Origin of the sequence: Nocardia sp. NPDC127606 (assembly GCF_042671725.1) — a bacterium.
GTDB lineage: Bacteria > Actinomycetota > Actinomycetes > Mycobacteriales > Mycobacteriaceae > Nocardia.
The window spans coordinates 1,853,552-1,965,860 of record NZ_JBHXWQ010000001.1 but is presented as its reverse complement, the minus strand read 5'-3'; the positions used below and the strand labels follow the sequence as shown (position 1 = coordinate 1,965,860).

Genomic DNA, 112,309 nt, shown 5'->3' with positions numbered 1-112,309 from the left:
CGAGTGCGCCGCCCATCAGCGCGTACATCGCCCAGCCGGTGATGCCGTAGTGGAAGATCGTCCAGGCCACCGCGTTGCGGGCCGTTTCGTTGGTGCCGGGCTCGCCGAGCGGGGGATGCAGGTAGTTGTAGACGGGCTCGGCGACCGAGAAGAACATCAGGTCGATGCCGATACCCGCCGCGAACAGCATCGATGTCCAGGAGAACAGGCTGTATTCCGGCCGTGACTCCTCCGGCCCCAGCCGGTAGCGGCCGTACCGGCTGGCGCCGAGGAAAACGACGAGGCCGAGGATGGCCGTGGCGAGCACGAAGTACCACCAGCCGAACCAGGTGGTGGTGAAGGTCTTGACCTCGCCGACGATGGTCTCGGCGCTCGACGGCGAGGCCAGTGCCCAGATCCCGAAGGCGAGCACGGTGCCCGCCGCGATGAGGAACACCGGTTTGTTGACCGAACGACGATCGGCGACCGGATGTGCCGGGACCACCTCGTGCTCGGTCCCGGCAGGTGATCGTTGCGTGCCGTTGTCCCCGGGATTGCTGACACCGCCCATGCGAGGCAGGCTAGTTCGTGCCTACCCCGCGATCGGGGACCTTCAGTGGTTGCCGACCTCGTGTTCGAGCCTGCGCGCCACCAGATCGCGGGCCTGTTCGCGCAGCGCGGGTCGGTAGCCACTCGGATACACCGGGTCTCCCGGCGCGTAGTTCTTGAGCACTTCCTTGGCCAGAGTGATCTTGTGCACCTCGGTCGGGCCGTCGGCGATGGCCATCACCTCGGCGTAGGTGGTCATGTCGAGGAAGGGCAGGTCGGTGCTCACACCCATCGCGCCGTGCAGATGCAGTGCGCGGCGGGCGATGTCGTTCATGACGGTCGGCATGGCGATCTTGATGGCGGCGATGTCCTTGCGGACGGCGCGGTAGTCCTGCGCCTGGTCGATGCGCCACGCGGTGCGCAGGACCAGCAGGCGGAACTGCTCCATCTGGATCCAGCTGTCGGCGATGCGTTCCTGGGTCATCTGGAAGCCGCCGACGACACCTTTGCGGGCCGGGCGCGACACCGCGCGCTCGCACATCATGTCGAAGGCCTTGCGCACCAACGCGACCGTGCGCATCGCGTGGTGCACGCGTCCGCCGCCGAGCCGGGTCTGCGCGACGATGAACCCCGCGCCCTCCGCGCCGAGCAGATGATCGGCGGGCACCCGGACATCGGTGAATCGCAGATGCCCTTCGTGTTCGCTGAACCCGGGCACGGTGAAGTTGCGCACCAGCTCGAGCCCGGGCGCATCGGCGGGCACGATGAACATCGACAACCGCTGGTGCGGTTCGGCTTCGGGGTCGGTCACGACCATCACGATGTGGAAGGTGGCGAATTCGGCGGCGGAGTTGAACCACTTCTCGCCGTTGATGACCCACTCGTCACCGTCGCGCACCGCGGTGGTGCGGAACGCGGTCGGGTCCGAGCCGCCGGTGGGCTCGGTCATCGCGTAGCAGGAGCCGATCTCGCCGTCGAGCAACGGCTGCAGGTACTTCGCCTTCTGCTCCTCGGTGCCGAAGTGCGCCAGGATCTCGGCATTGCCGGAATCCGGTGCCTGACAACCGAAGACGAGCGGCGCCCACATCGAGGTCCCGAGCACTTCGTTGAGCAGCGCCAGTTTGAGCTGGCCGAAACCTGGACCGCCGAGCTCGGGTCCGAGATGGCAGGCCCACAGGCCCTGATCCTTGACCTGCTGTTGCAGCGGCCGCATCAGCGCCCGGATCTCGGGGTCGGTCCGGTCGTAGGGATTGGGGTAGAGCAGATCCAGGGGCTCGACCTCGGTGCGAACGAACTCCGCTACCCAGTCGAGCTTGCGCTGGTACTCCGGATCGGTCTCGAAATCCCAAGCCATGGTCAGCCTTTCGTGTTGTCGCCCGTGGCGCGTAGCCCGGACAGGACGGTGTCGGTGAGGATGTCGGCGATCTCGGCGGGGGAGTGGGTGCCGCGCTCGCGGTACCAGTAGCCGAGGGAATTGAGCATGCCGAGCATGCCGTTGGTGACGATGTGGTCGGCGGTGCGCAGTTGTCCGGCTGCGTGGCCCGCGTCGATCACGTCTTGCCAGTGGCACTGCAGCCGGTCGCGCAGTTGCTGGAGGACGACCGCGTGTTCGTGGGTGAGCGCGTCGGCGTCGCGCAGGTGCACGGCCACCGCGCGCCGATGCGTGACGATCAGCTCGACGTGACTGCGAATCAGCCGGCGCAGAGTCTCGACGGGGTCGGCGTCGGCCTCGATGATGCGTTCGGCATCGGCGAGCAGCAGCCGGGTGTAGTCGCGCAGGATCGCCCACAGCAGGTCTTCCTTGGATCCGATGTGGTAGTACAGCGCACCCCGCTGGACGTCGGCTTTCGCGCCGATCTCGGCCACGCCGGTGGCGTGGAATCCGCGTTCGGCGAACAGCTCGAGTGCGGCGTGGTGGATCCGCTCGCGGGTGTCAGCGCGCTCGGTGGCGCGGGGGCGGCCGCGACGGCGCACGGGCGATACCGGTTCGGTGGTCACGGCGCCTCCGTTCGGTCCGGCACGCGACTTAATGTTCCGATCAGTACATTAATTGCCCGCGCACCTACAATCAAGGGGTGACCCGCCGCGCCCATGCCTCCGACCTCGGTGGCTCGGCGTGGCGGAATGGACGGAGGCCGCAGGGCGTTCGAACCCACACGAGGTGTCACCTCTACCCACGGGTAACATGACATCGACTTTTCCCACCCGGTTTTCACCAAAGTGAGGCAGTAGATGACAGAGCGGATTCAGGTCGGCGGGCTCCAGGTGGCGAGCGTTCTTCACGATTTCATCGAGAACGAGGCGCTCCCCGGTACCGGCGTAGATTCCGCCGCGTTCTGGGCCGGTGCCGAGCAGATCATCAACGACCTCGCCCCGCGTAACCGCGCGCTGCTCGCCGAGCGTGACGAGTTCCAGGGCAAGCTCGACGCTTGGCACGGCGAGAACCCGGGCACCGGCTACGACAAGGCCGCCTACAAGCAGTTCCTGACCGAGATCGGTTACCTGCGGCCCGAGCCCGCGCCGTTCCAGATCGGTACCGGCAACGTCGACACCGAGATCGCCACTACCGCGGGCCCGCAGCTCGTGGTGCCGGTGATGAACGCGCGCTTCGCGATCAACGCCGCCAACGCGCGCTGGGGTTCGCTCTACGACGCTCTCTACGGCACCGACGCCATCCCCGAGGCCAACGGCGCGGAGAAGGGCAGCGGCTACAACCGCGTGCGCGGCGACAAGGTCATCGAGTGGGGCCGTAACTTCCTCGACGACGCCGTCACCCTGATCACCGGTTCGCACCTCGGTTCGGCGTACTACAAGATCGTCGACGGCGAGCTCGAGATCGGCCTGGAGGACGGCACCGACATCGGCCTGGCCGACCCGTCGCAGCTCGTCGGCTACCTGGGCGATCCCGAGGCCCCGACCTCGATCCTGCTCAAGCACAACGGGCTGCACATCGAGATCCAGGTCGACGCCACCTCGCCGATCGGCTCCACCGACACCGCCGGTGTCAAGGACATCGTCCTGGAGTCCGCGCTCACCACGATCATGGACTTCGAGGACTCGGTCGCCGCAGTCGACGCCGACGACAAGGTCGTCTGTTACCGCAACTGGCTCGGCCTGATGAAGGGCGACCTGGCCGAGGAAGTCTCCAAGGGCGGCAAGACCTTCACCCGCACCATGAACCCCGACCGCGTGTTCACCGCGCTCGACGGTTCCGAGCTGGTCCTGCACGGTCGTTCGCTGCTGTTCGTGCGCAACGTGGGCCACCTGATGACCTCCGACGCGATCATCGACGCCGAGGGCAACGAAGTGCCCGAGGGCATCATGGACGGCCTGATCACCTCGCTGATCGCCGTGCACTCGCTCAACGGTGACAACACTCGCCTCAACTCGCGCACCGGCTCGGTCTACATCGTGAAGCCGAAGATGCACGGCCCCGACGAGGCCGCGTTCACCAACGAGCTGTTCGGCCGGATCGAGGACGTCCTCGGCCTGACCCGCAACACCCTCAAGGTCGGCATCATGGACGAGGAGCGCCGCACCACGGTCAACCTCGCCGCGTCGATCGAGGCCGCCAAGGACCGCGTGGTGTTCATCAACACCGGCTTCCTCGACCGCACCGGCGACGAGATCCACACCTCCATGGTGGCCGGGCCGATGGTCCGCAAGGCCGAGATGAAGGCCCAGACCTGGATCACCTCCTACGAGGACTGGAACGTCGACACCGGCCTGGCCAAGGGCCTGCCCGGCAAGGCGCAGATCGGCAAGGGCATGTGGGCCATGCCCGACCTGATGGCAGGCATGCTCGAGCAGAAGATCGGCCACCCCAAGGCCGGCGCCAACACTGCCTGGGTGCCCTCGCCGACCGCTGCCACCCTGCACGCCACCCACTACCACCTGGTGGACGTGTTCAAGCAGCAGTCGCAGATCGCCAAGGGCGGCCCGCGCGCCACCGTCGACCAGATCCTCGAGATCCCGCTGGCCCAGTCCACCGACTGGACCGACGAGGAGAAGCGTCAGGAACTGGACAACAACTCCCAGGGCATCCTGGGCTACGTGGTCCGCTGGATCGATCACGGTGTCGGCTGCTCCAAGGTGCCCGACATCAACGACATCGGCCTGATGGAAGACCGTGCCACCCTGCGCATCTCGAGCCAGCTGGTCGCCAACTGGCTGCGCCACGGCATCGTCACCGAGGCCGACGTGATCGCCAGCCTCGAGCGGATGGCCCCGGTCGTCGACCGCCAGAACGCGAACGACAAGACCTACCGCCCGCTGGCCCCGAACTTCGATGACAACATCGCGTTCCAGGCCGCCAAGGAACTGGTCCTGGAAGGCACCACGCAGCCCAACGGCTACACCGAGCCGATCCTGCACCGGCGTCGTCGTGAGTTCAAGGCCGCGCAGAAGTAGTGGTGTCGAGTTCTTGAAAAGTAGCTCGTAGCAGCTCGTTTCGTGTGAGGCCCCGCGTCGGAGACATCCGAGGCGGGGCCTCTGCCGTCACCGGAGATCACCTCGGATACCGGCTCGTCAGGCTCGAAACGGTCACACACACGGAACGTGTCGACATCGTCCACAGAATTGGTCTACCAGCGGATTCAGGTCTCTCCTTCGGGACCTTGTGGTGATCCGCCTGGTCTTGTGGCAGTCCGGTGCTTCTGCAGGACCGCTTCACGGACTGCCTAATACTCGGGCGAGTGCATGTAGACGCTCGCCGTGAAGTCGCCCGCCCGTCGGCGTGTGGAGTGCGACGCGCGGGGAAGGTTTAGTGCCCAGCAATCAGACGGCTGACTGGATGATTGCCGTATCCGTGCTCTCGCTCAATCGCTATGCAGGGTTGTTTGCCGACTGGATCGGACATCCTTGGACGAGTGGTGTCTTCTTCGGCAACCGGAGTCATTGGGAGATGGCGGCGCGCTCGATCCTGACCGCAGGAGCGCCACGGCACCGGCGCCACGATGTACTCGGGCGAACCCAACAGGATCGTCATCGTGTCGCCGGAGCGGCGGCTTCGAGGTGTTGACGACAGCCGATCTCTCCGGGTAGCGGCACAGTCACGTTCCTCCGGTGACAGCGGTCGGGGGTTACCCACCTCGGCCTGGCAGCCCCGCCTCAATGTGCGGTGACACCGCAAACGGTCTGGTCACCGTCAGATTCGTCGGCGGTGTGACGATAGCCGGTTCGCCGGCAACACCCGCGTCGGTGACCTCTTCTCGCGATGTCGACCACCGAGCCACGGTTTGATTGCATCCTCGTCGTCTGCCAATGAAATGAGATGTCACGCTTGGAGCGGGGCCGGACACCGACGACTCCAGCCCGGATCCCCGGTCGATGGGGGACCACCGGGCGGGTCCGCACAAACTAGGGGAGTAACAACAGGTCGACGCTGCCTGCACGCGCGGCTAGATAGTAGGCGCCGAAGTCGATGTTCAGCGTGAACGCATTGGTGTCGTAACGGGGTGGGGAGACCACCGACGGGTGCTTGTAGGTGAATGTTTCGCCCTCGCCCCCTGATTCATGTCCATACCAGGGTCTGGTGAGGTGCTCACGACCGAACTGGTCGAACGAGTGACCAGTCGACCAGGGTTCGACATTGTTGTTGAGGTTCTGCACCACCTGGTGAACCACTACGTCGAGGTCGGACTCCGGGCCGTATACTGTCTCGGGGGACAGCCGCTCGAGCAGATGCGCGGGATCGGTCTGCCACCGGGCGAAAAGTCGATCCACATTCGAGTGCAACAAGAACACGAACGGGTCGCGAAACGAAATATGCGCGCCGCCCATGTTGACGTATTCGTGCCGGTCGTTGTGCACCGGTTCGAGCCGCAGGCGTAGCTCCCGGTAGTCGTCGGCCATGATGATCGCCCGATCCTCGCCTGCGGTGGTCGGCCTGGTTTGGGAACTTGCGACTATGCCTCCGACTGACCGAGTGACGATGCGCGGCGGGTCGAACGGATTCGGTACCAGCGGTGGCGGGACGTCACGTTCCACCGGGGCGTCAGGGTTGTCGGGGTCAGGAACTCCGGCTGCCGGGTTGTAATAGCCTGCCGACTTCCAGGGCTCGCCGATCTCTGCCACCGTCGTCCCGCCGTAACCCATGAAACCGTCATTCGGGTCGAATAGATTAAGTGTTCCGACCGATCCGCCACCGAAATTCGCACCGGAAATCCTCGTCGGATCCTGGGTCCAGTCCCAATAGTGCAGTGATAGCTGCGGATTGATCTGGCGAATCAACTCCTCCATCCGGTTGACCATCACCCGATGCCAGGGCAGGAATTCCGGGCCATCGTGGACATGCGTCGCCTGATGGATCTCGTCCTGCTTGAACCACCAGGTCACGCCGCCGGGAACGCTACGGGGGTTCCCGTCCGGGCCGAGCCGTTGGTCGTTGCGCCCACCTGGGTATGCACGATTGTTCAACTCGACGAACGCATCGCGTAGCATTCCGCGTTCCATCGGATCAACCGACGCAATATTGCGCCGGATGCCGTCTCCGAGTGTCATAACTGCACTCTTTTCAGGCTGAACGCTGGAGGTAGAGTCGCTCAATCGGGCTGTACTCGGCAGTCGATGCAAGCCTGGCGTGGACCGACAGTCTCAGCGGCAGTGCTGTTATCGCTATGGCGAGCATTTCTTTGCGTACCGTAGTGTCGGCTACAAACCATCGTGCGCCGGACCACCCGTTGCCCTCATCGTTGAGTTTGATATTGACCTGGCCGTCTTCTTGGGGTCCGGCTTGGTCGACCTTGCAAACGAACCATGGCATAATTCCTGCTCCTCGCTGACGCCGTGTCCGACAGGCCGCCGAGTGTCGTGGCGGCCCGGGGCGGTGTCCCGGATGCATCGACCTTGAACGGCGTGCTCCGATTCTCGACCGGCATTGTCGGTTCAGCACGAGTAGTCACCTACTCGTCTCTTGCGAGCGTGCCCCGATCGACACGATGATCGGGTGGCTCGACGCCGTCGAATCTCGCTTCGATCGAACCACCCCTCGTGCTATGCGCCAGAATTGATGGGTAAGCGATACTTGCCGATCCTCCGGTTTACTGTGGCTTCGGCGCTCGGGCAAAGATCGTCGCTGCGACCAGCCCCGAAGATGGTGGCGAGACGCAGCTCGCCCAATGGGCCGACCAGCCCTTGCTCGCCCGCCGAGATCGTCGCCACACGAATGGCTTTCGATATCCCCGTCGCCACCGACGATCTGGACCCGGACTACTACGAACGCGGTATCGCGTGCCCGTCCCGTGCCCGTGCCCGTGCTCGCGAGATCAGCGATGACCTCGACGAGCTCTACGCCCGGCTCGACACCATCGCCGATCCGCTGCTCGACCTCAGTCGCGAGTCCATGCGTACACAAGGACTCACCCCGACTAGTCCCAAGGCAAGGCAGGAGCGCGATCAAGCCTTTCCAGACAACGCGCCGGGACCAGCGCCGACCGATGCAGGTCGACACCGGCCCCGAGGTGCTAACCGAGTTCGGCCCGCAGATCGCGGGCCGCTGCCGTGCCCAGCAGCCGCCACACGTGATTGCGCTGCCAGCCACTGTCTACGACCACGACCACGACCACGACCACGACCACGACCACGACCACGACCACGACCACGACCCAGGCCGCGCCCGGCGCGTTCGTATGGTCTGGGCGCGCCGAATGGCGTACCAAGGGCCCGGCGCCGTGACCTGCGGCGTGTCGAGTATCCGGCTGATCGCCAGGTACCGTTGGGCGGTGAACCCAGCTGATGTGCGACTCCTGAAAGACGGCGATCTCGAGACCCGCGAGGACAATCTGCGGCTCCTGCTCGTGCGGGCTGAGGACGGCGACACATCCGCCAAGGAGACATTGCGCGCACTCGTGCGTGACTATCCCGACTACCACCGGTCGCTCTACAGCAGGGCATTGAACCGGGCGGAGGTCTTCGGTGACGACACCCTGCGCGAGCCGCTGCTCGCGTCGCTTGCCGACACCCGCTACAACTGCCAGGCATGGGCCGCGATGGGCTGCGCGGCTCTCGGCATCCGTGAGGCGGTCCCCGGCTTGGTCGCGATGCTGGACCACCCACAGGACATCGCCCGAGACCAGGCGGTGATCGCCCTCGGCGCCCTCGGCGACGAATCGGTCGTCCCGGTCCTCGCGCCCCTGCTGCAGGACTCGATCAGCGGAATGCGCGAACGCACCGCCGAAGCCCTCGGCATGATCGGCGGCGACGCGGCCTTGGCAGCGCTCTGGGACGAATTCGAGAACCGCCGCTATTACCGCATCGGCTACATCGCCAGCGCGTTGTCGGAGTTCGCCCCCGCCGTCATCCCGCGACTGATCGAAGCGGCCGCCGGCGACGATCCCGACAAGCGGTACTGGGCGGCCGTCGCCCTCGGTTCGACCGGCGACGACCGCGCCGTGCCGACGCTGGAACGACTGATGGCCGACGATCGCGGCTCCACCGTCTTCGACGGCATGGTGAGCGTCGCCGCGAAGAAGGGCTTGCGCACGCTACGCCGAATCCAAGCCGCGATCGCCGCCCGCGAATCCTGAGCGCCCAGCTCGAGCAGAGTTGTCGGTGCCGGGCGATAGTCTCGTTCGGTGTCAGTGAATATCGATGTCGCCCTGACTGTTCGGGGGCTCGCGAACGAACGCGAGTGGGTGGGAATGACCGACTTGCTCGTCGAAGCGTTCAAGGACGAGCGGCTGGAAGACGAGGTATTCGTCTGGATGGGGGAAACCGAAGACGGCCTGTTCGTCCGCGCGGAATCGGACTACCCGGTGATCTTCAGCGGATTCTTCCGCTGGAGTGGGGCTTTCGAAGATCGCCTCGCCCGCCGGGTCACAGCGCTCGTCCCGCAGGCCCGCGTGGCTTTCGACTGGGGGTATCCGGATGAAGAATGACGAACCCGGCCACGAATGGACCGACGTACTGCCGCAAACAGCGCCGACGATCCAAAGAAACCTCGACGTGACGGTCGGCGCGCGCACCCTGACCACGCTCACCCGCACCCAGCTGAGCTATTGGATCAGCAAACTGAAATACAGTCGCGGCGGCCCGTTCATGACGGTATGCCGCCCCGACCACCCGGAATTCATCCAGACCTACCGCCACAGCGACACCGACTACTACCTCGAGATCCGCTCACCCGATTCCCTCGACGAACTGGCATCGACGACGTTGCGTGACGGTGAATCGGCCGCTGAGCTGATCTGGGAGTGGTTGGAACGCAAGGGAACCCGCCTGGGCGCAGGTGGAGCCGACAACTCATAGGATGCTCGACGGAGTGTTTTCGGTCCTCGGAAGGACATCGTGGAAATCGCACGATTTGCCCGTGAGAACGGTGGCTGACGCTCGCGATGACGTGCCTGTGACCGATCGGCGCGAACCCGGCGACCACCGCGCCCTGGTCCGTGGAACTCGCGGAACTGGCGACTCGCGGTGCTGGTGGCCGCAACCGCGACAAGCTCTCGTACGGTGGTGACATGGGCGCACGGATGGTGGTTGTCGGGGCGGATGCGACGGGGATGGCGGCGGCGTCGCAGGCGCGAAGACTGCGCGATGCCGGTGAGCTCGAGATCGTGGTGTTCGAGATGGGGCAGCATTCGTCGTATTCGGCATGCGGGATTCCGTACTGGGTGGCGGGAGATGTTGCCGAAGCCGAGGAGCTGATCGCGCGCTCGGTGGCCGAACATCGCGCTCGCGACATCGATCTGCGGATGCGGACCGAGGTGATCGAGATCGATCCGGCGGGGCGACGGGTCCTTTCTCGCGATCTCGACACCGGCGCACAGGCATGGACGGGTTACGACCAGCTCGTGTTGGCCACGGGGGCGACACCGATCCGGCCGCCACTGCCCGGTATCGACGCCGAGGGGGTCTACGGGGTGCAGACCCTCGACGACGGGCAGGCGCTGATCGAAGGCCTGGAGTCGGCCGATGGGCGCAAAGCCGTCGTGGTGGGTGCGGGCTACATCGGAGTCGAGATGGCCGAGGCGTTGGTGCGCCGGAAGTTCGAGGTCACCATGGTCACCCGGGGCGCCGAACCCATGTCCACGCTGGATCCGGATATGGGTGCGCGCGTGCGAGAAGCCATGGAGGGGATGGGAATCCGGGTCGTTCGGGGTACCGAGGTAACCGGAATGCGGACGTCGGAGGATGGCAGGATCCGCGCCGTGACAACCGCCGACACCGAGTACCCGGCCGACGTGGTCGTGCTCGGGATCGGTGTGCAACCGGCCACCGAGCTGGCGCGTCGGGCCGGGCTTCCGCTGGGGGAGAGCGGTGGTCTGCTCACCGACCTCGCTCAGCGCGTGCGCGGATACGACGACATCTGGGCCGGCGGTGACTGTGTGGAGGTGCTGGACCTGGTGTCGGGCACGCTGCGTCACATTCCGCTCGGCACCCACGCGAACAAGCACGGGCAAGTGATCGGATCCGGTGTCGGCGGCGGATACGCCACCTTCCCCGGTGTGGTCGGCACCGCGATGAGCAAAGTATGTGACCTCGAGGTGGCACGAACCGGCCTCGGAGAGGACGATGCCCGGCGCGCGGGGCTGCAGTTCCACACCGTCACCATCGAATCCACCGGCCGCGCAGGGTATTTCCCCGGCGCGGAACCCATGACGGTGAAGATGCTCGCCGAACGTCGCACCGGCCGGCTGCTCGGCGTGCAGATCGTCGGCTACACCGGCGCCGCCAAGCGAATCGACATCGCGGCAGTCGCGCTCACCGCCAGAATGACAGTGGAGCAGGTGACCGCGCTCGACCTCGGCTACGCACCACCGTTCTCACCGGTGTGGGACCCCGTCCTTGTCGCGGCTCGCGCGGCTGTGCGTGCGGTGGCGACAGGCCACTGACGCGGGGGAGTCACCAGAAGCTGGGGATGAGGCCCCACGACTCGAATTCTGCCGCCAGCACCTCACGCAGGGCAGTACGGCTGGGGAAGCGGTCGGGGTCGGCGCCGGTGACCGCCAAGGTGACCGTGTGGCCGTCGGTGGAGAAGGAGAGATTCACACCTACCTCCACTCGGCGGAACATGGCGGTGTCGTTGGTGCAGACGACGGGTCGCATGAGGACGGCGGAGGCACGGTGCCCCGCGAAATCGGCTACGCCACTGGCGGTTTCACCCAGGTTGGTGCACAGGCACTCCGGGGCCTTGGCCGTGCGGGCGAAACGGCGCAGGACGAAACGGGGCAGGATCATCTGCAACGGTTGTAGGTGTTGCAACGCGGGCGTGGTGGCCGGGTCTCGGTAGGCGGTGGCGGCCCGCTTCACGGCCGAGCGAACGGCGGCGAGGTCGATGCGTTCGCCGGTGCGGTAGGTGACCGAGATCGGCAGGCCGGTGCTGGCGTTGGCGCGGGGGTCGTCGGGGGTGCGCATCGAATGGGGTATGTCGACGCGGATGTCGGCGGTGTCGCCGACGCGCCCGCTGCGACCGAGGATGCCGGCGCCCAGCGCGATCAGGAGCCCGTTCGTCGTGCCGGAATGCCGTGTGGCGGCGGCGTTCCACTCGGCGAGGTCGAGCTGAACCACCAGGTCGGCCGGTGACCACCGGGTCGGAAGGGGCAGCTCTGGGAGCGTGGGACGAGGGGTGCGGTCCGGCTCGGTGACGCCACGGGTGTCGATCGCCGCGCGAATGCCCTTCGCGACCGCCCGGAGCTGCCGGCCGGCATCGATCACGTTCGCGTTCAACGAGTTCTGCGGTGGTGTCCCCACCAACAGGCCCGAACCGGTTGCGAAGTCCGGACTCTCATCGAGCCGGGACAGTGCGTCGCCGACGGCGAACAGTACGGCGCCGCCGTCGGATGCCACATGCGAGGTGACCAGCGACACCAGCGTCCCACCCGCCGTGGTCGGCGCCGCGGACAGCCGCCACACCTGACCGGTCTCGGGATCGAAGTCGACCCGGCTCTGCGCGAAATACCAGTCGAGAACCTCGTCGTCGGTGACGGGCACCGAATCCCAGCCCAGTGGAAGCGATTCCGTGGCGGGAAGCCAGTAGGGACGGGCAAACGGCACCCGGGTCGGTTGCACGCGGCGGGCCAGGAAACCCCGGGCCAAGTGGGCGTGGAAGCGGGCGAGCAGTTCAGGGTCGAGGGGCTCGTCGAACCGCCACGCGAGCTGATTGACCAGGGCGTTGCCGTAGAGGCTGTGCAGTTTGAGGAACAGGTCGTCGTCGGCGGTGAGCCGGTTGACGCCGACCCCGGAGATGACGGGTGGGGTCGAAATGGTGAGTGTCATCAGAACTCCTCAGCGAGCACGCAGGGTGCGAACGGTCAGGGGTGCGAAGACGGCGGCGATCACGAGCGAGGCCACCACCGACCACAAGGCGTCGGTGCCGATGACACCGTTTTCGGCGAGCCCGCGCACCGCGGACACCAGGTAGGACACCGGGTTGTAGTCGGAGACGTAGCGGAGCCAGGTCGGCATGGCCGACTCGGGCACCAGGGCGTTGGAGGCGAAGCTCAGGAAGGTGAGCACCAGCATCGACATGCCTTGGACCGCGGCGGGTCTCGACACCGTGACGCCGATGAACGCGAACAACCAGCTGATCGCGGTGGTGGCCAGGACGACGAGCACCGCCCCGGCGACGAACCCGACCGGGTGATCGGGCCGATACCCCATCGCGAACCCCACGATCACCACCGTGGTCGCGGCGATGACATACCGGGTCGCCCCGGCCAGCAGGGCTCCGGCGACCGGTGCGGACCGGGCGATCGGCATGGCGACGAACCGATCGAAGACCCCGGACCGAATGTCTTCGGACAGTTGCACGCCGGTCGCGACCGACGACGTGAGCACGATCTGTACGAGCACCCCGGGAATCAGAATCGGCAGATACGCCTGCATGCTGCCCGCGATGGCGGTGCCGAAGATGCTGCCGAACAGCAGCGGCCCGACAATGGGCAGCAGCAGTGCGTCGTAGAGCAACTGCGGGCTGTGCCGGAAGGTGAGCAGACCGCGCCACGCCATCATCAGCGACTGGAACAGCGAGGCGCGCAGGCTGACGTGGGTGATCCGGGGGCGGCGGTCGATCCTCGGTGGTGCGGTGGGCTCGACGGTGATCTCGGCGATGGTGGCAGTCATGGTGGCCTCGGTCTTTCGGATCAGGCGGCGACGCGGTCGGTGCCGGTCAGCGCGAGGAAGACCTCGTTGAGATCGGGACGGTCGACAGCGAACCCGCGCAGCGCGATGCCCGCGGCGCGGCAGGCGGCGACGATGTCGGCGGCCGCGCCCGCGTCGGTGAGCGCGACGGTGAGCCTGCCCGCCGACGACCCTTCGGGTGCCTCGCCGGTGAGCTCGACGATGATGGCCTCGGCGTGGGCGGACTGGGTGGGGTCGGCCAGTTCCAGGCGCAACACCTGATCGCCGATGGAAGACTTCAGTTCGGCCGCGGTGCCCTCGGCGACGATCGTCCCTCGGTCGATGACGGCGATCCGGTCGGCCAGCGCGTCGGCCTCTTCGAGGTACTGCGTGGTGAGCAGAACGGTCGCGCCACGGGCGACGAGACGCCGGATCACGCCCCACATCTTGTCGCGGGTGTGTGGGTCCAGGCCGGTGGTGGGCTCGTCGAGGAAGATCAGCGGCGGATCGGTGATCAGTGTCGCCGCCAGATCGAGCCGTCGCCGCATCCCGCCGGAGAACTGGTTCACCGGCCGGTCGGTGACCTTCGACAGCTCGAACTCCTCGAGAAGCTCGACGCTGCGGCGTGCCGCATCACGGCGGGACAGCCCGAGCAGGCGCCCGAAGAGGCGCAAATTCTCACCGGCGGTGAGGGTTTCGTCGACCGAGGCGTACTGGCCGGTGAGCCCGATCATCGAGCGCACGGCGGTCGCGTCGCGTGCGATGTCGTAGCCGAAGATCTCGGCGGTGCCGCGATCGGGACGGACCAGCGTCGCGAGCATGCGCACGGTGGTGGTCTTGCCCGCGCCGTTGGGGCCGAGCAAAGCGAAAACGGTCCCTGCCGCGATGGTGAGGTCGACGCTGCCGACGGCGGTGAAATCTCCGTAGGACTTGCCCAGACCGGTGGTGCGGATGGCGATATCGGTACTCACTGTTGCCTCCCGGCGGAATGGAGCAGTTCAGCGGCGTCCGGCGAACCCAGCAGCGCCTCGACGGCATCGGCGGCTCGCTCGACACCGTCGGTGGGGAAACCGGCGGCCCAGGACGCCGCGCGCCCGACCACGTCCGGACGCGAGACCTGATCGAGTAGTGCGGCGAGGCGTTCGGCGGTGAGCTTCTTCGCGGGAATCGTGGCCGCGAGACCGAGTCGCTGCAACGCCTGGCCCCAGTAGGGCTGGTCGGCCTGGACCGAGCAGATCACTTGCGGCACACCCGCTCTCAGCGCGGCCGCCGTCGTCCCGGCGCCGCCGTGATGCACCGCCGCGACACAACGAGGCAGTACCCGAGCGTGATCGACCTGACCGACGATCGCGACGGCGTCGTCGAATCCCGGATCGATCGTCGCCCAGCCCGACGCGAGCAGCAGCCGACGGCCCCGCCGTGCGCACACCTCGCGCAATATCGCGACGAAGGCAGCCGGATCGCCGACATCCATGGAACCGAACCCGACATAGATCGGCGCGGTTCCCGCATCGATCCACGAATCGAGATCCTCGGCCTCGGCCGCGTCAGGTGCGTGGCTTGCGAAACCTGTTACACCGGTGAGAAATCCGTCCACATCGGTCAGGAATCCCGTGAACGGGCCCGGCATCTGCTGACGCACACCAGGGAACAGCCGCGGGTCATAGGCCTGGATTCGCGCAGTCGCCCCACCTTCGGCGGACGCTGTCGCCGCCCGAGCGGGCGGCCCGCTCGGCAGAACGGGAGCCAACGCGGCCGCACGTGCCCGGGCCAGGAGCGACCACCCCCATCGGTGCACGAACCCGGGAAGTCGGTCCGCCCGGCGCACCGGCGCGACCGGGACCGCAGTGTTCGGCTGGATCGGGAAGAAGTGCACCGCCGCGAACGGCAGTCCGTACGCCCGCGCCACCGACTCGGCCACTTCCTCGCCTGCCATCCCCGCGACCACCAGATCATGTCCGGGTGCCAGTGCGCGCAGGTCGTGAAGCTGCTCGGGCACTCCACGCCGTTGCAGATCGAACAGCGCCCGTAGCCGGGCGCGCGGATCGCGGCTGGCGAAGCGTCGATCGGTGCGCTGCGCCACCAACAGGTCGGCGGTATCGCAGCCGAACGGCACCGCCGGAACCCCGTGGTCATGGGCGAAGGAGACGAGGTTCGGTGCGAGCGCCAAGGTCACGTCGTGACCGCGCTCGCGCAGCGCACGAGCCAGCAGGATGCCGGGTTGGGCGTCTCCTCGGCTGCCGGTGAAGGCCAACAGTGGGCGCATCCGCTCATCCCGCCTGCACGGCGACACGCAGCGTGTCCGCTCGCAGTGCTCGCGCATCGGCAGGCATCGGTGTTTGCGCCACGGCCGGCGACAGTCCGTCGGCCGCCCCACCCGCGTGAACCGCCGCGCAAGGCTGTCCTGCGCGACCCTCGCCGTCCGCGTGCACCGCGGCGGTGATGGACGACAGCGCCTGACCGAAAGCGGTCAGGAACTCGTCCATCACCTCGGCGGGGAACCCCGCGGGGTACCGGGTCGACACGTACAGGCCGTCGGCCGCCCGCACCACCCACAGGAACACCTCGTCGGTCGAATACGACTCCGCGCGCAAGGTCCGTCCGCGCAGGTCGGCGACCAATTCATAGCCGGGCAGTACGCGGATGTCGAGGAAGGAGATACCGAAGCGCGGCGTCTCGGCGACATCGAGCAGGTCGAGGACCCGCGACCAGGAGGCGTCGTTGGCGGTGCGCGAGCGACGCAGGGCGGCCCGCGCCAGATCCATGGCTCCGGCGATGCCGACACCGGGGGTCAGCGCGATATCGACCGGGACCACATTGACGAACCAGCCCATCGACTCCATCCAGCGCAGGTCGGGGCGGGTCGCGATCGGCATCACGGTACGCATTCGGTCCGCGCCGAACCGTTGCTGGTTGGCCACCGCCAGCGCGGCGAACACCGCCACCGACATCCGGTGCCGCACCTGGTCGAGGACCGCTTCGACCTGCTCGAGTTCGGTGAGATCGAGCAGCCGTCGCGACACACTGGGCTGGGCCAGCTCCGCGCGAGCGGGTCGCTGGGCCTGCGGGGCGAAGCGCGGCATGGCACCGTCGGCGAGGAATTCGCGCCACGTCGCGACCGCGGGGGAATCCGGACCAAGTTCGGCCGCGCTCGCCCGCTCCAGGACGGCGAAGTCGGCCGCGCTACCGAAGGTGACCGACTCGCGTGACGCCTCGCCCGCCATGACCTCGCGGTAGAGCGTGCGTAGTTCGAGGATCAGAATGGCCTGCGCGTAGGCGTCCATCACGGAGTGATCGGCCGCGACGAGCACCGTGAAGTCACCGGTGTCGGCGTGCTCGACCGTGGCGGCGAGGCAGTGCGGCCACACCAGTGGCGACAGGCGCTCTTCCAGTGTGCCGCTGAGGAATTCGTTGATTCGGGTGCCGTCGGTGCATCCGGCTACGGGCTGTTCGGCGATGTCGACGGCGGTGGGCGCGGCGACGAGTCTGCGCGGCTCGTCCGCCGATGCGGGGGTCACGGTGGTGCGCAGGCCCTCGTGCCTGGCATGCCAGCGCCGCAGCGTCTCACGCCAGGTGGGACCGTCGAGCGGGGCGTCCATCTCGAAGACGGTGCCGATCCAGCGGCCGCGACCGGGCAGCGGATCGGTGGGATCGACGCTCGCGCAGTAGCCGGTGTGCACGCTGGTGAGCGGTCGATCGTCGGGCTGCCACGCGCCGGCGGCGAGCTCGGGCGTCCACATCGACAAAGCGCCTGAACGGATTTCGAATTCGGACAGGTGGGTGTATTCCATGACCGGTTCACCTCGTGACGAATGCATGCCGAAGCGGCGGAAGGATGGGGGAGGAGAACACCGCACTGTGTCACCTGATGCGTTGAACTTCGGCGGTGAAAACATTTCCGTGAAGCCTCGGCGAGTTAGATCGTATATGTGATTCCGCTGAGAGCAGCACCGTGATGGGTATCACGGTTTGGCTGAACAAAACTCTGCCGCCTGCTTCTTTTCGCGATTTCGCCACGTATTGACCTGTACTGCATCAGGGTTGGAAAAGTTCGTATTCGGGTACGTGATTGTCTCTCTATATTTTGTTCATTCCGGATGGGATGATGTTTGTAGGCACCATCACACTGCCGGTAGTCGTCCGTGCAGGTGTGTTTCCCTGGCGTTCACCTGGCGCGATTCATATCGGCATTTCGCTATATGGCGACCGATGCATCCGGTGGCGTCCTGCCGGATTTGTCCGGCAACGGCGGTCGGGCCTCGTCACCGGAAACCATCGTCAGCGCTGTCATCTGTCCGTTATCACAACGTTGCTCACTCGATGCCGGTTGCTATGGTGAACGCGCGAAGTGTTCGTTCGGATGTGAAGGAAGACAATGGGAAGCACTGCCCTCGACATCATGGCGTTGGTCCTCAACCGCGTCACCGAGTTCTGGAACTGGATGGCGACCGGATCGTCGGGATTCCCGCCGCTGTGATCGGCTGACATCACGTGGTGTCTGTGTGAAACCCCTGGAGGCCGTTGGCCTTCGGGGGTTTCGCCGTTCCTGCGGGTGCGGGTCGATCGTAGAGTTGGCTGATGACGACGGTGGGGACGGTTCAGGTGCCGCGGCGATGGTCGGTGGCGATGCGGGTCACCACCGGGGCCGCGATGGTGGCGATTGCGGTGATGCTTGTGGTCGATGCCACGCACATCGACGTTCTCGGCTGGGTTCTCGCGGTCGTGATGCTGCTGGCCTGCGGGCTGTCCTGGATGATTCTGGCGCCGATCGGGTGTGCTCGGTATCGGGAGTACCGAGCCGTCGTCGTCGCGCCGGTGGTGGTGATCGTCGGGCTGGGGCTGGTGTGGTCCGGGGTGCCGGAGAAAGTCGGGTGGTGGATATCGGCCGGCGCGATGACCGATGCCGCGCAGAGTTGCCGGGAATCCGAGGACGAGTGGTTCGGTGTCATCCGGACCGACCGGGTCAGGTCCAGTGACGGCGGGTGCCAGTTCACTATCGACGACATGGCGATTGTGGGCGGTCTGGCCTACTTCCCACCGGGAACTCCGCCGCCGGATCACGGCGGTGCGGGATATCAGCCCGTCTACACCCCCTATGAGGGGAATTGGCACCGATTCGCGGTGACGATGCACGACCACCCCTGACCTCCGTACCGAGTGTCCGATTCATGTCGGACCCCGGCGTTACCGTTGTCGCACAACCCGAGTCGAGGGAGGGTGGCGATGGCAGAGAAGGTGCGCGAACGTGCGCAGCGCCCGGAGGATCTGAGTCGGCTGGTGGTCGAGCGATTGAACGCCGGTGATGTGGACGGACTCGTCGAGCTGTACGAGTCCGACGCGGTGCTCGCACTGCCGGACGGGGTCGTCGCGACGGGCGTGGAGGAGATACGGGTGGCGTACGCGCGGCTGGTCGCCGATCGGCCCGTGTTCCAACCCGGGCACCAGGCACCCGCCTTGCTCGCGGGCGATCTGGCGCTGACGTCGTCGCGTCTGCCGGGAGGCACCGGCGCGACCGTCGAGGTGGCGCGCAGACAGCCCGACGGGAGCTGGCGCTGGATTCTCGATCAACCGAACGCGCCCTGGGTGGTCAGCGAACCGGTAGATCGGTCGACCGTGCCCGGGTGATCAGTTCGGGTTCAGGCCGGTCGCGAAGACCACGACCACCTTGTCGTCGGTCACCTCGCTGACCCGCACATCGGTGCCGTTGCTGGCCTGCGACTGGCCGACCGGAACCGTGACCTGCTGGCCGCCGACGCTCAGCGTGACCATGTCACCGTTCACGGCGACGAGCTCCACGTCGATGCCGAGAACCGAGGCTTTGGCGCTCACTCCACGGTCGAAGGTGACGGTGCACCCGCTCACGCTGCATTCGGAGGTGGTGCCGGGTCCGGTCATGGTGCACGCGGAAACGGCGAGGGGAAGCAGGAGGGCGAACGCGGAGAGCGTGATCAGCCGTCGAACAGGCATGGCAGTCAGTGTAGTGCGTCGAAGGCACAACGGAACGGTCTCACCAGGTTGTCCGCCGATCACACCGGGAATACCGTCGCTGTGAGGTAGCTGGCATCGCAGCATCGGTGCCGATCGTGTCGGGCGGACGACCGGCCAGCCGGGTGTTCACCCGCGGGTCGGCCGAGATCGGGAGGTGGCGCACGATGATCGCGAGCGAAATGACTGTCGCCAGTCGCTGGTGGTGGCGTCCGGGGTGGACACCGGGTCGTTCGTTCTACAACTGGCAGATCAGCCCGACTCAGCCGGTCGCCGACAAACTGGTCGAGATCTTCGCGCCCACGCTGTCACGCCTGCCCGCACTCGAACAGGTCGACGCCGCCCGGCTGCGGATCGGTGTGCAGGGCATCGGGTTCGCCGACGGGGTCAAAGGGGTGCACCTGGCGGCGCTGGTGGCGGGCGCCCGCGGCCTGCTCGCCGAGCTCGCGCCGTTCCAGCTCGCCTTCGGGCCGCCGGAGGTCACCGCCGAGACGATCCGGCTCCCGGTCACCGTGTCGGAGGAACTGTTGCGGGTGCGCGCGGATCTGACCGACGCGCTGACCGACGTGTGGATCCGCGAGCGGATCCCCGATTTCGGTGAGCCGCTGCGCCCCTACCTGGCGCTGGCCCACACGACCCACCCGTCCCCGGTGCACGAGATCCGCACCGCGCTCGCCGAGGACGGGTTCGCCGACTTCGCCCTCGACGACACGGTCTCGGCGGTGTCGATGGTCGAAATGCAGTGCGAGGACGGACGATACGACTGGTCCGACATCAGTACCGCCGAGCTGTTGCGTGAGCCGGACCCGGTCGTCGAACGGAGCCTGTTCGACGACCCGCTGTTCGGTCCGCTGCGGCAGCCGACGGTGGCCGCGTTCAGGAGTTGAGCCGCGGCGGCGGCGCGCCGTGCGGCAGCCGTGGCCCCACCGCGAGCTGAGCGCCGGCAGTGCGCCCGTGGCCCCACCCGAGCTTCTCCCGATATCGACCGATGTGCTCGGTGGGTACCGCCGCGTCCGGCGGCAGCGGGGTCACCTCGGGTGCGACGTAGAGCGCGTCGGTGGGGCAGTACGCCTCGCACATGAAGCAGGTCTGGCAATCGGATTGCCGTGCGATAACCGGGATCCCGCCGTCGACGCGGTCGAAGACATTGGTGGGGCAGGCGCTCACGCACTTGTCGCAGCCGATGCAGTCCTGGGCACGCAGTAGTTCGATCACGACGCCACCGCCAGACCCGAGTTGCGGGTGCCCGACGGATCGACCCACGGCCGATCGAGACCACCCGAGTGCAGGTGGTGATGCTGTGCCGCGTCGAGGTCGGGATGATCGGCGCGCTTGCTCATGCCGCGAGTCTCGGTGCGCGCCAGCGCGGATCGGTACATGAGACGTCCGACCGCGGTGATCGCCGCCGCCTGCCGGGCCCTGACCCGCTCGTCACCGGTTCCGCCGCCGAGACCGGCTGCCGCGGCGTCCCACAGTTCGTCGAGGCGAGCCAGCGCGGGGCGCAGCCGGTCACCGTGGCGCAGGTAGTTCTTCTCGAAGGGGATCAGCTCGTCCTGCGCGGCGGCGACGACTTCCGCCGCGGTCACCGACGGTGCGTGGTCGGGGCGCAGGCCGACTCCACCGATGCCGTGCACCGCACCGGTGGATCGGGCGGCTGTCACGGCGTGTTCGGCGGCGCCCGTGCCCGCCCAGCTTCCCGACGACATCGCCCACGCGGCGTTGTGGCTACCACCCCCGGTGAAGCCGCCGCAGATGCGTTCGCGGGTGGCCGCGTCTCCCGCGACGTAGAGGCCGGGAACCGTTGTCGCGCAGTCGTCGTCGACCACGTCGATGCCGCCGGTGCCGCGCACCGTGCCCTCGGCGAGCAGGTCGATCTCGAATCGGTCGGTGAACGGATCGATCCCGCGCCGGTCGAACTGCAGGAAGAAGTTCGGCTGACCGACCCGCATCTGTGCCTGCACGGTCGCGTCCGCGCGATCGAGCTGGGCGAACACCTTCTCCTGCAGGAGGGTTCGGGCGATCACCGAGCGGCCCTTCGTCGACCCGGCCTCCTCGAGCACCCTGCCGTCCTCGCCGAAGAAGGTGGCGTAGCCGTAGTAGGCGGTCTTGGTGATGGTGGAACCCTTGGGCACGATGGCATAGGCGTTGGAGAACTCCATGCCGGAGAATCGCGCGCCGGCCTCGGCTGCCATCAACGCGCCGTCGCCGGTGTCGACGTTGGTGCCGAGCGCACGCGAGAGGAACGCGCAACCACCGGTCGCGAGCACTACCGCTCCCGCGGTGATCCGGTAGTCCCGGTCGAGTTGACGCTGATAGCCCGCCGCGCCGCGCACCGCGCCTGCTTCGTCGACCAGCAGTTCCAGCGCGGGGGAGTGATCGTGAACCTGGACGCCGAGCCGGGTGAGCCACGCTCGCATCCGGCGCATGTACTCCGGGCCCTGGACACCCGTCCGCAACTGCGCACCGGTGGCCGGGTCGACCGGGAACGGGTAGCGGCCCTCGACGGCGAGCCGGTTCATGTTGACGTAGGTCTGATCGAGGACGCGATCCATCCAGTAGTGGTCGGCGAGGTAGCCGCCGAGGGCCTCCCTGCTCGCCTTCGCGTTCGCGCGGGCTTCGGCCTCGGGCGCGACATACCAGACGCCGGTGCCGGAAGGCGCGGTGGCGCCGCTGGTTCCGCAGTAGCCCTTGTCGACCAGGATCACCTCGGCGCCTGCCTCCCGGGCGTGGATCGCGGCCCAGGATGCCGCGGGACCGCCGCCGATGACGAGCACGTCGGTCCTGGTGTGCCACGGTTCGGTCATTGTGTGCTCCTGTGTGTGTCGCGCGGGGAGGTGGTGGCCGCCGAGGGCCGAGGGTGCGGTGCCCGACCCGAAGGTGCGGGCACCGCAACGGTTCTCAGGCGCCGGTGAACTTCGCGCCGGCGATCGGGGTGGACGACCGGCCGTCGACGCCGACCGGGATGTCGCCCTCGAGGGTGGTGCGGTAGAGGACGCGGGTGACGTCGAGGTGGTCGAGGTCGCTGGGGGCCAGATGCGCGGTGGCGCGGTTGTCCCAGAACGCGATGGAGCCCTTGCTCCAGCGGAATCGGACGGTGTAGGCGGGATGGGAGATCTCGTCGAACAGCAACTGCAACAGGGCATCGCTCTGCGGCGGGGTCAGCCCCAGGATCCTGGTGGTGAAGCCGGGGTTGACGAACAGCACCCGCTCACCGGTTACCGGGTGGACGCGCACGACGGGGTGTTCGGTCACCAGCGGCGCGGCGGCGATCTTGCGGGCGTACTCGCTGCCCGCCTCCCACGGCGGGATCCGGCCGCCGAAGCGGTGTTCGGCGCGCAGTCCGTCGAGGAAGGTACGCAGCGATTCCGGCAGCCCGGCGTAGGCCGCGGCCAGGTTGGTCCACTGGGTGTCGCCGCCGGTCTCCGGTGCGATCTCGGCACGCAGGATCGAGGCCGCGGGCGGGTTGATCAGCGGCGAGACGTCGGTGTGCCACTGGTTGGTGTAGCTGAACTTCTTGCGACCGAACTTCTTCTCGTAGAGGCGACTGTCGACGGCGAGGATCTCGGGGTGCTCGGTGGGCGCGTCGTCGTCGTAGGGGTGCGACGGGGTGACCGCGCCGAAGCGGCGGGAGAACGTGATCTGTTCGGTGTGCCCGATCTGCTGGTCGCGGAAGAACAGCACCTTGTGCCGGTGCAGCGCCGCGGTGAGCTCGTCGACCTGGGAGTCGGCGAGTTCCTCGCGCAGGTCGATGCCGGTCACCTCGGCGCCGATGTGGCCCGCGACGGGGGTGATCTCGAGAGCGGTGACGACGCTGGGGTTTTCGATGGTGGTCATGTCGGTGGTCCTTCGTGGGAAGTCTGTTGTCGGGGTGCGGGAGTTCTCATTCCCGACAGGAACTGCTCACCACCCGCATGAACTCGATATCGAGTCGCCGGGCGCGCATCAGGCGCTCGCCCGTGAATCCTGCTCGGCGAACTGGCTTTCCACCGGAGCGAGGCCGTAGTGGCCGCGCAGCGTCGTGGACTCGTAGTCGGTGCGGAACAGGCCGCGCTCCTGCAGGATCGGCACCACGCGGTCGACGAAGTCCGCCAGGCCGCCGGGCAGGTAGGGCGCCATGATGTTGAATCCGTCGGCGGCACCGGCGTCGAACCAGCTCTGCAGTTCATCGGCGACCTGCTCGGGCGTCCCGGCGAAGGTGCGGTGACCGCGGCCGCCGCCCAGCTTGCCGATGAGCTGACGCACCGTGAGGTCCTCGGTTTCGGCCAGCTCCTTGACCAGCGTGAACCGGCTCTTGCCGCCCTCGATCTCGCTCTCGGCGGGCAGCGGCGGCAACGGCGCGTCCAGCGCGTGTGCGGTGAGGTCGACGCCGAGCATCGAGGAGAGTTGGCGCAGTGCGTAATCGGGCGAGATCAGGTCGGTGAACTCCTGCTCGAGCGCCCTCGCCTCCTCGACGGTGTCGGCGATGAACGGCACCAGGCCCGGCAGCACCTTCAAGTCGTCGTGTGCGCGACCGTATTTCGCCAATCGCGACTTGAGATCGCGGTAGAACCGCACGCCCTCGTCGAGGGTGCGCTGGGCGGTGAACACGGCTTCGGCGCGATGGGCGGCGAACTCCTTGCCCGATTCCGAAGATCCGGCCTGCACCAACAGCGGACGGCCCTGCGGCCCACGTGGGGAGTTCAGTGGGCCGCGCACGCGGAAGCGTTCGCCGGCGTAGTCGAGGGTGTGCACCCGGCTCGGGTCGGCGAAGACGCCGGTCTCGGTGTCGAGCACGATCGCCTCGGCTTCCCAGCTGTCCCACAGCGCCAGCGCCACGTCGACGAACTCTTCGGCGCGTTCGTAGCGGCGGGCGTGCTCGGGAATCGCGTCGAGCCCGAAGTTGTAGGCCTCGTCGACGTTGCCGGAGGTGACGATGTTCCATCCGGCCCGGCCCGCGCTGATGTGGTCGAGCGAGGCGAACTTGCGTGCGAGGTTGAACGGTTCGTTGTAGCTGGTGGACGCGGTGGCGATCAGGCCGATCCGCTCGGTGACCGCGGCGATCGCCGAGAGCAGGGTGATCGGTTCGAACACGGTGAGGGTGTTGCGTTCGATCCGCGGGCCCACGGCGAGAGTGTCGGCGAAGAACACCGAGTCGAGCTTGCCGCGTTCGGCGATGCGTGCCAGCTCCTGGAAGTGGCGCACATCGAGTACGCGCTGTTCGTCGGTGCGGGGATGGCGCCACGCGGCCTCGTGGTGGCCGACGCCCATCAGGAAGGCGTTGAGGTGGAATGTCTTGCGAGCCATGGTGATCTCCTGATCAGGCGTTGGTCGGTGAGGTGCGCCAGCGTGAGAGCCGGCGTTCCAGGGCGACGAGGGCGAAGTTGAAACCGAGGCCGATCAGCGAGATCGCGACGATCCCCGCGTACATCTGCGGAATCTGGAAGTTCTGCTGGGCGGCGGTGATGAGATAACCCAATCCGGCTCTCGCCCCGATCATCTCGGCGGCGATGAGGACCAGGATGGAGCCCGCCGCGGCCATCCGGATGCCGGTGAAGATGGACGGGATCGCCGCGGGCAGGATCACCTTCTGGAACAACCGCAGTGGCGAGAAGCCCAGCGACACCGCCGATTTCACCAGCAGCGGGTCGACAGTGCGGACGCCGGTGATGGTGTTGAGCAGGATCGGGAAGAACGTGGCGTAGCCGATCAGTGCGATCTTGGACGTCTCGCCGATGCCGAGGATCAGCACGAACACCGGCAGCAGCGCGAGCGCGGCGGTGTTGCGGAACAGTTCGAGGACCGGATTGAGGAAATCCGACACCGGCTTGTACCAGGCGATGGCGATGCCGACCGGGACGGCGATCACCAGCGCGAAGGAGAAGCCGGTAACCGAGCGGGTGAGGCTCGCCGAGGTGTGTTCGGCCAGCTGGCCGTTGCCCGCCAACTCGAAGAAGGCCTGCACCACCGTGGAGAACGGCGGCAGGAATACCTCGTCGACCAGGCCGAACCGTGGCGCCAACTCCCACACGCCGAGCAGCAGCGCGAAGGCGAGCAGTGGTTTGGCTACGCGAAGCAGCGCGCTACCCGCCGAGCCGACCGCCCGGGTGAGCGCGGAACGGGCAGCGGGCGCCGCGACGGGGGTAACCGGCGCTGCGGCGGGTTCGGCGACGGCGACTTCGACGGGGCGGACGAGCAGAGGGACGGCGCTAGACATGGGCGGGACTCCTGTCGGTGGACGCGACCGCCGCGGCGGCTGTGCTGTCGTCGGCGGCGAGTTCGAGGCGCTGGGCCCGGCTCACCTCGCTTTGCAGTTCCGTCCAGATCCGATGGCGGTAGTCGCGGAACTGTTCGCTGGAGCGGACATCGATATCGCCGCCGCGGTCGATGTCGATGTCGATCACGGCCTTCACCCGGCCGGGACGCGAGGTGAGTACCGCGACGCGCTGGCCCAGGTACACCGCCTCGTCGATGCCGTGGGTGATGAACAGGATCGTCTTGCCGGTCGTGCGCCAGATCCGCAGCAGTTCGTCCTGCAGCGACTCTCTGGTCTGCGCGTCGAGTGCGGCAAACGGTTCGTCCATCAGCAGCACCTCGGGATCGAAGGCCAGGCTGCGGGCGATCGCCACGCGCTGCTTCATGCCGCCGGACAATTCGTGCGGGTACCGGTCACCGAAACCGGCCAGGCCGACCAGCTCCAGGTAGTGCTCGGCGATCGCCTTGCGTTCCTTGCGGGCGATGCCCTTGGCCTCGAGGCCGAACTGGATATTGGCGCGGGCGGTGCGCCACGGCAGCAGCGCGTACTGCTGGAACACCACACCGCGGTCCAGGCCGGGGCCGGTGATCGGGGCGCCGTCGAGCAGGATCTGGCCGGAGCTGGGCTTGCTCAGTCCGCCGAGCAGATCGAGCAGGGTGGATTTGCCGGAGCCGCTCGGCCCGACCAGGACGAGGAATTCACCCGCTCCCACCTCGATGGAGATGTCGTCGATCGCGGTGAACTTCTCGTCGGTGCCGCGCACGGCGAACTGTTTGCCCACCGATCGCAGCGCGAGTTTGGCTGGGGTGCCGGTCATTTCGCGGCCACCACCTCTCCGGTCGGGCCGCTCGTCGGCTGGTAGGTGCCGTTGGCGTAGGGGTTGTCCTTGTTGGTGAACAGGTCCTTGGCGACGATCTTGCCCTTGGGCAGTTCGCCGTTGCGCTCGAGCCAGTCGATCCAGATCTGGATCTCCTTGTCCGCGATCACCGCACCGGGCACCGGCAGGCCGGGGCTGCGCCAGTAGTCGAGCAGCTTGAGATTCTCGTTGCGGCCGCGCCTGTTGATGATCTCGGTGAACTTGGCGACGACCTGATCACGCGGGGTGAGCTGCAGCCAGCGGGTCGCACGCGCGGTGCCCTGCACGAAGTCCTTGACGGCCTCGGGGTTCTGCGCGATGTAGTCCTTGCGGAAAACGTAGGTGCCGTAGTCGAATTCGCCGAAGATGTCCTTGTCGGTGAACAGCGGGTGCAGGCCTCCGCGCTCGACGGCGGTCTCACGGAATACGCTGCCGAGCGCGCCGACGTCGATCTGACCGCTGCGCAGCGCCTCCTCGGTGTTGACCGGCGGCACCACGATCAGCTGGACCTGCTTGATCTCGGCCTCGCTCAGGCCCTGCTGGTGCAGCCATTCGCGGGTGACGAACTCGTGGTGCGCGCCGAGGGTGTTGACGCCGACCTTCTTGCCGATCAGGTCACGGGCGTTGGTGATGCCGGCGTTGTCGCGCACGAAATAGCCGGTGAACGACTTGGCATCGGAGCCATAGGAGCTCAAGACGGCCTGCACCGGTGCGCCGCCCGCGGCGAGCTTGACCACCGCGCCGTTGAACGCGCTGCCGAATTCGACCTGCTTGGTGGCGGCCGCCTGGATGTTGGCCGGGCCACTGGTGGTGTCGCCCTCCCACTGGAAACTGATCTTGGTGAAGTAACCCAGGTTGTCGGCGAGCTCGTACGGCGTGACCTGTCCGGTCTGTCCCTGGTAGCGCAGCACGGTCTTGCCGTCGGCGGTGGTCACCGCATCGGTGCCGCCGCACGCGGTGACGACCGCGAGGACGGCGGGAGCGACGAGCGCGGCGGCGAGCGCACGCAGCGGACGTCGTCGGAAGGTAGTGGACAACATGGTTCGCGAATTCTTTCTACGGCGTGGGAGGACCACGCGGCGGGCCACAAGGGGCGCACGCCGCGACGATCCGCACACGAAGGGCGGATCAACGGGGTATGAGAGAAAGTGGAGATCGGCGACGGAGGAATGCCGCCGCTGTTTCAGCTGCGACAGAATCCGGGGGACAGGCGCATCAAGTCCACCGTACGGCGGCGGACGAGCGCGGGGGATTCGATCATGGTGAGACTTTCGTGAGCGGGATCGGCGTAGGGGACGCCGCCTGAATTCAATAGTGCGTCAACAGATAACGACTCGGCAATACTGTTTCCACATCGTGAAAATCATGGTGCGTCGAATCCCTCACCTGCGGCGGCGGTATGGAAATAGGGACCGATACGCACCGCGATCTGGTGCATGGCGGGCAGTACGGCGCGAACCAGATCGCGATCCAGACGTACCGCGCGCGCCTGCACACCGATCGCACCCCACACCTGCCGATCCGGACCGAGGACCGGGACGGCGATCGCGCGGATCGGTTCGTCGCTGTCGATTTCCTCGATGGCGAACCCGCGACGGCGAATGGTGTCGAACAGTTCGCCGTTGCCGCGGTCGAGTCCCACCGAGGCGTGCGCGAGCAGCGCGTGACCCACGGCGCTGGTGCTCAACGGTCTGCGCTCCTGCGGAATCTGGTTGTGGCAGAAGTGGATCGGTGGTCTGGCCTGGAACACCGTGAGGGCTTCGTCGGCATCGGCGACACTGAGACTGACGGTGATCTTGATGCCGGCGGCCAGCGCGTACAGATGCGGCGCCGCGTCGTCGAGCCCGAGCCGCGACAGCGCGGGCCGTGCCAGGCACGCCAGTCCGTGCCCGATCCGGTAGCGGTCGGTTGCCGGGTCCTGCTCCAACAGCCTGCCGCGCACCAGTGCCTGCGCCAGCCGGAAGGTGGTGCTCACCGGGAGCCCGGCCCGCTGCGCCAATTCGCTCAGCGACAATTCGGGGTCGCCGCCCTGAAAGCAGTTCAATACGTACACGGCACGGTCGACGGCTTGTGCGCCGGAACGGGGTGGTTCGGTCGCGGTCATGGCGGCCTCCTGGTCGACGACGTGCCGAGAACTATCGCCACCGCGCTGTCCAGGCGCAATGATTCGGCGCACCGGTGCGAGTAATTCACCAGGCGACGATCGAATCCGGGTGAGAACAAACCTGTCGACGCGGCGCGGTTGCGAGGAATCTGGCATGTGCACGCGCGGCTGAGGGGTCGCGCCGAATTGTGCTCGGAGAAAGAGGCTTCGACCCCGACTATCTGCGACGGCGGTGTGAAGTGCTGCGGTCGCTCGGCGAAACAGGAAGTTCGGACGCATGACCATCGACATCGAGCACACCGTGCGCACCGCCACGGTGTTCGATTCCATCGACCAGGCCATCGGGCACACCCCGCTGGTCCGGTTGAACCGGATCACCGACGACATCGCCGCCACGGTGTATGTGAAGCTCGAATATCTCAATCCCGCGGGGAGCGTGAAGGATCGGGCGGCGCTGTTCATGCTCGACGCGGCCGAGGCCGCGGGGGAGTTGCGGCCCGGCGGGGTCGTGGTGGAGGCGACTTCCGGCAACACCGGCATCGGGTTGGCCGCCATCGCGGCGGCACGCGGCTATCGCACGGTGGTGGTCGTGCCGGACAAGTCGAGCCGCGACAAGATCGCGCTGCTGCGGGCCTACGGCGCCGAGGTGCATGTGACACCCGGCGGACGTCCGGTCGGGCACCCCGAGCACCTGCGCAGTGTCGCGCTGCGGCTCGCGGAGGAAATCCCGGGCGCCTGGTTCGCGGGCCAGTACGACAACCCGGCCAACCCCACGGCTCACCGTGAAACCACCGGTCCCGAGATCTGGGCGCAGACCGGCGGCGGCGTCACCCACTATGTCGCGGGGATCGGCACCGGCGGAACCGTGAGTGGCACAGGGGAATTCCTGAAGCAGGCCTCGGGCGGCCGGGTCCAGGTCGTCGGCGCCGATCCCGAGACATCGGTGTACGGCGGCGGTGACGGTCGTGCCTGGTATGTCGAGTCGGTGGGCCACTACCGGCATCCCGACACCGAGCTCGATGAATGGCCGCAGTCCTACCACACCGAGGTGATCGACCGGATCGAGCGGATCTCCGATGGGGAATCGCTACGAGTGCTGCACCGGTTGGCCAAGGAGGAAGGCCTGCTGCTCGGTGGTTCCTCCGGCACGTCGATCGCCGCGGCGCTGCGGGTGGCCCGCGCGCTCGGGCCCGAGGATGTGGTGGTGGTGATCGCGCCCGACTCGGGACGCGGATACCTGTCGAAGTACTTCGACGACGGTTGGCTCGGGCAGTACGGATTCCCGTTGCTCGCAGCCCATGGTGAGCTGACGGTCGGTTCGGCGCTCGGTGTGGTCGAGGGAGCCCGGTCGGTCGGGCCGGGTTCGTCGGTGCTCGCCGAGGCGCGGCTGCTCCCGTCGACAACGACCGTGGCGTCGGTCCGCCGAGAACTGGCTTCGCGACGGTCTGTTCCGGTCGTCCTCGCCAGGCAGACCGCGGGGCCGGTGGTGGTCGCCGAGGTACTGGGTACCGCAACGCAAGCGCGCCTCGTCGGCGCTCCGGACGAGGATCCGATCGGCGCGCACCTGGATCCGCCTGCGGCGTTCGCCGGCACCACCGAGCCGGTGGGAGCTGCGGTGACCCGGCTCGTCGACTACCACGGTGAGGTGCTGATCGTGCACGAGGGCCGCGTGGTCGGTGGGGTCGACGCTGCTGCGTTCGTTGCCGCCGTCGTGCGTGTGGAGGCGTCATGAGACGCACGACATGGACCCTGCCGGGGGCGCTCGGTGTGCCCGCGGTGGCCTCCGTCCCTGGCGGTCGCGCGCATCCGGCAGCCGACGCTTCCTCGGCGCAGGGATGGCGACGGTAGCGATGGGCGGCGAACACCCCCGCTGGGGTGGGCGCCGGTGGAGGGATCTGGTCGCCGCGTCGACACCGGATCGGCGGGTGATTCCGCCTTCGGGATCGCGCGACGAACCACGGGAGCGGGAATCGGAATGGGAGAACGCGTTCGCCGCTTCGGCGCTCGCCTGGACGGCCTTCCTCGGTGGTTAGTGACTCGCGAGCCGACCGCGGTGATCAGCGCCGACCCGGTCCATGGACGGCATGTCAGAGCGGTCGCGTCGATCGAGTGGCCCGCGAACGACAGCGCCTTGCCGCGCCGGTCGCGCGGACCGGCGGGGTCGACGATGGCAGGTCAGGCGTCGGATTCGTCGTCGGCCGGGCGCGCGGTGGTGGCGCCGGTGACGCGAATGACGCCTGCTTCGAGGTCCAAGTCGAGGTGGGGTTGGCCGTTGGAGTCGCCACTGCCTTCGTTTTGCAGCTTCTTGCCTGGGAAGAGTTCACCGATGATGCCCACGGCGTCCAGGATAGTCGCGGTAGCGACCTGGTCGGCGGGGCCGGGCGGTGGCTACCGCTGCTGGTCTGCCGGGCTCGGTGTGGGAAGTTCGGCTTCCAGCATGGCGACGATGCGATCGAGCAGGGCTTCGAGGCGGGACTCGATGCCCACGCCGTTGCGTGCCGACACGGTCAGGTCGGTGTGGCCGCCGAATTCGGTCAGCCCGAACAGCAGGGGCATGGCGATGCTGTGCTGGGGGAGAACGAACAGCCCGATGGGGCGGAAGCCGGGGACGGCGAGCTCGTCGGCGGTGAAGCGGCCCATATGGGAGACGGTGGCCGAGGCGAGGTTTCGGCCGAGGCGGGCGCCGAGCCAGTTCGTGGTGCGCAGCACGCCGCGGTTGATCGGGTCGGGGACCAGGGTGATGCGGGTGTTGGCCAGCTGATTCAGCTCGCGCCGTTCGTGCAGTCCGGCCTTGATCTGGTCCTTGATCGAGGTCCAGTCGCGGCCGGGTTCGATATCGAGGAACAGCGGTAGCGCGAGGTTGGCGGTGGAGCGCAGCGCCGGGTCGTGGCGACGGAGGTCCACGGGCATCATGATGCGCGAGGTGCCGGGAGTCTCGGCGGCCAGTAAGGCGCAGACGCGGGCCAACGCGCCGGGACCGGCGGCCTCGATCCGGCGATGACGGAGCAGATGGGGCGCGAGATCGCGGCGCTGCCTGCCTCGGCCGACGGCGGTGCGGTAGCGCGGAACCATCGGGGTCGGCTTGCCGGGAGCGCCGACTTTCGCGACGAGTTCCTGGTCGGCGATCGGATCGGGCTGGGGAACCGGGTCCTCACCGCGCAGTGCGCGCAGCACATTCGTGGCCCACGCCACCATGCCGATGCCGTCCATCACGCCGTGGAAGACACGGAAGATCAGCGTGGTCGGCGCGCCGCTGAGAAGCAGCACCTCGACCGTGGCATCAGGGGTCGGCCCGATCGCGCCGGTGAGGACCGGATCGGTCTCGAGCGCGGGGTAGCTCAGCCGGTGGTCGACCACGCGCACCGCCGGGGCGATGTCACTGTCGACCCACTCGTTGCCGTGCCGTCGCAGTCGCGCGCCGGGGGTGGCCGCCGCAGCGGTGGTTACCGCTGCGCGCAATGCATCCGGTTCGATGTTGCCCTCACCGGGAACCACCAGCTGCATGAGGAAGGGCGGGGCCAGCTCGCGCATCGGGAAGTACATCCGCTCGGTGGTCGTCACCGGGCGACGGAAAACCTTGCTGCCGTTCATGATTGCCTCCTGCGTGCGGAAGTGTCGGAGCGAGTGCGGCGGTGGCCGCGAACTATCGAAGGTTCTCGGCGAGCACCTCGATGCCGCCCTGCTCGTCGAGCCACACCAGGAATCCCGCCAGACCGGTATCGCGATCCACCACAGGCAGATAGCCGAGATCGCGGCGAGCCGCGCCGGTGTCATAGGTGGCGGTGCGTGTCATCAGGGCGACGGCGTAGCGCGACAGCGGAGGCGACCAGCGATTCGCCACCGCCGGTATCCGCCAGATCGTCTCGATGGTCGCGACGACGGCGGCGAGCACACGCGGGTTCGGTCGGCGCGTCGGGGCCTGGAACCCCAGTCGCGTGGCGACCTCGCCGAGAAACCCCCAGACATCGGTCTTCTCGGCATCGGCGATGAAGTACGCCTTGCCGCCCACCGCGTCCGAGCGCACCGCCAGCAGGCAGGCGTGCACGATGTTGTCCACGTGGCACAGCGATGCCTCGACGGTGCGACCGTAGGACAGGTCGGGCAGCGAGCCCGCGGCCGTGCGATCGAGCAACCGAACGATCGGCCCCGATCGGTCTCCGGCGCCCCAGATCGCTCGCGGGCGCAGCGCCACGGTCGTGAATTCCGGTGTGTCAGCGGCGAGTACGGCGCGTTCGGCCGCGGCCTTGGTTTCGGAGTAGTGATTGAGGTAGCGGCTCGGATACGGCAGCGACTCGTCGACGTCGACCTGGTCGCCACCGTCTCGCTCCATCAGGGCACTCGGACTCGAGATGAAGACGAACCGGCCCGCGCCGCCGCGCCGCGCCGCGCCGAGGAGTAGTTCGGTGGCCCGCACGTTCTCGGTCCAGAAACGGTCCCTGGTGCCGCGTTCGTCGACCCGCGCGGCGCTGTGGATCACCGCGTCCACTCCGCTGGTGGCCCGGCTCAGCGACGCCGCGTCGGTGAGATCGCCGTAGACGAGTGTGACGTGCTCCACGGCTGGGCCGAGATCGTCGAGAACGCTGGTGCGCCGCACCAGGATCGAGACATCGTGGGAGCCCTGCGCGACCAGCGCCCGCACGATGGCGCCGCCGAGGAATCCGGACGCGCCGGTGACCAGGATCTTCATCGTCGCGAGTCCAGTTTCTTGGTGGCCCAGCGGGCGAGTTGTTCGCGGCCGATCTTGGCGTTGTGCCGGATATCGACCGGGAAGCGCGGGTGTACGAGGAATTCGGCGATCGGGGCGAGAGTGTCGAATTCGGCGGCGCGCGTCCGCAATCGGGTGAGCGCGGCCACCGCGTCCGTGCCGGGTTCGAGCTCCACGCACAGCACCGGTCGCTGGGCGCCGGGGGCGCCGACACCGACCAGCGCCGTACGCGCGACTCCGGTGACCGCGTTGAAGACCTGTTCGGTCTGCACGGTGAACATCGGGCCCCGTGCGGTCGTGATCCGTTGACTCTTGCGCCCGCAGAACCAGATCCGGCCCTGCTCGTCGAGCCATCCCAGATCACCGGTGCGATGCCAGATCTGCTCGCCGTCGCTGATCTTGCCCGCGGTGTTGGCCTGCGCGGGCCAGTAGTAGCGCGTACTCACGTTCGGGCCTGCGACCACGATCTCGCCGACCTCGCGCGCGCCGAGTTCTTCGGTGTCGTCCCAGGTCGCGACCGGGTCGTCGGTGATGGCGAGCAGCCGGACACGCACTCGATCGGTGGGCCGGCCGATGCAGGTGCCCTCACCGCTCTTGGCGCGCTCGACCAGGCCGGCGAGCAATTCCCGCGATTCGATCGTCGACATGGGCAGCGCCTCGGTCGAGCCGTATCCGGCGTAGATCTCGACATCGGGGCGCAAGACCTCGCGTAACCCGGCGACGCACCAGTGCGGAACGGGTGCGCCACCGGAGAAGATACTGGCCAGCGACGGTAAGTCGACCGGATGCGCGCGCAAGCGTTGCAGCAGTGGGATCAGGACCGCGGGCGAGGCGAACATCGTGCGCACGCCGAAACGCCCGATCGCGTCGACCACGTGCGCCGGATCGGTCGAGCCGACCTTGCTCGGAATCAGCGGTGGCAACACACACCGCGACCCGAGCAGCAGGTCGAGGACACCGACCAACGGCAGTGTCACCAGGGAAGTGCCGGGTGGCGTGTGCCCGCGGGCGGCGTGCACCTGCTCCACCATCGCCGCGAGATTGCCGTGCGTCAGTTCGACGGCTTTGGCGGGACCGGTACTGCCCGTGGTGAATCCGATGATCAGCAACTCGTCCGGATCGGCGGGCACCCGCTCGGGCGGCGCACCGGTCGGGGTGCGAGTCCACGAATCCAGCGTCGGTCCACCCCAGAACCAGCGGCGCCCCACGGTGAGAGTGGTGCGCACGCGCCGGAAGCTGCGCGGGAACAGCACCCGCAGGGCATGCGCCTGCGGGATCCCGATGAACGCCTGCGCTTCGACCGCGCGCAGGCAGTGCACCATACGGCGCACTCCCATGCCCGGATCGATGACGACCGGAACGGCGCCGATCTTCAGCAGCGCGAACAGGATCGCGTACAGCTGCGGGCTCGGCAGCACGAGCACGATGGTGCGGGTCCCGCTGCCCACCCCGGAATCGGTGAGATGTTCGGCGATGGCGTCGGACCAGCGATCGAGGTCGCGATAGGTGATGTCGCGGTAGTCGGGCAGCCCGTCGGCGGTCGTGCCGTCGGGATAGATGACCGCCTCGCGGTCGGGCTCCTCGCGGGCGAGCGCCCGGAACCGGTCGATCGTCGCCCAGTAGGTCGCCGTCGTCACGAGGTGGTCTCCGCGGGGAGTCGGTACAGGGTCGCGGCGGCGGACGGGCCCGCGCCCGCGGCGACGAACAGCACGTGGGTGTAGCCGGTGAGGGTGCCCTCGGCGCTCGCGCGGGCGTAGGCCAACGGCAGTGCGGCGGTGTGCGGGTCGCCGTCGGACAGGTCGGGCACGCGTACCGCGTCCTGGTCGATGCCGAGCGCGTCGGCCAGGCGCCCGGGAAAGTGCGGGCTGGGAGTGGAGGCGATCAACGCGACGAAGGCGCCCTCGAAGTCGGCGAGCGCGGAGTGTGCGACGTCGGTGGCCACCGCGAGGATGCGGTCCTCGAAGTCGGGTTCGCGTTCGACCGTCATCAGTGTTCGTCCGACGGTGCCCATGGTGGCCGTGTCGACGTAGGCCTGTCCCGCGGCAGTGCCGGGTGCGGTCGCGGTGTACACCGGGCCGAAGCCCTCGGGGTCGTCGACCTGCTCGAGGAGCAGCGCGGCGCCCGAGGTGGCGTAGGGGAATTCGGCGTCGGCGCTCGAGCGGGTCATCGACGGGTGAGTGTCGCCCGCGACGATCAGGACGTGCTCGGTGCTGCCCGTCGCCAAGACCGAGCCCGCCACCTGGACGGCGTTGACGACGCCGACCGCGCCGTTCATCAGATCGAAGGAGAAGGTCCGCGGATCGGTCCTGGTGTAGTCGAGCCCGATGCCCGCCGCTTTCTGGATCAGCGCGGCCACCGCCGGTTCCACGGTGTTCGAGTCGCGGAAGACGCCGGTATTGATCAGCACGCCGACCTGGTCGGGGCGGACACCGGCCTGCTCCAGACATTGTGCGGCCGCGCGCCCGCTGTGCGTGACGACGCTGTGGGTGTCGGTCGACCTGCTCGTGCCCGTGGCTCGGATGCGAATGCCCATTGTTGACCTCAGACCTTCAGGGAGGAGATGGTGGCGGACAGGAAGCCGGCGACGACGCCGGACGCGGCGGGCACCATGAGCAGTTTCGATCCCGCCGCGATGTTGTCCTCGGCGAGCTGATCGTGCAGAACGATGAAATGTGAAGTGGTCGAAGTATTTCCGTACTTCTCGATCACATTGAGGTCCGGCGGCATCTCGGCGCCGAACTCGCGGGCGGCCACCGCGTTGATGTAGGGCACTGCGGCAGCGCCGAACTGGTGATGGATGATGTAGTCGAACTGCTCGCCGGCGAAGTCGCGACCCTGCTGTTCGAGGAAGGTGCCCTGGGCGTCGGGCCAGAGCAGGAACCGCGCTTCGTTGTGCATCTTGCGGTTGTCGGTGTAGAGCGCGACGCCCGACGACTTGTCGCTGGGCATCCCGAGGCACAGGTGCGAATGCTCTGCGGCGGTGAGCAATTCGATGTAGTGGATCTTGTCGGCGTCGTCGACCGCGCGGTCGAGCACGACCGCGCACCCGGAGTCGCCCACCGACAGCGAGGCGAACTGCAGATCGTATTTCTCGCTGATCTCGTTCACCGCGGTCTCGGCGATGGGGGTGATCGCCTCGCCGCTGACCACCATGCCGTTGCGCACCACGCCCGAGCGGATCATCCGGTCCAGAATGTATGTGCCGGTGAGCATTCCGGCACACGCATTGGAGACGTCGAAGGTGATGGCCTGCTCGGCGCCGAGGGTCTTGGCGATCGTCGACGCGAACGAGGGCTCCATGTACATGCGGGTGCCGTCGTTGCTGCGGGTGATCGAACACGAGATGATCACGTCCAGTTCGTCCGGCGCGTAGCTCGACCGCGACAGGCAGTCGCGCGCGGCGTTGACGGCGAGGGTGAACGAGTCCTCGACCGACTCCGGTCGGGTGTCGCGCACACGGCGTTCTTTCACGCCGGTGATGCGCTCCAGGTCGAACGACGGTGGCGTTTTCAACCGGGAGATCAATTCGGTGGTGGACAAGATGTTCGACGGAAGATATGCCCCGATGGATTCGAAACGCGATTGTGACACGTGAGCTCCCGGATGCGGTCGAAAGAATGGTTTACCGGACGAATCTCGAGCGCCGGTGAAATCGAACCCTACCGGTCGTCGGCCGGCATCGGGTGCAGTGATCCAGCGCACTGCTCGGCGCGAGACCGTTTGTGCGACATGGTGTTACGGAAACTTCGGCAATCCGATCGAACCTCTGAGATCGCCTGGACCGGGGCGTTTGTGTGGGTACGGGCAATGGTACGGCTATCGGATCGATCTGCCTCGCCGCGGTGATGTGTTCCTGCAGAACGGTGCTCGCACAGTGAGTCACTTCACGATTGTTTACACCGTCGAATAAATTGCGAGCCGGGCGAGCTTGTTTTCGGAGCACAAGTGGTTTCGCGAACTTTGTCGGCGAGAACTAGCCGCCCAGCCCGACGACGCGGGCCAGCCGCCGATGCGAATCCAGACGCGCCGCTCGATCGAAAGTGCTGGTGTGGACGAGGATTTCATCGGCGTCGGTGCGGCTCACCAGCTTCTCCAATGATTCGGCGACCTGATCCTCGGTGCCGTGGATCTGGTTGCCCAGCGCCTGCTCGAACAGGTGGCGTTGCCGGTCGGTCATCGTCACCGGATCGATCTGTTCGGGTGGGATCAGCGCGGGAAACTCCCCGTGTGTGCGCGAGTAGGCGCTCGACCAGGCCTCGGGGAGCAGGAGCCGGTGCGCCTGCTCGGTCGAGTCGGCGATCATCACCGTCGCGGAGACGACGACATACGGTCGGGGGACTCGAGCCGAGGGCTGGAACCGGGTGCGGTACCGCTCGATCGCGTCCACCATCGCCTGCATGCCCGCGATCGGGGCGATCACCAGGGGCAGCCCGAATCGTGCGGCGCGCTCGGCCCCGGAACCGGTGGCGAGCAGGAACGCCGGGACATCCACGCCCTCCGCGGAGCCGGCGTGCACGCCCTGCCTGCCCGCCGTGAAGTAGCCGAGGACCTCGGTGAGGCGCGCGTCGACATCGTCGGCGTCGTCGAGGCCGTGGCCGAGCGCGCGGCGGACGCCGTCGGTGAATCCGACCGAACGGCCGAGGCCCATGTCGATCCGTCCGGGGAACAGCGACCCGAGCACGCCGAACTGCTCGGCGACGACGAGGGGCTGATGATTGGGCAGCATCACCCCGCCCGTACCGACGCGGATGCGCGAGGTGGCCGCCGCGACCGCCGCCGCCAGCACGGTCGGCGCGGTTCCGGCGACACCGGGAACGCTGTGATGTTCGGCGACCCAGAAGCGGTGGTAGCCCCACTGCTCGGCGAGTACCGCGAACGCGACCGTCTCCCGGAGGGCGTCGGCGTGGTCCTGCCCGCGCCGCACGCGTGAGCGGTCCAGGATCGAGAAGCGAACCGATTCGAGTGCCATATCAGTAGTCAACGTCGAAGACGCGAGGTGATTCCGTGGCGATGACACGCGCGGGTGATCTCGGCAGGTTTGGACCGGTACCAACCCTGGACCAACCTTTCGCAACGATAGTGTGCCCCGAGCACGATCACCGGCGAGAAAACTGCGAGGAGCGCACTATGGTTCGACATCCCAACGGCCGCAAGGTAAATCATCGCCACCGCGCGGTCGAGGCCAGCGAGGATGCGCTGCGTGTGTTGCGGCTGCTGCTCGAGATGCACGGCCCGGTGGTGCTGTACCTCGCGCCCGACACCGACGGGTACACACCGGTCTGTGTGCCGCTGCGGGACTTCCTGCCCGGCACCGGCGATGTCCTCGCCGGGCAGACGGCGTGGCACACCCAACTGTGGATGGCCGACCGGTTCCACGTCGGGTTCGACGACCTCGATGTCAGCATCGAGGTGCGCAACCGTCCGCAGCCGGGCTCCGCCTCGCTCGAGGCGGCGTGCGGATTCCGGTTCGCGCTGCGGATCGACAAGGTCGAAGCGGCCGTCGACTTCGTCGAGGAAGCCTCCTAGTCCGTCACCAGAACCGCGGCGTCAGCCCCCAGTCCGCGAACTCGGCGGCCAGTAGCTCGCGCAGTGCCGCGCGGGTGGGGAAACGATCGGGGTCGCCGCCGGTGACCACGAGTGTCACGGTGTCGTCATCGCAGGAGAACGCGAGATTGACACCGACCTCCACCTGGCGGAACAACTCGACAGGACCGGGATTGACCACCGGGCGCATGATGACATCGCGGGCGCGGTGTGATCCGAGGACCGCGATGTTCTGCGCGGTGCGACCCATGTTGGTGCACAGGCATTCCGGCGCCTTGGCGGTGCGGGCGAACCTGTGCAGCACCACCTTCGGCAACAGCATCTGCACCGGTTGCAGGTGCTGGATGGGTGGGATGGTCGCCGGATCGCGATAGGCCAGGCCCGCCGCCTTGAGCGCGGCGCGCACCGCGGGCAGATCGGCGCGTTCGCCCGCCCGGTAGCCGACGCTGATCGGCAGCCCGGTGGTGGCGTTGGCGCGTGGGTCGTCGGTCTCGCGCATCGAATGCGGAATGTCGACGCGAACCTGCGCCCCGTCGGCGACGCGGCCACTGCGACCGAGCAGCCCGACCGCGACACCGATCAGCAGGCCGTTGGTGGTGCCGCCCTGCGCGGCGGCCACGGCGTCCCATTCGGCGAGATCGAGCTGGACGATCGCCTCGGCGGCCTGCCAGGTGTCGGCATGCGGCAGCCGGGGGGCGGCCGGGCGCGGATTGCGGGCCGGTTCGCTGACACCGCGTGACCGGCGTGCCGCCCGGACCCCACGGGCCACAGCGCCGAGTTGCCCCCGCGCATCGGCGAGGTCGGCGGCGAAGCGGCCCGTGCCCGCCACCGGACCGACGAGCCTGCCCGCGCTGGCGAATCGGTCGGGTGTCTGCCCGCGGTTGAGCCGGTCCAGAGAGTCGACGATCGCGTGCATCATGGCGCCGCCGTCGCACGCCACGTGCGAGGCGACCAACGTGACCACGGTGCCACCGGATTCGAGCGGCGCGCCCGCGAGCTGCCAGACGAGCCCGCGCTCGGGGTCGAACTCGACGTCGGCCTGCTCGAGGAACCAGTCGAGGACCCGGTCCTCGGGAATCGGCGTGTCCGACCAGCGCAGCGGCAGTGATTCGGTGGCGGGCTCCCAGTGCGCGCGGGCGATCGGGAAACGCGTGGTGCGGACCCGGCGCGCGATGAATCCGGTCGCCAGGTGCGCGTGCCAGTCGGCGAGCAGGTCCCGGCTCAGCGCGGTGTCGAAGCGGTAGGCCAGCTGGTTCACCAGGGCATTGGGGTAGAGGCTGTGCAGTTTGAAGAACAGGTCGTCGTCGGCGGTGATCCGGTTGAGCTCGGTGGACACCGCGGCAGCGGGGGCGATGACAGTCATCGAAAGGCTCCTAGCGGGAACGGAGGGTGCGCACGGTCAGCGGCGCGAAAACAGCGACCACGACCACCGAGGCGACCAGCGACCACCAGGCATCGGCGCCGACGGTGCCCTCCGCGGCGAGGGTGCGTACGGCGGAGACCAGGTAGGACACCGGATTCAGGTCCGAGACATGCCGCATCCAGGTCGGCATGGATTCCTCGGGGACCAGGGCATTGGAGGCGAAGCCGAGGAAGGTGAGCACCAGCATCGACATGCCCTGCACGGCGGCGGGGCGGGCGATGGTGGCGCCGATGAACGCGAACAACCAGCTGATGGCGGTGGTGGCGAACACGACCAGCACCGCGCCCGCCAGGAATCCGGCGGTGTGCGCGGGTTGGTAGCCCATGCAGAAGCCGACGATCACCACGGTGGTCGCGGCGATCAGGTAGCGCACGGCCCCGGCCAGCAATGCGCCGGCAACCGGGGCGGATCGGGCGATCGGCATGGCGACGAAACGGTCGAAGACACCCGAGTGGATGTCCTCGGACAATTGCACGCCGGTGGCGACCGAGGAGGTGAGCACGATCTGGACCAGCACGCCGGGGATCATGATCGGCAGATACGCCGCCATACTGCCGGCGATGGCGGTGCCGAAGATGCTGCCGAACAGCACCGGACCGACGATCGGCAGCAGAACGGCGTCGTAGAGCAGTTGCGGGCTGTGCCGGAAGGTGAGCAGTCCGCGCCACGCCATCATCAGCGAATGACGCAGGGCGGCAGCCGGACCGACGCGGGTCACGCGTGGCGCGCGCACCACCTGGAGCGGCTTGTCGACCGTGCGGGTCATGGTGGTCCTCGAACTTTCGCGAAGGGTGCTCATGCCGCGTCCACGGTGCGCGGGTGCCCGGTCAGCGACAGGAACACCTCGTTGAGATCGGGTCGGTCCACCGCGAAACCGCGCAGGGTGATGCCCTCGGCGCGGCAGGCGGCGACGATATCGGCGCCGCGCGTGACATCGTGCAGCGCGACGGTCAACGTCCCCGCCGACGACCCTTCCGGCACGTCGCCGGTGATCTCCTGGATCAGCGCCTCGGCCCGGCGCAGGTCGGCGGTGCCGGGGATGTCCAGGCGCAGCACCTGCTCACCGATGGAGGCCTTGAGTTCGGCGGGAGTGCCGTCGGCGACGAGCGTGCCGCGGTCGATGACCGCGATCCGGTCGGCGAGTGCGTCGGCCTCCTCCAGGTACTGGGTGGTGAGCAGCACGGTGGCGCCGCGGGCGACCAGTCCGCGCACGATGCCCCACATGCGGTCGCGGGTGTGCGGGTCGAGCCCGGTGGTCGGCTCGTCGAGGAAGATCAGCGGGGGCACCGTGATCAGCGTCGCGGCCAGGTCGAGTCGGCGTCGCATGCCGCCCGAGAACGCGCTGACGCTGCGGCGCGCGACGGCCGACAGCTCGAACTCCTCGAGAAGTTCCTCGGCGCGACCGGCCGCGGCGCGCCGCGTCAGGCCCAGCAGCCGTCCGAACAACCGCAAATTCTCACCGGCGGTGAGGGTTTCGTCGACGGAGGCGTATTGGCCGGTGAGCCCGATCATCGAGCGCACCGCGGTCGCCTCGCGCACTACGTCGTAGCCGAATATCTCGGCGCTGCCCCGGTCGGGTCGCAGCAACGTGGCGAGCATGCGCACGGTGGTGGTCTTGCCCGCGCCGTTGGGACCGAGCATCGCGAACACCGATCCGGCCGCGATACTGAGGTCGACGCTGCCGACAGCGGTGAAGTCGCCGTAGGACTTGCCGAGACCGCTGGTGCGGACGGCGATATCGGTGCTCATTGCGGCCTCCCGGCGTGGATGGAAACAGGACTCGGGAACGACAGGGGCACCAGGGATTCCACCTCGTCGGCGGCGCGTGCCACCCCGGTGCTCGCGAACCGGCTCGCGTACGCGGCCGCTCGCGAGACCACGTTCGGGTCAGCGACGCGGTCGAGCAGGGTGGCGAGCCGGGCCTCGGTGAGCTCGGCGGCGCGCACGGTACCGGCCATCTCGAGCCGTTCCAGTGCCCGGCCCCAGTACGGCTGATCGGCCTGGATTGCGCAGATCACTTGCGGGACACCGGCTCTGAGCGCGGCAGCGGTGGTGCCCGCGCCGCCGTGGTGCACCGCGGCGATACAGCGCGCGAACACCGAAGCATGATCGGCCTGCTCGACGACCGCCATCTCGGGCGACAGGACAGGTTCGATCCCCGCCCACCCCGCGGCCAGCAGCAGCCTGCGACCACGACGGGCGCAGACCGCGCGCAACATCGCCACCAGCGCGGCCGGATCGTCGACCGCCATCGAGCCGAAGCCGACATAGATCGGCGCCGGACCGGCGTCGAGCCACGCGGTCAGCCCGGGATCGGCTGCGGCGCTGAGAAATCCGTCGGCATCGACGGCGAAACCGGTCACCGGGTGTCGATCCGGCAGCTCGGCGGCCAACCCGGGAAACAGGTCGACGTCATAAGCCTGGATCGACACCCGATCGGGCAGGTGATGTTCGACGATCCCGAACTCCGACAGCGGCTGTTCCAGCGCGGCGTCGCGTGCCCAGCGCAGCGCCGACCAGATCCGCCGGTTGAGCGCCTTCGGAATCCGGGCGCCCCACGCGGTGGGGACCACCGGCACCGAGCGATTCGGATGGATCGGAAAGAAGTGCACCGCGGCCAGCGGCAACCCGACGCGCCGCGCGGCCTTCTCGGCGGCCTCCTCGCCCGCCATCCCGGTCACGAGCACGTCGTGACCGGGGGCGAGAACGAGCAGATCGCGTACCGCCTCGACGACTCCGCGCCGTTGCAGATCCAGCACCGCGCGCACCCGCGCCCGCGGATTCGGGCTGCGAAAGCGGTGATCGTCGTGCTGGGTGCGTAGCAGTTCGGCGCTGTCGCGGCCGAAACCGACGGCGGCGACGCCGTGCGCGGTGGCGAAGTCGACGAGATTGGGCGACAGTGCGAGCGTCACCGAGTGCCCGCGAGCCAGCAGCTCGCGAGCGAGGAGGATGCCGGGCTGGGCGTCGCCCCGGCTCCCGGTGAAGGCCAGCAGTGCACGCATTCTCAGCCCGCGCTCAGCGCTGCCGCGGCGTCGGTGACCGGTGCGGGCGCCGCCGCCACCATGGTCACCGCGTACATGGCCCTGGCGAACTCGGCGAGGAAACGTTCCATCACCTCGCCGGGCAGGCCCGCGGGGTGACGGGTGGAGACATAGAGGCCGTCGGGGCCGCGCACGACCCAGAAGTACACCTCGTCGGTGGAGTACGACACCGCCCGCAGGGTGCGTCCGCGCAGGTCGGCGACCAATTCGTAGTCCGGAAGCATCCGGATGTCGAGGAAGGACGCGCCGTAGGTCGGACCCTCCACGGCGCCGACCATCGCCAGGGAGCGGCCCCACGACGCGTCGTTGCAGAGGTGGGCGCGCTTGAGCGAGGCGCGGGTGGCCTCCAGCGCGACGGTCATGTCCGCGCCCGGGGGCAGCGTCACGTCGACCGGGACGACGTTGACGAACCAGCCCATCGACTCGAGCCAGGTGAGGTCGGGCCTGGTCGCGATCGGCATCACGGTGCGGAACCGGTTGTCGCCGAAGGTTTCCCGGGAGGCCATCGCCAGGGCGGCGAACACCGTCACCGACAGCCGGTGCTTGAGCCGATCGAGCGCCGCCTCGACTTCCTCGAGCTGTTCGATGCTGAGCAGGGTGCGCGAGACGCTGGGCTGGGCGTGTTCACCGTCGAGGACGGCGACCTGATCCGCGGCGAAGCGGGGCATGGGCGAGCCCGGCACACCGAGGAATTCGCGCCACACCGCGACGGCGGGGGAGTCGGGATCGAGTTCCTCGGCGGCGGCGCGCTCGATCACGGCGTAGTCGGCCGGGCTGCCGAAGGTGGCCGAGTCGCGGATCTCGCCCCCGGTGGTGACCGCGGTGTAGAGGGTGCGCAGCTCGAGGATCAGCACGGCCTGGGAGTAGGCGTCGAGCACCGAGTGGTCGGCGCCGACCAGGACGGTGAAGTCGTCGGTGTCGTGGGCCACCGTGGCCACCAGCAGATGCGGCCACACCAGCGCCGACAGGCGCAATTCCAGTGCGTCGCAGAGGTATTCGTTGATCTCGTCGCCATCGGCGAGATCGGCGACCGGGGCGCCGGTGACACGAACGGTGCCGGGGGCGGTGGTCACGCGGTGGTAGCCGCCGTCGCCGGTGGGGGCGACGGTGGTGCGGAAACCCTCGTGGCGGTCGTGCCACAGCCGCAGCGTCGTCGCCCAAGCCTCGGCGTCGAGTGGGGCGTCCATCTCGAAGATCGTGCCGATCCAGCGGCCGCGGCCGGGACGGGCGTCTTCGGGGTCGAGGAACCCGAGGTACTGCTCGTGGACGCTGGCGAGGGGACGCTCGTCGTCGCGCCAGGCATCGGCGGCGGTGAGTTCGGGGGTCCAGATCACCAGGTCGCCGGAGCGGATCCGGAATTCGGAGAGATGGGTGTATTCCATGGCGGGTCACCTCATGGGAGTGCAAGCCGAGAACGGCGCGACGGGGATTCGGTGATCGCGGGCGCGTCACCGGATGTTGCTCTGGATCCCGCACCGGATGTAGCTGGCGAACCCTGGGCTATTCCGAGTCTATAACTCTGAGAGTTTTCTGAAATATTACTTCTTCACAACTGGGCAGTGTGAAGAAGCTCACTTTCAAATTTGTTCCGAATCACAACCTAAACCAGGTGCCCCTGGAGTAATGGGGTTTTAGTTCAGATCACCGAGCTGAACTCGGTCAGGACGGTGCCGTGCCGGATGAGACCCGACAGACCTGGCAGTTCGACCGGTGGCGACCACGTGCGGAAGCCGTCGTAGCTGTCGCTGAAGTAGTACCGGCCCTCGGTGTAGGCGTCCAGGTAGATGCGGTGCCCGCCGTCGGGAAGCCGGACGATCGACTGTCCCTCCCGCGGCCCGCCCCAGCCCGCCCAGTCGCCGGTGCCAAGGAAGCTGTACGGCCCGAGCGGCCGGTCGGCGACGGCGAGTTCGATCAGTTTGGAGTCCTCGTTCTTCACGAACGCGAACAGACGTCCGTCCAGGCGGACCAATGTGGTGTCGATATGGCCGAGTGAGCCGGGCCCGGCGGGGCCGAGCCCGAGCATCGGCACCGGCGGCGCCCAGACGGTGAGCCCGGCATCGAGCGGGATGAGCAGATGCGGGGTGAAGCCGTGTCCCCAGGTCAGTGACACGATGATGCCGACCCGCCCGGCCGCGTCGGCGTACCACTCCGGCGCCCACGCGCCTTCGAGCCTGCCCGCCACCAGCATCGGCACAGTGGCGAGGAACGTCCAGGTGATCCGGTCGTGGCTGCGGGCCAAGCCGATCGCGGTGGCGTCACCGGCGATCGTGTACGTGAGGTAGTAGTGACCGTCGGTGTGCAGCAGCACGCTCGGATCGCGGACCAGGCCGGCCGGCGGTGTGTACGCGTGCTCGCTGACCGGGGTGAAATCGGTGCCGTCGGCGGACTCGTAGACCGCGAGGGTGGTATCGCTGTCGGCACGGAAGGCGGTCATCGTGTACCGGACCGGGGTGCGGTGGGGGTCGATGCCCACCCCCGGGCCGAGCGAGGATTGCGCGCGGGCTGTGCCCGCTGCCAGGAGGGGGAGTCCCGCCAGCAGTGCGAGTGCGGATCTGCGTCCCACCGTGATCGCCATGACCTGGGATTATCCGCGCGATCGCGACGGCTCGGCGGAGGCGCGCCGTCGGTCAGGAGGTGGCGGGCTCGGGCTCCGACGCTGCCGGGTCGACCGGTAGCCGCAGGTCCACGATCAGCCCGATCAGCCCGACCGACAGGCAGATGGCCGACACGGTGATCGCGATCGGGTGGCTGTCGCCTGCCAGGGAGCCGGCCAGCACCACCGTCGAGATCGTGCCGGGGGCCGAACCGGCCACTGTCGCAGCGAGATACGGGGCGAGGCGGACCGACGACAGGCCGCAGCAGTAGTTGAGGATCGAGAAGGGGACGACGGGGATCAGGCGCAGTGCGGCCACCGCGAGCCAGCCGCGGCGGGCCAGTCGATCATCGACCGCCCGCACCGCGGGATGCGTGAGGTGTTCGGCGACCCGGTCGCGGCCCAGCGTGCGTACCCCGAGCAGCGCCACGGTCGCGCTCACCGCCGTGGCGGCCATGGCGATGACCGAACCGGGGATCGGACCGAACAGAACGCCGCTGGTCACGGTGAGCACGGTGCGCGGAACGGGCGCGACGGCGACCACCGCATAGAAGAGGAAGAACAGCAACGGCAACAGCGGCCCGGCGTCGCCGGCCCAGTCCCGGATCTGCTGCGGGCCCGGTAACGGAACCAGCATCGCCACCACGAACAGCGCGGCGAGCCCGGCCAGGGCGATGAGCAGGCGCGGGGAGCGGATCAGTCGAGACACCCGGGTGAGCGTACCGGCCGGTAGGGGATGGCCCGGGTGGGTGGACACCCTGTCACAGATAGCATCATGAGGGAACCGGATACATCCTGGTTCGCTGTGGGCCCGTTTGTGGGATTTCACGGACCGGCAGCACACCGGGGTGCGGTCGTCGAATGGAAGAGAGAACAGCAGCTATGCCGATTGGTTCAGAGTCCGGGGCGGGGCTCGCACCGGATCCGGTGCCCGAGTACGCCGCGTGGCGCAAGGGCGTGGCGGGTGTGCTGGCGAAAGCGCGACGGGTCGAGGCTTCCGAGCTCCCCGCCGAACCGGAACATCTGCTCGACGAGACCACCTATGACGGGCTCACGATCGCCCCGCTCTACACCCGCCGCGACGAGCTGCCCGAGCAGCCGCTGCCCGGCGCCTTCCCCTATGTGCGCGGTGGCGACGCCACCCGCGACCCGCAGCGCGGCTGGTTCGTCGGCGCGTTCGCCGGTGAGGACGACGCCGAGGCCACCAACCGGGCGATCCTGACCGGTCTGGAGAACGGCGTGAGCGCGATCGCGCTCGGTGTGGGCGCCTACGGCGTCGCCGTCGACGACATCCCCCTCGCCCTGCGTGGCCTGCTGTTCGAGCTGGCCCCGCTGACGCTGGTGGCAGGTGCGGCGACCGGCACGGCCGCCGAGCGGGTGTTCGACGTCCTCGACGGGTACTCGATCGCCGATCGCACGCAGATCCGGGTCGGCCTCGGCGCCGCCCCGCTGACCAGCGCCTTCACCGGTGCCGAAGACCTCGACCAGGCCGCGACCGTGGCGCTGGCCGTGCGGGCGATCGCCCGGCCCGAGACGGTCCGCGCGATCACGGTGGACGGCATCGCCTTTCACAACGCCGGTGCCGCCGACGCACAGGAAGTGGGCGCCGCCGTCGCGGCCGGCCTTGCCTACCTGCGTCTGCTGACCGGCGCCGGGGTCGACATCGCCGACGCGTTCGGCCAGCTCGAGTTCCGCTTCGCGGCGACCGACGACCAGTTCGCCACCATCGTGAAATTCCGGGCGGCCCGGCGCCTGTGGGCCCGAGTGGCCCAGGTCTCCGGAGCGCCCGCCTTCGGCGCCGCCCCGCAGCACGCGATCACCTCGGCCGCGATGATGACCCAGCGCGATCCCTGGGTGAACCTGTTGCGCACCACGCTCGCCGCGTTCGGCGCCGGCGTCGGCGGTGCCGACTCGGTGACCGTACTGCCCTTCGACGCGGCCCTGCCCGCGGGCGAACTCGGCGTATCCACGACGTTCTCCCAGCGCCTGGCTCGCAACACCCAGCTGCTGCTGCTCGAGGAATCCCGTCTCGGGCACGTGCAGGACCCGGCCGCCGGTTCCTGGTACGTCGACAAGCTGACCGACGAACTCGCCGCCAAGGCATGGGAGTTCATGCAGGAACTCGAGTCGGCGGGCGGCTACCTCGCCGCGCTCGACGCCGGTGTGCTCGCGGCCCGGATCGCCGAGACCGCCGCCACGCGCGCCGCCGACGTCGCCCACCGCCGGACCGCGGTCACCGGTGTCAACGAGTTCCCCAACCTCGCCGAGACCCCGCTGTCGGAGCAGGCCCGTGAACCGGGTCCGAACGCGCGCTACGGCGCTGCTTTCGAAGCGCTGCGCAACCGCTCCGATGCCTACCTGGCCGCCAACGGCGCCCGCCCGAAGGCACTGATCGTGCCGCTCGGCCCGGTGGCCGAACACAACGCGCGCACCATCTTCACCGCGAACGTGCTGGCGTCCGGCGGGATCGAGTCGGTCAACCCCGGCCCCCTCACGATCGACGCCATCGCTGCCGCCGCCGCGGAATCCGGTGCGCGGTTCGCGGTGCTGTGTGGTGCCGACAAGCGCTACGGCGAACAGGCGGGGGCCGCCACCGATGCCCTGCGCGCCGCCGGAATCGAGACCGTGCTGCTGGCCGGAGCGGAGAAGTCGGTCGAGCAATACAGCGGGACGCAGCGTCCCGACGGGTACCTGGCCCTGCGCATCGACGCGGTCGCGGTCCTGTCGCAGCTGCTGGAGAAGGTGGGAGCCTGATGACCACGTCCGATATCGAGCACGTCATCGGCAGCTTCGCCGAGGTGCCGCTCACCGACCACGCGCCCGCGTCGGCCGATGTCGACGCCGAGCAGGTCCGCGCCTTCGTGGCCGACGCGGCGACGGCGAACCACACCACGTCCGAGCAGTTGGTCTGGTCGACCCCGGAGGGCATCGACGTTCCGCCGGTGTTCACCAAGGCCGATCGGGATGCTGTTGTCGCGCAGGGCTATCCGCTCGACACCGTGCCCGGCGTCGCGCCGTTCCTGCGTGGCCCGTACCCGACCATGTACGTGAATCAGCCGTGGACCATCCGCCAGTACGCGGGCTTCTCCACCGCCGCTGATTCCAACGCCTTCTACCGCCGCAACCTGCAGGCGGGCCAGAAGGGGCTCTCGGTCGCGTTCGACCTCGCCACCCACCGCGGCTACGACTCCGACCATCCCCGCGTCCAAGGTGACGTCGGTATGGCCGGTGTCGCGATCGACTCGATCCTGGACATGCGCCAGCTCTTCGATCAGATCCCCCTGGACCAGGTGTCGGTGTCGATGACCATGAACGGCGCGGTGCTGCCGATCCTGGCGCTCTACGTCGTCGCCGCCGAAGAGCAGGGCGTGACCCCCGAGCAGCTGGCCGGAACCATTCAGAACGACATTCTGAAAGAGTTCATGGTCCGCAACACCTACATCTACCCGCCCAAGCCCTCGATGCGGATCATCTCCGACATCTTCGCCTTCACCAGCGCGAAGATGCCGAAGTTCAACTCGATCTCCATCTCCGGTTACCACATCCAAGAGGCCGGTGCGACAGCCGATCTGGAGCTGGCCTACACCCTCGCCGACGGTGTGGAGTACATCCGCGCGGGTATCGCCGCGGGCATGGATGTCGACAAGTTCGCACCGCGCCTGTCGTTCTTCTGGGCCATCGGCATGAACTTCTTCATGGAGGTCGCCAAGCTGCGCGCGGGACGGCTGCTGTGGAGCGAGCTGGTCTCGAAGTTCGAACCCAAGAGCGCGAAATCGCTGTCGCTGCGGACACATTCGCAGACCTCGGGCTGGTCGCTGACCGCGCAGGACGCCTACAACAATGTGGCGCGCACCTGCATCGAGGCGATGGCCGCGACCCAGGGGCACACCCAGTCGCTGCACACCAACGCGCTCGACGAAGCCCTGGCGCTGCCGACGGACTTCTCCGCCCGCATCGCCCGCAACACCCAGCTGCTCATCCAGCAGGAGTCCAACACCACCCGCCCGATCGACCCGTGGGGCGGCTCGTACTACGTCGAGTGGCTCACCCACCAGCTCGCCGAGCGGGCGCGCGCCCACATCGCCGAGGTCGAGGCGCACGGCGGTATGGCACAGGCGATCTCGGAAGGCATTCCGAAGCTGCGCATCGAAGAGGCCGCCGCGCGGACCCAGGCGCGCATCGACACCGGCCAGCAGCCGGTGATCGGGGTCAACAAGTACCAGGTCGAAGAGGATCACGCGGTCGAGGTCCTCAAGGTCGAGAACTCGCGGGTGCGTGCCGAGCAGATCGAGAAGCTGGAACGGCTTCGCGCCGACCGTGATTCGGTCGCCGTGGAGCGGGCGCTGGCCGAATTGACCCGTGCGGCTTCGGCGACCGAAGGCGGCATGGAGAACAATCTGCTCGCGCTCGCCATCGACGCGGCCCGCGCCAAGGCCACCGTCGGTGAGATCTCCGACGCGCTGGAGAAGGTGTACGGCCGCCATCAGGCCGAAATCCGTACCCTGTCCGGTGTGTACCGTGACGAAGCAGGCAAGGCATCCAATATCGGCGCGGCCATCGCGCTGGTCGAGGAATTCGGCGAGGCCGAGGGGCGTCGTCCGCGCATCCTGGTCGCCAAGATGGGCCAGGACGGGCACGACCGTGGCCAGAAGGTGATCGCGACCGCGTTCGCCGACCTCGGCATGGATGTCGACGTGGGCCCGCTGTTCCAGACGCCCGAAGAGGTGGCGCGGCAGGCGGCCGACAACGACGTGCACATCGTCGGTGTGTCCTCGCTGGCCGCCGGTCACCTCACGCTGGTGCCCGCGCTGCGGCAGGCACTGGCCGATGTGGGTCGCCCCGACATCATGGTCATCGTCGGCGGCGTGATTCCGCCCGGCGACTTCGACGAGCTCTACGAGGCAGGCGCGGCAGCGATCTTCCCGCCCGGCACCGTCATCGCCGACGCGGCCATCGACCTGCTGAAGAAGCTGGGCGCGGCACTCGGGCACGAGATCGGTGGCGGCACAGCCGAATGAGCGACGCCGCACAGGTAGCCGGGGGTGCCGACGCGCACCCCCGGCTCGGGACCACCGCGGGCGTAGGCTCGCCACGCAACGAGGGACGCACCGCCGTGGGCGTTCGCCGCACGATCGATGTCGGCGCGCTCGCCGAGCAGGTCCGAGCCGGTGAGCGGTCGGCGCTGGCTCGCGCGATCACCCTGGTCGAATCCACCCGCTCCGATCACCGGGAACTGGCTCAGCAGTTGCTGCTGCGGGTGGCGGCGGAACCGGGCAGTGTCGTGTCGAACCGGGTCGGCATCACCGGTGTTCCCGGCGTCGGCAAGTCGACGTTCATCGACGCGCTCGGGATGTACTTGCTGGCCAAGGGGCATCGAGTCGCGGTCCTCGCGGTCGACCCGTCCTCGACCCGCACCGGCGGCTCGATCCTCGGTGACAAGACCCGCATGGCCCGGCTGTCTCTGGAAGCCGACGCGTTCATCCGGCCGTCCCCGACGGCGGGCACCCTCGGCGGCGTAGCCAAGGCGACCCGCGAAACGATCGTGTTGCTCGAGGCCGCCGGATACGACGTGATCCTCGTGGAGACCGTCGGCGTCGGCCAGTCCGAGGTGACCGTGGCCAATATGGTCGACGTGTTCTGCTTCCTCACCCTGGCTCGCACCGGAGATCAGTTGCAGGGCATTAAGAAGGGCGTGCTGGAACTGGCCGAACTCGTCGCGGTCAACAAGGCCGACGGCAAACACGAGATCGAGGCCAAAGGCGCGGCCCGCGAACTGGCAGGCGCGCTGCGCCTGATTCACCCGCACGACGCCCTGTGGAAGCCACCGGTGCTCACCATGAGCGGCCTGGAAGGCGTTGGCCTGGAGAAGTTCTGGGACACCGTCCTCGATCACCGCCGGGTGCTCACCGACGCGGGCGAATTCGCCGAGAAGCGCCGCCGCCAGCAGGTCGACTGGACCTGGACCATGGTCCACGACCAGATCCTGCGCCGCCTGGCCGACAATCCGAACGTGAAAGAGGTTCGCGCGCAGGTGGAATCGGCCGTCCGCGCTGGAACGCTCACCCCCGCCCTCGCCGCCGAACAGATCCTCACGGCCTTCGACCGGAGTTGAGGTACCTGCAACGGTGCCCATCGGTAGCTGGTTGTGGTGTCATCGAGTCACCCCTAGGGTGATCGCCCAGAATTTTGGCTTTCACGTGGGAGTTTGTGGATCATAGTCTGATTCCGACTGCTTTGCCAGCTGTTGTCTGAGCCGATTTTCAAGGATCCTCGGAAGTGGACGTCGAGAGCTGACGGCCGAGGAGGCAGTGATGACGATCTTCCGCACGAATCGGATGATGAGCAGCGACAGGACGCCCGAGCGGGCGATTCTCGGGGGCGACGGTCGTTGGCGGCTCACCTGGCTGCCGGAACTCGGCCTGACATCCGATCAGGCGATATCGGGACTGAGGCTGGACGAGATCCTCAGTGACCCAGCCCTGGTCTATGACCGGATGGCGCTGGCGGAGGCCACCACCTGCGCCGACCGCATCGGCATCATCCTCGAGCTCGCGATGGTGCGGCTCTGGAAGCGGATGAGCACCGCCATCGCACTCTGCGGGTTCGTGGCGACCCGATGGGGTCGACTCGTCTGACCGGGGTCGGACTTTCACAACCAGCGGACACGTCGGAAGGTGATGATCAGGGCGGTGCAGATGGCGAGCATGACGAACACCGTGGCGGGGTAGCCCCAGGTCTGGTGGAGTTCGGGCATGTGATCGAAGTTCATGCCGTAGATGCCGGCGATCATGGTGGGAACCGCGAGGATGGCGATGTAGGCGGAGATCTTGCGCATGTCGGTGTTCTGCTGGACGGCGATCTTGGCCACCGCGGCGCCAACGAGGGTGGTGAGGGTTTCGTCCAGGTCGTTGATGCGTTCGGCGACGCCGCTGTGGTGGTCGGCGACGTCGCGCAGGTAGCGGCGCACTTCCTTGGGCAGGGGAGTGCGCGGCGCGGTGAGGGTTTGCAGCGGGCCCGCGAGCGGGCGAACGGCGCGGCGTAACTCGACGATCTCGCGTTTGAGCTGGTAGATGGCCTCGATCGGGATCTTGCTCCGCGGGCTGAAGAGCTCTTCCTCCATCGACTCGACGTCGAACTCGGTCGCCTGGGTGACGTCGATGTAGGTGTCGACGACGTGGTCGGCGATCGCGTGCAGCACGACGCCGGGGCCGAGCGCGAGACGGTCGGGTTCGGCTTCGAGCCGGTGCCGGACGGCGGTGAGTTCGTTGTGTTCGCCGTGGCGGACCGCGACCACGAAATCGGCGCCGAGGAAGACCATGATCTCGCCGGTCTGCACGATCTCGCTGACGGTGTGCATATCGTGCTCGACGTAGGCGACGGTCCGCATCACGGTGACCATGGTGTCGTCGTAGCGTTCGAACTTCGGGCGCTGCCTGCCGGTGACGGCGTCCTCGACGGCGAGTTCGTGCAGCCCGAACGTCGCGGCGATCTCGCCCATCTGGTGCAGGTCCGGTTCGAACAGGCCGATCCAGACGAAACCCGTACCACGCCTACGGATTTCGGCCAGTGCGGTCTCGGGGGTGAATCGGCCGGGCAGGCGCTTGCCGTCGACATAGGCGGCGCAGTCGATGATGGCGCGCGCGGTCGGCACCGAGGGTTTGGGAACGACTTCCACTCGCCGTCGGCTGCGCGACAGGAACGGCGAATCCGCCACCCGGGCTCCGATGCCGCGCCGGGTCGCGGGGGGAGCGGGTGTGACGCGAGGGCCGTCGACCACCGTTCACCTCGCTCTCTTCGATCGTGCCGCAGCATCCCACGGCGGCCGACGCGGACGCAACCGAAGCGGGGGTTGCGCAGATCGACCCACGTCGCGCGATCGTCGAACGGCTGGCGCGTGGGCCCGCATCGGTGTCGGATCTCGCCGCACCGTTCGAGGTCGCGCTCCCGACGATCGTGCAGCACTTGAAAGCGCTCGAGGCCGGTCGCCTCGTCAGTTCGGCGAAGATCGGCCGCGTGCGCACCTACCAGTTGGTGCCGGACGCCTTCGGGCCGGCGATCGAATGGCTGCACGACCAACGTCCACCGGCACAACGGCAGGTGGACCGGCTCACGGCACTGCTCGTGGAATCGACCAGAAACCCAGAGGGAGAACAACAATGACCGATACGGTGACCCGCTCCATCAACCACGCCCAGTTCACCATCGAACGCGAGGTGCCCGTCGCGCCCGCCGTCGTCTTCCAGGCCTTCGCCGACCCCGCCGTCACGGCGAAGTGGTTCGGCGGCGAAGAAGGGTGGGAGCAGGGCGAGTCCTCGATCGCCAAGCTCACGCTCGTCGAATTCGGCGCCCACCTCGACGGTTTCGACACCGGTGCCCAGCGCGAGGAAGGCACCCTCGGCCTCGTCGATGCCCTGGTGGCCTATCTCGTCGGCCAGGCCTGAGCGACATCGCTCACCGCACCATGACCACGCGCGAATGCCTGCCCGTCGCGCCGTCGGGGAACGGGGTCGCCCTGGCGTCGGTCTGCACCGATCCGGTGGCGTCGACCGCGCGCACGCGAAGGGAGTGCGTGCCGGGCGAGGCATCCCACGTCCAGGTCCACTGGCGCCAGGTATCGAGGGAGTAGGCCGCGGCGAGTGTGGTCGGTTGCCACGGTCCGTCGTCGACCTGGACTTCCACGGCGTCGATCCCGCGGCCCTGGGCCCACGCCACGCCTGCCACGACCACCGGACCGGCGTCGAGGTGGGCGAACGCCGCCGGGACATCGATCCGGGATGCGGTTTTGATGGGTGCCCGCGTCGCCCAGCCGCGTTGGGTCCAGTACGCCTGGTCGCGGTCGAACCTGGTGAGTTCCAGATCGACGACCCACTTGGTGGCCGAGACATAGCCGTAGAGGCCGGGCACGATCATCCGCGCCGGGTAGCCGTGAGCGACGGAGAGCGGCTCGCCGTTCATCGCGACGGCGAGCAGGGCGTCGGGGTTGCCGAGCACGGCTGCCGATGGTGTGCTCGCGGTGAAACCGTCGACGCTGCGGGACAGGATCATGTCGGCGTCAGGGGAAGGTCCCGCCTCGGCCAGGAGATCGGCCAGGCGGTATCCGGTCCACAGGGCGGTTCCGGCGAGATCGCCACCGACCTCGTTCGAGACGCAGGTGAGCGTGATGAGCGATTCGACCGCACGCCGGGAGCTCAATTCGTCGAAGTCGAGACGGATCTCGCGCTCCACCATCCCGTGGATGCGCAACCGCCACTGCGCGCGAGTCAACGACGGAAGCTGAAGCGCGGTGTCGACGCGATAGAAATCCTGTGCGGGAGTGATGAATCGGGTGAGTCCGGGCACGACTCGGTCCATCTCGGGGGTGACCGGCGGCACCGGGGCGGCGACCTGAGGGAGCACGAAAGCCGCCCGGTCGGTGGCGATATCGCGCAGGCGGCTGCCGATGACCCGGCCCGCCGCGCCTGCCGCCACGGCGCCGGCCGCCACGGCCGTGAGGGCGAGCAGGAACCCGCGCCGCGTCGGCCCGGCCTGCCGGTCGACCTCGGCGGGCACGAGGAACAGCGCGCACAGCGCCGCCGTTCCCGCCAGTGACCCGACCACCGCCGGAACGACGAACAGCGGTGTGGCAGTGGGTCGGAGCAGCGCCAAGCCCCCGACGGCCATACCGAGAACGCCGAGCAGCCCGGCCGCCCATGCCGGGCTGCGGCGGGCCACCAGGCCGATCATCGCGGCAGCCACGGCCATGACCGCGGCCATCGTGATGGCCAGCGCCAGTTTGTCGTTGGTGCCGAACCAGCGGATCGCGCTGTCCTTCAACCATTTCGGCGTGTGGTCGACCACGGTGGCGCCGAGGACGAAGAAGGGCGAGGAGGCCGGATCGATGAACACGGCGACGAGATGCCCGACTCCGAGAACCAGCGCGGCGGCGGCCGCGGCCGCGAGTGCCGCCGCGAGCCGGCCCGGATGGCGATGCGTGAAGCGGAAACGGCGGACCATGCTGTCACTCCTGGGGTTTCGAGTGTCGGCACGGCCCGCCGCAGCAGGTCAGCCGACTGTCATGCTGACGATCGGTGAGGTGGTCGGCCCGGGTGAACCACCGGCGGGTTCGACCGTCACCGCGAGCGTGTCGGCGACGTCGACCGTGGTCACGACCGAGGCCGGACCGTCCATCACCGCCACCGATGTCGGTGTGCCCGCACGTATCAGCCACAGCTGGTAGGCGCGATCGGCAGGCAGCGCGGGCATGTCCTGGAACGACACCGCGGCCGCGCCCAGCGACTTCGACTCGTACACCGTCATCGCGCCGCCACCGGTGACGGCCACCGAGGACTCCCGGCTGTCGGGCTGGTCGAGCACCTGCTGCGCGGTGACCGCACCCGCACCGTCGTCCGCGCGTTCGAGCACCACCCCGATACCGACACCGGCACCGACCGCCACGATCGCCGCGGCGGCGACGGTCAACCATCGAAGGTGCCAGCGATTACCGGGCGCGCCGCGCCGCGCGAGCGGATGCGCCTGTGTGTCGTACCGGTCCAGCGCCCGCATCAGTGCGGATTCCAGGCGTGCCGGTGGCGGGACCGAGTCGAACACGGTCAGGTCCGCCATCGTCTCCTGGATGCGGTGGACCGCGGTCTGGAACTCGGCCACGCGGTCGGGTCCGGCGGCATCGAGCCACTCCTCGAGCGCCTGTAGCTGTGGTGGATCCAGCGCATCGATGGCATAGGGGTAGGCCTCGTCCAGCCACGACCAAGGGGTCCGCCGATCGGTCTCGCTCATCGGGTATTCCCTCCGGTCAAACAGTTCTCGAGCCTTTTCAGGCCATCTTTGATGCGGCTCTTCACCGTCGGCAACGGCACCGCCAACGTCTCGGAGACCTCGACGTAGGTGCGCCCGCCGTAGTAGGCCAGCGCCACCGCTTGGCGTTGGAGTTCGGTCATGGTCTGCAGACAGTCCAGCACCGACTGTTCGTCGAGTCGCTGGGTGACCTCCTCGGCCACCACGTCGTGGTCGCGGCCGAGGTGGGCGTGGCCGAACACGATGTCGCGGCGGGTGGCCGACTGCTCGGCCCGTACCCGGTCGACCGCACGCCGATGGGTCAGCATCATCAGCCAGCCGATCGGGCTGGCCTTGGTCGCGTCGTACTGTCCGGCCAGCGACCAGACCTGGAGGAACACCTCCTGAGCGATGTCCTCGGCGGCGCCGTGGTTGCGCACCACGCGTAGCGCGAGCCCGAAGACCCGTGGGCTGGTGGCGCGGTAGAACTCGGCGAACGCCGCCCGATCGCCTGCCGCGACGTCGTCGAGCAGGTCGATCAGCCGTTCTTGGACGGCATGGTCGCGGCGGTCGCCCGTCGGGCAGGCCGGAGCGGGCTCGGTGACCGATCGCAGGTTGATCGGTGCGGAGCCGCGCCGGGCCGTCATCGGATGGTCCCTGCTTGCATCAGCATGAGAGGGATTTCGGCCTGCCTTCGGGTTCGGATGGGCGCCGCCGAGATATTTCCGCGGCGACGCCCGAAAAAGCGCCGTCGCCGTCATCACGCCGCGGGCGGCATGAGCACGCTGTCGATCATGTACACGGTGGCGTTCGCGGTGCGCACGCCACCGCAGATCACGTTCGCGTCGCCGACCTTCAGCGTGTCGCCCGAGCCGCTGACCGTCACGTCGGCGCCCTGGACTGTTTTGTGCGTGCCCGCGATGCTCTGCGGCGAGATCTGGCCCGGCACCACGTGATAGGTGAGAATCGAGGTGAGCGTAGCCGAGTCGGTCTTCAGCGTGTCGATCGTGGCCGGATCGATCTTCGCGAACGCCGAGTCGACGGGCGCGAAGACGGTGAACTGGCCACCGTTGAGGGTGTCGACGAGATTGACTTCGGGATTGAGTTTGCCCGAGACCGCCGAGGTCAAGGTGGTGAGCATCGGGTTGTTGGACGCGGCGACGGCGACCGGCTCCTGGGCCATCCCGCTGACCGAGCCGGGACCGCTGGGCACCTGGGCGGCGTATGCCGCGCAGCCGGGCCCGACGAGGTCGGCGGCGGCGGACGCGCCGGTGGTCATCGGCGCCGACGTCATCGGCGCGGAGGAGGTCGCGGCTGTGGTGCTCGAGTCGTCGTCGGAACAGGCCGAGAGGCCGAGTGCCGAGCCGAGGAGCATCGCCGCCACGAGGGCTTTTGGCAGAGATCGCATGGTGTTTCCGTCACTTCCGTCGAGGCGGCGAGGTGCCGCGTAGATGTTGGATGCAACGGAGTTCGGCTGGCTCGGCGGTTCGGACTGCCGACGAGTGCCGTCGATATTTCCGACATGGCGCTAGCGCTCCGGTGTCGAATCGGCCGACCCTCGTCCGGCACCGTCCTCGGTCACCGATTCCGGGTGGAGCAGCAGCATGGCGGCGAGCAGTCGTTCCCACGTGGTGTCGGGAAGTTCGTGGCCGATGCCGGTCAGCGGGAGCAGATCGGCGCCGGGGATCTCGCGAGCCATGGCCTGTCCGTTGCCGTAGGGAAAGAACGGGTCGTCGGTGCCGTGCGCGACGAGAGTCGGCACGGCGATCTCGCCCAGGCGTTCCCGCCACCGGTCGCCGGCCTCGACATATGCCAGGTTGAGCATGCTGGAAGCCGAGTCGGTGGTGCGGTCGACCATGCGGGTCGCGTGCCGACGTGCCTGCTGTTCGTCGAATCCGTGGGTGCCCGCGCGAACCCGGGCCTGTTCCACGCCGTAGTCGATCACCGCCGCCCGGTCGGACCAGTCGGGGTGGGGTCTCTCGGTGAAGAACGTCATGATCCGGTCCGAGTGTTCGGGCAGGTCCGGGTCGGCCGGGCCGGGGGCGGTCGGACGGGTGTTGATCAGCGTCAGGGCCGAGACCCGATCGGGGTGGTCGAGGGTGGCGAGCTGACAGATCCATCCGGCCACCGAGAAACCCACCAGGTGGGCTCGCCGAAGTTCGAAGACATCCATCAGCCCGACGAGATCCGCGACCAGATCCCGCAGGCTGTAGCCGGGAGAGCCCGGCGCGTAGGCGGTCGACCGGCCGGTATCGCGCATGTCGTAGCGCAGCACGAACCGGCCCGCGTCGGCGAGCCGATCGCAGAACCGGTCCTCCCAGCACAACCTCGACGTGCTCGGCAGCAGCACCGGCGGCCGGCGCCGGTCCCCAAAGGCGCTCACACACAGGTCGACATCACCGACGGTGACCATGTGCTCGAACGATCCCTGACCATGAAGCGGCATGGCGACTCCTCTGCGGTTGCGTCTCTGGAACAGACGACCTCCACAGCCGGAATTCATCGGTCTAGCTGCCCACACAGTCGATGATCGGTGCGGGATAGTCCTCCGGATCGATGGCCGTGCGCCACGGTCGGTGAATGCTCGCGCCGGTCAGGTGCGCCAGTTCGGGAAGCCAGCGCCGCACATAGACGCCGTCGGGGTCGTAGCGCTCGGCCTGGCGCAGCGGATTGAGTACCCGATTGGGCCGGGTGTCGGTGCCGGTGCCCGCGACCCACTGCCAGTTGAGCTGATTGTTGGCGAGGTCGGCGTCGACGAGCCAGCGCAGGAAGTGCGCCGCGCCGACCCGCCAGTCCTGGCGCAGCGACTTGGCGAGAAAGCTGGCCGCGATCAATCGTGCTCGTCCCGGCATCCAGCCTTCGGCACGGAGTTGTCGCATGCCCGCGTCGACGATCGGGTAGCCGGTGCGCCCGTCTCGCCAGGCCGCGACGGCCTGTTCGTCGTCGGGGCCTGCGGCCACCCGCGTGCGGTAGTCCGACCAGGCGGCATCGGGGCGGGCGGCGAGTACCTGGTGGTGGAAATCGCGCCAGGCCAGCTGCCGGACGAAGGCGAGCCCGCCGTCGTCGGCCGTATCGACCCGGCGTACCACCTCGGTGGGGGACACGCACCCGAAGTGCAGGTACGGCGAGAGCCGGGAGGTGGCGTCGGCGGCGAGATCGTCGTTGTCGCGGGCATAGGCGGCGATCGGGCCGTCGAGCCAGTCGTGCAGCAGCGCACGCCCGGTGGATTCCCCGCCGACCCGCAACTGTGGCGACGGCCGCCCGGAACTGAGATCCGCCGGCTGCGGCAGCGTCTCACTCCGGATCGATGGCACCGACAGCGACCGGGGCGCAGGCAGCGGGGTGCGGCGGTGGGCCGCGCTCCAGCGCCGGAAATAGGGGGTGAAGACGGCGAAGTGATCGCGTCCGGTCGACGGGACGAGCTCGGCGGAAGTGGCTGTGACGGAACCGGAATGGCAGTGCACGACGGTGTCGGGGTTGCGGCGCAACGCCTGCTCGCGCTGCCTGCTGTAGCGGCTGACATCCTCGGCCAGGTGCACGCTCGTGGCGCCGGTCTCCTCGATCACCCCGTCGAGGACATCGGCCACCGCGCCGCGGCGCACGACGAGCGTGCCGCCGAGCGCGCGGAGTTCTTTGTCGAGTTCGGCGAGTGCGGCGGCGAGGAAGTGCGCGCGATTGGGCGGGCAGCGATCGGGCACCAGCACCTCGTCGACGACGAACAGCGGTACCACCCGGTCGGCCTCGCGAACGGCCGCGGTGAGCACCGGATTGTCGTGAACGCGCAGGTCACGGGTGAACAGGGCGATCGCGACGCTCATCGTGCGCAGAGGGGCAGCACACCCTCGCGGCCACCGGTCGTGGGCGAGGTGAGATAGACGCACGGGTCCTGGCCCGCGATTCTGATCGCCTCGTCGATCTGCTGCCAGGTGCTCTCGTCCAGAGCCGGGGTGCGGGAGAGGACGAAACCCGACAGCCTGCTCGGCGAGGTGACCAGGGCCCACGAGTAGTCGGGGCCGAGCGCGGTCACCAGGTAGTTGGTCGGTCCCTCGCGCCCGTCCTGGCCGATGACACCCGGAAAGCTCACGTGCAGCTGCGCGTTCGTGACCGGGTCGTTGACGGTCGCGGTGCCGCGGATCTCGTCGACGCCGCCGCTCCAGGTGTGGCAGCGATTGTGGACGGCGATGTCGCCGCGCGCGTCGAGTCTGTAATTCGCGGAGGTGTCGCGTGCGCAATTGAGGTTGAACACCTGCGGTACTGCCGCGAGCTGATGCCAATCGCCGAGATAGCGGTCGAGGTCGAGACTCGGCACCGGTGCGGGTGGCGCGGCGGCCGCGGTGCCCGAACCCGCCACGCAGAGGCCTACGGCGATCAGCAAGGCGGTGGTCCACGGGCCGAATCGGGTGCGCACAGGAAACTCCTCGCGTAGTCGGTGTTCTTCCATGCTAACAGTAAATGATGCACTATTGATGCATGATGCGGACGGTTCAGCGGGTTGTCGGCTCGACGGGCAGGACCTGGCGCCGACGCGCGGAGGCCGGGCCGTGACGCGCCTGCCGAGGCGTTCCGGGCAGAATGAGGCGATGCCCGCCGGTTCTGCTCCTGTCTCCGCCGCGGCCGGATTCACGGTTCGCGCGGTGGCCGACCGTCTCGGCATCCCGACCGCGACTCTGCGGAGCTGGAATCGCCGCTACGGGATCGGTCCCGCCCAGGACCGGCCGGGCCGCCATCGGCTCTACACAGATACCGATATCGCCGTGCTCGAGCACATGCTCGAGCTGATCGGCGGGGGCGCGAGTGCCGCCGGGGCCGCGGCGGCGGCCCGCGGGCCCGCGCCGGTCCTCGGTGACCGCGCCGGCCTGCTCGACGCGGCGTTCGCGCTGGACACCACTACCGTCTGTGCCCATCTGGACGCCCATGTGCGGGCTCATGGCGTCGTCGCGACCTGGGAGACCCTGTGTCGCCCCGCTTTCACCGATATCGTCGCGCGCCAGGGTGGCGGTGAGGGATGCATCGACGTCGAGCACCTGCTGTCGTGGTCGATCGCGGCGGTCATGCAGCAGGTGAAACCGGCGCGGAGCAGTGCGCCCGTGCTGCTCGCGTGTACGAGCGGCGAAACGCATTCGCTCCCGCTCGACGTGCTGCGTGCCGCCTTGGCCCAGGCGGGAATAGGTGCGCGCATGCTGGGCGCTGACGTGCCGACCGTCGCGTTGTCCGATGCGCTCGCCCGGCATTCGAACGAGGCTTCGGTGCTGCTGTGGTCGCAACGTGAGTCGACCGCGTTGACCTCGGCGGTGCTGGCCTGCGCGGGGGCCGGTGCCCGGGTGCTCGTCGGCGGGCCGGGCTGGGAGGCCGTGCTGCTGCCCGACGCGGTCGAGCGGATCGGCGGCCTGGCCGCCGCGGTCGACGCGCTGCGCTGAATGCGTTCGGGCACATCGTGTTTCCGGCGCGGTGTCGCCGAGCGGCCGCTTTCCTCGCTGCACACGCCGGCGATATCCACCCGACCACTATTGAACGATGCATAGGCGATGCGTGGTTGGAGCAGCCGACTCCAGAGCCGGCGAACCCGCCGACATGCATCGTTCGCTCGCGACGACCGGCGCCGGAACGTGTCAGCTCGCGGTCCGCCCCAGCAGATGCCGCAGCGTCTGCTCCAAATCCTCGCTCCGGAAGACGTGCCCGGCCTTCGCCAGCTGGGTCGGCGTCACCCGCTGACTGGCCTCGGCGAGTTCGCGCGCGCCCTGCTTGCCCAGTAGTACCGCCGGACCGAAGCTCGGGACCGGCAGCACAGCGGGGCGATGCAGCACTCGCGCCAGCACGCGGGTGTACTCGCTGTTGCGAACCGGCTGTGGCGCAACGGCATTGACCGGGCCCGACAGCGTGTCGTCCCAGAGGGCGCGGTGGTAGACATCGACGAGATCGTCGATACCGATCCACGACAACCATTGCCTGCCGTCCCCGATCCGCCCGCCGAGACCGGCGCTGAACAACGGCCGCAGCAACCGCAGGGTGCCCCCACGCGGCGACTGCACGATGCCGGTGCGCACCCGCACGACGCGGACTCCGCCCACCGCGGCGGGCTCGCACGCGTCCTCCCACTGTTCGACCACATCGGCCAGGAATCCGTCACCACGCTCGGACTTCTCGGTCAGCGCCTGCTCGCCACGGTCATAGCCGTAATAGCCGATGGCGGAAGCGCTGACGAAGGTGTCGACGCCCGAGGCCGCGGCCAGCTCGGCGAGCCGTCGGGTCGGCTCGATGCGGCTGTCGGCCACCGCACGCCGGTGCGCGGCGGTGAATCGGCCCGCGATGGACGCCCCGGCCAGGTGCACCACGGCATCGATGTCGGCGAGCAGGTCGGCGGCGGGTGCGGCGGGGTCCCACTGTCGTTCATCGGAATGATGTGCGGGATGGCGGACCAACCGCACCACGCGGTGCCCGCCGGTGCTGAGGAAGGCGCTCAGTGCGGAGCCGACCAGCCCCGACGCGCCGGTCATCGCGATCGTCGTCGGCGGTAGGCCCGACTCCGCCGCACGGCGGTGGCTCGCCAGATCGTCGGCGAGCTGGCGATAGCGGTACTCGAACATCGGCCGCAACACCGACTCCGGAATCGGCGTTCGCACCCGATCGATCACGCGGGTGTGCGTGTCGTCGACCTCGGCGAACTCGTGGACGTGCTGCCACGGCAACAGCCGCGAGACCGGCAACGAGGCGGGTCCGCCCGCCGCGACGGCGTCGGCGAACCGCTCGGGCGGCCGATACTGCTCGGGATCGTGCTGGGCGATCCAGCGCAGCCCACCGGGCAGGCCGAGCACCGCGCGCCCGGTGGCCAGCGAATCGGCTTCGGCGATCAGGGTGACCGGCTGCCACGGTGGCGCCAATCGCGTGAACGCACCGCGACGGGCGAACCAGGCGAAAACGTCGGCCCGGGGTGTTGCAACGATGTCAGAACACTCGATGCCCATGACTCGACTGTAGTCACGATCCGCCGTGACCCATCGCTCCCATGTCCATTTGCGCAGGTGCGGGTTGCTGCCCGGGCGCCAGCACCAGGAATTGGCCCATCATGCCCTGGTCTTCGTGGTGGAGCAGGTGGCAGTGGTACATGTACGGATAGGTGGGATCGGTGTGGTCGGCGAAATGCATGGCCAGGGTGTAGGTGATGCCCGGGGTGGTGTAAACGGTGTCCTTCCAGCCGGAAAGCGCTGGGGGCGGGGGTGCTCCGTCGACGGCGATGATCTGGAACTGGACGTCGTGGACGTGGAAGTTGTGGGGCCAGTTGTCCTTGTTGCGAACCGTCCATACTTCGGTGGTGTCGACGGGGACGGTCATGTCGATGCGGTTCATGTCCATGCGGCGGTTGTTGATCATGAACCACTGGAGGTCGAACGAACGGGTCCGTGGGGTGGTCGCGGCGGCGAGGGCGGGCATCGGGATCAGCGTCGTCGGCAACACGGCGGAAGGCCGCAGGGTTGCGGCGGCACGCAGTGTCAGGATGTCGAAGGTGTCGTCGAAACCGAACTCGCCCGCGCGTTCGATACCCGCGCGCCCGGTGATCGGCAGCGACCGTAACGTGACGTTCTCGCCCGGACCGAGGGTAACCACCAGCTCCACACGCTCGCCAGGGCTGAGCTGAATCCGGCTCAGCGCGACGGGTTCCGAGAGCAGACCACCGTCGGTGGCGATGAGCTGGAATGCTCTGCCGCCGCCGAAAGCGAGCTGGTAGAGGCGGCCCGACGAGCCGTTGAGGATCCGCAACCGGACCCGGGCGGTGGTGACGGACAGGTGGGCGTTCGCGATGCCGTTGGTGACGATCGTGTCGCCGAGCAGGCCGACATCGGTGGCGTCGGATTCGTCGAGGGCGCCGTCGGCGGTGAACCGGCGATCCTGGATCACCAGCGGAATATCGTCGACGCCATAGTCTTTCGGCAGATTCAGGACGTCCGACGCGTCGTCGTCGATCAGGAAGAAGCCGGAAAGGCCACGGTGGACATGCTTTTCGGTCGCGCCGTGCGGATGTGGGTGGTACCAGAGCGTCGCGGCCTGCTGCTGCACGGTCCACTGCGGCGCCCACACGGCACCCGGCGCGATCATCTGATGGGGGCCACCGTCGAACTTCGCGGGCAGGTGCATGCCGTGCCAGTGCACCGACGTGGGCTCGGGAAGGTCGTTGGTGATGGTGAAGGCGACCTTCTCGCCGCGTCGAGCCCGCACAGTGGGGCCGAGGACGGAACCGCTGTAGCCCCACGTCGGGGTCTGCTTGCCCCGGATCATCTCGGTCGCGCCCGCCTGCGCCCGCAGCGTGAATCGGCGGACGCCGTCCGCGCCGACGGCGGACGCGGCCAGTGGTGGGATCGGCAACGGTCGGGTCGAGTCGGTTGCCGAACCAGGTGCCGAGGGTCGGATCGAACACCCGGCCGCGTACGCCACCGGTGCCAGGGCGAGCCCGGTGAGAAATCCTCGTCGCGAGACCACGTGTGCTCCTTCTGTGCGGGAACCTCCAGCTTCGTTCGGCCGCGGCGGCGGGGACTCCGCCAAACGGCCCGACCCGGACCGCCGGATTCCACCCGCGCGGCCCTTGCGCACACGCGGGTCACCTGGTATTTCGAGCCGATCGAGCACCCTTGCGGATCCCACCCGGTCCCGCACAGGCGCGCCGACCGCCTACTCGCGCGGTCCGAACCACTCGGTCGCTTACCGTGGGGGCGTGATCGAGATCCGCGCCCACCGCGACTGGCGAGGGCTGCTGCGGTGGCTGCCGCTGGTGCTGATCCCGGTGTTGCTGCTGGCCAGCACCTACCCGGGCCAGTACCGCGTGCCGCCGCACTACTGGCTGCTGGCGATGACCGCGGCCGCGGTGTTCCTGGCCGGGGCCCGGTGGCCGCTCGCGGTGTCGCTCGCGCTGTCGGCGCTGGCCGTGCCGATGCTGCGCACCGACGCCTGGGGCGTGTCCGGGCTGGCGCCGTACCTCGGCGCGGTGGCCCTGGTCGATGTGGTGGCGCGCACGCACCGGTGGTCGATCGTCGTGGTGGCGACCGTGGGCTGGGCTGCGGCCGTGACGCTCGGGCGGGTCGGTCTCCACGACAACTCGATCGGTCGGGCGTCGACCCTCGTCGAGGCCGCGGCGTATGTGGGACTTCCGTTGCTGCTCGGGCTGTACCTGCGGGGGCAGCGTGACCTGGCGCGGAATCTGCGCCTGCGCGCCGAGGAGGCGCAAGCGCGTACCCGCCTCGACGAGCGCGCCGCGCTGGCGCGGGAACTCCATGATGTGGTCGCTCACCACATGGCTTCGATCGTCCTGCGGACTTCGGTGGCGGGACATGTTGTGCGCGAAGCCGATCCGCGCGTGGTCGCGGTGCTCGACGATGTGCGCGACACCGCGGCCGACGCACTCGCCGACATTCGCCGGTTGCTCGCCGCCCTGCGCGATCCGGCCCTGGGTACCGTCGCCCTGGTCGACTCCGACGCGGTCACGACCGAGGTCGAGGCCGCGCTCACTCGGGCTCGTGCTGCCGGGTTCACTGTCGTGACCGAGGTCGATGCCGACCTCGGCGGGCTCGACGCGATCAGCAGGCTCACGCTGTTGCGTTTGGTGCAGGAATCGCTGACCAACGTGATGAAGCACGCGGATCGGGATGTGCCGGTGCGGTTCGCAATTCTGCGGTGCGAAGGCGGGATCACGATCGAGGTTGTCAACGGCAGTCGCGACGGGGCGACGGCACCGCCGGGACACGGAATCGTCGGGATGCGCGAGCGCGCCGAACTCGCCGGGGGCACCCTCGCCGTCGGCGCGGACGGCGACGCGACGTGGACAGTGCGCGCTCGGCTGCCGGACACCGCGAGGGGAGTGGGTCTGTCGTGATCACGGTCTTGTTGGTCGACGATCAGCGCCTCGTGCGCGCGGGCCTGCGGATGCTCATCGAGGACACCACCGACCTCGCCGTCGTCGGGGAGGCGGCCGACGGTGTCGAGGCGGTGCGGCTGTACGCCGAGCTCGCCCCCGACCTGGTCGTGATGGACCTGCGGATGCCCGGCCTGGACGGTGTCGAGGCGACCCGGCAGATCCTGGCCGCATCACCACGCGCGAAAGTGCTGGTGCTGACCACTTTCGACGACGACGAACACCTGTTTCCCGCGCTGTCGGCCGGGGCCGCGGGCTATTTCGTCAAGGACACCGAGCCCGCCGTGCTGCTCGATGCGATCCGGCGCACGGTGGAGGGCGATCTGATGTTCTCGCCCGCGCTGCTGCGCCGCCTGGTGGACCGGGCGCTCGCGGCACCGCCGGCGCCGGCGCCGGCGCCCGATCTGACGCCACGGGAGCTCGACGTCCTTCGTCTCGTCGCCCAGGGATACGGCAACCAGGACATCGCTGACCGGCTCCACCTGGGCGTCAGCACCGTCAAGACCCACATCGCCAACCTGCTCGGCAAGACCGGCACCGACAACCGTGTTCGCCTCGCCGTCTACGCGGCCGAGGTCATCGGCCGCTGATATCTCGAGAGTGAGATAAGTCATCGTTAACTAAGTCAACATTAAGATATATTTCCTTCTGTCAGGCAGTCGGATTGTCGTGCAGGAGGATTGGTCATGCGGATCGCGGTGTTCGGAGCTGGTGGGGCCGTCGGGAGCCGGGTCGTCGCCGAGGCGGTGGCGCGCGGGCACGAGGTGACCGCGGTGTCGCGGCGCGAGATGCCGGTTCCCGACGGTGTGCGGGTGCGGATCGGTGACGCGAGCCGAGCCGACGACGTCGAAAAGATCAGCGCCGGGCACGATCTCGTGATCTCGGCGACCAGGCCCGCGGTGGGACGTGAGTCCGAGCTGCCGGCCGTCGCGGCGGCGATGCTCGACGGCGTCGCACGCGGCGGTGTCCGGCTGCTGGTCGTCGGTGGTGCGGCCACGCTGATGGTGCCCGGCGCCGGGGCGCCACTGAGCCGAACCCCGGAGTTCCCCACCGAACTCGCCGCGATCGCGCAGGCATGCGCCGATCAGCTTGCCGCGTGCCGAGCGGACGCGACGGCCGACTGGACCTATCTGAGCCCGCCCGCTGATCTGATTCCGGGGGAGCGAACCGGTGGCTACCGGGTCGGCGCCGACGAACTGCTGGTCGACGCGGACGGTATCTCGACGATCTCCATGGAGGACTTCGCGGTGGCATTGCTCGACGAGGCGGAGCGGCCCGCTCATCGGCGAGCCCGATTCACCGTCGCGGCACGATGATTCGCCGAATCGACGTTGTGTTCGGTGACAAATCGGTAAGAAACCGGTAACGATGGTGTGATCCAGCCCGATACTGTGACGAGCCGCACTGAGCGGTCGGTTTTCGCATGGAGGTCGGATCGGTGAGGTGCCGCAGCGCGGTTTCGGCGGTGCTCGTCGCAGTGGGCTCGATGGTGGGTGTCGGTGGGGCGCACGCGCAAGAGCCGCAACCGGTTGCCGCGGTGGTGAATCAGACCGTCACGGTCGACGGTTCGCGGGCCGAGGTGACCTCGATCGACGGTCGGCAGGTGACGGTTCGGATCCACTCGGCCGCCATGGGTCGCGAGGTCTCGGTCAAGGTACAGCGCCCCGCCGACTCGTCGGTACCGCGGCCGTCGCTGTATCTGGTGAACGGCGCGGGCGGCGGCGAGGACACCGCCACCTGGGAACAGAACACCGATGTCGTCGACTTCCTGGCGGGCAAGGACGTCAACGTCGTCATGCCGATCGGTGGCGCGTGGAGCTACTACACCGACTGGCGCGAGCCGGATCCGATGCTGGGCGTGAACAAGTGGCGGACCTTCTTCCTCGACGAACTGCCCGTGCTCGTCGACACCATGTTCACCACGACCGGCAAGAACGCGATCGCGGCGAACTCGATGACGGCCACCTCCGTGCTCCAGCTCGCGATCGCCAAGCCGGGACTGTTCCGCTCGGTCGCCGCCTACAGCGGCTGTGCCCAGATCAGCGATCCGGTGGGCAGGCAGTTCGTCAATGTCGTGGTCGGGACCGGCGGCGGCGACGCGTCGAACATGTACGGACCGCCCGGTGATCCGGCCTGGGCGGCCAACGATCCCGTCGTCAACGCCGAGGGGCTGCGCGGGACGAAGCTCTACGTGTCGAACGGCAACGGGCTGCCCGGCGAGTTCGACAAGCTCGGCGATTCGCACCTGGTCACCTGGGGTCCGGTCGGCTTGGCCAACCAGATCGTCGTCGGCGGCGTCATCGAGGCCACGACCCGCTGGTGCACCAAGAACCTGCAGAATCGCCTGGAGGAACTCGACATCCCCGCGACCTTCGACCTGTCGACCCAGGGCACCCACTCGTGGGGCTACTGGCAGAAGGCCTTCAAGAACTCCTGGCCGTTGCTGGCCGAGGGGATGGAGATCCCCGCCTGATCAGTCGAGCTCGAACAACTTTGCCGCGTTGTCGTGGCAGACCTTGCGCAGCCACTCCGGACCGAGGTCGAGGCGTTCCAGTGCGGCGACGGCTTCGGCGTAGGGATAGGGGATATTGGGAAAGTCGCTGCCGAACAGAATGCGATCGGCGAAGCGGCGCAGGCGATCTCGCTCAGCGGGCGGAAAGGGTGCACCGCCTTCGCTGAAGTCGGTCCACACCATGGTGGTGTCGAGGTAGAGCTGCGGGTACTGCTCGGCCAGATCGAGGAACTCGCTGTACTCCGGAGTTCCCATGTGCGCGATGATCAAGCGCAGGGTCGGGAAGCGCCGCAGGAGTTCGGCGATGGGCGCGGGTCCGGTGAATTCGCCGGGGGCGGGGCCTGATCCACAGTGGATGAGCACGGGTGTGCCGGTCTCGGCGAGAATCGCCCACACCGGGTCGAGCAGCGGATCCAAGGGCGAGAACGCGCCGACCTGGATGTGCACCTTGAACACTCGCGCACCACCCTCGATGGCCTCGCGGACGTAGCGTGGCGCATCCGGCTCGGGGTAGAAGGTGGCGGTGTGCAGACAATCGGGGGTGCGGGCGGCGAACTCGGCGGTCCAGTCGTTGAGCCAGGCACCCATCTCCGGCTTGTGCGGATACACCAGCGAGGTGAACGCCCGGATGCCGAAGTCGCGCAGGGTCTTCAGGCGCACCTGTTCGTCATCGCGATAGGTGATCGGCCACGGTCGGCCCGTCAGCGGCCCCGCGGTGTCGAAGTAGGCCCAGACCTTGCGCATCACCTGGTCGGGCATGAAGTGGGTGTGGACGTCGATGATCGCGGGCAGCTGGTAGCGCGCGCGGAAGTCGGCGAGGTAGGCGACAGTGTCTACAGTCATGACTGCTCCGGGTAGAGGCGGCGGGCCAGGGCGCCGACGCGGGTGACGAGGCGTTCGAAGAAAACGGCGGGGTCGGTGCCGATCACGATGTCGGCGTTGGGTTCTCGGCCCCACATGCCCGACCAGTCGGCGACCGTGGTGGCCCGGGTGATGGTGCCGGCCAGCTCCACGTCGACGGTGGCCGGGCGGGTGGTCACCGAGGTCGGGTCGAGCGCGACCGCGGCCGCGAACGGGTCGTGCATGTGTGCCAGATAGCCCAGGTCGTACTGGTGATGGAAGTCGAAATAGAACCGCACCGCGTCGGTGAGATAGCGAATGATCGGATTGCTCGCCGCCGAACGGAATTCGGGGGGATCACCCGCACCGACATGCTCGATCGGCGCGCTGTGTGCCGCCTGTGCGAGCAGGGCGAGGTGTTCGGGCAGCATCTCGATGGACTCGGTGATATCCAGTGCGCACACCAGCGGCCTGCGGTCCGATGGCGTCGCCGAGAAGGCGTCGAACACCTCCTTGGCCGCTTCGGGGTCGACGTGGATGTTCCACTCGTTGGTCGGCGTCGTATTGCCGGGGTGGTTGAACGCGCCGCCCATGATGACGAGACGGTTCAGCAGACGCGGCAATTCGGGTTCGATGCGCAGGGCCAGTGCGAGATTGGTCAGCGGACCGGTACACAGGCCGATCACCTCGCCCGGAGCGGCACGGACCAGGTCCACCCAGAGCTGGGCCGCCGATCGGGACGACAGCGCACGCGGCGACACGGGCAGTTCGGCGTAGCCGAGACCCTGCGGACCGTGGGTGTCCTCGGTGGTGCGCAAGGGGATGGCGAGCGGCTCGGCCGCACCGAGCGCCACCTCGATCTCGGGCGCCCGGCCCAGGTCGAGCATCGCCAGGGTGTTCGCCGCGACCTGTGGCCCGTCCACGTTGCCCGCGGTGGCCGCGATGCCGATGATCTCGGCCTCGTCGCAGGCCAGCAGATACAGGATGGCCAGGGAGTCGTCGATCCCGGTATCGACATCGAGGATGATCTTCTGCGGCACGTCATCGAGAGTAGCCGCGGACCTTTCGAGGTCCGCGGCCAGTCCGTGGGTGGGTCAGTAGGTCGGGAGGGTGAACTCCTCGGTGTGGCCGAAGAAGATCTTCTTGGTGAGCGGACGCATCGGGCGCGACATCATCAGCCGCACGTTCGTCTTGGCGAGCCGCGTCAACAGCGGGGACTTGGGGATCATCATCGCCATACCGCCACCGGGGATCTCCTTGGCCTTGTCGAGGAACGGCGAGATCTTGTCCTGGTAGCGCTGCTGCGCGCCGGCCAGATCGTCCGGGGTGGCCGCGATCTCGGCGGCCAGGATGTAGGCGCCCACGATGGCCATCGCGGTGCCCATGCCGGTCAGCGGTGAGCCGCAGTAGCCGGCGTCGCCGATCAGTGTCACGCGGCCGACGGACAACTCGGGAACGTCGACGCGGGCGACTTCGTCGAAGTAGAAGTCGGGTGTGGACTCCATCGCCGCGAGGACGGCGGGAGCGTGCCAGCCCGCGTCGCCGATCGTCTTCCTGATCAGAGCGCGCTGGGCGTCGACGTCGCGCCGCAGCGCCGGGTCCGTCTCGGTGCGCATGGTGATGATCGCCTTGGCGGTAGCCGGGTCCGCGTCGGGACGGATGCCGAGCATGGCGCCGGGCACCAGCCGCATGCTGAACCAGCCGGGCTCCACGTCGGCAGGCTTGGGCATGGTGAAGAAGGCGCCGTAGCCGCCGAGGTTGGTGCTGAACTCCTCCTCGGGTCCGAAGACCAGTCGCCGCGTCGCCGAGTGGATGCCGTCGGCGCCGATCACCAGGTCGAACCGCTCGGTGGTGCCGGAGGCGAACGTGACGTCCACGCCGGTGTCGTCCTGGACGACCTGGTCGATCCACTCGCCGTAGCGGTAGTCCAGCTGACCGTTGTCGGCGGTGGCCAGCGCGTCGAGGAGCACCTGGTTGAGATCGCCTCGGGTGATCTCGATTTCGGCGACGGCGCCCTGCCCGTCGAAGTCCTCCATCGCCATCCTGGCGTAGATCTTGCCCTCGCCGTCGATGTAGGACATGCCGCGCTCGTCGAGCTGGTACTCGGCGATGCCCTCCATCAGGCCCATCCGCTCCGCGGCTTCCTTGCTCGGGCCACGCAGGTCGACGGCCTGGCCGCCGGGGCGGGGGACCGCGGCGCGCTCGACGACGGTGGTGCGAATGCCGCTGCGCAGCAACTGGAGTGCGACCGCGTTGCCGGCGATGCCGCCGCCGGAGACGAGAACGTGGAGGGTGCTGGTGATGCTCATGATGGTGTTTCCCGTCTGATGTACGAATGTCTTAGACATATGTCTAACAGAGATTTGCACGTATGTCTAGAACAAATGTCTGAGACGATCGGGTAGGCTGCTGAGCATGGGAAACAGAGAAGATCTACTGGCGGGGGCGCGCAAAGTGATTCTCGAGCGCGGCGTCGCGAAGGCGACCGCGCGCGATATCGCCGCCGCGGCGGGGGTGAGCCTGGCCGCGATCGGCTACCACTTCGGCTCGAAGGATCGCCTCGTCACCGAGGCATTGAGCGAGGCGCTCGGCACCGGGATGGGCGACGCGATGGACGAGCTGATCGCCGCGGGCACCGGCAAGTCACCCCTGGAGGGGCTGGCGCTGCTGTGGAACGGCATGCCCGAGGTGTTCGCGGGCAATCACGAGGCGATGTTGGCCAGCCTGGAGAACATCGTGCGGATCGTGCGCTCCGACGACGCGCGAGCGCAGCTGGGCGACCAGCTGTCCGGGGCGTTCGCCGACCTCGGCGCCCATGTGCAGGCGGCCCACCCCGAGCTCGACGCGGCACAGGCCGCGGCGATCGGGCGGATGTATTTCGTGATCGCCCAGGGACTCGGGATGCTGTGGCTGCTCGACCCGGGGGAGGTCGCTGTCGATGGTGATCAGCTCGCTGTGGCGATCCGGGCGCTCGCGGGGAAGTGACCCGGGCTGGTCACGGTCGGTGGTAGTGATCGGGCGCTTCGACCCAGAACGGCTGCGCTGATCCGTAGGGTGGTGCGGGCCAGCGGTAGTCGTCGTAGTCGGCGAATGCCGGTGCGGCCGTGACCAGTTCGCTGTGGGTGACGGTCGACGCCGGATCCGGCGGTGTCGGCGTGGGATGGTCGGGGCAGCGGTCGTGCGCGGCCAGCAGCCAGGATGCGGTGCGGGCCAAGGAAACTCGGATGTTGCGGCCGAACCCGTCGTCGGCGCGAGCCAGCAGGGCGTCCATCACGGCGGCGGCCAGCAGGTAGCCGGACCCGTGGTCGAGTGCCTGGGCGGGCAGTGCGCCGGGCCGATCCGGTGTTCCCTCGAGCAACGAAATGCCGGACACCGCTTGGACGATGCTGTCGAAACCTCGTCGCTCGCCCCACGGTCCGCTGGTACCCCAGGCGGAGACCGACGCCTCGATCAAGCCGGGACGTCCGGCAGCGCGGACACCGGCCGCGGCGAGGGCGCCCGGACGGTAGCCGGTGACCAGTACATCGGCCTCGTCTAGGAGAACCTCGAAGGTCGCGAGGTCGGTGCGTAGGTCGAGCAATGTCGAGCGCTTGCCCTGGCAGGTGTCGGAGAACTGCCAGTCGATCTCGGGCAGGTGCGGTGGGTCTATGCGCAGCACGTCGGCGCCGAGCAGGGCCAGCGTTCGAGTGGCCACCGGGCCCGCGAGGACGCGAGTGAGATCGAGTACGCGAAGGCCGGTCAGCGGTCGCTCGACGGTCGCGACGCGCTCGCCGCCACCTGGCCACGGTGGGGTGGACGCGCGTGCGTCGCGTGCGTCGACGGCGACCAATGCTCCGAAAGCGGCCGCGCGGCCCATCGGGCTGTCCGCCCATTCGCCCTCGGTGCGGACTCGTGCCGCGATGGCGCCCACGGCCGCGGCGGCGTCTTCGATCTCGGTGCCCTTCATCGCGGAAAATCGGGCGGTGAGCTGGGCGGCGTCACCCGCTGCCGGGAGGTCGAGCGCGCGCAGCAGGCGTTCTCGGTGATGGGGGTAGTTCGCGTGGGTGCGCACCCATCCGTCGGCGGTGGGGAAGAAGCCCGACAGCTCGGCGAAGAACGCGGGCGCGCTGCCGCCTCGCCGGAACAGCCGTTCGCTGCTGAACGCCGCGGTCACCCGGTCGGCATCGAGGCGAACAGGGCGCGCGGGCAGGCCGTGTGCGACTCTGACCCGGTTGGCGGCGGCGCTCACCGCCGCGACCGAACCCGCCGCGAGCGCCCACACCGGTAGGGTGGCCGCCAACCGCGCACCGGGGTCCGGCACGTCGGCATCGCTCGACGGCGGGAGTCCCAGTCCCGTCTCGTAGGCGTGGACGAGCTGCTGCGCGGTGGTCACATCGACCAGCCTAGTTGCGGTGAAGATGGTGAGGAGCGTGATGTGGGCGTGAATACAGCTGCGACGGAGTGGGTTCGGATCCTGCGATCGGACGCGGCGGCCCGCGGGCGGGTGACGTGTTTTCCGCCAGGCGGGGGATCGGCGACCTTCTATCGGGAGTTGGCCCGACACGTCGGCGCCGGCGTCGAAGTGACGGCGGTGCAGTATCCGGGCAGGCAGGACCGGCTCGGCGATCCGACGATCACCGACCTGCATCTGCTCGCCGACCGGATCGCCGCGGACATCGCGCGTCAGCCGGGCCCGGCCCGTGCGCTGTTCGGGCACAGCATGGGCGCGACCGTGGCCTACGAGACCGCACTGCGACTCGCCGTCGCGGGACAGCCGCCCCGCGCCCTCATCGTCTCCGGCCGTCCCGCACCGGAATTCGTCGACACCGGACAGCTACATCGAGGATCGGACGCCGCGCTCATCGACGATCTGGAGCGGCTGGCGAACGACCCGGCACCGGTGCGACTGCTACGCACCGAACCGGGCCTCGCCGATCTCGTGCTGCCCGCCGTGCGCGCCGACTACCAGGCGGTCGAAACCTATCGGCGTCGGCCGGGACCACTGTTGAGCTGCCCGGTCGTCGCGCTCGTGAGTACCGAGGATCCGACGACCACCGTGGCGCAGGCCGAACAGTGGCATGCGGTCACCGACGGGCCGTTCAGTCTGCGCACGTTCGGTGGCGGGCACTTCTACCTCGACGAACAGCACGCTGCGGTGGCGCAGGAGATCACACGACACGTGAACTGAGCCGGCGCTGGTACAGGCGCGCGTAGCCGAGCCACGATACGAGCACCGCCAGCGCCGCGAGCGCGCGCACCAAGCCGAGCGCGCTGTCGGGGTAGATCACCCCGGTGAGGTAGTGGTCGATGAATCCGGCGGCGGGCAACTCGCCCACCCCGGCCTGCCTGCGCGCCCAGTTCTCGGCGTAGGTGAGCGGGCAGTCGAAGCCGATCAGGATGGTGCCGAAGCCCCATGCCACGGCCAGCACGTGCAGGCCGATCGTGCGTGGCCATCGCCACGCCAGGAATCCGCCGGCGACCACGTACGCGATGAACGCGACGTGGGTGACGGCGAGAACGTCGGCCAGCACCCGGAACGGCACCTACTCAGGATATGTACCGTGCTCCCCGGGCGGCATCATGATCATCATTCCGGTTCGGCATCGCTTGGATCACCAGGGTGAAGGCCGGTAATCCTTGAGGAAGCAGCCGTACAGGTCGACGCCGTCCTCGCCCTGCACGATCGGGTCGTAGACGCGGGCGGCGCCGTCGACGAGATCGAGCGGGGCGTGGAAGCCCTCCTCGGCGAGGCGGACCTTGGTGAAGTGCGGGCGTTCGTCGGTGATCCAGCCGGTGTCGACCGCGGTCATCAGGATCGAGTCGGCCTCGAACATCTCGAGCGCGCTGGTGCGGGTGAGCATGTTGAGCGCGGCCTTGGCCATGTTCGTGTGCGGGTGGCCCGGGCCCTTGTAGCCGCGGCCGAACTGGCCTTCCATCGCGGAGACGTTGACCACGTACTTGCGCCTGCCCGCCGCGGCGGCCAGGGCGGGCCGCAACCGCGACACCAGGATGAACGGCGCGACCGAGTTGCACAGCTGTACTTCGAGCAGTTCGGTGGCCTCCACCTCGCCGACGGTCTGCACCCAGCTGTTGGTGTGCGCGAGGTCGGGGACGAGACCACCGGCGTCGATGGCCACGCCCGCCGCGATCCGCTCCGGGGTGGCCGAGCCCGCGACCAGCGCGAGTTCGGCGACGTCGGTGGCCGACAGCGACGGCGTGAGCGAGGCGGTGAGCGCGGTCGGGTGGGCCTGCATGGTCTTGCCGAAAGTGACCATCTCCGGCAGGACGCCCGCGGGCAGCGGCGCGGTCTCGGCGTCGACCAGGGCGCTGTAGGCGCCGGCCGATCGGCGCACGGTCTGGGCCGCGTTGTTGATCAGGATGTCGAGGGGGCCCTGGGCGGCGACGTCGTCGGCCAGGGCGACGACCTGCGCGGGATCACGCAGGTCGATGCCGACGATGCGCAGCCGGTGCAGCCAGTCCGCGCTGTCCTCCATGGCGGCGAAGCGGCGGATCGCGTCGTTGGGGAATCGGGTGGTGATGGTGGTGTGCGCACCGTCGCGCAGCAGGCGCAACGCGATGTACATGCCGATCTTGGCGCGACCGCCGGTGAGCAGGGCGCGTTTGCCGGACAGGTCGGTGCGGGCGTCGCGCTTGGTGTGGCTCGCGGCCGCGCACTCGGGGCACAGCTGGTGGTAGAACGCGTCGACCTGGGTGTACTTCTGCTTGCAGATGTAGCAGGGACGCGCCTTGAGCAGGGTGCCCGCGCTGGCGCCCGAGGTGGACGAGCTGATCGGGATGCCCGCGGTCTCGTCGTCGATGCGCTGCGGGGACCCCGTCGCGGTCGCGGCGATGACGGCGCGGTCGTTCGAGGAGATCTGCTCCCTGGCCTCGATGCGACGGCGGTGCTTGAGCTTCTTGAACATGTGCCCGACGGCGCGCTGCACGGCGATGGAGTCGGGGTGTTCCTTCTCCAGCTGACCGGCGCGTTCCAGTACCCGCAGACAGGTCGCCAGCTCATCCGGATCGATCGTGTTCTCGGTCATCGGGGAGTGCGACATTCCTTCGTGCGGGAGCGGTGGACGACATCTATTGTCGCATTGGCCGCGCGAGCGACCCGCTGGGTATCGTGATGGGCCGTCGCCGCAACCGCGCGACGGCTATCGAACTCGACGGAGAACCGCGATTTCCCCGCTGGACACCGACACCGCAGACGCGCCGCGCAGGCGCAGGCTCGAACCCGACGAGCGACGAGCGCAGATCCTGGCGTGTGCCATCGACATGTTCGGTGAGCGGCCCTACGCGGCGGTGTCGACCGCGGAACTGGCCCAGCGCGCGGGGGTGGCCCGTGGCCTGATCAACCACTACTTCGGCAACAAGCGTGACCTGTATCTGGCGGTGGTGCGTCGCATGGTGACCCTGCCGCGTCAGGACAAGGTGTCCATTCCCGACGGCTCCCCGGGCGAGCGGGTCGACGCGATCGTGGGCTGGCTGCTCGACACCATCGCCGAGCACGGCACCACCTGGGTGAAGGTGACCAGTCACGAGGGCGTCGGCGACGACCCCGAGGTGCAGCAGATCCTCGACCAGGCCGACGATGCCGCCGCCGAACGCATGCTGGTGATGATCGGGCGCGCGGATCTGGCAGACAGTGCACCGTTGCGCGCACTGGTACTCGCCTACGCGGGCCTGGTGAAAGTCGCCGGGCGCGAATGGATCACCCGAGGCACACTCACCCGGGCGCAGGTGCATCAACTGCTGGCCGACACCTTGCTCACGATGATCACCGTGACGATTCCCAGCGTGCTGGTCACCGAGCCGGTACCGCCTGTGGAATCGGGCGAGCGCTAGGAATCGAGCGCGCGACCCGAGCGTCGCATCGCGAGCGCGGCGGCACTGTAGCGCTGGGGTCCGGCATGGCCGGGTGCGTGCCCGGTGCGACCGAGCATCTGCTCGATCTTCTTTTCCCGGTGATGCTCGAACATCAGCGCACCGACGCCGCCGCCGAGGAAGAGCAGCGTCATGATCCCGGCCAGCACGGCCCATCCGGTGTGCTCGGTGCCTGCCGCGACGAGGGTGCACGCGAGCCCGACCACCCCGATCGCGCACATGATGATGCCGGGGACGTTGTAGTCATCGGCCAGCAGATCACCGGCCTGGGCATGCCAGGCGCGGTCTGCCGACGGCGTGCTGTCGGACATGAGTCCTCCTCGCGAGCTCCGGGGTGCGCGCAACGGTGTACTTGATGACCAGCATGAACCTGTTCCGTCTGCCGGGGTAAGGGTGTTAGCCGGTTCGTTACCAGGGACCTCGCGCGGGTTGACACGTTATGTCACTGTGACCCTATTTCGCGTTTGAGCTGTGCTACCGGGCTTGGAGTCCTTATTCTCGTCGCGTAACCCGGCGCCGCACCTGTTTGTGCGCCCGGGGAGATCGGAGAGGGACCCGGGGTTGATGGCACGGTACGAGGAATGGGATGACGACCCCGAGCAGGAGTCCGACGATCGGCGTTGGGACGGCCAGCGCTGGCCGCAGGTGAGCGCGGACAATGCGGCGGGCGGTCGCCGCGGTGACCAACCGCGCGTGAATCCGTACTCGATGGTGGCGCTGGCCGCAGCGCTGGTACTGCTGTTCCCGATCGCGATCGTGTTCGGGCTGCTGTCGTTCGGGCATCCGCGTGGGCGGGGGATCGCGTTGCTGGCGTTGCTGCTCGGCATTTCCGAGGTGGCGGTCGCGGTAGCGATCGGGCTCGCCGTTTTCGGTGGGTTGGACGTGTCGATGCCCGTACTCGCCCAGTCGGCGGCGACGACTACACCGACGCCGGTGTCGGTGACCTCGCCCGCGGCACCGACGGTGACCGAGGCCGTCCCGGTGACGAGTCCCGCGGGCGCCGGCGAGAAGATCGGCGTGGTCGAGAAGGGCACGGAGTGCACTGCGGAGAAGGCCGGTCTACTCGGCGTCGCGGCAGACGGTGCGACATTGCTGTGCCTGCGCGGACCGAGTGGTCATACCTGGTCCGGGCCGTTCAAGGTGTCGGGTTCCTACTACACCGCGGGAGCGAAATGCGATCCCTCGGTGGACAAATCGGGCCGTACCTCCGACAACCACGCGCTCGTGTGCGAGGGCAAGGGCAGCGCCGCGGTCTGGTCGCCCTGGACCACCGAGTAGGTTCTCACTCCTTCTTGGCCCGGCTCGGTTGTACGCGCGGCGGCTCGTTGGGCATCTTCGGATACTGCGGTGGCCACGGTGCGTCCATCAGCCCCGCTGCCATATCGCGCTCCGACATTGCCAGCAGCGATTCGATCGACTGCGGTGCCCGGTTCGCCCAGGGATCACCCGATTCGGCGAGGCGGGCAGGCACGGTGGCGAGGGTGAGTTCGTCGGGGACGACGGTGTCGAGCTCGGCCCAGGTGATCGGTGTCGACACCTGGCCGCCGACCTTCGGCCGCACCGACCAGGCACCGAACACGGTCTTGTGCGGGGCGTTCTGATTGAAATCGATGAACACCCGCGAGCCGCGCTCCTCTTTCCACCACTGCGCGGTGATCTCCTCGGGATGCCTGCGTTCGAGCTCCCTGGCCAGTGCCACCGCGGCGGCGCGCACCTCGTAGCCGTCCCAGCGCGGTTCCAGCGCCGCGTAGATGTGCAGGCCCCGTGAGCCCGAGGTCTTGATGGCGGAGTCGATGCCGAGTTCGGCCAGCAGTTCGCGGGTGAGCACGGCGGCGCGACGCAGATCATCGAAACCGATACCGGGCGAGGGATCGAGGTCGATGCGCAATTCGTCGGCGATCCGCAGATCGGGAACGTGATTGGGCCACACGTGAAAACCGAGGCAGCCCTGATTCACCGCCCACAGGATGTGCGCGAGATCGTGGGCCACCAGCGCGTCGCTGGTGGTGCCGTTGGGGGTGGACACCTCCACGGTCTGCAACCAGTCCGGCGCCGACTTCGGCACCCGCTTCTGGAACCACGACTTGCCCGACGCGCCGTCGGGATAGCGTTCCAGCAGCAGCGGTCGGCCACCGATCACACCGAGCAGCGGTTCGGCGACGGCGCGGTAGTAGTTGACCAGATCGAGCTTGGTCTCGCCGCGTTTGGTGAAGTAGACCTTGTCGGGATTGCTGATGGTCAGCGCGCGGCCGTCGATGTCGAGTTCCATCGCGGCGCTCATCGGCCGACTCCGAAGATCGCGTCGAGCTCGGCGGGCGCCACTTCATCGAGCTGGGCGTAGGTGCACGAATCGGGAGTCCGGTCGGCGCGGAACCGCGCCAGCCGCCCACCGTGGCGGAACCGTCCCGACTGCACGTGCTCGTAGCGCACCTCGGCGACCAGCTCGGGCCGCAACGGCTCCCACGACAGATCCTTGCCGCCGCTCCAACGACTCTGCCCGCCGGGCATCTTGCCGTCGGCATCGGCCTGAGCGGCGGCGTCGGCCCAGTTGCGCCACGGATGATGGTCGAGCGCGTTCTCGCGCAACGGTGCCAGCTCGCCGAGTAGTTCGCGACGCCGGGCCGCGGTGAAACTGGACGCCACCCCGACATGGTGCAGATTGCCCTCGTCGTCGAACAGGCCGAGCAGCAGCGAACCGACGCCCTCGCCGTCCTTGTGCATCCGGTATCCGGCGACCACGCAGTCGGCGGTGCGTTCGTGCTTGATCTTGAGCATCACTCGCTTGTCCTGCAGGTAGGCCAGCTCGTCGGACTTGGCCATCACGCCGTCGAAGCCAGCGCCTTCGAAGCGGGTGAACCAGTCCTGAGCCACGTCGGGATCGTGGGTGATCGGCGTGAGATGGATCCGGCCGGGCGCGGCGTCGAGCAACGACTCGAGCTCGCGGCGCCGCTGCGCGAACGGTTCGGTGGTGAGATCGCGATCGCCGAGGGCGAGCAGATCGAAGGCGACGAAACTGGCCGGTGTCTCCGCTGCGAGTTTGGTGACCCGCGACGCGGCCGGATGCAACCGCTGCTGCAAGGTGTCGAAATCGAGGCCGTGATCGGTGACGACCACGATCTCCCCGTCCACGACACAGCGTTGCGGCAACGCCTCCTTCAGCAGCTCGGCCAACTCGGGAAAATACCGGGTGAGCGGGCGGTCGTTGCGGGAGCCGAGTTCGATCTCGTCACCGTCGCGGAACACGATGCAGCGGAAGCCGTCCCACTTGGGCTCGTAGCTGAGTCCTGGTTCGCGCGGTAGCGACGGCGTCGACTTGGCCAGCATGGGGCGCACTGGCGGCATCACCGGTAGATCCATCCGATCCTCCTCGCGGGTGTGTTCACCCGTGTCGACGATGCGAGCACGCCCGATTCATCGGTGTGTGAGGCGATCGTAGGACGGAGCACCGACACGTGCGCGGACATCGCGTGCGTGCCTGTCGCGCTCGGGGAGTCCGCGCCGGAGTTCATCGGCGGGCGCGATAGCCCGGGGGCGAGATCAGCTGTCGAGCCAGCCGTGCTCGTCGGCGAAGATGGTGAACCGGTCGCGGATGGTGATGATCTCGGCCGCGGTGAGCGCGGGGGACGCTTCCAGCAGCAATTCCGTGATCTGCTGACGCAGTTCGTCGGGACCGAGCCGGTCGCCGCCCTTGCGCGTCTTCGGAGTGGCGGGGGGCTGTCCGACCCCGGTCAGGTTGATCGCCTTGGGGCCCCGATCGCCTTCGGTCACATCGAATTCGAACAGCCGACCCTGGCGCAGCTCGTCCTCGTCGAGGCCGATGTCGTTGACGTGGACGAACACATCGGGCCCGCCGTCATCGGGCCGGATGAACCCGAAACCCCGTGAACCGTCGAACGACACCAATTTCCCGATGGACACCAACCAACTCCTCGCTCCGCTTCCCGTCGCTACTCTAACGCGGCTTTTGGGCGATTTCGCCCGGAAAGTGGATAGTCGGCGAAATCTTGGGATTCGCGATACATGCGGGCTGACCGAGCATGGTCACGATCCGGTAACTGTGTGTTCACATCGGCTCGTTAGCGTTCCTCACCTGTCGGAACGGTGTGGAGGTTGTAGACGCGTGTCGGGCCCCGGTGTGGGGAGGAGATCGGGGGGATTCGACGCCGGTAGTGGCGTTTTGTCGGCGACGGCGCGTATCGGGAGCGACCCGGTCTGTGTCCGGCCCGTCGCGGCACCGGTGCTCGCCCCGCGGCCGTGTCCGGCGCATGTGCCGCTGGCGCCCGCGCAGGAGCGAATGTGGCATGCCGCGCGACTCGGCCGGTCGGCGGATTGGAATGTCGCGCGCGCGATGCGCTTGCGCGGCGCGTCGGTCGACGTGGCGGCGTTGCGGGCGGCGCTGAAATTCCTTGTCGCCCGCCATGTTCCGCTGCGGACCCGGTTTCCGGCGACCGAGCTCGGTCCGGCTCAATGCGTCGTCGATCCCGACGATGTCGTCCTCGATGTGGCCGAATGTGTTGTCAGCGAAGCCGAACTCGTCCCCGCCGTCGCCGCGCTGGCCGGGCAGCCCTTCGACCTCGCCCGTGAGCTGCCGGTGCGGGCGCGGCTGTTCGTGCTCGGGCCCGACGATGTGGTGCTTGCCCTTGTCGTGCACCACATCTCGGTCGACGGCCGCTCGATGGGCCCGCTGATCCGCGACCTCGTCACCGCCTACCTGGCCTGTCGCGCCGGCACCGTCCCGCACTGGCCGCCGCTGCCGGTCAGCTACATCGACTACACCCTGTGGAAGCACGAGCAGCTCGGCGAGTTCACCGACGAGTGGAGCCGGGCCACCCATCAGCTGCGGTACTGGGCCAATGCGCTGGCCGGCCGCCCCGCCCTGCTCGACCTGCCCGCCCGGGAAGTCCCCGCCGCCCCGATCGACCCGGTCGCCGGTGCGCTGCTGCCGATTTCGTTCGACGCCGCGACCCATGCCGGGCTGCTGCGGATGGCGCAGGAGGGGCGGGCGAGCTTGTTCATGGTGCTGCAGGCCGCGTTCGCCCTCACTGTCGGCGCGTTCGCGCGCAGCTCCGATGTCACAGTCGCCACGGCGGTTTCGGGTCGCGATCACCGTCTGCTCGACGATCTCATCGGCAACTTCTCCGATGACGTGCTGATGCGCGTGCGCCTCGACCGCGCCGCCGACGTCGGCGAGCTCCTCGATCAGGTGCGCCGGGTGGCGCTCGCCGCGTACGCCCACCCCGACACCCCCAATCCACGCCTCAAGCGCTGCCTGCTGCAAGATGCCGCGCTCCCGCTGTTCCAGGCCACACTCATCCTGCAGCGAGCAGGGGCGCCACGCGCCCCTGTCGAACCTGCTCCGGCGCAGGGGCTTTCGATCACCGAGGTGCCGACCGGGGTCGTCAGGGCCAAGCACGACCTCGAGTTCGGGCTCACCGACCACTACGACGCGCTCGGCGCACCCACGGGGGTCGACGGGTCGTTCATCTACCCGATCGCCCGGTTCGACGAGGCGACCGCGCAGCAGTTCGTGGCGCGCTTCCGTGCGGTCGTCGGACTGCTCGCCGATGGGTATCGCGGCCCGCTCACGGTGTTGCTGGCGACGGCCGGTCGCGGTCGTGCGCTGAGCACAGCCCGCCGTGCCACCAGGGTGCTCGTCTGATCAGCCGCCGCGCTCCATCGCGTACCCGGCGTCGCGCCACGCGACGATGCCGCCGGCGAGGCTGAACGCCTCGCAGCCCGCGCGGTGGGCCACCGCGGCGAAACGCAGCGAGGTTTCCCCGACCGGGCACACGAACACCACCGGCCGTGACCGCGGAAACGGCACACCCTGGGTGAGCATCTCGTCGAGCTGGTCGTCGCGGATGTTGAGCGCGCCGGGGACATGGCCGACGCGGTAGGCCATCGCGCCGCGGGTATCGACGACGGTGGGTCTGGCCGTGCGGTCCAGTTCGGCCAGCTCAGCGGGGGACAGCGTCGGCGCGGTGTCGTCGGGACTCGGGGGCGCGGGCCCGATGGGCTTGCCGAACAGCTCCGGCCTGCGTTTGGCGACATAGGACAGATACGGTTCGATCCGGTCACACACGATCAGCACGGCCACCAGTGCTCTGCCCTCGGGGCGCGGTGCCGCCGCCAGGGTGCGAAGGGCGGCGCAATAGCCCGCGCCGCTGGTGGGTCCGGCGAGCACGCCGTAGCCGCGCATCAGGTCCAGGGTCGACTCGATGGCGGCGGCGGAGTCGACGGTGACGATCTGATCGTAGAAATCCGGCCGGAACAGGCCGACGTCCCACATCTCGCGTTCGGAGCGGATGCCGGGGATGAAATCGAAGCGGTCCGACACCACCCCGACAGTGCGCAGGTCCGGATGGTGAGCGAGCAGGGCGGTCGCGGTGCCTCGGGTGGAGCCGGTGGTGCCGAGGCCGCCGATCAGGTAGTCGAGATGGTCGATGCCCGCGTCCGCGAGGTCGGTGGCGATCTCGGTGCCGGTGCCGTCGTGATGGGCGGCGATATTGCGCTCGTTCGTGTACTGCGAGGGGTGATACCAGCGGTCGGGCGCCTGCCCGATGGTCTGCTCGATGACCGCCGAAACATCATCGGCCGCATGGGGATCAGGGCATTCGGACAGGCCGGGAAGCTCCACGATCTCGGTGCCGAGCAGTTGCAGCAGTTGGCGCACCTCGCTCACCCGGATCCGGTTGGTGACCGCGCGCAGCGGGATGCCGTGCAGCGCGCCGAGTACCCGCAGTGCTTTGGCGGTGTTGCCGCTCGACGCCTCGATGAACGACTGTCCGCCCGCGCGGACGCGCTCGAGGTCGTCGCGGATCATCGCCCAGGCGACGCGGTCCTTCACCGAACCGAAAGGGTTGTGCGATTCCAGTTTCGCGTACAGCTCGACCTCGGGCAGCCCGTGGACGGCGGGGTCGAGGCGCAGCAGGGGAGTGTTGCCGATCAGCTCGGTGATGTGGGTGTAGACCATCACCGGCCCCCGGGCCGATAGTCGGCGTCCGGGCACAGGACGAACTGTCCCTCTCGGTGCAGCACAGCGACTTTCGCGGGGGTCGGGTGCATGGCGGCCTGCGCGGCCGACAGGTCCGTGTGGTAAGCGGCGGTATTGGGGAACACCACCGGATCGCCGGGGGACGGCAGCTGCGCGACCCGCACCTGCCGCTGGGTGATCAGGTCGCGCTCGAGACACAGGTGCCCGGCGAAATACACCCCGGCAGGCCGCGGTTCGGCTACGTCGGCCAGCACGATCGGATCGATGAGCACCTCCTGGTCGGCGGCGGTGACGGTGTCGCGGCTGAGATCCAGATGGACCAGCGTCGCGCCGTTACCCGCCTGTTTGACGAACTCGACCTGCGCCACGGTGATGCCCGCCTGGTCGACCAGCGCTTTGCCCGGTTCGAGCCACAGATCGAGGAGATTGTCGGTGAGCACCGCCGCCAGCGCCCGTCCGCCGTGCCCGGGCAGCGGGGCGGCGAGCAGTTCGGCGAGGATGTCGGCGGCGGGTTCGGTATTGGCGTACTTGTGGAACACCGGTCCGCCGTGCACCATTCCCTCGGCGACGTGATAGCCGAAAGTGTTGCTGCCCCAGTGCATCGCGGGGCCACGCCCGAGCAGGCCCGCCCGCAGTGCGTGGTCATAGGCGTCGTACCCCCCGGCATCGGCGGTGAAGACCTGGCGCAGGCCGCCGCCGATATCGAGCACCGTCGGCGAAAGGCCGTGCGTGTAGGCCCGTTCGATCAGTTCCAGACAGTCGCCCACGGCGTTGACCCGTTCCGCGGTGGCAGCGGTGTCGAGGTGAAAGGCGAATCCCCGCAGCCGCAGCCGGTCTCGGTGACGCACCAGCAGGTCCAGCGCCGTCGCCACGTCGGTGAGATCGATGCCGAACCGGCTCGGTGAGCTGCCGGCGAATCCCGAAACACGCAGCAATACCGGCACCGCCATCTCCGGGGGCGCCAGCTCGGCCAGGGTCGCGAGTTCCCAGAGATTGTCGACATTGATCGTCGCCGCGGCCGCCAACGCGGCCCGCAGCATCGTGGCGCCCTTGGGTCCGGTCACCTCGATGCGATCGGCGGGGAATCCGGCGGACAGCGCGGAACGCAGTTCTCCCGCGGACGCCACGTCGATGGCGATTCCCGCGTGCGCGGCCGTACGGGCGAACGCCGCGGAGCGATTCACCTTGTGCGCGTAGCAGATTCGATGCCGAACCGCTCCCGCGTCGAGCACCGCGCGCAGTGCGGCGAGGTTGGCGGTGAAGATCTGCGGGAACACCAGATGCACGGGGGAGCCGTAGCGGCGCAACGCGGCGCGCACGCCGTCGCGATCGGTGAGGAACGCGGCGACGAGCGGATGCAGCGCGGCGGGAACGGCGGGCGGGATCATCCCACCGACGCGCCGGGCACCTGCGCCGGCACGTCGTCGACCGGGTTGTAGCCGCCGTCGCGCAGTGCCTCGAAGACACGGAACCTGTTGCGCGGACTGCGAATCCGGGCAGTCACCCGCTTGGACTCCAGATCGACCTCGATGACCGCGATCTCCATCGATTCGAGCAGGGCGGTGATCGTGCGGACACAATGTCGGCAGCTCATATCGGGGACGTAGAAGACGCCGTCGTCGCCGGTGGGTCCGGTGCCCGGCTGTTCCTCGGTCAGGTCCTCGACCACCTCCACCGAGCCTGCCAGCGCGGCGAACGTCTCGACGAACCGATCGACAACCGTGGCGAGGACGTGCACACCGGCACCGTCGACGTCGTGTTGGGTCGCCGCGAGACAGGTGGGTCGCGTGTCGGCGGGCAGCAGCGCGTATTGCCGTGAGATCAGGTCGAGGTCGTCGTGGTATTTCGCGACGGCCGCCTCGGTCTCGAGGCCCTCCTCGCTGGTCGCGCGCAGCATCACCGCGTGCGCGTCGGCGATGGTGGCGTCTTTCATCGCGCGCAGGACGGCGATCGAGTCGGCGGTGTAGCGCACGGACCCGTCGGGCTGGGTGGCAAAGCGCACCGGGATCATCCCGCGCCGGAAGGTCGACGCCTGCAATTCCCAGAACCAGCGGGTGGCGACAGCGGTGAAGATGCCGCAATCACGCATCCCCGTGGTGAATTCGACGAGCCCGCGATAGGGGGTGTCGGCGGCGATGAGCCCGTGCTGGACCAGCGCGCGCCCGGTCGCCTCGATGCCGACCCGGAAGATCTCGTGCGGATCGTGATCGGTGGTGGTCGCGGAAAGGACGCCGTGATCGTGGGCGGGTAGCGCCGCGGCGCGCGCCGGGAGTCCGGATGCCGCCAGCGAATGCCACAGCGCGAGGACTGTTTCCCGCGCGAGCACCGCGAGTTCGGGGCCCGCGCCCGCGGTGTGGAAGTACCCGGTGTTGGGAATGCCCGCGCTGTCGGTCCACGTGAGGCGGTGGGTCGCGCTGGTCACCTGATCCGGGCGGCACGGTCGCATGAACCGTTCCAGGTACATCCGCTGGGATTGGGTCAGCGCGGCACCGGATTCAGGTTGTAATGCTGTGGCACGGTAGGTGATTCGGGCCGGAGGCGGCGGCTCGGTAGCGGCGAACAGTCCGGGAGCGGCCAGGCGGGCCAGTACCAGGGACGCGGCGCGGCGATCGTAGTGCTGCACGGTGGGCGAGCCCATCGTTCCTCCTCGGCGTCGGGGGCTTGAAGGGCAGGTCGTTCAGCGCCCGTGTCCGGCGATGCCGGACACGCAGGCGACGAATCGGTCGATCTCGTCGAGGGTGTTGTAGAGGTGGGTACTCACCCGCACCGAACCGGTCCCGGCGTCGGCCGAGGGCACGCAATGCGCTCCGGTTCGCACCAGGAAGCCGGCATCGGCCAGGACGAACCCCAGGTCGGCCGCACTGATCTCGTCGAGGGTGAACGAGACGATCCCGTAGCCGACGGCGCAGCTCGCGTGCGCGGGCCCCGGGAGGAAGTCGAGCCCGGGGACCTCGCGCAGACCGTCGGTGAGTCGCAGGGTGAGCACCCGGTTGTGCTCGGCGACCGCGAAGCGATCGAGCTCGTCGAGAAGATCGAAAGCCGGTGCCAGGGACAGGATCCCGGGGATGTTGTGGGTACCGCCCTCGAGTAGCTCGGGCATTCCGGTGCCGACGAGACCGGTGTCGGTGATCCTGACCCCGGAGTTGCCGCCGGGCAGGAAGGGCCGCAGCCTGTCGTGCACCCGACGGTGGCAGTACAGCAGGCCGATCCCGGGCGCACCGAACATCTTGTGCCCCGCGAAGACCGCGAAATCGGCGCGCAGCGCGGCCACGTCGACCGGCAGGTGCCCTCCGCTCTGCGAGCAGTCGAAGCACAGCAGGATCTCGGGGTCGATCCGGCCGTGCAATTCCTCGAGAGTGGTGAGCCCGCCGTACACGTGATGGAGGTGGCTGGTGGTGATCAGGCGGGTGCGCGGACCGACCTGCGCGAGGATGTCCTCGATATCGGCTTCGCCGGTCGCGGTGCTCCGGTAGGACCGCAACACGATGCGGCGGCCGAACCGGGCGAGGGTGTCGCGCAGATGGTGCCACGGCAGCACATTGGCGGCGTGATCGGCGGGGTTGTAGAGGATCTCGTCGCCGTCGTTCAGCTCGGCCAGGCCCCAGCTGTGCGCGACGGCGCCGAGCGCGGCGGTGGCTCCGCTGGTGAACACGATCTCGTCGCAGTGGCGCGCGCCGAGAAAACCGGCCGCCCTGGTACGGACAGCGGCGATCCGCGCCGACAGTGCGGTGGCCCAGCCGTAGGTGCCGCGGCCAGCGTTGGCGGTGTGCTCGCGGTGATAGTCGGTGACGGCCGCGATGACGGTGTCGGGCTTCTGCGTCGTCGCGGCACTGTCGAGATAGACCACCGCGGGATCGGCCAGGGCCGGAAATCGTGTGCGAATCGAGGCGGGCACCGGGGTGGGCGCGTGCCGGATCACCGAGGCGGCGGCGAGCTCGGGCCGGACGGGGTGCACCTGCTCAACGATACGCACGTTTCTGGTACGGCTCGCGAAGAATTCTCAGGCGCAAGGCTTTTCGGTGTCGCCGGTCGGCGTCGGGCTCAGTAGTTGCCCTGCAGGTACTCGACGAGGTGTTCACGCTCGGCGGCCAGTTCGGTGATCTCGCTCTTCACCACATCACCGATGCTGACGATGCCGACGAGCCGATCGGACTTCACCACCGGCATGTGCCGGATCCGGTGCTCGGTCATCACATCCCGCAGCGAGGACACGTCCTCGTCGGGCCCGCAGGTGCGAACGCGGGCGGTCATGATGTCGGTGACCGGCCGATCCAGCAGTGCGGCGCCGTGGGCGTGCAGATGACGCACCACATCGCGTTCGGAGACGATGCCCGCGATCACGGCACCATCGGGGGAGACGACCACCGCGCCGATATTGTGGTCGGCCAGTGCCGCGAGCAGGTCGCGCACGGTGGTCTGCGGCGGCACAGTGGTGACCGCCCTGCCCTTGTTGCGCAGGATCTCCGTTATCCGCATACGCGCACCACCTGTCCGGATCGATCGTCGCCCACCAGCATGACCTGTCGGAACCGGCCTGACCAGCACGAAGACGTTACAACCGCACTATTCGTCGTCCAGCCCCGCGGACAGGTACGCGGCAGCGGCCAGCCACTGACGGCACTGCGGACCGTGGATGTCGTGTTGGCTCAGCATCTCGCGGGCCTGACGGTAGGTGAGCCCGTTCGGCTCGTCGCTACACGCCGTGGGCGATACGCCTGCGGCACCGAGGTGTCGCTGAAACGGACTGCTCATCGAGTCCCCTCCCATTCGGCGACGGGAGGCCCGCCCGGCTGGTGGAGCCGAGGTACCTCCCGGTGATCTTGCGGCCTGAGTCTACGGGCGTGTCGTTTTCGAATGCAAGCACATCTGCACGCTCGTTGCGGCCGTGTCGGCTCGCGATGGGGTTGCGGCGCTTACGAATTCAGGGGGCTGGACGAGACGGTCGAGGCCTTCCGTCGGTCATGACGTCGGGTAAGTACCGACCGGTGCGCGGTGGCGTTTCGCGTGTTAATGTCCCCATCGCGCAAGGCAGATGCAAGAACGTTTGTGCGTGCATCTGCAACTTTCGTACCGGTGGGCATCATTCGACAACGAGGAGTGCGGTATGTCCGGAATGCAGCATGATCAGCGTGAACGCCCGGGAGACGGTGCGTGGCGCAAAAGCACTTACAGCAACCCCAGCGGCAATTGCGTCGAGGTTGCCGAGGCCGCCGACGGCTCGGTCGCCGTGCGCAACTCGCGCGACCCGCAGGGGTCGGTGATCTTCTACACCCGGCCCGAGATCGACGCATTCATCCGCGGCGCGAAGGCCGGAGAGTTCGACTACCTCACCGGGTAATCGGTAGGATCTGGGTCCATGACGGCTGAACCCGACGAGATCGGTCGCGTACAACCTGTTGTCGACCGTGGCCCTACCGTGTTGCGGATCGCGCTCGGTGGCCAGTTGCGCAAGCTACGCGAAGGCAAAGGCATCACCCGCGAGGCCGCGGGCGACGCGATCCGCGGCTCGCACGCCAAGATCAGCCGACTCGAGCTGGGCCGCACCGGTTTCAAGGAACGCGACATCCGGGATCTACTCACGCTCTACGGCGTGCACGACCCGGTGGAACGCACCTCGTTCTTCGAATTGGCCAGGCAGGCAAGTGAGCCCGGCTGGTGGCATCGCTACAGCGATCTGCTGCCGTCGTGGTTCAGCACCTACCTCGGGCTCGAACAGGCGGCCAGCCAGATCCGCACCTATGAAGCACAGCTGGTACCCGGCCTGCTACAGACGCCGGAGTACACCAGGGCGATCGTCACCCTCGGTTTCGACGACGCCGAAACCGACCGTCGGGTCCAGGTTCGGCAGTTACGCCAGGATGTCCTGCGCCGCGTCGACCCGCCGGTGGTGTGGGCGGTGATCGACGAGGCCGTGCTGCATCGTCCGATCGGTGGACGCGAGGTGCACCGGGCCCAGCTTCGCTACCTGGCCGAGCTCTCGGAACTGCCGAACGTGACGGTGCAGGTACTGCCGTACTCGGCGGGCGGGCACGCGGCGGCGGGTAGTTCTTTCAGCATTCTGCGCTTCGGCGAGCCGGAACTGCCCGACATCGTCTACCTCGAGCAACTCACCAGCGCGCTCTACCTCGAGCGCCGCCAGGACCTCGCGATGTATCTGTCGGTGATGGATCAGCTCAGCGTCCAGGCCGAACGGCCGGATCGCTCACGCGAGATTCTGCTGTCCTACGCCGAGCGGGACTGACAGCCAGAGCGGGACTGATCAGTCGGGCGGAATCGAACACGGAGAACTGATCGGAGTGCGCGCGCGGGGCGGGGCAGTCGATCGGCGGGTACCGATTCGCGGTCAGTACCGGATACAGCCGGCGGCGATACGCCAGAAAGTATCGGGAGTCAGCATTTGCAGATCCCAGTCGTCGGCCAGTTCGTGCGCGGTGGTCACGATCCGGTCGATATCGAAATCGTTGCGGGTCGCTGCACCGGTGGATTCCACGGCATCGATGACGAAGGCGACCGCGCTTTCCCTCGACCATCGTGCGGAGCCGGGGTGTTCGGCCGCCGCGCGATCAGCGAGGCCGAAACGGCCCGTGGTGTTGTTCATGTGAATGCCCCTGTGCTTCTCAGGCAGTGGCAAACCCAAGGCAATCCTGGCCCCGGGTGTGCCGCTCGCGGCCTCCCCTGACTATCCCCTGAATTGTGTTGCGGCCCTGAGTTTAGGACGGGGAGACTTTCAGATGCAAGCACATCTGCACTATCGATTCCGTCTCGATGCGGTGCATTTCCCGGCTTCTGAGCGGCGAATCCAGGGTGGCGGCACCACCTCCGTCATGGGCGGTGCTCGAATAGTGGCGTGACCGGCGGTTCATTCTGTTCATCGGGCGCAGACAATGCGGCACGAGTTGTCGATAATCGTGGTCAACGGGCGAAATATGCTGCCATAGTTAATTTCCGGTTATCAAATGGCCGCGACCGCTGACTCGATCGGCACCGATCCCGAAACCAGCTCCAGTGTGCGCCGAAAAGTGTTGTCCGCGACCAAGATCGACGCGAGCGTCGCGGCGACATCGGCGCGCGGCACCGAATCGCGCGGAATCGGCGGCGGTCCGAGCGTGATCAGACCGTTGCCTTCGGTGTCGGTGAGCAGGCCCGGTCGCAGGATCGTCCAATCCAGCTCGCGAGTGCGCAGATCCTCCTCGGCGCGGGTCTTGGCGTCGATATAGGCGGCCCACACCTCATCGGTACCCGGCGCGGGCGGGCTGCCCGCGCCCATCGTCGAGATCTGCACGAACCTCGCGACGCCGGTCTGCTCGGCGGCGTCGGCCAGCTGTACCGAACCATTGAGGTCGACGGTGTACTTGCGCGCGGCACCGCTGCCCGCCCCCGCACCTGCGGCGAACACCACCGCGTCCGAACCGGCGACCGCGGCTACGAGGTCGGCGGGGGTGTCGCGCTCCATGTCGTAGACGACCGGCACACCGCCGGTCGCGGCGATATCGGCGGCTTGGCCGGGTTCACGGATGAGCGCGTGGACGTGATCGCCGCGCCGGGTCAGCACCTGGGCGAGCAGGAGAGCGATTTTGCCGTGTCCACCGGCGATGACGATGCGCATGGGATGCTCCTATCAGCGTTCGGGTCCGCCGGGATTGCAGTTCGCCGAAACCGTGGCCTGATACCCGACGTCGGGGCGCCACGGTTCGAGATTCCAGCTCGGCTTGTCGGGCGCTACCATCCTGGCCCAGACCCAGTGACAAACGAACTGGTCGCGCATCCCCGGCGCGTCGGCGTCGGCGTCGAGGGCGCGTACTTCCTGCCACGCGAGTTCGTCGGTGCCGGGCGCGGCGGTTTTGCGGCCCGCCTGGGTGGGGAAGACGAGCAGGCGGGGGCCGTCGACGTTCTCGGTCCAGGTCACGTGATCGATGAGGGGCAGGCCCGCGTAGGGGTCGACGGTGGTGGTCGGCGGCGCGATGGTGGCGGGCACCCGCTTGGTGGTAGTCGCCGGGGCGGTGGTGCTGGGCGGAGTCGCTACCTGTGTGGTGTCGGCCGAGCCGCAGCCGGTGAGGACGGCCACCGTGGCCAGTGCGAGCGGGAACTGCCACCGTGTCACGAATGCCCTTTCTGTCACCGCGGGCCGACGAGCGCCCGCCGTGCCAGCCTAGTGCGATCGGCGGGGCGGCGCCGCGAGCTTCAGTGCCACAGCGACCGGCAGGGCAACCGGCGCAGGCCGGGGCCGACATTGCCGTCGACGGTCACCAGCAGGCCGGAATGTACGGCCGCCGAGGTGAACTCCCACGCCTCGGCCTGGGTCGCCGCGTATTCCAGCACCAGTGCGTCCTCGGGGGTGGGGCCGTCGAAGTAGACCGTGATCCGCCGGGTCGGTATCTCGTTCGGTTCGATGCGGTGGAGGGTGGCGGCGATGTTCTCGTCGGTGGGAATCATGGCGTGCTCCTTTCGCCCCGGCACTGGTGAGCGCCTTCCTACTCGACGGTAGGTCTTGCACCATCGAGAGGAACACGTTCCGATTTCGCTTGGAGATCTCACAATTCACCTGTCGCCGCGGCGGTGTGCCCGCATATCGGCGTGCTGCCTCCGGTCACAACCCCACACAGGTGAGGTTGTGAGCTCCGCCGATGTTCGCGGCGACCCGTCGACGAGGAGCCACGGTACCGGCGAAGATCGGTCTCGACAGCAGCGACACGGGAGGGACAGCCGCATGATCTGGGTTACCGCGGCACGACACAGTCGACCGGGCCGAACTCTGATGGTCTGCCTGGCGGCCGCGGTGCTCACCGTGGTCCCCGCCGCGGCAGGCCACACCACACCGCTCTACCCGACTGCCGACCCCGACCCCTTCTACAGCCAGCCGGCCGACCTCGCCGAGCACGAGCCCGGCGACGTACTCGGCGTACGGCAGATGCCGGCGCTGGCCATGTTCCCCGACACCACCATCACCCTGATCCAGTTCCGCTCCACCAATTCCGCGGGCGACCCGATCGCCGCGACGACGACGGTGCTGCAGCCGAACAATCACCGCACCGACGCCCCCGTGCTGTCCTACCAGCACATCATCAACGGGCTCGGCACGCGCTGCTCGGTTTCCAAGGTCCTCTACACCGACGATCCGGACCTGATGGTGCGCGAGGCGGTGGCCTGGAACTACGCGCTCAAGCGCGGCTGGACGATGGCCGTGCCCGACCACCTCGGACCGAATTTCGCCTACGGGGCAGCGAAATTGGGCGGTCAGGTGACCCTCGACGGTATCCGCGCGGTACGCCAGGTCGAGCAGTTGCGGGTCGGCGGCAGCCGGGTCGCGATGGCGGGGTACTCCGGTGGCGGCATGGCGACGGCGTGGGCGGCGGCGCTGCAGCCCGAGTACGCGCCCGAGCTCGAGGTCGCGGGTGCGGCGATGGGCGGGGTGCCGATGAACCTGGTGTCCATGCTCGAGGGGCTCGGTTTCGGTTCGCATCCGGTTTTCGGTCTCGCGCTGGCCGCGGGGATCGGGCTGGAACGTGAATACCCCCAGCGGTTCCCGATCAGCGATCAGATGAATGCCAGCGGTTTGGCCGCCCGCGCGTCGATCCGCGACGCCTGCACCAACGACATCCTCGGGGCGGGAGCCGGGCGCGGCATCCTCGATTTCGCGGCCACCACCTCACTGGTGGAGGATCCCGAAGCCCGCGCCGTGGTGGAGGAGAACAGCCTCGAGCTGTATCCGGGCGCGCCGACAATGCCCGTCTTCGAATGGCATTCGCCGATCGACGGCCTCATCCCAGTCGACGCGATCACCTCCACCACCCATCGCTGGTGTGCCGCGGGCGCCAAGGTTGTCAGTCAGCAGACACCCACCCCGGACCATCTGACCGCGGCTGTGCTCGGACTGCCTTCCGCGCTGAGTTGGCTCGATGCCCGGCTGCGGGGGGAACCGGCGCCCAGCACCTGCTGAGCCGGTTTCGATCGGCCCGGATCCGCTCGCCCCGAGGCGGATCCGGGCCGATGCGCGTCGTCACGGGCGATTCTTGTTGCGATACAGCGGCATTGCGCACACGACTCGGGCACAACGCCGAAGTCCGTTCACCGCGCCCCGTAGCGTAAAGGACCTGACGACGGCGCGGTGGGGGAGTTTCGGCGGGGGTCGGAGCACCGCATAGTGGCACGTCATCGACGAATCCGTTGCCACCCGAAGGCGTGTGTGCCATGAGATCTGTTCGAGTACTTATCGGTTCGATGTTGCTGCTGTCCTCCTTCGCGGCAGGTACCGCGGCCGCCGAGCCGCCGCCGACTCAGGAGTTCCCGGTGCCGCAGGTGGGGACACCCGGTTTCCTGCCCGATCTGCAGCGCTGGATCGACCAGGTGATTCCCTCGCCGATCCCGGTGAACGCCGCCGATCCGGCGGCCGAACTCGCGGCACTGCGCGCGGCGGTACTCCCCTCGGCGGTCGGCGATCCGATCTTCGACCAGTGGCCGGCCGGGCTCGACGAGTTGTCGCCCGGCGATCTGATCGAATCCCGCGACGTCACCGCGACCGCGGCCTGGCTGACCCTGGTCCCCATCCGCTCGGCGACGCTGCTGAAATTCCGCACCGACGACGCCCACGGCAGACCGTCCTACGCCACCGCGACTCTGATCGTGCCCGCCACCGAATGGACCGGGCCGGGGGATCGGCCTGTGCTGGTGAACAACCTGCCCATCGACGCGCTCGGTCGCAAGTGCACTCCCGGCTACTCGCTGGCGCACGGCCTGACAACGCAGTCGAGCGCGACGGAGTTCATTCCGCCGACCACCCAGCTCGCGGTCCTGCGCGGGTACGCGGTCCTGGTGCCCGACCACGAGGGCCCGTGGATGGCCTACGCCGAACCGTATGTCGCCGGGCACGCGGTGCTCGACGCGATCCGGGCGGTGCGCGGTGTCGACCCCGCGACCTACGGCGACAGCCGATTCGCGATGACCGGCTATTCCGGTGGCGCCATCGCCACCCACGGTGCGGCCAAGCTGATCGATTCCTACGCACCGGAACTGGCCGAGGTCATCGTCGGCGCGGCACTGGGCGGGGTGCCCGCCGACTTCGAAATCCTTTCGCGCAGTATGAATGCCAACCTCGCATCCGGAATATTTATGGCCGCGACCTTCGCGATCGGCCGGGAACGACCCGAAATCCTCGCCGCGATGAACAATCTCGGGCGCTGGGTCACCACCTCGATTATGAAAGATACGTGCGCCAGTGTGTTCGCGGTGCCGGGAATCTTGCACCTGCCGATCGATGTGGGCGCCAACATCGCCGATCCGCTGCGTTCGGAACTGGCCACCGACATCTACGAGATCACCCGGATGCAAGGAATGCGGTCGTCGACTCCGCTCTACATCTACAACGGCGACCAAGAGTGGTGGATTCCCGCCGAGGGTGCGCGCAATCTCTACGATGAGCAGTGCGAACTCGGGGCGAACGCGGTGTATCGCGGCGTGCTCGGCGAGCACATCATCGGCGCGGCGACCGGCTATCCGGAGGCGGTGTTGTGGCTCGACGAGCGACTTCTCGGAGTCGCGGCGCGTAGCGAGTGCTGAATATTTTCCTGTGCGCTGTCATGGCAGTTTTCGAGGGGCTGTGGTGACCTACCCAGACCGCGCGTGACAATCGTCTCGTAAGTAATTCTGCGGCTTATGTTTTGGGCGGTTTCGACAAGCCATTCGTTCTCCCGGAAGAAAAGGGCGACGAATATTCGAATCGCACAGGAAGACAAGTCAACACATGAAATCTCCCAGTCGCAGGCGCACGCTGCACACGGCGGTATTCGCCGGAGTCGGCGCCCTCTCCATGGTGTTCACCGGGCCGGGGGCGAGCGCGGCTCCCGCCTCGGCGCCGACCGAGCAGGATCTTGCCGGCATCATCTCCGAAGGTCGGCAGGTCGCCGGCTCCGGGTCGGCGTGCACCTCCGGCAGTGGCGCCGGGTCCGGTAACGGATCCGGTGACTGCTACGGCGGTTCGGGTTCCAGCTCGGGTTCCTCGGGCGGCTATTCCTCCGATCCCGGTGCGTACGGACCGGAGTCGACGGCGTTCCTCGCCGCGTTCGCCTACGGTCTCGGCAACCCCGATGCTGCCGCGCCCGGGACGAACGACTGGAACTGCAAGCCGACCGCCGAGCATCCTCGCCCGGTGGTGCTGTTGCACGGCACCTGGATGAACGCCTACAACGGTTACGCCTACATGGGTCAGCCGATCAAGGACGCCGGCTACTGCACCTTCACGTTCAACTACGGTCGCTCCAACATCATGGAGGGCGGCGGCCTCGGTTCGTTCCTGCCCGGCGTGATGGGCACCGGCTACATCGAGGATTCGGCCAAGCAAACCGCGGCGTTCGTCGATCGAGTGCTGGCGGCGACCGGTACCGACGAGGTCGACATCATCGCGCACTCCCAGGGTGGGTCGATGGCGAACTACTACACGAAGTTCGAGGGCGGCGCGGCCAAGGTGAACAAGCTGATCACCTTCGGCGCCACCCACCACGGCACCAGCCTCGACGGCATCGGCGCCCTGGGCCGCATGATCAACAACCTGGGCATCGACATCCTGGGTCCGATCGAGATCTTCGTCGGGCACGCCGGTATCCAGCAGACCATCGGCTCGGATTTCGTCAACAACCTCAATGCCGGCGGTGACACCGTCGCCGGTGTCGACTACACCATCGTCGGCACCCGCTACGACGAGGTGACCAACCCCTACGAACTGACCTTCATGAAGGCGGGCCCGGGGGCCACGGTCCACAACATCACCCTGCAGGACGGCTGCGAGCAGGACATCTCCGATCACCTGACGATGATGTACTCACCGCGTGCCCTCTCGATCGCGCTTCGCGCGCTCGACCCGGTGCAGAACCCGCAGCTGACCTGCGCGTTCAACCCGTGGCTGGTCGGTGGCGGCGGCTCGCTCTGACCCGCTCGCACTGAGAACGACGAAGGCGCTGTCCACCATGGTGGGCAGCGCCTTCGTCGTGTGGGGGATCAGGCCGGAACGGAGCGGTAACTGCGCGCGACGAGCGCGGAACGCAGGTACCACAGCCCCGAGGGCTGAGTGGGATCGAAGCCGGTGAGCTGGCCGATCCGCTTGAGCCGGTAGTCGACCGTATTGGTGTGCACGTGCAGCACGCGAGCGGTGCGCTGGCGGTTGAGGTTGTTGGCGATGTGACGCTGCAGGGTCTCGAGCAGTTCGGGGTACTGATCCAGCGGATCCAGCAGCGAGCCGAGGAATTCGCGGCCGGGGCCGGGACGGGTCAGCTGGTATTCCAGGGCGAGCTCGTCGAAGCGGTACAGACCCGAGGTCACCTCGAGCCGCTGCACCATGTCCAGCAGTTCGTGGGCTTGGTCGGCGGCGTCGGGGACCCCGGTGGTGCTCGTTTCGACCATCGCGGCGGTGATGCCGACCTGGGCGGCCTGGGAGAGCTGGGCGACCAGCGCGGTCAGACCCTCACGGTCGAAGGCGTTGGCGGGGATCAGCACCGTCCCGCCGTCGACGCTGAGCAGCGACAGTGCCGAGTCGCCGCAGCGCTTGGCCAGTTCGGCTTGCACCCGGCGCAGCTTGCGGCGGGCGACGACTTTCGAATCCAGTGCCGGGTTGGCTTCCTCCCGGTGCTGGGGGATAGCCAGGGCGAAGACCGCGTAGGTCTCGGCGATGGTGATGCCGCATTCGCGAGCCATCGTCGAGGTGCTGTGCCCGCCGAGCAGGGCCGAGGTGAGGGTGTGGACGGCGGTGTGGTGCTCGCTGACCACACCGCGCAGCTCGCGCACATAGGCCAGCGAGATCTGGGCGGTGATGGTGTCGAGCAGTTCCATCACGACCTTGACGCCGCCGACAAGACTGTCGAAATCCTTGCCCGACGCGCTCGATACCACGAGGTCGAGGCCGATTTTGAAGCCCTCGGCGATCGAGTGGTGGATCGTGTCGATCGGTACGCCCTCCCGGGCCCACGCGCTGGCCGCGTCCTGCAGGCGCTGCAGCTGGCTCGGGACATCACGACCGTCGAGCATGCCGACCGCGAATTCCAGGCAGATCCGGGTGATCGTGGTGACATCGCCGGAGATGGCGTCACCGGGCAGCGTGCCACAGGGTGCGACGGTAGCGACGAAATGGCCGACCATCTGCCGCGAGAGTGCGCGAACGTCCTTGAGTGGCAACGACATCGGTTTGCCCGAGACGGTCAGCGACGGTCGGGGTGGATTGTGGACGGACATCTGTGTTCCCTTCGCCAGTTTCGGCTGTACCCCCCCGCTGTCCAGCGAACCCCACCCTAACGAACTACAAACGAAACCGGAATGGATTGTCAGGTTCTGGGTAGGGGGCCCACCCCTGGCCGCCGCTGTAGTGACGGATCACAAGTCTGGTTCTTCGCTATCAGTGGTTGTAGAGTTCAGCGCCATGCGACCTGCCGTCCGTTGTCTGGTCTGGGAACTGGACGAGACCCTGTGGGAGGGTGTCGTCCACGACGAGACCGGCACCACGCCGCGCCTACCGGCACTGCGCACGCTGTCGAAACTGAGCGAGCGCGGTGTGCTCCATGCTGTCGCCGCACGTGGTGACCGAGCCAGAACCATGCACACGCTGTACCGCCACGGTCTGTACGAGATGTTCTCGGCGGTCGAGGTGGGCTGGGGCCGCAAGTCCGCCTCGATCGTCCGCATCGCAGGCACCCTCGGCCTCGGTCTGGACTCGCTCGCGTTCGTGGACGCCGAGCCGGTCGAGCGCGCGGAGGTCTCGCGAGCACTGCCGATGGTGCGCTGCTACGCCGCCCGCAATGTCGACATGCTGCCGTTGCTCCCGGACTTCCGCCACGCACTGCGTTCGGGCCCCGTGCCGACTCCACCGTTGGGATTCGCCCGCGTTCCCGCCTTCTGACCGAGGTCAACGCATCGACCGCATTTTTGCATCGAGTGCCGAAAACGTGGTCCTGATCAGGGCAGCAGCGACAGGGTGAGCGCGGTCAACCGATCCGGCGCGGCCACCACGTCGTAAGCCGCGATGCGCCCACCTCGCACGAGGAACGTCACCACGAAATCCGGGCCGTGGGCTCCGGGCACCACCAGACCGGGCGTGCCGTCGACGAGCACCAGTACCGCCTCGCGCGAGCGCCGCCGCAGCGCGAGTGCGCCCTCGGCCACGGCACGGGCGCCGCGCACGACCAGGGCCATTCCGGGCGAGAGCGCCGCGGGGTCGGCGGTGCGCACCACGTCGGGGGCGAGCACCGCGAGCAGACCGCCGAGATCGCCCTCGCGAGCAGCCTGCACAAAAGCTGTCACCGCGACCTGATGCGCGAGCAGCTCCGTCGGCTCGACTCGTGCGGGCGCGTGCACACGCAGTCGCGCCCGGCTGGCCAGCTTCTTGGTGGTGGCCGGCGTGCGCCCGAGCATCGGCGCGATCTCGGCGAACGGCACCGCGAACAGATCGTGCAGCACGAAGGCGACGCGTTCCTCGGGGCCCAGCGTGTCGAGAACGACCAGCAGTGCCCGCCCGACGGCATCCGCCCGCAGTGCTTCGGCTTCGGGATCCACACCCGCGCCGGTCGCCACCGCGACGGAAGTCTCGGGGGATGCGAGCTCGGCGCGACGGGCACGGGCACGCAGCATATCGAGGCAGATCCGCGAGACCACGGTGGTGAGCCAGCCGTCGAGCTCGGCGATCTCGGTGTCGGTCCCGGCCAACCGCAACCACGCCTCCTGGACCGCGTCCTCGGCCTCGGCTGCGGAACCGAGCATCCGGAAGGCGACGCCACACAGGCGATCGCGCCGTTGCTCGAACGCGCGCGCCGACACTTCGGTCCGATCAGTGCGCATCGGTCACCTTTCGCTCGCGCCGGTCGTCTATCCGAGGACGGCACTCGCTGTCCCATCACGGCGGCTGTCTCCACGATGACAGAGGCGCCGATCACCGAAACCGGAGGATCTGATCCGATGCACACCACCTATCTCGTCGTCACCGTGCTCGCGGCCGTCGCCGCCTTGGCGGCGGCGCTGATCGACGTCGTTCGCGCCGACTGGGTACGCGAGAACATGCGCCACTACGGCATCGCGCCGTGGACGCTCACGCCGCTGGCCCTGATCAAGGCGGCGGGTGGACTCGGTCTGCTCGCCGGTCTGGCCTATCGGCCGCTGGCGGTGGCTGCCGCGGCCGGGCTCGTGCTGTATTTCGTCGCCGCCGAATTCACCGTGCTGCGCGCGCGTCAGTACGCGGACCTGGGCTATCCGCTGCCGTACCTGCTGCTCGCGGCCGCTTCGCTGGGCCTCGCGGGAGCATGAGGCAGATGGTGGCGCGCCATTGCCCGCGCGCCACCATCACCTCTGTCAGGCCTGCGCGAGGATGAAGTCCGCGGCCTGTTCGCCGATGAAGATGGCGGGGGCGTTGGTGTGGCCGCGGATGATCAACGGCATCACCGAGGCGTCGGCGACACGCAGCCCCTCGACGCCGCGGACCTTGAGGTCCGGGGCGACGACACTGGCGGCGTCGGTGCCCATCCGGCAGGTGCCGATCGGGTGGTAGAGGGTGTGCGAGAACTGCTCGATGGTCAGCGCGATGGCCGCCTCGAGATCCTCGGGTGCCTCCGGTGGGTAGATCAGCGCGCCGAGCGCGCTCTTGAGCGCGGGCTGCGCGGCGAGCCCGGCACACACCCGAAGTCCGGCGGTCAACGCGGCCCGGTCGGCGCCCTCGGGATCGGACAGATACCGCGGATCGATCACCGGCTTGGCCGTCGGATCGGCCGAGGCCAGGCTGATCTTGCCGCGACTGCGGGGGCGGAGCAGGATCGCGCCGAGCACCACACCGTGTTCGGCGGCCTCGACCAGACCCTCGTGGTAGAACGGCGCCGGAGCGTAGATCAGCTCCAGGTCGGGGTGCTCGAGGGTGGGCTCACTGCGCACGAAACCGTACGCCTCACCGACATTGGAGGTGAGCATCCCGCGGTGGCGGACCAGGTAGTTGATCAGTTCGAGGGGCTTCTCCGCGGTGAACAGCGAATCCGAGTCCACGCTGTAGCCCAGCGCCGAGATGAGGTGGTCCTGCAGGTTCGCGCCGACCTCGGGGGAGTGCGCGATCAGGTCGATGCCGTGTTCTTTCAGCTCGTCCTGATCGCCGATGCCCGAAAGCTGCAGCAGCTGAGGGCTGTTCACCGCGCCACCACACAGGATGACCTCGCGATCGGCGGTCACCGTGAGGGTCTGCCCGCCGTTGCGGTACTCGACGCCCACAGCCTTGGTGCCCTCGAACAGCACGCGGGTGGCCAGCGACTCGGCCAGCACGGTCAGGTTCGCCCGCTTCATCGCCGGACGCAGGTACCCGTCGGCGGTGCTCCAGCGCCTGCCGTCGCGCTGGGTCACCATGGTCTGGGTGAAGCCCTCGGGCGCGGGCCGGTTCGCCGATTCGAGCTGGTGGCCCGCCTGGCGCGCAGCCTCGAGGAACGCGTGCGTCGACGCGCGCGGGCTGCGCTGGCGCTGCACGTGCTGGGGCCCCTTGGAACCTTCGTCGGGGAACTGCGCGTCCTGGACGTTCTCGATCTTGCGGAACTGTTCCACCGCGGCGGCAAAGTTCCACTTCTCGCCCGCCAGCAGCCCCCATTCCTCGTAGTCGGCGCGGAAACCGCGCACCCACATCATCGCGTTCATCGACGACGAGCCGCCGAAGGTCTTGCCGCGCGGCCAGTAGATCCGGCGGTCGCCGAGCTCGGCCTGCGGCTCGGTCAGATAGTCCCAGTCACGCTCGCTGCGAAACAGTTTCGAGAACGCGGCCGGGATATGGGCGAACTTGTCGTCGTCGTCGGGACCTGCCTCCAACAGCACGACCGTGGTGCTCGGGTCGGCACTGAGCCGATTCGCGAGCACCGCCCCCGCGGATCCGGAGCCGACGATCACGTAATCCGCGGACGTCCCACCTGCTTGCACTGTCCAACTCCGATCTGCACTTCGTCTGTCGTTCGGCGCGCCTGCTCCCGGGCGTGAAAAGACCGTGAGCCCAGCCGGACTCGTCGTCGGGCGTGACGCTGCAAGCAGAGTACTGACAGAACCACCGCGGTGGGTCGTCCGCGGTTCAGCCCGCTGCCGCCGCTTTGCCCGCGCGACGGCCGTAGAAGCTGCCGTCGCCGAGCGAGGCCCCGCTGACGTAGCCGTACGCGCACAGCCCGGACGTGCAGCGACCCGCCGCGAACAGGCCCTCGATCGGCTCACCGCTCACGTGCAGCACCCGCGAATCCAAGTCGGTGCGCAGCCCGCCGAGAGTGAATCCGGCGGTGAACCCGCGCAGGTCGAAGCAGGCGAGCGAACCCGTGATCGGGCGCACCCACTCGGGTTTCTTGCCCAGCAGCGGGTCGGTGCCGTGCTCGGCGTGCTGGTTGTAGGTGGCGATGGTGGTCTGCAATGTCTGTGCGGGCAGGCCCATCTCGGCCTCGAGCTCGGCGACCGTCTCGGCGACCCACTTGGGCTGGAAGCGGAAGAACGGGGTGGCGCTCTCGGTCGCGAGCGCCTCCTCGAGCGAGGTCTCGTCGATGATCAGGAACGCCTGGTTGTCGTTCTGCAACAGCGTCGCCTGACCGATGCGGCCGGGATAGGTGTCCTCGGTGACGTAGCGCTGACCGCGTCCGTTGACGAGGATGCCGCGCGCCATCATCTGCGGATCGCCGAAGATGGCCACCTCGCTGGCGTCCATGTGCGCGAGCTCGGCGCCGAGCGCTTGAGCCAGCCGGATGCCGATGCCGTCGTGTTCCTCGATGGCCGCGCCCGGCCTGCCGCTCAGGCGCGGGGTGTAGCGCTCGATCATCTCGGTGTCGTAGGCGAAGCTGCCGGTCGCCAGGACGACGCCGCGCGCGGCCCGCACGGTGACGGGCTTGCCGTAGGTGGTGGCCAACACGCCCACCACCCGGTCCTCGTCGTCGACGACGAGCCGACGGATGCGGGTGTCGTATTCGACGTCGATGCCGAGCTCGGCGACGGTGTCGGCCAGTGGCTTCATCAGCATGTAGCCACCGCTGCGCTCACCGATCTTCTTGCCCGCCAGCTCCGGAACGTGGCCGCGCGGCGCGGGTTCGGCGATGTCGAGGAACGGTGCGGCGTTCTCGCCACCGGAGTACATCAGGCCCTCGTCGTGCGGGGGCTCCCAGCCGGGCTCGCCCCAGAACGACTCCTTGAACGGCACGCCGCAGTCGACGAGCCAGTTGTAGTGCTCGACGCTGCCCGCGCAGTAATCGTTGATCTTCGCCTCGTCGACCCCGGGTCCGAGCGCGGCGGTGAGGAACGCCGCCATGTTCTCCGGGGTGTCGTCGAATCCGAGTGCCTTCTGCAGCGGTGTGCCGCCACCGAGGTAGACGAACCCGCCCGCCAGCGCCGCCGCGCCGCCCCAGCCGCCGGTCCGTTCCAGGATGAGCACCTTCGCGCCCGCGCGCGCGGCTTCGATCGACGCGCATACGCCCGCGATGCCGAAGCCGGCCACCACCACATCGGCTTCGAAATCCCACTGCGTCACCTCGCTCGCGCGCAGTGGGCGGACGGTATCGATCCGATGTGGCTGGTCGCTCACGGGCTTCCTCCGGGGCTCAGGGTGCGGGCGTCACCGCCCATCCTTGGAATGGTGCCGTGAACCGCGCCACAAAACAAGAACGTGTTACAGATTCTCTCGCCGAGCGGGACACTTGCGCACCGATCGGGCTCCGGTACGGTGGCGATCGAACCGACATAGACGAGATCTGGTGGTGATGTGATGAGCGCGAACATTCGAGACATTGCGGTGCAGACCCTGGCGGGCGAGGACACCACACTGGGTGAGCTGGCGGGCGAGCGGGCGGTGCTGCTGGTCAACGTGGCCTCCAAGTGCGGTCTGACCCCGCAGTACGGCGCCCTGGTGGAACTGCAGAAGACCTACGGCGAGCGCGGTTTCACCGTGATCGGCTTCCCGAGCAACCAGTTCATGGGCCAGGAGCCGGGCAGCGCCGAGGAGATCCAGGAGTTCTGCTCGGTCACCTACGGCGTCGATTTCCCGCTGCTGGCCAAGGCCGATGTCAACGGCGACGACCGGCACCCGCTCTACGCCGCGCTGGTCGAGACGGCCGACGCCGAGGGCGCTGCGGGCGACGTGCAGTGGAACTTCGAGAAGTTCCTCGTCGGTCGCGACGGCACGGTCGCGGGCCGGTTCCGCCCGCGCACCACCCCCGACGCCGCCGAAGTCGTGCAGGCGATCGAAGCCCAGCTCTGAGCTGGACCAGCTGAACTGACCCAGCTGAACTACTGAGCGTTCGCCAGCAGCGCGTACTGCGCCGCTGCCTGGCGGCGAACTCCGGCGGGTTCGGCGCCGCTGACGAACGCGCCGTAGCGCCGGTAACTCACATAGCAGCGAGTCAGCGCGGGGGCACTCCCCGCGCGGCGCTCGGCGCACCGCGCCTGCGGCAGGCCCTCGGGCGCGGCGACCGGGTGCGCGGCCGCGCTGAGTGTGTTCTGCCACGTGGTGCCGAACGCGAGGGCCGCGGCGTCGTCACGGAACCGGAACAGCGTGGTGCTGTAGGAATTCGCCACGCTGTCCACGTCACCGCGATCCCAGGCCGCGCCGAGCTCGGCGGGTTCGGTGGGTCGGTAGTGCAGGCCCGCACGGCCCGTCCACGCCGCGAACTCGCGCGAGGAGATGGCGATCTGCTGATTGGCCGGACCGGGAATCAGGGTGCGGCGCAACAGATCGTCGGGATCGCGGGGCAGCTCGGCGATCCGGTCGGGCGCGGTCGGGGTGAACTTGTCGAGCAGGGGTATCTGGGCGTCGAGGACCGCCGCGACGCGTTTCGCCAGCGCGTCGATGTCGGGCGAGGGATGCTGGAGGAACATGCTCACCACGATCTCGCCGTGGGCGAAGGTGGCCCCGATCGTCTTGATCCCGGGCCGCCAATGCGCGTGTGCGGCAGCGTAACCGGGGATCGGTACCGGCTGATTGTCCGGACTCACCCGGAAATCGGTCGCCTCGAGTTCCCGCGCCGCCTCCTCGGCTGTCTTCGCGTCGGGAAACCGCAACAGCACCACCCTGGTGATCCACGCGTCGGTCTCGATCGCCGGTTTCGCCTTGTCGAAGGCCTGGCTGCCCTCGGCGACGTCGAAGGCCACGATCATCCGATGCCGTTCCAGCACGGGAAGATTCACATTCGAGATCGCCGAGGTGTCCGCGGCCCGCCGTGGGGTGTCCAGGACATCGGTGCCCCAGCTGTGGGTCAGCGCCGGATCGAGCTCGTGCGGCGACACCACCGCGCCCGCCATCCGCAGACCTTCCAGAATCGGCCCGTCCGTGGACTTTCGGCCCGCCTCGATATCGGCGGGCGCCGTCGTATAACTCCCCACGTCGAGGGATCGGACATCGATCTCACCCGGTGTCGCGGCCCCCTCGACGGTGCCGCAGCCGACGAGCAGAACGGCGAGCGAGCCCAGAGCCAGTCGCGCGGTCACAGAGGTGCGGTGCTCAACCATTGGTCGATCATCTCCTGATGGGTGTGGCCCTTCCAGTACACCTGGAGCAGCACAGTCGAATACGGCGCGGCGTCGAATCGCACCAGCAGCCATGGTCCGGTGGAGCCGTTGAAACTGTGCGCGGTCAGCGGTCTGCCGTACCGCGACCGCAACTGTTGGGTCGCCCCGGCGGGCAGCGTGGCGACGAACCGTCCGACGGTCTCGGGATCCTTGTGCGCCATCACCTGTAGCTGCAGGCCCTCGCGGTCGGTGCAGTCGAACCCCGTGTCCCACACCGCCTCCGGGCTCTTCGTCGCGAAACTGCACCGCGATCCCCGATACCCTTCGCTGTCCGGACTCGCGGGCAGCAGGTCGGGGAACATCGCGATCGTCGGCCGCGCCGCCGCCCACTGGTCGACGGTGGTGGTCGGTGTGACGGTCGTGCTGGTCGGAACGGCGCCGGTCCCCACGGAATCTCGGCTCATCAGGGCCGTCGTCGCGATCGCGATCAGGGCGATCACCCCGAGTGCGCCCGCCACCCACCGCGCCGCCTTCCCTCGACGCGCCCCCGCGGCGGTGGCGGTGTGGAAGTCAGCTCGATGGTCGACACCGAACGCTCGGTCGCCCGCGACGCCGGTCATCGGACGAGCCGGAGCGGTTCCGGTGGTCAGGGCCGTGGACGCCGCCGCGACCATCTCCGCGCACGTGGCGAAGCGGTGATCGGGATCCTTGGCGAGGGCCCGCGCGAACACCGCGTCCATCGCGGCGGGCATGCCCGGCACGATCTCGCTGATCCGCGGCACCGGGTGCATCAGATGCGCACCGATCAACGCCCCCGCATTGGTCGCGGTAAACGGCGGGCGCCCCGCGAGCAGGTGAAACAGCGTGCACGCCAACGAATACTGGTCCGACCGCGCGACGGCGGTGCGCCCGTCGAGCTGTTCGGGCGCCGCATATCGCAGCGTCGCCATCAACGTCCCGGTCTCGGTCAGCGCGGTGCTCTCGTCGACCGCCTTCGCGATGCCGAAATCGGTGAGCAGCACCCGCTCTCCGCTGCCGCCCGCGCTCTCGCTCAGCAGAATATTGGCAGGTTTGACATCGCGATGCAGGAGCCCGGCCGCGTGCGCGCCATCGAGCGCATCCGCTGTCGACCGTGCGATGTGCAACGCCCGCCGAGGCGCCAAAGCCCCTGTCCGTAGCGCCGTTTCCGCGTCGCTGCCCGCGACGTACTGCATCGCGATCCACAGCCGCCCGTCCTCGCTGCCGCGGTCGTGTATCGCCACGATATTCGGATGATCGAGGCGCCCGGCGAGATCGGCCTCGCGCTCGAATCGCCCACGGAACACCGGATCCGCCGAATACGAGGAGTGCAGCAGTTTCACCGCGACCAGACGCGGCAACCGCGGGTGCCGGGCGGCGTACACACTGCCCATCCCGCCCGCCCCGAGCACCCGCTCGATCCGATAGCCGGCGAAAATGTCACCGGCCCTGAGCTCGTGCATGGTGCCACGCTAGCTCAGGACCGATGACCCCGCGATCGGCACGCTCAGCGGCGGATCCTGCGCACGGCGAGCGTGGCCGAGGCGGCGGCGACGAGCGTGGTCGCCGCGCAGATCAGATGCACGACCGCCACCGCGTCGGCCGCCGACGACGCCGTCGTTCCCACCAGTTCGAAGAACACCGACCCGATGCCCGCGATCCCGACCACGGTCCCCAGTTGCACGCTGGTGACGAGAATGCCGCTGGCGTCGGCGGCGAGTGTCACCGGTACCGCGGCCAATGCCCATGTCATCAACGGGCTGAACGCCAGGCCGTTACCGAGGCCGAACACCCCGAACGCGATCGATGCCGCGATGCCGACGCCCGCGCCGTCACCCAGCAGCCACGCGAGCCAGCCCAGTGCGGCCGCGCTCAGCACCAGCCCGAACGGAATCATCCTGGCGTGCAGCGTGGCCGAAACGCGGTGCCAGGACAGTCCGGTCACGGCGAACGCGGCCCCCATCGGCAAGAACTGCACGCCCGCCCGCAGCGCGCTGTAGCCGAGGTCGCTCTGCAGGTGGATGGCGCTCACGAACAACCACCCGCCGAAGGTCCCCATCACCATGAGCAGGGTCGCGGCAGTCGCGAGCAGACCGGGTGCGCCGAGCGCCTGCGGCGCGAACAGGGGATCGCGACCGCGCCCGGCGACCGCCCGCTCGACGAGAACGAACACGGCCGCCCCCAGCAAGCCTGCCCCGAGACACAGCCACGACCACCGCGGAAACCCGAGCTCCCGGCCGAGTACCAGCGGCACGACCAGCAACAGCACGGTGGCCGTGAGCGTCACCAAACCCAGCCCGTCGACCGTTCGATCGGTGCGGGCGAGGGTGACCGGCAGGACACGCGGCGCCAGCACCAGCAGTGCGATGCCGATCGGCACATTCACCAGGAACACCCCACGCCAACCGGTGCCGCCCAGATCGGTGTCGACGATCACACCGCCGAGAATCTGGCCCGCCAGCAGGCCACCGGAGACGATCGCCGCGTAAACGCTCAGGGCTCCGGCTCGCGCCGCCCCGGCGAACGTGCGCTGGATCAGCGTCATCACCTGTGGCGCCATCGCGGCCGCCCCGACGCCCTGACCGAACCGGAACACGATGAGCGACACCTCGTTCCACGCCAGCCCACACGCGAGTGAAGCCAGGGTGAACCCCGCCAGCCCCGCGATGAAGGTGCGTCGCTGCGTGAATCGATCACCCAGGCGCGCGCCACCGATCAGCAACACCGCGTACGCGATCACATACCCGGCGACGATCAATTGCAGAGCGGCCCCACCGGTATCGAGGTTCGACCGAATGGACGGAATGGCGACGTTGACGATGGAGCCGTCGAGCACCGTCATGAACTGGCCGGTGAGAATGACGACGAGCACGGCGATCGAACGCCTGCCCGCCACCGAATCGGGCGCCGGGACTGGTTTGAGCATCTGGATCATGCTCAGATCCTGGGACCGGACGCACAAGAGGAATAGGAGCCCACCGATACGGGTACTCCGGATACCCGGCTCGCGGCCTACCCCCGATCGAGTCGGAACAGCTTGTCTGCCAACGTAACCGATGCCCTAGGCTTGAATCGTCCAGTTGGCTCCGATGCTCGAAAGGCGCTCTCGATGTCGCATTCTTCTGCCGCCTACCCCAGCGCTGTTCCGGTCGGGGTGGACACCACCCGTGCGAGTATCGCGCGTGTCTACGACGCCGCACTCAACGGCAAGGACAACTACGAGGTGGATCGCGAAGTGCTGGCCCAGGTCCGCACCGTCGCCCCGCAGGTCAACGACCTGGCCTGGGCCAACCGTGATTTCCTGATCCGCGCCTGCCGGTTTCTGGCCAGGGCGGGCATCGACCAGTTTCTCGACCTCGGATCGGGTCTGCCCACCGCGGAGAACACCCACCAGGTGGTCCAGCGGGTGAACCCCCAGTCCAAGGTCGTCTATGTCGACAACGACCCGTCGGTTCTCGTGCACGCGCAGGCATTACTGGCCAGCAACAGCCGGACCCGCATCGCCGAGGCCGACATCTTCCGTCCCCTGGAAGTGCTCGGCAACGAGACGGTCCGCCGCGCACTCGACTTCACCCGCCCGCTGGCCCTGTTCCACATCGGCACCCTGCACCACTATCTGGGCGACGACGGCCCCGCCCTGATGCAGACCTACATCGACGCCCTGCCGTCGGGCTCGTTCGTCGCGATCGCCCACTTCCACGACCCGGAAACCGCCGAATACAGCGAGCTGGCCCGGAAAATGGAAGAGAAGTTCATCCACAGCCCGATGGGCAGCGGCCGCTTCCGTACCCGCGACGAAATCCAAGCCATGTTCGGCACTCTCGACATGGTCGAACCCGGCCTCGTCCGCTGCGACGACTGGTGGTCCGACGGCCCCCACCTCACCCCCCTCTCCGACGTCCGCCACTGCATCGTCGGCGGCGTCGGCCGCAAACCCTAGCCCCACCGCTGGCGTCGGAGAAGAGGGGTTATTTCTGGATGGTGCGGGCGAGGATGCCGAGGGTGGCTCGTAGGGCGGACTCGGGAATGATCGGGAAGATGGCTGCTTCGCGGTAGCGGGGCGCGATCCTGCTCCAGTCGTAGTACGAGGTGACCAGTGTGCCGGTGTCGCTGGGCTCGAGGCGATAGCCGTACAGGTGCTCGATCGGCGGTTTGATGGTGCCCGAGATCGTCCACTCGAGGTGCTTGTCCTGCTCGAATTCGGTGATGATCACTGTGACGTCGTATTTGCCCATCGGGAGGTCGTTGAGAGACTCGCGATCCATGTGCACGACGAACTCGTCGCCGACGCCGGAGACGGGTTTTCCCTCCGCCGATTGCAGCATGCCCGAACTGTCGATGGCCACGTGCCCTTCGGGGGAGCACAGCAGGGTGAAGATTTCCGAGGGCGACGCGGAGACCTGCCGCTGCACTTCGAACCGTTCTACCGTCATGTCGTCCACCCTCGCATACTCGGCGTCGACGCGGTCTGCCACAGAACCGAACCGCTACGCGTGCGCGGCGGAACTGCCTGTTCCACTGCCGTCACCGTGGTGATGTGGCCGGTGGGTGGGCGATCGAGGGAGTCGGACGCGGCGACTTCGTCGTGGTCGGGGGCTTGGTCGTCGTCGGCGACGTGGTCGTTGTCGACCGTGCCGATGTAGTCGTCGGCGCCGCCGGTGTCGTGGATACCGCCGGTGACGTGGATGTCGTGGTCGACCGCGCCGGAATGGTGGTTGTCGTGGTGCTGGTGGGCACTGTCGTGGTGGTGGTCGGCACTGTGGTGGTGGTGGTCGGCACTGTGGTGGCGGAGGTGACGGTGATGGTCGACGGATCAGCGGACACCGTCACCGTGCTCGGATCGGCTGTCACCGTGATCGTCGACGTTTCAGTCGGAGTCATGGCTACGGTCACCGTAGAAATCGAGGTCGACGCGACAGCACCCGGGTTCGGCACACCGGATGTGTCCTGGACCGAAACACTCGCCGTGGCAGAGAAACTCGCGCTCACCGACACAACCGTCGAGTTCGCCGTCGAAGTATCCGTCGTTGTGTCTGTCATCGTCTCCGTCGTCTCCGTCGGGGTGGCAGTCGTGGAATCGACGTCCGGCTGGGCCGCCTCTGTATCGGTAGCGGCGTAGACGCTCGAGACGTCGACCGGTACAGCGATCTCGCTCGGTGTGTCAGATATCGTGCCCGTGGTCGTCCCGCCGGATCGGCTTCGATCGGAGCTGGATTCGAAGGTCTGTACGGTGGGTTGGCCCGCGATGGTCTCCGCACTGTTCGCCCGCACGGGCGGACTCGAATCCGCCCGCACCACGAGCGTTACCCCGATCACCGTGGTCGCCAGCGCGGCGGCCACGCCGGCACGCGACATCTGCCGTCGGAACCGATCGGTTGATCGTGGCGCGGTCGGCTGACCGTGCCGCCGCAAATTCCGGGGCCCCCGCTCGGTATCGATGCCCGGCTCCGCCACGGGGTCTTCGCTGTTGTCGACGGTTCGCATTCAATTCCTGCTTTCTCCCTCGAAATGCGCCGACCGGCGTGCCTGTTTTCAGGGTCGCGAGTAGGTATCCACCTCGCGCAGCCGTTGCCGGTGAATTCGTTGCAGTTCTCCCGCACGGTTCAAGAAATCGGCGATTATTTCGAGTTCGGCGGCGTCATAATAGTTCAGCAACATTTTGTAGCTCTCGACGATCATCGGTACGACGAGTTCTTGTACGCGATCGGCCGCAAGCTCGGTGGCCATCACAACGACGCGACGGCGATCGGTCGGGTGCAGCGACCGCGCGATGTAGCCCTGCTTCTCCAGCCGGTTGAGCATGATCGTGACGCCGGCGGCGGTGAGGCCGAGCCGTTCGGCCAGCCTGCCCGGCGTCGTGGACTTCTCCTCGAGCAGGACGATCTCCA

Annotated in this window: 109 protein-coding genes (2 of these 109 cut by a window edge); 37 read left to right on the top strand and 72 right to left on the bottom strand. The window is 68.3% G+C overall.

The genetic code is table 11. The features are described from left to right. The 3 genes in view from betT to ACFVJ5_RS09195 are tightly spaced (at most 42 nt apart) and all read right to left on the bottom strand, a layout consistent with a single transcriptional unit that may run on beyond the window. Positions 1–550: the beginning of a choline BCCT transporter BetT gene (betT, locus tag ACFVJ5_RS09205; RefSeq protein WP_379219352.1), read on the bottom strand. The gene continues 1,604 nt to the left of window position 1, outside the view; only the first 550 of its 2,154 coding nucleotides appear in the window; the start codon lies at positions 548–550; its stop codon lies beyond the left edge, outside the window. A gap of 42 nt (positions 551–592) precedes the next feature. Next, positions 593–1,882, bottom strand: coding sequence for an acyl-CoA dehydrogenase family protein (locus ACFVJ5_RS09200; RefSeq protein ID WP_379219351.1), 1,290 nt, complete (start codon positions 1,880–1,882; stop codon positions 593–595). Between the two features lie 2 nt (positions 1,883–1,884). Continuing rightward, the gene (locus ACFVJ5_RS09195; protein WP_379219350.1) at positions 1,885–2,526 is read right to left on the bottom strand and encodes a TetR/AcrR family transcriptional regulator; all 642 of its coding nucleotides are present in this window, start codon (positions 2,524–2,526) and stop codon (positions 1,885–1,887) included. Between the two features lie 234 nt (positions 2,527–2,760). On the opposite strand from ACFVJ5_RS09195, the gene ACFVJ5_RS09190 reads away from it, so the two are divergent. Continuing rightward, complete coding sequence (locus tag ACFVJ5_RS09190; protein ID WP_379219349.1) at positions 2,761–4,938, top strand: malate synthase G; 2,178 nt, start codon at positions 2,761–2,763, stop codon at positions 4,936–4,938. Positions 4,939–5,886: 948 nt separating this feature from the next. Here the strand turns inward: ACFVJ5_RS09190 and ACFVJ5_RS09185 are convergent. Both ACFVJ5_RS09185 and ACFVJ5_RS09180 read right to left on the bottom strand, forming a co-directional pair. Further along, complete coding sequence (locus tag ACFVJ5_RS09185; protein WP_379219348.1) at positions 5,887–7,029, bottom strand: tyrosinase family protein; 1,143 nt, start codon at positions 7,027–7,029, stop codon at positions 5,887–5,889. A 962-nt stretch (positions 7,030–7,991) separates the two neighbouring features. Further along, positions 7,992–8,186 carry a hypothetical protein gene (locus ACFVJ5_RS09180; protein WP_379219347.1) on the bottom strand — a complete coding sequence of 65 codons (195 nt, stop codon included), beginning with the start codon at positions 8,184–8,186 and terminating at the stop codon, positions 7,992–7,994. 63 nt (positions 8,187–8,249) lie between these two features. Here ACFVJ5_RS09180 and ACFVJ5_RS09175 point away from each other — a divergent pair, with 63 nt between their 5' ends. From ACFVJ5_RS09175 to ACFVJ5_RS09160, 4 genes are all read left to right on the top strand, one after another. Continuing rightward, positions 8,250–9,053 carry a HEAT repeat domain-containing protein gene (locus tag ACFVJ5_RS09175; protein ID WP_379219346.1) on the top strand — a complete coding sequence of 268 codons (804 nt, stop codon included), beginning with the start codon at positions 8,250–8,252 and terminating at the stop codon, positions 9,051–9,053. Positions 9,054–9,101: 48 nt separating this feature from the next. Beyond that, positions 9,102–9,404, top strand: a complete 303-nt coding sequence (locus ACFVJ5_RS09170; RefSeq protein ID WP_379219345.1) for a hypothetical protein — start codon at positions 9,102–9,104, stop codon at positions 9,402–9,404. Further along, entirely contained in the window at positions 9,394–9,774 is a 381-nt protein-coding gene (locus tag ACFVJ5_RS09165; RefSeq protein WP_379219344.1) for a hypothetical protein, read from the top strand. The genes ACFVJ5_RS09170 and ACFVJ5_RS09165 overlap by 11 nt, the downstream gene beginning before the upstream one ends. Positions 9,775–9,986: 212 nt before the next feature. Further along, positions 9,987–11,360: an FAD-dependent oxidoreductase gene (locus tag ACFVJ5_RS09160; protein ID WP_379219343.1), complete on the top strand. Its 1,374-nt coding sequence runs from the start codon at positions 9,987–9,989 to the stop codon at positions 11,358–11,360. 10 nt (positions 11,361–11,370) lie between these two features. On the opposite strand, the gene ACFVJ5_RS09155 is transcribed toward ACFVJ5_RS09160, so the two are convergent. Genes ACFVJ5_RS09155 through ACFVJ5_RS09135 form a run of 5 tightly spaced genes read right to left on the bottom strand, consistent with a single transcriptional unit; the run spans position 11,371 to position 17,378 of the window. Beyond that, positions 11,371–12,744: a hypothetical protein gene (locus ACFVJ5_RS09155; protein WP_379219342.1), complete on the bottom strand. Its 1,374-nt coding sequence runs from the start codon at positions 12,742–12,744 to the stop codon at positions 11,371–11,373. 9 nt (positions 12,745–12,753) lie between these two features. After that, entirely contained in the window at positions 12,754–13,590 is an 837-nt protein-coding gene (locus ACFVJ5_RS09150; RefSeq protein WP_379219341.1) for an ABC transporter permease, read from the bottom strand. Between the two features lie 20 nt (positions 13,591–13,610). Then, positions 13,611–14,558 carry an ATP-binding cassette domain-containing protein gene (locus ACFVJ5_RS09145; RefSeq protein ID WP_379219340.1) on the bottom strand — a complete coding sequence of 316 codons (948 nt, stop codon included), beginning with the start codon at positions 14,556–14,558 and terminating at the stop codon, positions 13,611–13,613. After that, the gene (locus ACFVJ5_RS09140; RefSeq protein WP_379219339.1) at positions 14,555–15,853 is read right to left on the bottom strand and encodes a glycosyltransferase; all 1,299 of its coding nucleotides are present in this window, start codon (positions 15,851–15,853) and stop codon (positions 14,555–14,557) included. The genes ACFVJ5_RS09145 and ACFVJ5_RS09140 overlap by 4 nt, the downstream gene beginning before the upstream one ends. A 4-nt stretch (positions 15,854–15,857) precedes the next feature. After that, positions 15,858–17,378, bottom strand: coding sequence for a condensation domain-containing protein (locus tag ACFVJ5_RS09135; RefSeq protein WP_379219338.1), 1,521 nt, complete (start codon positions 17,376–17,378; stop codon positions 15,858–15,860). Positions 17,379–18,165: 787 nt separating this feature from the next. Here ACFVJ5_RS09135 and ACFVJ5_RS09130 point away from each other — a divergent pair. Together ACFVJ5_RS09130 and ACFVJ5_RS09125 are read left to right on the top strand one after the other, a co-directional pair. After that, a complete protein-coding gene (locus ACFVJ5_RS09130) occupies positions 18,166–18,732 on the top strand; it encodes a hypothetical protein (protein ID WP_379219337.1) in 567 nt (188 codons plus the stop codon). A gap of 78 nt (positions 18,733–18,810) precedes the next feature. Beyond that, positions 18,811–19,212, top strand: coding sequence for a YybH family protein (locus ACFVJ5_RS09125; RefSeq protein ID WP_379219336.1), 402 nt, complete (start codon positions 18,811–18,813; stop codon positions 19,210–19,212). On the opposite strand, the gene ACFVJ5_RS09120 is transcribed toward ACFVJ5_RS09125, so the two are convergent. Then, a complete protein-coding gene (locus tag ACFVJ5_RS09120; protein ID WP_379219335.1) occupies positions 19,213–19,554 on the bottom strand; it encodes a hypothetical protein in 342 nt (113 codons plus the stop codon). It abuts the gene before it with no gap. A gap of 185 nt (positions 19,555–19,739) precedes the next feature. On the opposite strand from ACFVJ5_RS09120, the gene ACFVJ5_RS09115 reads away from it, so the two are divergent. Next, entirely contained in the window at positions 19,740–20,459 is a 720-nt protein-coding gene (locus ACFVJ5_RS09115) for a 2'-5' RNA ligase family protein (protein WP_379219334.1), read from the top strand. Here the strand turns inward: ACFVJ5_RS09115 and ACFVJ5_RS09110 are convergent. The 8 genes from ACFVJ5_RS09110 to ACFVJ5_RS09075 all read right to left on the bottom strand — a co-directional run bounded on the left by ACFVJ5_RS09110 (position 20,449) and on the right by ACFVJ5_RS09075 (position 28,764). Beyond that, a complete protein-coding gene (locus ACFVJ5_RS09110) occupies positions 20,449–20,787 on the bottom strand; it encodes a 4Fe-4S dicluster domain-containing protein (protein ID WP_379219333.1) in 339 nt (112 codons plus the stop codon). The two genes, ACFVJ5_RS09115 and ACFVJ5_RS09110, sit on opposite strands and share 11 nt — an antisense overlap. Continuing rightward, the gene (locus tag ACFVJ5_RS09105) at positions 20,784–22,376 is read right to left on the bottom strand and encodes an FAD-binding protein (RefSeq protein ID WP_379219332.1); all 1,593 of its coding nucleotides are present in this window, start codon (positions 22,374–22,376) and stop codon (positions 20,784–20,786) included. Before ACFVJ5_RS09105 ends, ACFVJ5_RS09110 begins: the two co-directional genes overlap by 4 nt. Before the next feature lie 94 nt (positions 22,377–22,470). Further along, complete coding sequence (locus ACFVJ5_RS09100) at positions 22,471–23,406, bottom strand: TauD/TfdA dioxygenase family protein (protein WP_379219331.1); 936 nt, start codon at positions 23,404–23,406, stop codon at positions 22,471–22,473. Positions 23,407–23,514: 108 nt separating this feature from the next. Further along, positions 23,515–24,855: an LLM class flavin-dependent oxidoreductase gene (locus ACFVJ5_RS09095; protein ID WP_379219330.1), complete on the bottom strand. Its 1,341-nt coding sequence runs from the start codon at positions 24,853–24,855 to the stop codon at positions 23,515–23,517. A 13-nt stretch (positions 24,856–24,868) separates the two neighbouring features. Then, positions 24,869–25,765 carry an ABC transporter permease gene (locus tag ACFVJ5_RS09090; RefSeq protein WP_379219329.1) on the bottom strand — a complete coding sequence of 299 codons (897 nt, stop codon included), beginning with the start codon at positions 25,763–25,765 and terminating at the stop codon, positions 24,869–24,871. Then, complete coding sequence (locus ACFVJ5_RS09085; RefSeq protein ID WP_379219328.1) at positions 25,758–26,621, bottom strand: ABC transporter ATP-binding protein; 864 nt, start codon at positions 26,619–26,621, stop codon at positions 25,758–25,760. The genes ACFVJ5_RS09090 and ACFVJ5_RS09085 overlap by 8 nt, the downstream gene beginning before the upstream one ends. Next, a complete protein-coding gene (locus tag ACFVJ5_RS09080; RefSeq protein ID WP_379219327.1) occupies positions 26,618–27,700 on the bottom strand; it encodes an ABC transporter substrate-binding protein in 1,083 nt (360 codons plus the stop codon). The genes ACFVJ5_RS09085 and ACFVJ5_RS09080 overlap by 4 nt, the downstream gene beginning before the upstream one ends. Before the next feature lie 323 nt (positions 27,701–28,023). Next, the gene (locus ACFVJ5_RS09075) at positions 28,024–28,764 is read right to left on the bottom strand and encodes an IclR family transcriptional regulator (RefSeq protein WP_378991964.1); all 741 of its coding nucleotides are present in this window, start codon (positions 28,762–28,764) and stop codon (positions 28,024–28,026) included. Between the two features lie 277 nt (positions 28,765–29,041). Here ACFVJ5_RS09075 and ACFVJ5_RS09070 point away from each other — a divergent pair, with 277 nt between their 5' ends. Beyond that, positions 29,042–30,496 carry a PLP-dependent cysteine synthase family protein gene (locus tag ACFVJ5_RS09070; protein WP_379219326.1) on the top strand — a complete coding sequence of 485 codons (1,455 nt, stop codon included), beginning with the start codon at positions 29,042–29,044 and terminating at the stop codon, positions 30,494–30,496. A gap of 103 nt (positions 30,497–30,599) precedes the next feature. Next, complete coding sequence (locus tag ACFVJ5_RS09065; RefSeq protein ID WP_379219325.1) at positions 30,600–30,797, top strand: hypothetical protein; 198 nt, start codon at positions 30,600–30,602, stop codon at positions 30,795–30,797. A 142-nt stretch (positions 30,798–30,939) separates the two neighbouring features. Here the strand turns inward: ACFVJ5_RS09065 and ACFVJ5_RS09060 are convergent, their stop codons facing one another. From ACFVJ5_RS09060 to ACFVJ5_RS09030, 7 genes are all read right to left on the bottom strand, one after another. Further along, positions 30,940–31,101, bottom strand: a complete 162-nt coding sequence (locus tag ACFVJ5_RS09060; protein ID WP_379219324.1) for a hypothetical protein — start codon at positions 31,099–31,101, stop codon at positions 30,940–30,942. A gap of 51 nt (positions 31,102–31,152) precedes the next feature. Then, positions 31,153–32,355 carry a peptide synthetase gene (locus ACFVJ5_RS09055; protein ID WP_379219323.1) on the bottom strand — a complete coding sequence of 401 codons (1,203 nt, stop codon included), beginning with the start codon at positions 32,353–32,355 and terminating at the stop codon, positions 31,153–31,155. Positions 32,356–32,407: 52 nt separating this feature from the next. Then, on the bottom strand, positions 32,408–33,451 hold the full coding sequence (locus tag ACFVJ5_RS09050) for an NAD-dependent epimerase/dehydratase family protein (protein ID WP_379219322.1): 1,044 nt from the start codon (positions 33,449–33,451) through the stop codon (positions 32,408–32,410). Beyond that, positions 33,448–35,106 carry a fatty acid CoA ligase family protein gene (locus tag ACFVJ5_RS09045; protein ID WP_379219321.1) on the bottom strand — a complete coding sequence of 553 codons (1,659 nt, stop codon included), beginning with the start codon at positions 35,104–35,106 and terminating at the stop codon, positions 33,448–33,450. Before ACFVJ5_RS09045 ends, ACFVJ5_RS09050 begins: the two co-directional genes overlap by 4 nt. Continuing rightward, a complete protein-coding gene (locus tag ACFVJ5_RS09040) occupies positions 35,103–36,002 on the bottom strand; it encodes a hypothetical protein (RefSeq protein ID WP_379219320.1) in 900 nt (299 codons plus the stop codon). The genes ACFVJ5_RS09045 and ACFVJ5_RS09040 overlap by 4 nt, the downstream gene beginning before the upstream one ends. Before the next feature lie 8 nt (positions 36,003–36,010). Beyond that, entirely contained in the window at positions 36,011–37,060 is a 1,050-nt protein-coding gene (locus ACFVJ5_RS09035; RefSeq protein WP_379219804.1) for a 3-oxoacyl-ACP synthase III family protein, read from the bottom strand. Positions 37,061–37,442: 382 nt separating this feature from the next. Continuing rightward, the gene (locus ACFVJ5_RS09030) at positions 37,443–38,438 is read right to left on the bottom strand and encodes an LLM class flavin-dependent oxidoreductase (protein ID WP_379219319.1); all 996 of its coding nucleotides are present in this window, start codon (positions 38,436–38,438) and stop codon (positions 37,443–37,445) included. Positions 38,439–38,596: 158 nt separating this feature from the next. On the opposite strand from ACFVJ5_RS09030, the gene ACFVJ5_RS09025 reads away from it, so the two are divergent. Further along, a complete protein-coding gene (locus tag ACFVJ5_RS09025) occupies positions 38,597–38,995 on the top strand; it encodes a DUF779 domain-containing protein (RefSeq protein ID WP_379219318.1) in 399 nt (132 codons plus the stop codon). 4 nt (positions 38,996–38,999) lie between these two features. Here ACFVJ5_RS09025 and ACFVJ5_RS09020 read toward each other — a convergent pair whose 3' ends face one another. From ACFVJ5_RS09020 to ACFVJ5_RS08990, 7 genes are all read right to left on the bottom strand, one after another. Continuing rightward, positions 39,000–40,376: a hypothetical protein gene (locus ACFVJ5_RS09020; protein WP_379219317.1), complete on the bottom strand. Its 1,377-nt coding sequence runs from the start codon at positions 40,374–40,376 to the stop codon at positions 39,000–39,002. Positions 40,377–40,386: 10 nt separating this feature from the next. Next, the gene (locus ACFVJ5_RS09015) at positions 40,387–41,202 is read right to left on the bottom strand and encodes an ABC transporter permease (protein WP_379219316.1); all 816 of its coding nucleotides are present in this window, start codon (positions 41,200–41,202) and stop codon (positions 40,387–40,389) included. 29 nt (positions 41,203–41,231) lie between these two features. Next, positions 41,232–42,185: an ATP-binding cassette domain-containing protein gene (locus ACFVJ5_RS09010; RefSeq protein ID WP_379219315.1), complete on the bottom strand. Its 954-nt coding sequence runs from the start codon at positions 42,183–42,185 to the stop codon at positions 41,232–41,234. Further along, on the bottom strand, positions 42,182–43,438 hold the full coding sequence (locus tag ACFVJ5_RS09005) for a glycosyltransferase (protein ID WP_379219314.1): 1,257 nt from the start codon (positions 43,436–43,438) through the stop codon (positions 42,182–42,184). Before ACFVJ5_RS09005 ends, ACFVJ5_RS09010 begins: the two co-directional genes overlap by 4 nt. Before the next feature lie 2 nt (positions 43,439–43,440). Then, a complete protein-coding gene (locus ACFVJ5_RS09000) occupies positions 43,441–44,859 on the bottom strand; it encodes a condensation domain-containing protein (protein ID WP_379219313.1) in 1,419 nt (472 codons plus the stop codon). 254 nt (positions 44,860–45,113) lie between these two features. Next, positions 45,114–46,052: a hypothetical protein gene (locus ACFVJ5_RS08995; protein ID WP_379219312.1), complete on the bottom strand. Its 939-nt coding sequence runs from the start codon at positions 46,050–46,052 to the stop codon at positions 45,114–45,116. 52 nt (positions 46,053–46,104) lie between these two features. Beyond that, complete coding sequence (locus tag ACFVJ5_RS08990) at positions 46,105–46,779, bottom strand: TVP38/TMEM64 family protein (protein ID WP_379219311.1); 675 nt, start codon at positions 46,777–46,779, stop codon at positions 46,105–46,107. 173 nt (positions 46,780–46,952) lie between these two features. On the opposite strand from ACFVJ5_RS08990, the gene ACFVJ5_RS08985 reads away from it, so the two are divergent. The 4 genes from ACFVJ5_RS08985 (at position 46,953) to ACFVJ5_RS08970 (ending at position 52,705) form a co-directional block, all read left to right on the top strand. Continuing rightward, on the top strand, positions 46,953–48,824 hold the full coding sequence (locus ACFVJ5_RS08985) for a methylmalonyl-CoA mutase family protein (protein WP_379219310.1): 1,872 nt from the start codon (positions 46,953–46,955) through the stop codon (positions 48,822–48,824). After that, positions 48,824–51,088 carry a methylmalonyl-CoA mutase gene (gene scpA, locus ACFVJ5_RS08980; protein ID WP_379219309.1) on the top strand — a complete coding sequence of 755 codons (2,265 nt, stop codon included), beginning with the start codon at positions 48,824–48,826 and terminating at the stop codon, positions 51,086–51,088. Before ACFVJ5_RS08985 ends, scpA begins: the two co-directional genes overlap by 1 nt. Beyond that, positions 51,085–52,182, top strand: a complete 1,098-nt coding sequence (gene meaB, locus ACFVJ5_RS08975; protein WP_379219308.1) for a methylmalonyl Co-A mutase-associated GTPase MeaB — start codon at positions 51,085–51,087, stop codon at positions 52,180–52,182. The genes scpA and meaB overlap by 4 nt, the downstream gene beginning before the upstream one ends. Before the next feature lie 199 nt (positions 52,183–52,381). Then, positions 52,382–52,705 carry a hypothetical protein gene (locus tag ACFVJ5_RS08970; protein WP_379219307.1) on the top strand — a complete coding sequence of 108 codons (324 nt, stop codon included), beginning with the start codon at positions 52,382–52,384 and terminating at the stop codon, positions 52,703–52,705. A gap of 14 nt (positions 52,706–52,719) precedes the next feature. On the opposite strand, the gene ACFVJ5_RS08965 is transcribed toward ACFVJ5_RS08970, so the two are convergent. Further along, complete coding sequence (locus ACFVJ5_RS08965) at positions 52,720–53,784, bottom strand: magnesium and cobalt transport protein CorA (RefSeq protein ID WP_379219803.1); 1,065 nt, start codon at positions 53,782–53,784, stop codon at positions 52,720–52,722. An 86-nt stretch (positions 53,785–53,870) separates the two neighbouring features. Here ACFVJ5_RS08965 and ACFVJ5_RS08960 point away from each other — a divergent pair, with 86 nt between their 5' ends. Next, entirely contained in the window at positions 53,871–54,230 is a 360-nt protein-coding gene (locus ACFVJ5_RS08960) for an ArsR/SmtB family transcription factor (RefSeq protein WP_379219306.1), read from the top strand. Continuing rightward, positions 54,227–54,511, top strand: a complete 285-nt coding sequence (locus tag ACFVJ5_RS08955; RefSeq protein WP_379219305.1) for a hypothetical protein — start codon at positions 54,227–54,229, stop codon at positions 54,509–54,511. Before ACFVJ5_RS08960 ends, ACFVJ5_RS08955 begins: the two co-directional genes overlap by 4 nt. Before the next feature lie 10 nt (positions 54,512–54,521). Here ACFVJ5_RS08955 and ACFVJ5_RS08950 read toward each other — a convergent pair whose 3' ends face one another. The 7 genes from ACFVJ5_RS08950 to ACFVJ5_RS08920 all read right to left on the bottom strand — a co-directional run bounded on the left by ACFVJ5_RS08950 (position 54,522) and on the right by ACFVJ5_RS08920 (position 61,248). Then, on the bottom strand, positions 54,522–56,063 hold the full coding sequence (locus tag ACFVJ5_RS08950; RefSeq protein WP_379219304.1) for a molybdopterin-dependent oxidoreductase: 1,542 nt from the start codon (positions 56,061–56,063) through the stop codon (positions 54,522–54,524). 48 nt (positions 56,064–56,111) lie between these two features. After that, a complete protein-coding gene (locus ACFVJ5_RS08945) occupies positions 56,112–56,843 on the bottom strand; it encodes an anti-sigma factor domain-containing protein (RefSeq protein WP_379219303.1) in 732 nt (243 codons plus the stop codon). Next, positions 56,840–57,487: an ECF RNA polymerase sigma factor SigK gene (gene sigK, locus ACFVJ5_RS08940; protein ID WP_379219302.1), complete on the bottom strand. Its 648-nt coding sequence runs from the start codon at positions 57,485–57,487 to the stop codon at positions 56,840–56,842. The genes ACFVJ5_RS08945 and sigK overlap by 4 nt, the downstream gene beginning before the upstream one ends. Before the next feature lie 113 nt (positions 57,488–57,600). Then, positions 57,601–58,248, bottom strand: coding sequence for a fasciclin domain-containing protein (locus tag ACFVJ5_RS08935; RefSeq protein WP_379219301.1), 648 nt, complete (start codon positions 58,246–58,248; stop codon positions 57,601–57,603). Positions 58,249–58,368: 120 nt separating this feature from the next. Then, entirely contained in the window at positions 58,369–59,286 is a 918-nt protein-coding gene (locus ACFVJ5_RS08930; protein ID WP_379219300.1) for an alpha/beta fold hydrolase, read from the bottom strand. Between the two features lie 61 nt (positions 59,287–59,347). After that, on the bottom strand, positions 59,348–60,658 hold the full coding sequence (locus ACFVJ5_RS08925; protein WP_379219299.1) for a cryptochrome/photolyase family protein: 1,311 nt from the start codon (positions 60,656–60,658) through the stop codon (positions 59,348–59,350). Beyond that, entirely contained in the window at positions 60,655–61,248 is a 594-nt protein-coding gene (locus ACFVJ5_RS08920) for a lipocalin family protein (protein ID WP_379219298.1), read from the bottom strand. Before ACFVJ5_RS08920 ends, ACFVJ5_RS08925 begins: the two co-directional genes overlap by 4 nt. Before the next feature lie 172 nt (positions 61,249–61,420). On the opposite strand from ACFVJ5_RS08920, the gene ACFVJ5_RS08915 reads away from it, so the two are divergent. Continuing rightward, positions 61,421–62,257 carry a MerR family transcriptional regulator gene (locus tag ACFVJ5_RS08915; RefSeq protein WP_379219297.1) on the top strand — a complete coding sequence of 279 codons (837 nt, stop codon included), beginning with the start codon at positions 61,421–61,423 and terminating at the stop codon, positions 62,255–62,257. Between the two features lie 192 nt (positions 62,258–62,449). Here the strand turns inward: ACFVJ5_RS08915 and ACFVJ5_RS08910 are convergent, their stop codons facing one another. Both ACFVJ5_RS08910 and ACFVJ5_RS08905 read right to left on the bottom strand, forming a co-directional pair. Next, positions 62,450–63,802, bottom strand: a complete 1,353-nt coding sequence (locus ACFVJ5_RS08910) for a TIGR01777 family oxidoreductase (RefSeq protein WP_379219296.1) — start codon at positions 63,800–63,802, stop codon at positions 62,450–62,452. A 13-nt stretch (positions 63,803–63,815) separates the two neighbouring features. Further along, positions 63,816–65,312 carry a multicopper oxidase family protein gene (locus ACFVJ5_RS08905; protein ID WP_379219295.1) on the bottom strand — a complete coding sequence of 499 codons (1,497 nt, stop codon included), beginning with the start codon at positions 65,310–65,312 and terminating at the stop codon, positions 63,816–63,818. A gap of 232 nt (positions 65,313–65,544) precedes the next feature. Between ACFVJ5_RS08905 and ACFVJ5_RS08900 the strand changes: the two genes are divergently transcribed. The 4 genes from ACFVJ5_RS08900 to ACFVJ5_RS08885 all read left to right on the top strand — a co-directional run bounded on the left by ACFVJ5_RS08900 (position 65,545) and on the right by ACFVJ5_RS08885 (position 69,211). After that, entirely contained in the window at positions 65,545–66,699 is a 1,155-nt protein-coding gene (locus tag ACFVJ5_RS08900; protein ID WP_379219294.1) for a sensor histidine kinase, read from the top strand. Continuing rightward, positions 66,696–67,328 (top strand): response regulator, encoded by a 633-nt coding sequence (locus ACFVJ5_RS08895; protein WP_379219293.1) that lies wholly within the window; start codon positions 66,696–66,698, stop codon positions 67,326–67,328. The genes ACFVJ5_RS08900 and ACFVJ5_RS08895 overlap by 4 nt, the downstream gene beginning before the upstream one ends. A 96-nt stretch (positions 67,329–67,424) precedes the next feature. After that, the gene (locus ACFVJ5_RS08890) at positions 67,425–68,054 is read left to right on the top strand and encodes an NAD(P)-dependent oxidoreductase (RefSeq protein WP_379219292.1); all 630 of its coding nucleotides are present in this window, start codon (positions 67,425–67,427) and stop codon (positions 68,052–68,054) included. A 107-nt stretch (positions 68,055–68,161) separates the two neighbouring features. Next, positions 68,162–69,211, top strand: a complete 1,050-nt coding sequence (locus ACFVJ5_RS08885; RefSeq protein ID WP_379219291.1) for an alpha/beta hydrolase — start codon at positions 68,162–68,164, stop codon at positions 69,209–69,211. On the opposite strand, the gene ACFVJ5_RS08880 is transcribed toward ACFVJ5_RS08885, so the two are convergent. Genes ACFVJ5_RS08880 through ACFVJ5_RS08870 form a run of 3 tightly spaced genes read right to left on the bottom strand, consistent with a single transcriptional unit; the run spans position 69,212 to position 72,399 of the window. Beyond that, entirely contained in the window at positions 69,212–70,093 is an 882-nt protein-coding gene (locus ACFVJ5_RS08880; protein ID WP_379219290.1) for an amidohydrolase family protein, read from the bottom strand. Beyond that, entirely contained in the window at positions 70,090–71,130 is a 1,041-nt protein-coding gene (locus ACFVJ5_RS08875; RefSeq protein WP_379219289.1) for a nucleoside hydrolase, read from the bottom strand. Before ACFVJ5_RS08875 ends, ACFVJ5_RS08880 begins: the two co-directional genes overlap by 4 nt. A gap of 54 nt (positions 71,131–71,184) precedes the next feature. After that, on the bottom strand, positions 71,185–72,399 hold the full coding sequence (locus tag ACFVJ5_RS08870) for an FAD-dependent monooxygenase (protein WP_379219288.1): 1,215 nt from the start codon (positions 72,397–72,399) through the stop codon (positions 71,185–71,187). Positions 72,400–72,505: 106 nt separating this feature from the next. Between ACFVJ5_RS08870 and ACFVJ5_RS08865 the strand changes: the two genes are divergently transcribed. Next, on the top strand, positions 72,506–73,075 hold the full coding sequence (locus tag ACFVJ5_RS08865) for a TetR family transcriptional regulator (RefSeq protein ID WP_379219287.1): 570 nt from the start codon (positions 72,506–72,508) through the stop codon (positions 73,073–73,075). A gap of 10 nt (positions 73,076–73,085) precedes the next feature. Here the strand turns inward: ACFVJ5_RS08865 and ACFVJ5_RS08860 are convergent, their stop codons facing one another. Beyond that, entirely contained in the window at positions 73,086–74,462 is a 1,377-nt protein-coding gene (locus ACFVJ5_RS08860) for a CoA transferase (RefSeq protein WP_379219286.1), read from the bottom strand. Positions 74,463–74,504: 42 nt separating this feature from the next. Here ACFVJ5_RS08860 and ACFVJ5_RS08855 point away from each other — a divergent pair, with 42 nt between their 5' ends. After that, complete coding sequence (locus tag ACFVJ5_RS08855) at positions 74,505–75,257, top strand: thioesterase II family protein (RefSeq protein WP_379219285.1); 753 nt, start codon at positions 74,505–74,507, stop codon at positions 75,255–75,257. Here ACFVJ5_RS08855 and ACFVJ5_RS08850 read toward each other — a convergent pair. Together ACFVJ5_RS08850 and ACFVJ5_RS08845 are read right to left on the bottom strand one after the other, a co-directional pair. Continuing rightward, a complete protein-coding gene (locus tag ACFVJ5_RS08850; protein ID WP_379219284.1) occupies positions 75,238–75,612 on the bottom strand; it encodes a DUF2784 domain-containing protein in 375 nt (124 codons plus the stop codon). The genes ACFVJ5_RS08855 and ACFVJ5_RS08850 overlap by 20 nt on opposite strands. Positions 75,613–75,681: 69 nt before the next feature. Further along, positions 75,682–77,112, bottom strand: coding sequence for an SDR family NAD(P)-dependent oxidoreductase (locus ACFVJ5_RS08845; RefSeq protein WP_379219283.1), 1,431 nt, complete (start codon positions 77,110–77,112; stop codon positions 75,682–75,684). A 235-nt stretch (positions 77,113–77,347) separates the two neighbouring features. Between ACFVJ5_RS08845 and ACFVJ5_RS08840 the strand changes: the two genes are divergently transcribed. Further along, positions 77,348–77,917 carry a TetR/AcrR family transcriptional regulator gene (locus ACFVJ5_RS08840; protein WP_379219282.1) on the top strand — a complete coding sequence of 190 codons (570 nt, stop codon included), beginning with the start codon at positions 77,348–77,350 and terminating at the stop codon, positions 77,915–77,917. Here the strand turns inward: ACFVJ5_RS08840 and ACFVJ5_RS08835 are convergent. Next, the gene (locus ACFVJ5_RS08835; RefSeq protein ID WP_379219281.1) at positions 77,914–78,267 is read right to left on the bottom strand and encodes a hypothetical protein; all 354 of its coding nucleotides are present in this window, start codon (positions 78,265–78,267) and stop codon (positions 77,914–77,916) included. The genes ACFVJ5_RS08840 and ACFVJ5_RS08835 overlap by 4 nt on opposite strands. Positions 78,268–78,520: 253 nt before the next feature. Here ACFVJ5_RS08835 and ACFVJ5_RS08830 point away from each other — a divergent pair, with 253 nt between their 5' ends. Continuing rightward, positions 78,521–79,234 carry a hypothetical protein gene (locus tag ACFVJ5_RS08830; protein WP_379219280.1) on the top strand — a complete coding sequence of 238 codons (714 nt, stop codon included), beginning with the start codon at positions 78,521–78,523 and terminating at the stop codon, positions 79,232–79,234. Positions 79,235–79,238: 4 nt separating this feature from the next. Here ACFVJ5_RS08830 and ligD read toward each other — a convergent pair whose 3' ends face one another. The 3 genes from ligD to ACFVJ5_RS08815 form a co-directional block, all read right to left on the bottom strand. After that, positions 79,239–80,237 carry a non-homologous end-joining DNA ligase gene (ligD, locus tag ACFVJ5_RS08825; protein ID WP_379219279.1) on the bottom strand — a complete coding sequence of 333 codons (999 nt, stop codon included), beginning with the start codon at positions 80,235–80,237 and terminating at the stop codon, positions 79,239–79,241. Continuing rightward, positions 80,234–81,313 carry an ATP-dependent DNA ligase gene (locus tag ACFVJ5_RS08820; protein WP_379219278.1) on the bottom strand — a complete coding sequence of 360 codons (1,080 nt, stop codon included), beginning with the start codon at positions 81,311–81,313 and terminating at the stop codon, positions 80,234–80,236. Before ACFVJ5_RS08820 ends, ligD begins: the two co-directional genes overlap by 4 nt. Positions 81,314–81,493: 180 nt before the next feature. Beyond that, positions 81,494–81,877, bottom strand: a complete 384-nt coding sequence (locus ACFVJ5_RS08815) for a cold shock domain-containing protein (protein ID WP_379219277.1) — start codon at positions 81,875–81,877, stop codon at positions 81,494–81,496. A 199-nt stretch (positions 81,878–82,076) separates the two neighbouring features. Between ACFVJ5_RS08815 and ACFVJ5_RS08810 the strand changes: the two genes are divergently transcribed. After that, on the top strand, positions 82,077–83,615 hold the full coding sequence (locus ACFVJ5_RS08810) for a condensation domain-containing protein (RefSeq protein ID WP_379219276.1): 1,539 nt from the start codon (positions 82,077–82,079) through the stop codon (positions 83,613–83,615). Here ACFVJ5_RS08810 and ACFVJ5_RS08805 read toward each other — a convergent pair whose 3' ends face one another. From ACFVJ5_RS08805 to ACFVJ5_RS08780, 6 genes are all read right to left on the bottom strand, one after another. Beyond that, complete coding sequence (locus ACFVJ5_RS08805) at positions 83,616–84,929, bottom strand: pyridoxal-phosphate dependent enzyme (RefSeq protein WP_379219275.1); 1,314 nt, start codon at positions 84,927–84,929, stop codon at positions 83,616–83,618. It abuts the gene before it with no gap. Further along, the gene (locus ACFVJ5_RS08800) at positions 84,929–86,338 is read right to left on the bottom strand and encodes a decarboxylase (RefSeq protein WP_379219274.1); all 1,410 of its coding nucleotides are present in this window, start codon (positions 86,336–86,338) and stop codon (positions 84,929–84,931) included. The genes ACFVJ5_RS08805 and ACFVJ5_RS08800 overlap by 1 nt, the downstream gene beginning before the upstream one ends. Next, on the bottom strand, positions 86,335–87,588 hold the full coding sequence (locus ACFVJ5_RS08795) for a heavy-metal-associated domain-containing protein (RefSeq protein WP_379219273.1): 1,254 nt from the start codon (positions 87,586–87,588) through the stop codon (positions 86,335–86,337). The genes ACFVJ5_RS08800 and ACFVJ5_RS08795 overlap by 4 nt, the downstream gene beginning before the upstream one ends. 39 nt (positions 87,589–87,627) lie before the next feature. Beyond that, positions 87,628–88,905: an aminotransferase class V-fold PLP-dependent enzyme gene (locus tag ACFVJ5_RS08790; protein ID WP_379219272.1), complete on the bottom strand. Its 1,278-nt coding sequence runs from the start codon at positions 88,903–88,905 to the stop codon at positions 87,628–87,630. 86 nt (positions 88,906–88,991) lie between these two features. Beyond that, positions 88,992–89,426: a CBS domain-containing protein gene (locus ACFVJ5_RS08785; protein ID WP_379219271.1), complete on the bottom strand. Its 435-nt coding sequence runs from the start codon at positions 89,424–89,426 to the stop codon at positions 88,992–88,994. Between the two features lie 87 nt (positions 89,427–89,513). Further along, positions 89,514–89,702 carry a hypothetical protein gene (locus ACFVJ5_RS08780; protein WP_379219270.1) on the bottom strand — a complete coding sequence of 63 codons (189 nt, stop codon included), beginning with the start codon at positions 89,700–89,702 and terminating at the stop codon, positions 89,514–89,516. 352 nt (positions 89,703–90,054) lie between these two features. On the opposite strand from ACFVJ5_RS08780, the gene ACFVJ5_RS08775 reads away from it, so the two are divergent. Both ACFVJ5_RS08775 and ACFVJ5_RS08770 read left to right on the top strand, forming a co-directional pair. After that, complete coding sequence (locus tag ACFVJ5_RS08775; RefSeq protein ID WP_056817490.1) at positions 90,055–90,288, top strand: DUF397 domain-containing protein; 234 nt, start codon at positions 90,055–90,057, stop codon at positions 90,286–90,288. 18 nt (positions 90,289–90,306) lie between these two features. After that, positions 90,307–91,191, top strand: coding sequence for a helix-turn-helix domain-containing protein (locus tag ACFVJ5_RS08770; RefSeq protein ID WP_378631360.1), 885 nt, complete (start codon positions 90,307–90,309; stop codon positions 91,189–91,191). A gap of 102 nt (positions 91,192–91,293) precedes the next feature. On the opposite strand, the gene ACFVJ5_RS08765 is transcribed toward ACFVJ5_RS08770, so the two are convergent. The 4 genes from ACFVJ5_RS08765 to ACFVJ5_RS08750 all read right to left on the bottom strand — a co-directional run bounded on the left by ACFVJ5_RS08765 (position 91,294) and on the right by ACFVJ5_RS08750 (position 93,383). Next, positions 91,294–91,548 carry a hypothetical protein gene (locus tag ACFVJ5_RS08765; RefSeq protein ID WP_379219269.1) on the bottom strand — a complete coding sequence of 85 codons (255 nt, stop codon included), beginning with the start codon at positions 91,546–91,548 and terminating at the stop codon, positions 91,294–91,296. A 354-nt stretch (positions 91,549–91,902) separates the two neighbouring features. Further along, on the bottom strand, positions 91,903–92,556 hold the full coding sequence (locus tag ACFVJ5_RS08760) for an NAD(P)-binding oxidoreductase (RefSeq protein WP_379219268.1): 654 nt from the start codon (positions 92,554–92,556) through the stop codon (positions 91,903–91,905). A gap of 12 nt (positions 92,557–92,568) precedes the next feature. After that, positions 92,569–93,051, bottom strand: a complete 483-nt coding sequence (locus tag ACFVJ5_RS08755; protein ID WP_379219267.1) for a DUF2599 domain-containing protein — start codon at positions 93,049–93,051, stop codon at positions 92,569–92,571. 80 nt (positions 93,052–93,131) lie between these two features. Next, positions 93,132–93,383 (bottom strand): hypothetical protein, encoded by a 252-nt coding sequence (locus tag ACFVJ5_RS08750; RefSeq protein WP_379219266.1) that lies wholly within the window; start codon positions 93,381–93,383, stop codon positions 93,132–93,134. Positions 93,384–93,657: 274 nt separating this feature from the next. Between ACFVJ5_RS08750 and ACFVJ5_RS08745 the strand changes: the two genes are divergently transcribed. The 3 genes from ACFVJ5_RS08745 to ACFVJ5_RS08735 all read left to right on the top strand — a co-directional run bounded on the left by ACFVJ5_RS08745 (position 93,658) and on the right by ACFVJ5_RS08735 (position 97,869). Then, on the top strand, positions 93,658–94,887 hold the full coding sequence (locus ACFVJ5_RS08745) for a lipase family protein (protein WP_379219265.1): 1,230 nt from the start codon (positions 93,658–93,660) through the stop codon (positions 94,885–94,887). A 251-nt stretch (positions 94,888–95,138) separates the two neighbouring features. Continuing rightward, on the top strand, positions 95,139–96,503 hold the full coding sequence (locus ACFVJ5_RS08740; protein ID WP_379219264.1) for a lipase family protein: 1,365 nt from the start codon (positions 95,139–95,141) through the stop codon (positions 96,501–96,503). Between the two features lie 184 nt (positions 96,504–96,687). Continuing rightward, a complete protein-coding gene (locus ACFVJ5_RS08735) occupies positions 96,688–97,869 on the top strand; it encodes an esterase/lipase family protein (RefSeq protein ID WP_379219263.1) in 1,182 nt (393 codons plus the stop codon). Between the two features lie 68 nt (positions 97,870–97,937). Here the strand turns inward: ACFVJ5_RS08735 and ACFVJ5_RS08730 are convergent, their stop codons facing one another. Then, complete coding sequence (locus ACFVJ5_RS08730; protein WP_378631369.1) at positions 97,938–99,164, bottom strand: PucR family transcriptional regulator; 1,227 nt, start codon at positions 99,162–99,164, stop codon at positions 97,938–97,940. A 184-nt stretch (positions 99,165–99,348) separates the two neighbouring features. On the opposite strand from ACFVJ5_RS08730, the gene ACFVJ5_RS08725 reads away from it, so the two are divergent. Next, the gene (locus ACFVJ5_RS08725) at positions 99,349–99,825 is read left to right on the top strand and encodes an HAD-IIIC family phosphatase (protein WP_379219262.1); all 477 of its coding nucleotides are present in this window, start codon (positions 99,349–99,351) and stop codon (positions 99,823–99,825) included. A gap of 56 nt (positions 99,826–99,881) precedes the next feature. Here the strand turns inward: ACFVJ5_RS08725 and ACFVJ5_RS08720 are convergent, their stop codons facing one another. Then, positions 99,882–100,760: a sigma-70 family RNA polymerase sigma factor gene (locus ACFVJ5_RS08720; RefSeq protein ID WP_379219261.1), complete on the bottom strand. Its 879-nt coding sequence runs from the start codon at positions 100,758–100,760 to the stop codon at positions 99,882–99,884. A gap of 117 nt (positions 100,761–100,877) precedes the next feature. On the opposite strand from ACFVJ5_RS08720, the gene ACFVJ5_RS08715 reads away from it, so the two are divergent. Next, positions 100,878–101,222, top strand: a complete 345-nt coding sequence (locus tag ACFVJ5_RS08715) for a DoxX family protein (RefSeq protein ID WP_378996034.1) — start codon at positions 100,878–100,880, stop codon at positions 101,220–101,222. Between the two features lie 45 nt (positions 101,223–101,267). On the opposite strand, the gene ACFVJ5_RS08710 is transcribed toward ACFVJ5_RS08715, so the two are convergent. Next, positions 101,268–102,857 carry a GMC family oxidoreductase gene (locus ACFVJ5_RS08710; RefSeq protein ID WP_379219260.1) on the bottom strand — a complete coding sequence of 530 codons (1,590 nt, stop codon included), beginning with the start codon at positions 102,855–102,857 and terminating at the stop codon, positions 101,268–101,270. Positions 102,858–103,002: 145 nt separating this feature from the next. Beyond that, the gene (locus ACFVJ5_RS08705; protein ID WP_379219259.1) at positions 103,003–104,484 is read right to left on the bottom strand and encodes an FAD-dependent oxidoreductase; all 1,482 of its coding nucleotides are present in this window, start codon (positions 104,482–104,484) and stop codon (positions 103,003–103,005) included. Positions 104,485–104,664: 180 nt separating this feature from the next. On the opposite strand from ACFVJ5_RS08705, the gene ACFVJ5_RS08700 reads away from it, so the two are divergent. After that, positions 104,665–105,156: a glutathione peroxidase gene (locus ACFVJ5_RS08700; RefSeq protein ID WP_378631375.1), complete on the top strand. Its 492-nt coding sequence runs from the start codon at positions 104,665–104,667 to the stop codon at positions 105,154–105,156. A gap of 29 nt (positions 105,157–105,185) precedes the next feature. Here the strand turns inward: ACFVJ5_RS08700 and ACFVJ5_RS08695 are convergent, their stop codons facing one another. Genes ACFVJ5_RS08695 through ACFVJ5_RS08685 form a run of 3 tightly spaced genes read right to left on the bottom strand, consistent with a single transcriptional unit; the run spans position 105,186 to position 109,347 of the window. Next, positions 105,186–106,403 (bottom strand): hypothetical protein, encoded by a 1,218-nt coding sequence (locus ACFVJ5_RS08695; protein WP_379219258.1) that lies wholly within the window; start codon positions 106,401–106,403, stop codon positions 105,186–105,188. Then, the gene (locus ACFVJ5_RS08690; RefSeq protein WP_379219257.1) at positions 106,379–107,884 is read right to left on the bottom strand and encodes a serine/threonine-protein kinase; all 1,506 of its coding nucleotides are present in this window, start codon (positions 107,882–107,884) and stop codon (positions 106,379–106,381) included. The genes ACFVJ5_RS08695 and ACFVJ5_RS08690 overlap by 25 nt, the downstream gene beginning before the upstream one ends. Positions 107,885–107,928: 44 nt before the next feature. Further along, positions 107,929–109,347, bottom strand: a complete 1,419-nt coding sequence (locus ACFVJ5_RS08685) for an MFS transporter (RefSeq protein WP_379219256.1) — start codon at positions 109,345–109,347, stop codon at positions 107,929–107,931. 183 nt (positions 109,348–109,530) lie between these two features. Here ACFVJ5_RS08685 and ACFVJ5_RS08680 point away from each other — a divergent pair, with 183 nt between their 5' ends. Then, the gene (locus ACFVJ5_RS08680) at positions 109,531–110,361 is read left to right on the top strand and encodes an SAM-dependent methyltransferase (protein ID WP_379219255.1); all 831 of its coding nucleotides are present in this window, start codon (positions 109,531–109,533) and stop codon (positions 110,359–110,361) included. A gap of 28 nt (positions 110,362–110,389) precedes the next feature. On the opposite strand, the gene ACFVJ5_RS08675 is transcribed toward ACFVJ5_RS08680, so the two are convergent. Next, positions 110,390–110,854 (bottom strand): polyketide cyclase, encoded by a 465-nt coding sequence (locus tag ACFVJ5_RS08675; RefSeq protein WP_379219254.1) that lies wholly within the window; start codon positions 110,852–110,854, stop codon positions 110,390–110,392. Between the two features lie 104 nt (positions 110,855–110,958). On the opposite strand from ACFVJ5_RS08675, the gene ACFVJ5_RS08670 reads away from it, so the two are divergent. Beyond that, positions 110,959–111,540: a hypothetical protein gene (locus tag ACFVJ5_RS08670; protein ID WP_379219253.1), complete on the top strand. Its 582-nt coding sequence runs from the start codon at positions 110,959–110,961 to the stop codon at positions 111,538–111,540. 413 nt (positions 111,541–111,953) lie between these two features. Here ACFVJ5_RS08670 and ACFVJ5_RS08665 read toward each other — a convergent pair whose 3' ends face one another. Further along, positions 111,954–112,309, bottom strand: partial view of a MarR family winged helix-turn-helix transcriptional regulator gene (locus ACFVJ5_RS08665; protein WP_379219252.1) — the 3' portion only. 139 nt of this gene lie beyond the right edge of the window; the window shows 356 of its 495 coding nt (coding positions 140–495); its start codon lies beyond the right edge, outside the window; it ends in the stop codon at positions 111,954–111,956.

Bases quoted from the DNA above. Each gene is read 5' to 3' on its own strand.
- ACFVJ5_RS09200 (WP_379219351.1), bottom strand. From the start codon at position 1,882: ATGGCTTGGGATTTCGAGACCGATCCGGAGTACCAGCGCAAGCTCGAC.
- ACFVJ5_RS09190 (WP_379219349.1), top strand. From the start codon at position 2,761: ATGACAGAGCGGATTCAGGTCGGCGGGCTCCAGGTGGCGAGCGTTCTT.
- ACFVJ5_RS09185 (WP_379219348.1), bottom strand. From the start codon at position 7,029: ATGACACTCGGAGACGGCATCCGGCGCAATATTGCGTCGGTTGATCCG.
- ACFVJ5_RS09165 (WP_379219344.1), top strand. From the start codon at position 9,394: ATGAAGAATGACGAACCCGGCCACGAATGGACCGACGTACTGCCGCAA.
- ACFVJ5_RS09160 (WP_379219343.1), top strand. From the start codon at position 9,987: ATGGGCGCACGGATGGTGGTTGTCGGGGCGGATGCGACGGGGATGGCG.
- ACFVJ5_RS09155 (WP_379219342.1), bottom strand. From the start codon at position 12,744: ATGACACTCACCATTTCGACCCCACCCGTCATCTCCGGGGTCGGCGTC.
- ACFVJ5_RS09150 (WP_379219341.1), bottom strand. From the start codon at position 13,590: ATGACTGCCACCATCGCCGAGATCACCGTCGAGCCCACCGCACCACCG.
- ACFVJ5_RS09140 (WP_379219339.1), bottom strand. From the start codon at position 15,853: ATGCGCCCACTGTTGGCCTTCACCGGCAGCCGAGGAGACGCCCAACCC.
- ACFVJ5_RS09135 (WP_379219338.1), bottom strand. From the start codon at position 17,378: ATGGAATACACCCACCTGTCCGAATTCGAAATCCGTTCAGGCGCTTTG.
- ACFVJ5_RS09130 (WP_379219337.1), top strand. From the start codon at position 18,166: ATGACGACGGTGGGGACGGTTCAGGTGCCGCGGCGATGGTCGGTGGCG.
- ACFVJ5_RS09125 (WP_379219336.1), top strand. From the start codon at position 18,811: ATGGCAGAGAAGGTGCGCGAACGTGCGCAGCGCCCGGAGGATCTGAGT.
- ACFVJ5_RS09120 (WP_379219335.1), bottom strand. From the start codon at position 19,554: ATGCCTGTTCGACGGCTGATCACGCTCTCCGCGTTCGCCCTCCTGCTT.
- ACFVJ5_RS09115 (WP_379219334.1), top strand. From the start codon at position 19,740: ATGATCGCGAGCGAAATGACTGTCGCCAGTCGCTGGTGGTGGCGTCCG.
- ACFVJ5_RS09105 (WP_379219332.1), bottom strand. From the start codon at position 22,376: ATGACCGAACCGTGGCACACCAGGACCGACGTGCTCGTCATCGGCGGC.
- ACFVJ5_RS09100 (WP_379219331.1), bottom strand. From the start codon at position 23,406: ATGACCACCATCGAAAACCCCAGCGTCGTCACCGCTCTCGAGATCACC.
- ACFVJ5_RS09095 (WP_379219330.1), bottom strand. From the start codon at position 24,855: ATGGCTCGCAAGACATTCCACCTCAACGCCTTCCTGATGGGCGTCGGC.
- ACFVJ5_RS09090 (WP_379219329.1), bottom strand. From the start codon at position 25,765: ATGTCTAGCGCCGTCCCTCTGCTCGTCCGCCCCGTCGAAGTCGCCGTC.
- ACFVJ5_RS09085 (WP_379219328.1), bottom strand. From the start codon at position 26,621: ATGACCGGCACCCCAGCCAAACTCGCGCTGCGATCGGTGGGCAAACAG.
- ACFVJ5_RS09080 (WP_379219327.1), bottom strand. From the start codon at position 27,700: ATGTTGTCCACTACCTTCCGACGACGTCCGCTGCGTGCGCTCGCCGCC.
- ACFVJ5_RS09075 (WP_378991964.1), bottom strand. From the start codon at position 28,764: ATGACCGCGACCGAACCACCCCGTTCCGGCGCACAAGCCGTCGACCGT.
- ACFVJ5_RS09070 (WP_379219326.1), top strand. From the start codon at position 29,042: ATGACCATCGACATCGAGCACACCGTGCGCACCGCCACGGTGTTCGAT.
- ACFVJ5_RS09065 (WP_379219325.1), top strand. From the start codon at position 30,600: ATGGCGACGGTAGCGATGGGCGGCGAACACCCCCGCTGGGGTGGGCGC.
- ACFVJ5_RS09055 (WP_379219323.1), bottom strand. From the start codon at position 32,355: ATGAACGGCAGCAAGGTTTTCCGTCGCCCGGTGACGACCACCGAGCGG.
- ACFVJ5_RS09050 (WP_379219322.1), bottom strand. From the start codon at position 33,451: ATGAAGATCCTGGTCACCGGCGCGTCCGGATTCCTCGGCGGCGCCATC.
- ACFVJ5_RS09040 (WP_379219320.1), bottom strand. From the start codon at position 36,002: ATGGGCATTCGCATCCGAGCCACGGGCACGAGCAGGTCGACCGACACC.
- ACFVJ5_RS09030 (WP_379219319.1), bottom strand. From the start codon at position 38,438: ATGGCACTCGAATCGGTTCGCTTCTCGATCCTGGACCGCTCACGCGTG.
- ACFVJ5_RS09025 (WP_379219318.1), top strand. From the start codon at position 38,597: ATGGTTCGACATCCCAACGGCCGCAAGGTAAATCATCGCCACCGCGCG.
- ACFVJ5_RS09020 (WP_379219317.1), bottom strand. From the start codon at position 40,376: ATGACTGTCATCGCCCCCGCTGCCGCGGTGTCCACCGAGCTCAACCGG.
- ACFVJ5_RS09015 (WP_379219316.1), bottom strand. From the start codon at position 41,202: ATGACCCGCACGGTCGACAAGCCGCTCCAGGTGGTGCGCGCGCCACGC.
- ACFVJ5_RS09010 (WP_379219315.1), bottom strand. From the start codon at position 42,185: ATGAGCACCGATATCGCCGTCCGCACCAGCGGTCTCGGCAAGTCCTAC.
- ACFVJ5_RS09005 (WP_379219314.1), bottom strand. From the start codon at position 43,438: ATGCGTGCACTGCTGGCCTTCACCGGGAGCCGGGGCGACGCCCAGCCC.
- ACFVJ5_RS09000 (WP_379219313.1), bottom strand. From the start codon at position 44,859: ATGGAATACACCCATCTCTCCGAATTCCGGATCCGCTCCGGCGACCTG.
- ACFVJ5_RS08995 (WP_379219312.1), bottom strand. From the start codon at position 46,052: ATGGCGATCACGGTGGGACGCAGATCCGCACTCGCACTGCTGGCGGGA.
- ACFVJ5_RS08985 (WP_379219310.1), top strand. From the start codon at position 46,953: ATGCCGATTGGTTCAGAGTCCGGGGCGGGGCTCGCACCGGATCCGGTG.
- scpA (WP_379219309.1), top strand. From the start codon at position 48,824: ATGACCACGTCCGATATCGAGCACGTCATCGGCAGCTTCGCCGAGGTG.
- meaB (WP_379219308.1), top strand. From the start codon at position 51,085: ATGAGCGACGCCGCACAGGTAGCCGGGGGTGCCGACGCGCACCCCCGG.
- ACFVJ5_RS08970 (WP_379219307.1), top strand. From the start codon at position 52,382: ATGACGATCTTCCGCACGAATCGGATGATGAGCAGCGACAGGACGCCC.
- ACFVJ5_RS08955 (WP_379219305.1), top strand. From the start codon at position 54,227: ATGACCGATACGGTGACCCGCTCCATCAACCACGCCCAGTTCACCATC.
- ACFVJ5_RS08950 (WP_379219304.1), bottom strand. From the start codon at position 56,063: ATGGTCCGCCGTTTCCGCTTCACGCATCGCCATCCGGGCCGGCTCGCG.
- ACFVJ5_RS08945 (WP_379219303.1), bottom strand. From the start codon at position 56,843: ATGAGCGAGACCGATCGGCGGACCCCTTGGTCGTGGCTGGACGAGGCC.
- sigK (WP_379219302.1), bottom strand. From the start codon at position 57,487: ATGACGGCCCGGCGCGGCTCCGCACCGATCAACCTGCGATCGGTCACC.
- ACFVJ5_RS08935 (WP_379219301.1), bottom strand. From the start codon at position 58,248: ATGCGATCTCTGCCAAAAGCCCTCGTGGCGGCGATGCTCCTCGGCTCG.
- ACFVJ5_RS08930 (WP_379219300.1), bottom strand. From the start codon at position 59,286: ATGCCGCTTCATGGTCAGGGATCGTTCGAGCACATGGTCACCGTCGGT.
- ACFVJ5_RS08925 (WP_379219299.1), bottom strand. From the start codon at position 60,658: ATGAGCGTCGCGATCGCCCTGTTCACCCGTGACCTGCGCGTTCACGAC.
- ACFVJ5_RS08915 (WP_379219297.1), top strand. From the start codon at position 61,421: ATGCCCGCCGGTTCTGCTCCTGTCTCCGCCGCGGCCGGATTCACGGTT.
- ACFVJ5_RS08910 (WP_379219296.1), bottom strand. From the start codon at position 63,802: ATGGGCATCGAGTGTTCTGACATCGTTGCAACACCCCGGGCCGACGTT.
- ACFVJ5_RS08890 (WP_379219292.1), top strand. From the start codon at position 67,425: ATGCGGATCGCGGTGTTCGGAGCTGGTGGGGCCGTCGGGAGCCGGGTC.
- ACFVJ5_RS08885 (WP_379219291.1), top strand. From the start codon at position 68,162: ATGGAGGTCGGATCGGTGAGGTGCCGCAGCGCGGTTTCGGCGGTGCTC.
- ACFVJ5_RS08880 (WP_379219290.1), bottom strand. From the start codon at position 70,093: ATGACTGTAGACACTGTCGCCTACCTCGCCGACTTCCGCGCGCGCTAC.
- ACFVJ5_RS08870 (WP_379219288.1), bottom strand. From the start codon at position 72,399: ATGAGCATCACCAGCACCCTCCACGTTCTCGTCTCCGGCGGCGGCATC.
- ACFVJ5_RS08865 (WP_379219287.1), top strand. From the start codon at position 72,506: ATGGGAAACAGAGAAGATCTACTGGCGGGGGCGCGCAAAGTGATTCTC.
- ACFVJ5_RS08845 (WP_379219283.1), bottom strand. From the start codon at position 77,112: ATGACCGAGAACACGATCGATCCGGATGAGCTGGCGACCTGTCTGCGG.
- ACFVJ5_RS08840 (WP_379219282.1), top strand. From the start codon at position 77,348: ATGTTCGGTGAGCGGCCCTACGCGGCGGTGTCGACCGCGGAACTGGCC.
- ACFVJ5_RS08835 (WP_379219281.1), bottom strand. From the start codon at position 78,267: ATGTCCGACAGCACGCCGTCGGCAGACCGCGCCTGGCATGCCCAGGCC.
- ACFVJ5_RS08830 (WP_379219280.1), top strand. From the start codon at position 78,521: ATGGCACGGTACGAGGAATGGGATGACGACCCCGAGCAGGAGTCCGAC.
- ligD (WP_379219279.1), bottom strand. From the start codon at position 80,237: ATGAGCGCCGCGATGGAACTCGACATCGACGGCCGCGCGCTGACCATC.
- ACFVJ5_RS08820 (WP_379219278.1), bottom strand. From the start codon at position 81,313: ATGGATCTACCGGTGATGCCGCCAGTGCGCCCCATGCTGGCCAAGTCG.
- ACFVJ5_RS08805 (WP_379219275.1), bottom strand. From the start codon at position 84,929: ATGGTCTACACCCACATCACCGAGCTGATCGGCAACACTCCCCTGCTG.
- ACFVJ5_RS08800 (WP_379219274.1), bottom strand. From the start codon at position 86,338: ATGATCCCGCCCGCCGTTCCCGCCGCGCTGCATCCGCTCGTCGCCGCG.
- ACFVJ5_RS08795 (WP_379219273.1), bottom strand. From the start codon at position 87,588: ATGGGCTCGCCCACCGTGCAGCACTACGATCGCCGCGCCGCGTCCCTG.
- ACFVJ5_RS08785 (WP_379219271.1), bottom strand. From the start codon at position 89,426: ATGCGGATAACGGAGATCCTGCGCAACAAGGGCAGGGCGGTCACCACT.
- ACFVJ5_RS08780 (WP_379219270.1), bottom strand. From the start codon at position 89,702: ATGAGCAGTCCGTTTCAGCGACACCTCGGTGCCGCAGGCGTATCGCCC.
- ACFVJ5_RS08775 (WP_056817490.1), top strand. From the start codon at position 90,055: ATGTCCGGAATGCAGCATGATCAGCGTGAACGCCCGGGAGACGGTGCG.
- ACFVJ5_RS08770 (WP_378631360.1), top strand. From the start codon at position 90,307: ATGACGGCTGAACCCGACGAGATCGGTCGCGTACAACCTGTTGTCGAC.
- ACFVJ5_RS08765 (WP_379219269.1), bottom strand. From the start codon at position 91,548: ATGAACAACACCACGGGCCGTTTCGGCCTCGCTGATCGCGCGGCGGCC.
- ACFVJ5_RS08760 (WP_379219268.1), bottom strand. From the start codon at position 92,556: ATGCGCATCGTCATCGCCGGTGGACACGGCAAAATCGCTCTCCTGCTC.
- ACFVJ5_RS08750 (WP_379219266.1), bottom strand. From the start codon at position 93,383: ATGATTCCCACCGACGAGAACATCGCCGCCACCCTCCACCGCATCGAA.
- ACFVJ5_RS08745 (WP_379219265.1), top strand. From the start codon at position 93,658: ATGATCTGGGTTACCGCGGCACGACACAGTCGACCGGGCCGAACTCTG.
- ACFVJ5_RS08740 (WP_379219264.1), top strand. From the start codon at position 95,139: ATGAGATCTGTTCGAGTACTTATCGGTTCGATGTTGCTGCTGTCCTCC.
- ACFVJ5_RS08735 (WP_379219263.1), top strand. From the start codon at position 96,688: ATGAAATCTCCCAGTCGCAGGCGCACGCTGCACACGGCGGTATTCGCC.
- ACFVJ5_RS08730 (WP_378631369.1), bottom strand. From the start codon at position 99,164: ATGTCCGTCCACAATCCACCCCGACCGTCGCTGACCGTCTCGGGCAAA.
- ACFVJ5_RS08725 (WP_379219262.1), top strand. From the start codon at position 99,349: ATGCGACCTGCCGTCCGTTGTCTGGTCTGGGAACTGGACGAGACCCTG.
- ACFVJ5_RS08720 (WP_379219261.1), bottom strand. From the start codon at position 100,760: ATGCGCACTGATCGGACCGAAGTGTCGGCGCGCGCGTTCGAGCAACGG.
- ACFVJ5_RS08715 (WP_378996034.1), top strand. From the start codon at position 100,878: ATGCACACCACCTATCTCGTCGTCACCGTGCTCGCGGCCGTCGCCGCC.
- ACFVJ5_RS08700 (WP_378631375.1), top strand. From the start codon at position 104,665: ATGAGCGCGAACATTCGAGACATTGCGGTGCAGACCCTGGCGGGCGAG.
- ACFVJ5_RS08695 (WP_379219258.1), bottom strand. From the start codon at position 106,403: ATGGTTGAGCACCGCACCTCTGTGACCGCGCGACTGGCTCTGGGCTCG.
- ACFVJ5_RS08690 (WP_379219257.1), bottom strand. From the start codon at position 107,884: ATGCACGAGCTCAGGGCCGGTGACATTTTCGCCGGCTATCGGATCGAG.
- ACFVJ5_RS08685 (WP_379219256.1), bottom strand. From the start codon at position 109,347: ATGCTCAAACCAGTCCCGGCGCCCGATTCGGTGGCGGGCAGGCGTTCG.
- ACFVJ5_RS08680 (WP_379219255.1), top strand. From the start codon at position 109,531: ATGTCGCATTCTTCTGCCGCCTACCCCAGCGCTGTTCCGGTCGGGGTG.
- ACFVJ5_RS08675 (WP_379219254.1), bottom strand. From the start codon at position 110,854: ATGACGGTAGAACGGTTCGAAGTGCAGCGGCAGGTCTCCGCGTCGCCC.